The 113,585-nt window shown below is 61.5% G+C and carries 111 protein-coding genes, 9 pseudogenes and 1 other annotated feature (2 of these 121 only partly in view); of the genes and pseudogenes, 66 read left to right on the top strand and 54 right to left on the bottom strand.

Translation table 11 applies throughout. From position 1 onward, the window contains the following. The 5 genes in view from P5W99_RS37975 to P5W99_RS37955 are tightly spaced (at most 15 nt apart) and all read left to right on the top strand, a layout consistent with a single transcriptional unit that may run on beyond the window. Positions 1-743 carry the 3' portion of a F0F1 ATP synthase subunit alpha gene (locus P5W99_RS37975; protein WP_421042787.1) on the top strand. Its footprint begins 820 nt before the window's first position, so 743 of the gene's 1,563 nt are visible here — the last part of the coding sequence; its start codon lies beyond the left edge, outside the window; its stop codon occupies positions 741-743. Beyond that, on the top strand, positions 740-1,630 hold the full coding sequence (locus P5W99_RS37970) for a F0F1 ATP synthase subunit gamma (RefSeq protein ID WP_434666956.1): 891 nt from the start codon (positions 740-742) through the stop codon (positions 1,628-1,630). Before P5W99_RS37975 ends, P5W99_RS37970 begins: the two co-directional genes overlap by 4 nt. Continuing rightward, positions 1,627-1,968 (top strand): BON domain-containing protein, encoded by a 342-nt coding sequence (locus P5W99_RS37965; RefSeq protein ID WP_434666953.1) that lies wholly within the window; start codon positions 1,627-1,629, stop codon positions 1,966-1,968. Before P5W99_RS37970 ends, P5W99_RS37965 begins: the two co-directional genes overlap by 4 nt. Next, positions 1,965-2,285 carry a hypothetical protein gene (locus P5W99_RS37960; RefSeq protein WP_434666950.1) on the top strand — a complete coding sequence of 107 codons (321 nt, stop codon included), beginning with the start codon at positions 1,965-1,967 and terminating at the stop codon, positions 2,283-2,285. The genes P5W99_RS37965 and P5W99_RS37960 overlap by 4 nt, the downstream gene beginning before the upstream one ends. 15 nt (positions 2,286-2,300) lie before the next feature. Beyond that, the gene (locus tag P5W99_RS37955; protein WP_434668433.1) at positions 2,301-2,630 is read left to right on the top strand and encodes a hypothetical protein; all 330 of its coding nucleotides are present in this window, start codon (positions 2,301-2,303) and stop codon (positions 2,628-2,630) included. On the opposite strand, the pseudogene P5W99_RS37950 reads toward P5W99_RS37955, so the two are convergent. Further along, positions 2,600-2,911, bottom strand: a pseudogene (locus P5W99_RS37950) (IS110 family transposase); the annotation flags it as partial. The gene P5W99_RS37955 and the pseudogene P5W99_RS37950 sit on opposite strands and share 31 nt — an antisense overlap. Positions 2,912-3,707: 796 nt before the next feature. Beyond that, a complete protein-coding gene (locus P5W99_RS37945; protein ID WP_434668392.1) occupies positions 3,708-5,207 on the bottom strand; it encodes an SH3 domain-containing protein in 1,500 nt (499 codons plus the stop codon). A gap of 692 nt (positions 5,208-5,899) precedes the next feature. On the opposite strand from P5W99_RS37945, the gene P5W99_RS37940 reads away from it, so the two are divergent. Together P5W99_RS37940 and P5W99_RS37935 are read left to right on the top strand one after the other, a co-directional pair. Beyond that, positions 5,900-6,853, top strand: coding sequence for a mechanosensitive ion channel family protein (locus P5W99_RS37940; protein WP_434666947.1), 954 nt, complete (start codon positions 5,900-5,902; stop codon positions 6,851-6,853). Between the two features lie 40 nt (positions 6,854-6,893). Then, a complete protein-coding gene (locus P5W99_RS37935) occupies positions 6,894-7,703 on the top strand; it encodes an MIP/aquaporin family protein (RefSeq protein WP_434666944.1) in 810 nt (269 codons plus the stop codon). Positions 7,704-8,242: 539 nt separating this feature from the next. On the opposite strand, the gene P5W99_RS37930 is transcribed toward P5W99_RS37935, so the two are convergent. Beyond that, positions 8,243-9,193 carry a bifunctional enoyl-CoA hydratase/phosphate acetyltransferase gene (locus P5W99_RS37930; RefSeq protein WP_434666941.1) on the bottom strand — a complete coding sequence of 317 codons (951 nt, stop codon included), beginning with the start codon at positions 9,191-9,193 and terminating at the stop codon, positions 8,243-8,245. A gap of 256 nt (positions 9,194-9,449) precedes the next feature. On the opposite strand from P5W99_RS37930, the gene P5W99_RS37925 reads away from it, so the two are divergent. Next, on the top strand, positions 9,450-9,641 hold the full coding sequence (locus P5W99_RS37925) for a hypothetical protein (protein ID WP_434666938.1): 192 nt from the start codon (positions 9,450-9,452) through the stop codon (positions 9,639-9,641). 75 nt (positions 9,642-9,716) lie between these two features. On the opposite strand, the gene P5W99_RS37920 is transcribed toward P5W99_RS37925, so the two are convergent. Beyond that, entirely contained in the window at positions 9,717-9,959 is a 243-nt protein-coding gene (locus P5W99_RS37920) for a hypothetical protein (RefSeq protein WP_434666936.1), read from the bottom strand. 497 nt (positions 9,960-10,456) lie between these two features. Between P5W99_RS37920 and P5W99_RS37915 the strand changes: the two genes are divergently transcribed. From P5W99_RS37915 to P5W99_RS37830, 18 genes are all read left to right on the top strand, one after another. Further along, positions 10,457-10,921: a hypothetical protein gene (locus P5W99_RS37915; RefSeq protein ID WP_434666933.1), complete on the top strand. Its 465-nt coding sequence runs from the start codon at positions 10,457-10,459 to the stop codon at positions 10,919-10,921. A gap of 93 nt (positions 10,922-11,014) precedes the next feature. Continuing rightward, positions 11,015-11,707, top strand: a complete 693-nt coding sequence (locus P5W99_RS37910; RefSeq protein ID WP_434666931.1) for a CBS domain-containing protein — start codon at positions 11,015-11,017, stop codon at positions 11,705-11,707. Between the two features lie 114 nt (positions 11,708-11,821). After that, positions 11,822-12,163, top strand: coding sequence for a universal stress protein (locus P5W99_RS37905; protein WP_434666929.1), 342 nt, complete (start codon positions 11,822-11,824; stop codon positions 12,161-12,163). Between the two features lie 213 nt (positions 12,164-12,376). Beyond that, on the top strand, positions 12,377-12,580 hold the full coding sequence (locus tag P5W99_RS37900; protein ID WP_434666926.1) for an STAS/SEC14 domain-containing protein: 204 nt from the start codon (positions 12,377-12,379) through the stop codon (positions 12,578-12,580). Between the two features lie 97 nt (positions 12,581-12,677). Then, a complete protein-coding gene (locus P5W99_RS37895) occupies positions 12,678-13,847 on the top strand; it encodes a 4Fe-4S dicluster domain-containing protein (RefSeq protein ID WP_434666923.1) in 1,170 nt (389 codons plus the stop codon). Next, positions 13,834-14,292, top strand: a complete 459-nt coding sequence (locus P5W99_RS37890; protein WP_434666922.1) for a cyclic nucleotide-binding domain-containing protein — start codon at positions 13,834-13,836, stop codon at positions 14,290-14,292. Before P5W99_RS37895 ends, P5W99_RS37890 begins: the two co-directional genes overlap by 14 nt. Further along, a complete protein-coding gene (locus P5W99_RS37885) occupies positions 14,279-15,133 on the top strand; it encodes an FAD/NAD(P)-binding protein (RefSeq protein WP_434666919.1) in 855 nt (284 codons plus the stop codon). Before P5W99_RS37890 ends, P5W99_RS37885 begins: the two co-directional genes overlap by 14 nt. Position 15,134: 1 nt before the next feature. Beyond that, the gene (locus tag P5W99_RS37880) at positions 15,135-15,911 is read left to right on the top strand and encodes an oxidoreductase (RefSeq protein ID WP_434666916.1); all 777 of its coding nucleotides are present in this window, start codon (positions 15,135-15,137) and stop codon (positions 15,909-15,911) included. Next, the gene (locus P5W99_RS37875) at positions 15,802-17,196 is read left to right on the top strand and encodes a Ni/Fe hydrogenase subunit alpha (protein WP_434666914.1); all 1,395 of its coding nucleotides are present in this window, start codon (positions 15,802-15,804) and stop codon (positions 17,194-17,196) included. The genes P5W99_RS37880 and P5W99_RS37875 overlap by 110 nt, the downstream gene beginning before the upstream one ends. Next, positions 17,193-17,720 (top strand): hydrogenase maturation protease, encoded by a 528-nt coding sequence (locus tag P5W99_RS37870; RefSeq protein WP_434666911.1) that lies wholly within the window; start codon positions 17,193-17,195, stop codon positions 17,718-17,720. The genes P5W99_RS37875 and P5W99_RS37870 overlap by 4 nt, the downstream gene beginning before the upstream one ends. Continuing rightward, positions 17,713-18,000: a hydrogenase maturation nickel metallochaperone HypA gene (locus P5W99_RS37865; protein ID WP_434666908.1), complete on the top strand. Its 288-nt coding sequence runs from the start codon at positions 17,713-17,715 to the stop codon at positions 17,998-18,000. The genes P5W99_RS37870 and P5W99_RS37865 overlap by 8 nt, the downstream gene beginning before the upstream one ends. Continuing rightward, positions 17,997-20,327, top strand: coding sequence for a carbamoyltransferase HypF (gene hypF / locus P5W99_RS37860; protein ID WP_434666906.1), 2,331 nt, complete (start codon positions 17,997-17,999; stop codon positions 20,325-20,327). The genes P5W99_RS37865 and hypF overlap by 4 nt, the downstream gene beginning before the upstream one ends. Further along, positions 20,327-20,569 (top strand): HypC/HybG/HupF family hydrogenase formation chaperone, encoded by a 243-nt coding sequence (locus P5W99_RS37855; RefSeq protein WP_434666904.1) that lies wholly within the window; start codon positions 20,327-20,329, stop codon positions 20,567-20,569. Before hypF ends, P5W99_RS37855 begins: the two co-directional genes overlap by 1 nt. Beyond that, the gene (gene hypD, locus P5W99_RS37850; protein WP_434666901.1) at positions 20,566-21,711 is read left to right on the top strand and encodes a hydrogenase formation protein HypD; all 1,146 of its coding nucleotides are present in this window, start codon (positions 20,566-20,568) and stop codon (positions 21,709-21,711) included. The genes P5W99_RS37855 and hypD overlap by 4 nt, the downstream gene beginning before the upstream one ends. Then, a complete protein-coding gene (hypE, locus tag P5W99_RS37845) occupies positions 21,708-22,763 on the top strand; it encodes a hydrogenase expression/formation protein HypE (protein WP_434666898.1) in 1,056 nt (351 codons plus the stop codon). Before hypD ends, hypE begins: the two co-directional genes overlap by 4 nt. Before the next feature lie 257 nt (positions 22,764-23,020). Further along, positions 23,021-23,419, top strand: coding sequence for a CBS domain-containing protein (locus tag P5W99_RS37840; protein ID WP_434668390.1), 399 nt, complete (start codon positions 23,021-23,023; stop codon positions 23,417-23,419). 12 nt (positions 23,420-23,431) lie between these two features. Next, positions 23,432-23,647, top strand: coding sequence for a BON domain-containing protein (locus tag P5W99_RS37835; RefSeq protein WP_434666895.1), 216 nt, complete (start codon positions 23,432-23,434; stop codon positions 23,645-23,647). A gap of 609 nt (positions 23,648-24,256) precedes the next feature. After that, positions 24,257-24,502: a F0F1 ATP synthase subunit C gene (locus tag P5W99_RS37830; RefSeq protein ID WP_434666892.1), complete on the top strand. Its 246-nt coding sequence runs from the start codon at positions 24,257-24,259 to the stop codon at positions 24,500-24,502. Positions 24,503-24,860: 358 nt separating this feature from the next. On the opposite strand, the gene P5W99_RS37825 is transcribed toward P5W99_RS37830, so the two are convergent. Next, a complete protein-coding gene (locus P5W99_RS37825; protein ID WP_434666889.1) occupies positions 24,861-25,550 on the bottom strand; it encodes a CBS domain-containing protein in 690 nt (229 codons plus the stop codon). Between the two features lie 162 nt (positions 25,551-25,712). Next, the gene (locus tag P5W99_RS37820) at positions 25,713-25,787 is read right to left on the bottom strand and encodes a hypothetical protein (protein ID WP_434668387.1); all 75 of its coding nucleotides are present in this window, start codon (positions 25,785-25,787) and stop codon (positions 25,713-25,715) included. A gap of 509 nt (positions 25,788-26,296) precedes the next feature. Here P5W99_RS37820 and P5W99_RS37815 point away from each other — a divergent pair. Next, positions 26,297-27,043, top strand: a complete 747-nt coding sequence (locus tag P5W99_RS37815; RefSeq protein ID WP_434666886.1) for a beta-ketoacyl-ACP reductase — start codon at positions 26,297-26,299, stop codon at positions 27,041-27,043. Positions 27,044-27,402: 359 nt separating this feature from the next. Here the strand turns inward: P5W99_RS37815 and P5W99_RS37810 are convergent, their stop codons facing one another. The 5 genes from P5W99_RS37810 to P5W99_RS37790 all read right to left on the bottom strand — a co-directional run bounded on the left by P5W99_RS37810 (position 27,403) and on the right by P5W99_RS37790 (position 32,454). Continuing rightward, entirely contained in the window at positions 27,403-28,029 is a 627-nt protein-coding gene (locus P5W99_RS37810; RefSeq protein ID WP_434666883.1) for an MFS transporter, read from the bottom strand. A 172-nt stretch (positions 28,030-28,201) separates the two neighbouring features. Next, positions 28,202-28,903, bottom strand: coding sequence for an IS6 family transposase (locus P5W99_RS37805; RefSeq protein ID WP_434666880.1), 702 nt, complete (start codon positions 28,901-28,903; stop codon positions 28,202-28,204). A gap of 88 nt (positions 28,904-28,991) precedes the next feature. Further along, the gene (locus P5W99_RS37800; RefSeq protein ID WP_434666877.1) at positions 28,992-29,117 is read right to left on the bottom strand and encodes a hypothetical protein; all 126 of its coding nucleotides are present in this window, start codon (positions 29,115-29,117) and stop codon (positions 28,992-28,994) included. A gap of 720 nt (positions 29,118-29,837) precedes the next feature. Beyond that, positions 29,838-31,223 (bottom strand): Na+/H+ antiporter NhaA, encoded by a 1,386-nt coding sequence (gene nhaA, locus P5W99_RS37795; RefSeq protein WP_434666874.1) that lies wholly within the window; start codon positions 31,221-31,223, stop codon positions 29,838-29,840. Positions 31,224-31,368: 145 nt separating this feature from the next. Then, entirely contained in the window at positions 31,369-32,454 is a 1,086-nt protein-coding gene (locus P5W99_RS37790; protein WP_434666871.1) for a mechanosensitive ion channel family protein, read from the bottom strand. Positions 32,455-32,988: 534 nt separating this feature from the next. On the opposite strand from P5W99_RS37790, the pseudogene P5W99_RS37785 reads away from it, so the two are divergent. The 3 genes and pseudogenes from P5W99_RS37785 to P5W99_RS37775 all read left to right on the top strand — a co-directional run bounded on the left by P5W99_RS37785 (position 32,989) and on the right by P5W99_RS37775 (position 37,120). Continuing rightward, a pseudogene (locus P5W99_RS37785) lies at positions 32,989-34,370 on the top strand (alpha,alpha-trehalose-phosphate synthase (UDP-forming)). Between the two features lie 314 nt (positions 34,371-34,684). After that, positions 34,685-36,286, top strand: coding sequence for a diguanylate cyclase (locus tag P5W99_RS37780; RefSeq protein WP_434666868.1), 1,602 nt, complete (start codon positions 34,685-34,687; stop codon positions 36,284-36,286). Positions 36,287-36,751: 465 nt separating this feature from the next. Next, a complete protein-coding gene (locus P5W99_RS37775; protein WP_434666865.1) occupies positions 36,752-37,120 on the top strand; it encodes a hypothetical protein in 369 nt (122 codons plus the stop codon). 534 nt (positions 37,121-37,654) lie between these two features. On the opposite strand, the gene P5W99_RS37770 is transcribed toward P5W99_RS37775, so the two are convergent. The 3 genes from P5W99_RS37770 to P5W99_RS37760 form a co-directional block, all read right to left on the bottom strand. Then, positions 37,655-37,993 carry a type II toxin-antitoxin system RelE/ParE family toxin gene (locus P5W99_RS37770; RefSeq protein WP_434666862.1) on the bottom strand — a complete coding sequence of 113 codons (339 nt, stop codon included), beginning with the start codon at positions 37,991-37,993 and terminating at the stop codon, positions 37,655-37,657. Beyond that, a complete protein-coding gene (locus P5W99_RS37765) occupies positions 37,993-38,277 on the bottom strand; it encodes a type II toxin-antitoxin system Phd/YefM family antitoxin (protein ID WP_213309276.1) in 285 nt (94 codons plus the stop codon). Before P5W99_RS37765 ends, P5W99_RS37770 begins: the two co-directional genes overlap by 1 nt. Before the next feature lie 293 nt (positions 38,278-38,570). Next, entirely contained in the window at positions 38,571-38,891 is a 321-nt protein-coding gene (locus P5W99_RS37760) for a hypothetical protein (protein ID WP_434666858.1), read from the bottom strand. Positions 38,892-39,212: 321 nt separating this feature from the next. On the opposite strand from P5W99_RS37760, the gene P5W99_RS37755 reads away from it, so the two are divergent. Together P5W99_RS37755 and P5W99_RS37750 are read left to right on the top strand one after the other, a co-directional pair. After that, a complete protein-coding gene (locus P5W99_RS37755) occupies positions 39,213-39,449 on the top strand; it encodes a phosphatidylserine/phosphatidylglycerophosphate/cardiolipin synthase (RefSeq protein ID WP_434666855.1) in 237 nt (78 codons plus the stop codon). Positions 39,450-39,654: 205 nt separating this feature from the next. Then, positions 39,655-42,936, top strand: coding sequence for a metallophosphoesterase (locus P5W99_RS37750; RefSeq protein ID WP_434666852.1), 3,282 nt, complete (start codon positions 39,655-39,657; stop codon positions 42,934-42,936). 210 nt (positions 42,937-43,146) lie between these two features. Here P5W99_RS37750 and P5W99_RS37745 read toward each other — a convergent pair whose 3' ends face one another. From P5W99_RS37745 to P5W99_RS37725, 5 genes are all read right to left on the bottom strand, one after another. Beyond that, positions 43,147-44,223, bottom strand: coding sequence for a tyrosine-type recombinase/integrase (locus P5W99_RS37745; protein WP_434666849.1), 1,077 nt, complete (start codon positions 44,221-44,223; stop codon positions 43,147-43,149). Positions 44,224-44,308: 85 nt separating this feature from the next. Beyond that, the gene (locus P5W99_RS37740; protein WP_007180433.1) at positions 44,309-44,881 is read right to left on the bottom strand and encodes a hypothetical protein; all 573 of its coding nucleotides are present in this window, start codon (positions 44,879-44,881) and stop codon (positions 44,309-44,311) included. A gap of 76 nt (positions 44,882-44,957) precedes the next feature. Beyond that, the gene (locus tag P5W99_RS37735) at positions 44,958-45,221 is read right to left on the bottom strand and encodes a hypothetical protein (protein ID WP_007180432.1); all 264 of its coding nucleotides are present in this window, start codon (positions 45,219-45,221) and stop codon (positions 44,958-44,960) included. Continuing rightward, positions 45,218-45,580: a hypothetical protein gene (locus tag P5W99_RS37730; protein WP_156903410.1), complete on the bottom strand. Its 363-nt coding sequence runs from the start codon at positions 45,578-45,580 to the stop codon at positions 45,218-45,220. The genes P5W99_RS37735 and P5W99_RS37730 overlap by 4 nt, the downstream gene beginning before the upstream one ends. After that, positions 45,577-48,603: a Tn3 family transposase gene (locus P5W99_RS37725; protein ID WP_007181927.1), complete on the bottom strand. Its 3,027-nt coding sequence runs from the start codon at positions 48,601-48,603 to the stop codon at positions 45,577-45,579. The genes P5W99_RS37730 and P5W99_RS37725 overlap by 4 nt, the downstream gene beginning before the upstream one ends. Before the next feature lie 143 nt (positions 48,604-48,746). On the opposite strand from P5W99_RS37725, the gene P5W99_RS37720 reads away from it, so the two are divergent. After that, a complete protein-coding gene (locus tag P5W99_RS37720; protein ID WP_007180429.1) occupies positions 48,747-50,438 on the top strand; it encodes a site-specific integrase in 1,692 nt (563 codons plus the stop codon). Between the two features lie 85 nt (positions 50,439-50,523). On the opposite strand, the pseudogene P5W99_RS37715 reads toward P5W99_RS37720, so the two are convergent. Further along, positions 50,524-50,760 (bottom strand): annotated as a pseudogene (locus P5W99_RS37715) (tyrosine-type recombinase/integrase); the annotation flags it as partial. A gap of 152 nt (positions 50,761-50,912) precedes the next feature. Here P5W99_RS37715 and P5W99_RS37710 point away from each other — a divergent pair. The 5 genes and pseudogenes from P5W99_RS37710 to P5W99_RS37690 all read left to right on the top strand — a co-directional run bounded on the left by P5W99_RS37710 (position 50,913) and on the right by P5W99_RS37690 (position 53,384). Then, positions 50,913-51,947 (top strand): annotated as a pseudogene (locus P5W99_RS37710) (DNA-binding protein). Positions 51,948-51,962: 15 nt separating this feature from the next. Continuing rightward, positions 51,963-52,166 carry a hypothetical protein gene (locus P5W99_RS37705; RefSeq protein WP_434666843.1) on the top strand — a complete coding sequence of 68 codons (204 nt, stop codon included), beginning with the start codon at positions 51,963-51,965 and terminating at the stop codon, positions 52,164-52,166. 30 nt (positions 52,167-52,196) lie between these two features. Beyond that, the gene (locus P5W99_RS37700) at positions 52,197-52,562 is read left to right on the top strand and encodes a toxin-antitoxin system TumE family protein (RefSeq protein WP_434666841.1); all 366 of its coding nucleotides are present in this window, start codon (positions 52,197-52,199) and stop codon (positions 52,560-52,562) included. Further along, positions 52,559-52,930 (top strand): MarR family transcriptional regulator, encoded by a 372-nt coding sequence (locus P5W99_RS37695; RefSeq protein ID WP_434666838.1) that lies wholly within the window; start codon positions 52,559-52,561, stop codon positions 52,928-52,930. Before P5W99_RS37700 ends, P5W99_RS37695 begins: the two co-directional genes overlap by 4 nt. Before the next feature lie 85 nt (positions 52,931-53,015). After that, positions 53,016-53,384, top strand: a complete 369-nt coding sequence (locus P5W99_RS37690; RefSeq protein ID WP_434666836.1) for a hypothetical protein — start codon at positions 53,016-53,018, stop codon at positions 53,382-53,384. 1,214 nt (positions 53,385-54,598) lie between these two features. Here P5W99_RS37690 and P5W99_RS37685 read toward each other — a convergent pair. Then, positions 54,599-55,546, bottom strand: coding sequence for an electron transfer flavoprotein subunit alpha/FixB family protein (locus P5W99_RS37685; protein ID WP_434666834.1), 948 nt, complete (start codon positions 55,544-55,546; stop codon positions 54,599-54,601). Positions 55,547-55,568: 22 nt separating this feature from the next. Then, positions 55,569-56,318, bottom strand: coding sequence for an electron transfer flavoprotein subunit beta/FixA family protein (locus P5W99_RS37680; protein ID WP_434666831.1), 750 nt, complete (start codon positions 56,316-56,318; stop codon positions 55,569-55,571). A 505-nt stretch (positions 56,319-56,823) separates the two neighbouring features. Here P5W99_RS37680 and P5W99_RS37675 point away from each other — a divergent pair. Continuing rightward, the gene (locus P5W99_RS37675) at positions 56,824-57,141 is read left to right on the top strand and encodes a DUF4148 domain-containing protein (RefSeq protein ID WP_434666829.1); all 318 of its coding nucleotides are present in this window, start codon (positions 56,824-56,826) and stop codon (positions 57,139-57,141) included. Positions 57,142-57,260: 119 nt separating this feature from the next. Here the strand turns inward: P5W99_RS37675 and P5W99_RS37670 are convergent. The 10 genes and pseudogenes from P5W99_RS37670 to P5W99_RS37625 form a co-directional block, all read right to left on the bottom strand. Then, a pseudogene (locus tag P5W99_RS37670) lies at positions 57,261-58,494 on the bottom strand (IS3 family transposase). After that, positions 58,088-58,204, bottom strand: a sequence feature (AL1L pseudoknot). It overlaps the preceding pseudogene by 117 nt. A 238-nt stretch (positions 58,495-58,732) precedes the next feature. Continuing rightward, positions 58,733-59,812, bottom strand: coding sequence for a porin (locus tag P5W99_RS37665; protein ID WP_434666826.1), 1,080 nt, complete (start codon positions 59,810-59,812; stop codon positions 58,733-58,735). Between the two features lie 129 nt (positions 59,813-59,941). Continuing rightward, complete coding sequence (locus P5W99_RS37660; protein WP_434668384.1) at positions 59,942-60,391, bottom strand: nuclear transport factor 2 family protein; 450 nt, start codon at positions 60,389-60,391, stop codon at positions 59,942-59,944. Between the two features lie 211 nt (positions 60,392-60,602). Next, positions 60,603-61,880 carry an MFS transporter gene (locus P5W99_RS37655; protein ID WP_434666823.1) on the bottom strand — a complete coding sequence of 426 codons (1,278 nt, stop codon included), beginning with the start codon at positions 61,878-61,880 and terminating at the stop codon, positions 60,603-60,605. Between the two features lie 316 nt (positions 61,881-62,196). Beyond that, complete coding sequence (locus P5W99_RS37650; RefSeq protein ID WP_434666820.1) at positions 62,197-62,910, bottom strand: NIPSNAP family protein; 714 nt, start codon at positions 62,908-62,910, stop codon at positions 62,197-62,199. 54 nt (positions 62,911-62,964) lie between these two features. Beyond that, positions 62,965-64,023, bottom strand: a complete 1,059-nt coding sequence (locus tag P5W99_RS37645) for a maleylacetate reductase (RefSeq protein ID WP_434666817.1) — start codon at positions 64,021-64,023, stop codon at positions 62,965-62,967. 30 nt (positions 64,024-64,053) lie between these two features. After that, positions 64,054-64,704: an alpha/beta hydrolase gene (locus P5W99_RS37640; RefSeq protein ID WP_434666814.1), complete on the bottom strand. Its 651-nt coding sequence runs from the start codon at positions 64,702-64,704 to the stop codon at positions 64,054-64,056. A 16-nt stretch (positions 64,705-64,720) separates the two neighbouring features. Next, positions 64,721-65,686 carry a VOC family protein gene (locus P5W99_RS37635; RefSeq protein WP_434666811.1) on the bottom strand — a complete coding sequence of 322 codons (966 nt, stop codon included), beginning with the start codon at positions 65,684-65,686 and terminating at the stop codon, positions 64,721-64,723. A gap of 59 nt (positions 65,687-65,745) precedes the next feature. After that, complete coding sequence (locus P5W99_RS37630) at positions 65,746-66,513, bottom strand: citryl-CoA lyase (RefSeq protein WP_434668381.1); 768 nt, start codon at positions 66,511-66,513, stop codon at positions 65,746-65,748. 5 nt (positions 66,514-66,518) lie between these two features. Beyond that, positions 66,519-68,018: a class I adenylate-forming enzyme family protein gene (locus P5W99_RS37625; protein WP_434666808.1), complete on the bottom strand. Its 1,500-nt coding sequence runs from the start codon at positions 68,016-68,018 to the stop codon at positions 66,519-66,521. Between the two features lie 156 nt (positions 68,019-68,174). On the opposite strand from P5W99_RS37625, the gene P5W99_RS37620 reads away from it, so the two are divergent. Beyond that, the gene (locus P5W99_RS37620; RefSeq protein WP_434666805.1) at positions 68,175-68,948 is read left to right on the top strand and encodes a GntR family transcriptional regulator; all 774 of its coding nucleotides are present in this window, start codon (positions 68,175-68,177) and stop codon (positions 68,946-68,948) included. A 68-nt stretch (positions 68,949-69,016) separates the two neighbouring features. Here the strand turns inward: P5W99_RS37620 and P5W99_RS37615 are convergent, their stop codons facing one another. From P5W99_RS37615 to P5W99_RS37565, 11 genes are all read right to left on the bottom strand, one after another. Next, positions 69,017-69,271: a TIGR00366 family protein gene (locus P5W99_RS37615; RefSeq protein WP_434666802.1), complete on the bottom strand. Its 255-nt coding sequence runs from the start codon at positions 69,269-69,271 to the stop codon at positions 69,017-69,019. A gap of 425 nt (positions 69,272-69,696) precedes the next feature. Further along, the gene (locus P5W99_RS37610) at positions 69,697-71,496 is read right to left on the bottom strand and encodes a GMC family oxidoreductase (protein ID WP_434666799.1); all 1,800 of its coding nucleotides are present in this window, start codon (positions 71,494-71,496) and stop codon (positions 69,697-69,699) included. Between the two features lie 61 nt (positions 71,497-71,557). Further along, positions 71,558-72,931 carry an amidohydrolase family protein gene (locus P5W99_RS37605; RefSeq protein ID WP_434666796.1) on the bottom strand — a complete coding sequence of 458 codons (1,374 nt, stop codon included), beginning with the start codon at positions 72,929-72,931 and terminating at the stop codon, positions 71,558-71,560. Positions 72,932-73,001: 70 nt separating this feature from the next. Next, positions 73,002-73,730 (bottom strand): ABC transporter ATP-binding protein, encoded by a 729-nt coding sequence (locus P5W99_RS37600; RefSeq protein WP_434666794.1) that lies wholly within the window; start codon positions 73,728-73,730, stop codon positions 73,002-73,004. Further along, positions 73,723-74,193 carry an ATP-binding cassette domain-containing protein gene (locus P5W99_RS37595; protein WP_434666791.1) on the bottom strand — a complete coding sequence of 157 codons (471 nt, stop codon included), beginning with the start codon at positions 74,191-74,193 and terminating at the stop codon, positions 73,723-73,725. The genes P5W99_RS37600 and P5W99_RS37595 overlap by 8 nt, the downstream gene beginning before the upstream one ends. 21 nt (positions 74,194-74,214) lie before the next feature. Further along, on the bottom strand, positions 74,215-75,018 hold the full coding sequence (locus P5W99_RS37590) for an SDR family NAD(P)-dependent oxidoreductase (RefSeq protein WP_434666788.1): 804 nt from the start codon (positions 75,016-75,018) through the stop codon (positions 74,215-74,217). A gap of 230 nt (positions 75,019-75,248) precedes the next feature. Next, the gene (locus P5W99_RS37585) at positions 75,249-75,644 is read right to left on the bottom strand and encodes a nuclear transport factor 2 family protein (RefSeq protein ID WP_434666785.1); all 396 of its coding nucleotides are present in this window, start codon (positions 75,642-75,644) and stop codon (positions 75,249-75,251) included. A gap of 54 nt (positions 75,645-75,698) precedes the next feature. Then, entirely contained in the window at positions 75,699-76,571 is an 873-nt protein-coding gene (locus P5W99_RS37580; protein ID WP_434666782.1) for an NAD(P)-dependent oxidoreductase, read from the bottom strand. Then, the gene (locus P5W99_RS37575) at positions 76,568-76,909 is read right to left on the bottom strand and encodes a YciI family protein (RefSeq protein WP_434666779.1); all 342 of its coding nucleotides are present in this window, start codon (positions 76,907-76,909) and stop codon (positions 76,568-76,570) included. Before P5W99_RS37575 ends, P5W99_RS37580 begins: the two co-directional genes overlap by 4 nt. Positions 76,910-76,913: 4 nt before the next feature. Then, positions 76,914-77,780 carry a dioxygenase gene (locus tag P5W99_RS37570; protein ID WP_434666777.1) on the bottom strand — a complete coding sequence of 289 codons (867 nt, stop codon included), beginning with the start codon at positions 77,778-77,780 and terminating at the stop codon, positions 76,914-76,916. A 399-nt stretch (positions 77,781-78,179) separates the two neighbouring features. After that, on the bottom strand, positions 78,180-79,085 hold the full coding sequence (locus P5W99_RS37565; protein WP_434666774.1) for a LysR family transcriptional regulator: 906 nt from the start codon (positions 79,083-79,085) through the stop codon (positions 78,180-78,182). A gap of 135 nt (positions 79,086-79,220) precedes the next feature. Here P5W99_RS37565 and P5W99_RS37560 point away from each other — a divergent pair, with 135 nt between their 5' ends. From P5W99_RS37560 to P5W99_RS37480, 17 genes and pseudogenes are all read left to right on the top strand, one after another. After that, positions 79,221-80,114 (top strand): pirin family protein, encoded by an 894-nt coding sequence (locus P5W99_RS37560; RefSeq protein WP_434668378.1) that lies wholly within the window; start codon positions 79,221-79,223, stop codon positions 80,112-80,114. Positions 80,115-80,355: 241 nt separating this feature from the next. Further along, entirely contained in the window at positions 80,356-81,309 is a 954-nt protein-coding gene (locus P5W99_RS37555; protein ID WP_434666771.1) for a LysR family transcriptional regulator, read from the top strand. 270 nt (positions 81,310-81,579) lie between these two features. Then, on the top strand, positions 81,580-83,745 hold the full coding sequence (locus P5W99_RS37550; protein WP_434666768.1) for an FUSC family protein: 2,166 nt from the start codon (positions 81,580-81,582) through the stop codon (positions 83,743-83,745). Positions 83,746-83,814: 69 nt separating this feature from the next. Further along, positions 83,815-85,281: an efflux transporter outer membrane subunit gene (locus tag P5W99_RS37545; protein WP_434666765.1), complete on the top strand. Its 1,467-nt coding sequence runs from the start codon at positions 83,815-83,817 to the stop codon at positions 85,279-85,281. Further along, entirely contained in the window at positions 85,271-85,471 is a 201-nt protein-coding gene (locus P5W99_RS37540; RefSeq protein WP_434666762.1) for a DUF1656 domain-containing protein, read from the top strand. Before P5W99_RS37545 ends, P5W99_RS37540 begins: the two co-directional genes overlap by 11 nt. Before the next feature lie 35 nt (positions 85,472-85,506). Further along, complete coding sequence (locus P5W99_RS37535; RefSeq protein ID WP_434666759.1) at positions 85,507-86,430, top strand: efflux RND transporter periplasmic adaptor subunit; 924 nt, start codon at positions 85,507-85,509, stop codon at positions 86,428-86,430. 299 nt (positions 86,431-86,729) lie between these two features. Beyond that, on the top strand, positions 86,730-88,262 hold the full coding sequence (locus P5W99_RS37530; RefSeq protein WP_434666756.1) for a cytochrome ubiquinol oxidase subunit I: 1,533 nt from the start codon (positions 86,730-86,732) through the stop codon (positions 88,260-88,262). Further along, complete coding sequence (gene cydB, locus P5W99_RS37525; protein ID WP_434666753.1) at positions 88,259-89,248, top strand: cytochrome d ubiquinol oxidase subunit II; 990 nt, start codon at positions 88,259-88,261, stop codon at positions 89,246-89,248. The genes P5W99_RS37530 and cydB overlap by 4 nt, the downstream gene beginning before the upstream one ends. 2 nt (positions 89,249-89,250) lie before the next feature. Continuing rightward, positions 89,251-89,457, top strand: a complete 207-nt coding sequence (locus tag P5W99_RS37520) for a hypothetical protein (protein WP_434666751.1) — start codon at positions 89,251-89,253, stop codon at positions 89,455-89,457. A 100-nt stretch (positions 89,458-89,557) separates the two neighbouring features. Then, positions 89,558-90,238, top strand: a complete 681-nt coding sequence (locus tag P5W99_RS37515; RefSeq protein WP_434666748.1) for a hydrolase — start codon at positions 89,558-89,560, stop codon at positions 90,236-90,238. Between the two features lie 214 nt (positions 90,239-90,452). Continuing rightward, positions 90,453-90,776: a DUF3331 domain-containing protein gene (locus P5W99_RS37510; RefSeq protein WP_434666745.1), complete on the top strand. Its 324-nt coding sequence runs from the start codon at positions 90,453-90,455 to the stop codon at positions 90,774-90,776. A 63-nt stretch (positions 90,777-90,839) separates the two neighbouring features. Next, complete coding sequence (locus P5W99_RS37505) at positions 90,840-91,055, top strand: copper chaperone (protein ID WP_434666742.1); 216 nt, start codon at positions 90,840-90,842, stop codon at positions 91,053-91,055. 259 nt (positions 91,056-91,314) lie between these two features. Continuing rightward, entirely contained in the window at positions 91,315-91,860 is a 546-nt protein-coding gene (locus P5W99_RS37500) for an acyloxyacyl hydrolase (protein WP_434666739.1), read from the top strand. Positions 91,861-92,164: 304 nt separating this feature from the next. Continuing rightward, a complete protein-coding gene (locus P5W99_RS37495; protein WP_434666737.1) occupies positions 92,165-92,803 on the top strand; it encodes a hydrolase in 639 nt (212 codons plus the stop codon). Between the two features lie 120 nt (positions 92,804-92,923). Then, the gene (locus P5W99_RS37490; RefSeq protein WP_434666734.1) at positions 92,924-93,310 is read left to right on the top strand and encodes a DoxX family protein; all 387 of its coding nucleotides are present in this window, start codon (positions 92,924-92,926) and stop codon (positions 93,308-93,310) included. Between the two features lie 17 nt (positions 93,311-93,327). Then, a pseudogene (locus P5W99_RS37485) lies at positions 93,328-93,514 on the top strand (pirin family protein); the annotation flags it as partial. Positions 93,515-93,518: 4 nt separating this feature from the next. Beyond that, positions 93,519-93,770: pseudogene (locus P5W99_RS37480) on the top strand (OsmC family protein); the annotation flags it as partial. 34 nt (positions 93,771-93,804) lie between these two features. Here P5W99_RS37480 and P5W99_RS37475 read toward each other — a convergent pair. From P5W99_RS37475 to P5W99_RS37455, 5 genes and pseudogenes are all read right to left on the bottom strand, one after another. Next, positions 93,805-94,611 carry an MFS transporter gene (locus P5W99_RS37475; protein ID WP_434666731.1) on the bottom strand — a complete coding sequence of 269 codons (807 nt, stop codon included), beginning with the start codon at positions 94,609-94,611 and terminating at the stop codon, positions 93,805-93,807. Between the two features lie 74 nt (positions 94,612-94,685). Continuing rightward, positions 94,686-95,766 (bottom strand): annotated as a pseudogene (locus P5W99_RS37470) (porin). Positions 95,767-95,896: 130 nt separating this feature from the next. Further along, complete coding sequence (locus P5W99_RS37465; protein WP_434666728.1) at positions 95,897-96,832, bottom strand: VOC family protein; 936 nt, start codon at positions 96,830-96,832, stop codon at positions 95,897-95,899. Between the two features lie 12 nt (positions 96,833-96,844). Beyond that, complete coding sequence (locus P5W99_RS37460; RefSeq protein ID WP_434666726.1) at positions 96,845-98,644, bottom strand: FAD-dependent monooxygenase; 1,800 nt, start codon at positions 98,642-98,644, stop codon at positions 96,845-96,847. A 47-nt stretch (positions 98,645-98,691) separates the two neighbouring features. After that, positions 98,692-99,543, bottom strand: coding sequence for a fumarylacetoacetate hydrolase family protein (locus P5W99_RS37455; protein ID WP_434666723.1), 852 nt, complete (start codon positions 99,541-99,543; stop codon positions 98,692-98,694). 156 nt (positions 99,544-99,699) lie between these two features. Between P5W99_RS37455 and P5W99_RS37450 the strand changes: the two genes are divergently transcribed. Next, on the top strand, positions 99,700-100,452 hold the full coding sequence (locus tag P5W99_RS37450; RefSeq protein WP_434666721.1) for a GntR family transcriptional regulator: 753 nt from the start codon (positions 99,700-99,702) through the stop codon (positions 100,450-100,452). A gap of 331 nt (positions 100,453-100,783) precedes the next feature. Here P5W99_RS37450 and P5W99_RS37445 read toward each other — a convergent pair whose 3' ends face one another. After that, a complete protein-coding gene (locus P5W99_RS37445) occupies positions 100,784-102,811 on the bottom strand; it encodes an ATP-binding protein (RefSeq protein ID WP_434666719.1) in 2,028 nt (675 codons plus the stop codon). Between the two features lie 676 nt (positions 102,812-103,487). On the opposite strand from P5W99_RS37445, the gene P5W99_RS37440 reads away from it, so the two are divergent. After that, positions 103,488-103,724, top strand: a complete 237-nt coding sequence (locus P5W99_RS37440; RefSeq protein WP_434666717.1) for a type II toxin-antitoxin system ParD family antitoxin — start codon at positions 103,488-103,490, stop codon at positions 103,722-103,724. Beyond that, positions 103,721-104,059, top strand: a complete 339-nt coding sequence (locus P5W99_RS37435; RefSeq protein WP_434666715.1) for a type II toxin-antitoxin system RelE/ParE family toxin — start codon at positions 103,721-103,723, stop codon at positions 104,057-104,059. Before P5W99_RS37440 ends, P5W99_RS37435 begins: the two co-directional genes overlap by 4 nt. Before the next feature lie 260 nt (positions 104,060-104,319). Here P5W99_RS37435 and P5W99_RS37430 read toward each other — a convergent pair whose 3' ends face one another. After that, a complete protein-coding gene (locus P5W99_RS37430; RefSeq protein ID WP_434666713.1) occupies positions 104,320-105,180 on the bottom strand; it encodes a transposase in 861 nt (286 codons plus the stop codon). A 215-nt stretch (positions 105,181-105,395) separates the two neighbouring features. Here P5W99_RS37430 and P5W99_RS37425 point away from each other — a divergent pair, with 215 nt between their 5' ends. After that, positions 105,396-106,046 carry a response regulator gene (locus tag P5W99_RS37425; protein ID WP_434666710.1) on the top strand — a complete coding sequence of 217 codons (651 nt, stop codon included), beginning with the start codon at positions 105,396-105,398 and terminating at the stop codon, positions 106,044-106,046. Positions 106,047-106,708: 662 nt separating this feature from the next. On the opposite strand, the gene P5W99_RS37420 is transcribed toward P5W99_RS37425, so the two are convergent. Both P5W99_RS37420 and P5W99_RS37415 read right to left on the bottom strand, forming a co-directional pair. Beyond that, entirely contained in the window at positions 106,709-106,996 is a 288-nt protein-coding gene (locus P5W99_RS37420) for an ATP-binding protein (RefSeq protein ID WP_434668375.1), read from the bottom strand. Between the two features lie 5 nt (positions 106,997-107,001). Next, positions 107,002-107,199 (bottom strand): hypothetical protein, encoded by a 198-nt coding sequence (locus P5W99_RS37415; RefSeq protein WP_434666707.1) that lies wholly within the window; start codon positions 107,197-107,199, stop codon positions 107,002-107,004. A gap of 803 nt (positions 107,200-108,002) precedes the next feature. Between P5W99_RS37415 and P5W99_RS37410 the strand changes: the two genes are divergently transcribed. Further along, on the top strand, positions 108,003-108,629 hold the full coding sequence (locus P5W99_RS37410) for a hypothetical protein (protein ID WP_434666704.1): 627 nt from the start codon (positions 108,003-108,005) through the stop codon (positions 108,627-108,629). An 869-nt stretch (positions 108,630-109,498) separates the two neighbouring features. On the opposite strand, the gene P5W99_RS37405 is transcribed toward P5W99_RS37410, so the two are convergent. Next, complete coding sequence (locus P5W99_RS37405) at positions 109,499-110,383, bottom strand: CHAD domain-containing protein (protein WP_434666701.1); 885 nt, start codon at positions 110,381-110,383, stop codon at positions 109,499-109,501. Between the two features lie 142 nt (positions 110,384-110,525). Between P5W99_RS37405 and P5W99_RS37400 the strand changes: the two genes are divergently transcribed. Next, the gene (locus tag P5W99_RS37400) at positions 110,526-110,753 is read left to right on the top strand and encodes a hypothetical protein (protein WP_434666698.1); all 228 of its coding nucleotides are present in this window, start codon (positions 110,526-110,528) and stop codon (positions 110,751-110,753) included. A gap of 394 nt (positions 110,754-111,147) precedes the next feature. Here P5W99_RS37400 and P5W99_RS37395 read toward each other — a convergent pair whose 3' ends face one another. After that, complete coding sequence (locus tag P5W99_RS37395) at positions 111,148-111,381, bottom strand: hypothetical protein (RefSeq protein WP_434666696.1); 234 nt, start codon at positions 111,379-111,381, stop codon at positions 111,148-111,150. Positions 111,382-111,765: 384 nt separating this feature from the next. Between P5W99_RS37395 and P5W99_RS37390 the strand changes: the two genes are divergently transcribed. The 3 genes and pseudogenes from P5W99_RS37390 to P5W99_RS37380 form a co-directional block, all read left to right on the top strand. After that, a complete protein-coding gene (locus P5W99_RS37390) occupies positions 111,766-112,308 on the top strand; it encodes an Hsp20/alpha crystallin family protein (protein ID WP_434666693.1) in 543 nt (180 codons plus the stop codon). Positions 112,309-112,356: 48 nt separating this feature from the next. After that, the gene (locus P5W99_RS37385) at positions 112,357-112,656 is read left to right on the top strand and encodes a hypothetical protein (RefSeq protein WP_434666690.1); all 300 of its coding nucleotides are present in this window, start codon (positions 112,357-112,359) and stop codon (positions 112,654-112,656) included. A 623-nt stretch (positions 112,657-113,279) separates the two neighbouring features. Beyond that, positions 113,280-113,585, top strand: a pseudogene (locus P5W99_RS37380) (IS6 family transposase) (it continues 414 nt past the right edge of the window).

Genomic DNA, 113,585 nt, shown 5'->3' with positions numbered 1-113,585 from the left:
TGATCGACGATCTCTCGAAACACGCGGCCACGCACCGCGAACTGGCGCTGCTCACCGGCGAGCCGCCAGGCCGCGAGGCCTATCCCGGCGATATCTTCTATCTGCACGCGCGGCTGCTGGAGCGCGCCGCGAAGCTGAGCCCCGCGCTGGGCGGCGGTTCGCTGACCGCGCTGCCCATCGCCGAGACCGACGCGGGCAATCTCTCGGCCTACATCCCCACGAATCTGATCTCGATCACCGATGGCCAGCTCGTGATGGATGCCGCGCTCTTCGCATCCAACCAGCGGCCGGCGGTCAACGTGGGGCTGAGCGTGAGCCGCGTGGGCGGCAAGGCGCAGACAGCCGCGCTGCGCCAGGTGGCCGGGCCCCTGCGGCTCGACTATGCGCAGTTCCTCGAACTGGAGATATTCACGCGCTTTGGCGGCCTCACGGATGCGCGCGTGAGCGCGCAGATCGCGCGCGGCGAGCGGATTCGCGCCTTGCTCGCGCAGCCGCGCTTCAGCGCGCTGGGCACGGGCGACCAGGTGGCGCTGCTCGCCGCGCTCGCCGCGGGCGTGTTCGACGCGGCGCCCGCGAGCGTGGCCGCGCAGATTCGCGAGCGCCTCGCGCAGCGGCATGCACAGCGATCGACGGTTCATTCGGATGCCGAAGCATCGCTAAACCTCGCCCAGCTTCGCGAGTGGGTGCGCGAGCGGATTTCCGATACGGCGGCGGGCGGCGCGCCCGCCAGGGAGCACGAATGAGCGGCAAGCTCGGCGAAATCGAGAGCCGGATCGCGGCGACGCATCAACTCGATGCCGTGATCGCGGCGATGCGCGGCATTGCGGCCTCGCACTCGCACGAGGCGCGCGAGCGGCTGGCCGGCATCCGCGCGGCGGCGGCGACGGCGGGGGCGGCGATCGGTGAAGTGCTCGCGTTCGCGACCGAAGGCGCGGCCGGCGGTCCAGCGGCCGGCGCGCCGGCGGCGCGCGGCAGCGCGGGGGCCGGCGACGTGTGCATCGTCGTCGGCACGGAGCAGGGCTTCGTCGGCGCGCTCAACGAAGAATTGGCGGAGCACGCGCTGCGTCAGGACGGCGGTGCGCATGCGTACCGCTGGCTGCTCGTCGGTTCGCGGCTCGCGAGCGCCGCCGCCTCGCGCGGCCTGAGCGCTGCCTGGTCCGCACCGATGGCGGTGCATCCCGACGCCATTCCACAACTGGCGGTCCGCATTACCGATGCGCTCTACGCGCGGCTCGCGCCCGGCCAGCGCGTCGCCCGGATTTCGGTGGTGAGTGCGCAGCCCGGCGAGTCACGCTTGCAGATCGCGCAGCGCATCCTCATTCCCTTCGATTTCACGCGCTTCCGGGTATCCCCGCGCGCGCAGCCACCGCTTGTCAACGTCGCGCCGGCGCGGCTGCTGTCCGGTCTCGTCGACTTTTATGTGTTCGTGCAATTGTGTGAAGCGCTGATGCTCTCGTTCGCGGCTGAAAACGAAGCGCGCGTGCGCGCGATGCTCGCGGCGCGCACCCACGTGCAGCAGCGCCTGAATGATCTCACGCAGCACTATCGGGCAGTGCGCCAGGAGGAGATTACCTCGGAGATCGTCGAGCTGAGCGCCGGCAGCGAAGCTGCCCGTCGCGCCGTGGATTGATCGGCATCAGCCGAGCGGCCCGCGCGATGTTCGAACTGGCGTGGGATCTCGCGCTCGACGCCTCGGGCATCAAGGTCGGTGTGAAAGATCGCATCGTCACGTTGTCGGGGTGGGCGCCCGACTATGCGCAGAAGCTGGCGACCGAGCGCGCCGCCGGGCGCGTGGCCGGGCGCGTGGCCGGTTGCCGCGCGATCGCGCTTGGAACTGTCGAACGACCCGCCGCCGGACCCCGACCATCCCGACGCCTATCTAGCCACCGCGATCATGGGCGCCTTGCGTTGGCAGACGAGTTTGAGCCCGAACCGGGGTGCGCGTGGAGGTCGAACATCGCTGCGTGACCCTCATCGGCGAAGTGGACCTGTGTTATCAGCACAACGCCGCGGAGAGCGTCGTGAGCCGCATGCGCGGCCTGGTGGGCGTGGCTAACCGGCTGAGCGTGCGCCATAGCGATGCGGCGCTCCACGGCGCTCAGCATATCAGCGCGGCGCTGGCGCGCCCTGCGCAACGCGAGTTCGCGGGCATCCACATCGACGAGCACGACGGCGTGATGACGCTCATCGATACTGTCGCCTCGCTGCATGAGAGGCTTGCGGCCTGCGGCGCCGTCTGGTTCACGCGCGGCGTGCGCGCCGTCATGGACCGGCCGGTTGTGTAGTGAAGAGGACTGCAGATGGAATTGCGTATCCGGAACACATCGCTAGCGTCGAAGTTGATGCCGGCCAGCGCTGCTGCCGCGCTGATCGAAGGCCGTGCCGCTCGAACTGGCGCACCTGATCGAGAAGGCGCACGCGCGCGGCGAGCGCTTTGCGATTCCATGCTCACGGGCGCGTCCACCGCGCCGGAACTCGACGGGGCGGGCAAAGGCGTCACACAGTTCGGGCGGGCCCTGTACGAGCTCAATGTCGACGCGTTCTGTGCGAACACGAGCCAGGCCAAAGGCTGCGCGTGCAGATGGTCGGGTAGCAGCGGCGCATTGCGGCCCGAGACGTTTTTCACGTGACGGGCGTTGACCAGAAGTACATTGAGGCCTCGCGACTCCAACAACTCGAACAGGGTAATCCAGTACACCCCGGTTGACTCCATAGCCACCGTGTCAATGCCACACGAAACCAGCCAATCGGCCAAGCGCTCCAGATCTTCGGTGAAGCTCCTGAATTCCCGAACTGGCTCATCGTCGCGGTCTGGCGGTACGGCGACAAAGTGACTCGCCGAGCCAACATCGATCCCCGCTGCATTGGGGTTGGCAATTTCCATCCTCTTTAACTGGCTGCGCGGCGTCATCGACTACTCCATCATAAGTAGAAGAGTGCCGCGCCACCAACGGTACGTCGTCATTGCTCAACCTCTCAAGCGGGATGTTCGTTCGCACGAACTCGCCAATTTCGCCGACGTGACCTTGGACCACGCTAAGAAACGGGCGTTGATAGCACCAATGGGGAGTCGGTCTTCAGTGGCGCGACGCCTCAGCTTACCAAAGCTGCGACGGGGCCAGGTTTCTTCGGGACGCCCACCGCGGCCGTGGTTACTGCGCTAAGAACCGGACGTTCGGGTCACCCCGCATCCGGCTCAAGCCATTCTTCAGCACCATGGGGGGCCGTGAGGGGGCTTGGTGTAGCCACTCCCGGCGCAATTTGGGATGGGCTCGTCCGGGCGCCCTTGCCGCGCGCAGACACCTGCCATCCACGCGCACAGCGTGTGATTTCCTCAGTCGGGCCCCGGGCCTTCGGGATTCCACGAATCGGCTCGATGCAGTCTCGGATGACAGACGATGGGGGCTGGCATCGACGACATCATTGGGGTGCCAGATTCGGACGTTGTCGGACGCCAGGCGTTACGTCGGGCGTTTCGAATGTCGCGGATTGGCCGCCGGCTCCGGTCCGATGCCGTAGCTCAACTTTCGTTGAGCGGCACCGGGCGCAGGTCGACCCTTCCCGCACGATCGTCGTCTCACCTGCCGATCGGTGGATCACAGGGGTATAACCGTCGACCGATTTTATCGGCGGCCGACCGGTCAGCCCTTGTGGACTTTGACGCATCAGCGTGGCCCGCTCAGCCAGGCACCTTGTCGCCGATGCGGTTAGCCGGCCGGATTGTCGCTGTCCACGTGCACCGGCGCGCCGGCTGCGGGCTCGCCGAGAATGCTGATCTGGAAAATCGGCGTTGCCGCGAGCGATTCGAGGTTCGGGTCATCGGGATAGCGCAGCAGGAGAGGCAGGATCACCGAGCCGCCGATCACCGCGCGGCGGCTATCGTCGACCGGCTGCAACCCCCATAGGTCCTGATAGACGACCGGCACTGCCTGACCATCGCGTTCGGTGTTACCCAGATAGAGCATCACGTGCCCGCCGATATAGATCAATGTTCGCATCGGCTTCCCATGTCGGACAAGATAATCGAGTCGCCCGGCTGGTGTCGAAGCCGACAGGTCGAACATCTCCCCGGCGCTCATCTGGGTCGACGAATGACGCGGTAGCCACACGCCGAACGCTGCGAAAATGCTTTGCAGCTCGGCCGAACAATCGTTGTCAAAGTTCGTGTTGCCCCAACCGTATGGGCGGCCAACAAGGGCTTTAAGCAACCATGCGAGATGTCGTGGCGTAGCGCTCAGCGGTGCGGTCACGATCTCGGTGGAAGCGAGTGTCGCCACACGGATCGCCGCGTGGCCGTCGATATCGCGCACCGGAACAAGAATGTCATGCGTGCCCCCGGTCGTCGTTGGCAGCAGCGGCAGCAACGTGCCAGCCGGGGCGTCGAAGCGGAACACGCCGGTGTTGTCGCGCACCGGGGCGGACGCCGCAATCACGACACCGAGCATCTGGCGGGATGCGGCGCGCCAGGTCGCAACGAACCCGTCGTCGACCCCCGCGACACCCTCGCTCCTTACCCAACCCTGCACGTCTGGGGTCTGCACGTAGCGCCAGCCGCCGTCCGCGCTGGTGCCGAGCACATAAAGCGGTGTGCCAGGGCGGACGGCGCTCGCCTGCAGGTTGTCGAACGGATAGCCTTCGCCTGCAATCCGATGGTCGTAGAACGAGGGGTCGAGGGTCGGCAACTCGCGCACGAGCAGCGCCGTCGTCGCGATTGCCCGCCGCGACGGATCGTAGCTGGCCGTGCTGTCGAACTGTCCGGGATCGTCGTTGCGCGCGATCGCGTCGATCCACGCCTTCGTATGCGGCCTGAAGTTCATCCCGTACCCGATCCAGCGGCGAGGCTTGTCCGTGTTGTCGAACTGTTTGAGCCGGCGTTCCTGCAGCGCCGCGATCTTGCCGCCACCATCGCCATAGACGCGCGTGTCGATGTACCCACGGTTCCACGGCGATGGGTCGTCCGGCCCGGAGCCAAAGTACCGCGCATAGAGCGCGGCGAACTGCGAGCGCTGTGCGTCGGGCGCGAGGAACGGTGTGTCGTAGTCCGGTGCGGTCGGGTCGATCCAGTGATCGACGTCCTCCGCATAGTTGCCAGGCGAGAACAGGGTAATTATGTCGGGCACTGCAGTGCGGGCCGTGCGCGTCAGCGCAGCAGTTCCGTTCGCGCAACCGGTCAGGACATTGCCGACAGCGAGGCTCGCGACGAGCATGAACGCCAACGCGCGAGCTCGCCTCGAAGCGTCGCCTGCTGGGATGCGCTTCAACGGGCGGAAGACAGAGACCATGATTAGAAATGCAGGTCGGCAACATGTTGATCATACCGGACCGACGCATGCGGAAAATCTGGACGCGACGCGTGCAATGCATGGCGCAGGGTCACCGCCGCCGGATGCGCACGGCCGTCGAGTCGCTCTCCGTTTGCGCGCGCCGTCTCCATCGCGTCGCCGCTAGCCATGCAAACACGCACGCCGGGCCGACTGGATTTCGCAATGAGTTCGGGTGCGTCGTCCCCCGATGTTACGAGCGGCAACGGCGCGAACACCACGGTGCCGGTCGACGGAAGATTATGCGTCTCCACGTAAAGGTTGAGGTTGAACAGTATGACGATCGGGAGGTCGAAGGCGACGAGGCGCTTGACGGTCGAGAAAAAATTGTGCGCTGCATACAGCTGGGCGCGCTGGCCATGCGCACGAGCTCCGCAGTCCGACCGAAGGACGTTCGCGAGCCGGTGGCGGTGACTTTGCCACCGGCTTCGCTCTGACGCACGACTGACCCGTGCACGATCTTTCCGACGCTATGCGGGCAGGCCCGCGATTGTGATAGATCAACTGGTTCTCCGGCTGGATCCGATATTTTGAAAACTCAAAACGGCGCGCGTTTCAAAGCCTGCTAGGCGACGGTCATGGATAACCGACGAATTGCTGGAAAGAGGGTCTTTGGTGGAGTCGCGTTTATCACACTCACCGCGATTCTGGTGGGGGGAAACTACTTCCGTCGTCTGATGACGGATGCTGGCGCAGCAACAGCTGATGTTGCTCTCAGCGGCGCTACTATCGCGTGGTGGTGCCTCGCGGCCTGGTTGGCTGCAGCCCTGCTCCGATATGTATTGCACCGGTTTCTTTTTCCCTCTGACGGACAACTCAAGAGGCGCGAAATCCTTTCCGATCTTGTCTCTGGATTGATCTATCTTGGCGCTCTGTTCGGCATCCTGAAGTTTGCGTTTCACCAACCAGTAGTGGGACTGGTAGCGACGTCGGGGATCGTTGCTGTGGTGCTCGGGCTTGCACTGCAAAGTACCTTGGCCGATCTCTTTTCTGGCATAGCGCTCAACATTGAAGGCCCTTTCCGCGCCGGCGACTGGATAACGGTCGACGGAGCCAGTGAGGGCGAGGTAATCGAGATCAACTGGCGGGCGACGCGGCTTCGCGACCGGAGCGGCGACATTACGATTATTCCGAACAGCAGCATCGCCAAATCGTGCGTAACCAATCACTGCCTACCCAGGAGGCCTCACCCTGCCAGCATCAGCATCGACTTCGACGCCCAGTCATCCGCCGACACGGTAACAGAGGTCCTCATCGCGGCCGTCCTCAAAGGCAGCCATGTGCTCCGCGACCCGCCCCCAGAAGTCACGGTGCAAAGAATCCGCGGCCGGACGGTCTCCTACAGTGTAACGTTCTATGTGGTCAATTTCGCCGAAATCCCTTCGGCACAAAGCGCCGCGCTCAAGCAAGCGCTATCGGGCATATCAAGTTCCCGCCTGCGACTTTCCAGTCCGCGAACGGGTGCATCTGTCGCGCCGGAGGCAAAACCGGTCACAACAGCTATGCCGATGGAAACCCGGACAGGTCGATAGGTGCCACCCATCGCTATGAATTCAACTATTGGAGGTCAAGATGAAATCAGGAAAGGAGATCGAGAATAGCGGCCAGCAGCAACGTATGCTTCGCGAAACGATGTCCCCCACTTTTCTGGATTCGTCGGTTGAATGGCGGCGTATTTTCTCGGAGATCTGGAGAACATTCCTGCTTGTCGTGGTGGCCGCTGGCGCGGACGTTGTCGCAGCGAAGAGCGGGGGCGCAGTCAGCCAGAGCATGGCCGTGGTAGCGCCGGGTCTGATGGTCATGGTCATCATCTACTTCATGGGGACGGTAAGCGGCGCACACCTTAATCCGGCCGTCACCTTCGCCTTCGCGATACGGCGGAATTTTCCATGGGATCGCGTTCCCGGCTACATCTTCGGTCAGTTTGTGGGGGGTATCGCGGCCGCAATCTTCCTGCGCATTATGTTTGGGACTGTTGGCGACCTCGGTGCAACGAGACCAGGCACAGACGTGAGTTCCCTGCAGGCGCTGTTAATGGAAGTGCTGCTCACTGCCGGTCTGGTAAATACAATCTTGGGCACCGCCTCGGGCGCGCGCAACATTGGGAACAATGGCGCCATCGCGGTCGGCAGCTACATCGCTGTCGCCGGGCTATGGGGTGCGCCGATCAGCGGCGCTTCGATGAACCCGGTGCGCTCACTTGGTCCTGGCCTCATTCTTCGGGATTTTGACGCGGCGTGGGTCTATGTAATCGGGCCATTTGCCGGGGCGCTAATAGGTGTAGCATTCGAGTCAATTCTGAAGGGACCACCGACTGCGACTGGTGCGATCGCCGCGCAGGGCACGCTGGAGAGAAAGAAGGTACCACCGCGTCCACGGTAAGAACCTCTGTCGAACCACAGACTTTTGAAACGGCAAAAAGAACGTCGACGCGGCGGTTTTGTTACCACGCCGCCTGGCCTCGGCACCGCTGCGGCCGGCAACCGTCCTGAATGGTCCCGACCTACCGCGCGTCGCGATGATATCGATGCCGCTCCGTGGCGGCCGGATCGTCGCCCTTGCGTAGTCAGCGGTCGAGTCCGTGCAACGTAGCAAAAATCCCGCGCCTATGAGGGGCATCGTATATCGATCGTCGTGATGTCCAAGCGCAAGGCGGGCAGACACGCAGTGGAACTGAGCCGGATCGGACCGGCAAACAGGGCATCGGCCAGCAGCACATCAAGTAAAAACGCAACGCTGACTGAAACCTGATAGTTGTGTAGACAACTAGACTGTAAGTTTCCGGATTTTTGTCTGGTCATTTTTTCGGTTGCTTCTTGATTTGTATGAACTCACGCATCTGCTGGCGCGAGCGGGCGATTATCTCGTACAGCCGATCGGTCTTCAAGGCGAACCCAGTTCGACTGGTTCAGTCTGCAGTTTCAAATCAGGTCGAGATATCGTTGCACGCTTTTCTCAATCCGGTTCTGACGCTTGTCGAACCTGCCCGCGGCATCGAGCGTAGAGCGCAATTTGCCGGTGACAATCTCGCCGGCGGAGAGTATTGCGACACGCGGCTCGGCAATGCCCAGCGCATGTGCGAGATCGATCGCGTTTTGAATTATGTCGCGCTCGTCGTCGAGGGTGGGAGAAACGTTAATGGCTGCGTCTGTGACGAATAACGGCCTTGGATAGGCGGGCGCGTCGATCGCAAAGACGTGGCTGATACGTCGCGCTGTGCGCAAGCCGCGCTCGTCGTCGACCACGACGTGCATCAGTTCATCGGTGTGAAGCGCGCCTTTCATGAGTGCCTGGACCTTGCCGGTTCGAGCCATCGCCACGGCTTGCGCGGCCGCGGCTTCGCTATCCGCGGTGGCCACGATCTTACAGGGCGTGAGATCAAGGTGGGCCCGATCCGCAGTCGCGCGAATGCTTGCATCTGGTCCGACAAGTAGCGGGATGATGAGGTTCGCACGCGCGGCCTCGATGGCACCAGCGAGTGATGCCGAATCCACTGGATGCACGACGGCGGTTCGTAACGGCTCGAGTCCGCGCGTCATTGCGATGAGACGCGTGTAGCGTCGACCTTTCTCGAACAGTTCGAATTCGGGAAGCGCTTCGGCCGGACGCAGGATTTTTTCTGTTGGAGCAACGACTTCTGTAATGCCCGTGATGACGTCCCCGCCACGCTGGTCAACAGCACGGCACTCCAGTGTGACCCGATGCCTGGCGTCGTCCTTGCCGATGACGCGTACCGACACGGTAATCGTGTCGCCGAGTGCGAGCGGTTTCGCAACGTGAAGGGACTGGTCCACGCAGACAGTGCCGGGCCCGGGAAGGCGCGCGCCGATTACGGTCGAGAGCAGGGCGCCGGCCCACATGCCGTGTGCCACGTTATTCTATTCGGCAACGGGGCACTGCGTGCGATGCTCTGGTCCAGACTCATGGTGGTCGCATCCCCAGCCATGGCGGAATACAGTTCGAGGTCGCGGTGCGTGAGCGTTCGCACCAAGCTCGCCGAGTCGCCAACGTTTAACTCCGCGTATGTGCGGTTTTCGATTCGTTCCATGGTGTGTCCTCTGACCCGACTCCATAGCGGTCGTGAGGGTGATCAGTCGCACAACGCGCTTAACTTGAAAACTATCGTCGATGAATCTGGATGTCGAATTAATCGACGTCAAGGAGGTGGGACCCTGCAAGGTGATGGAAAGGGAAGGCGCGGTGATCAAAGCCCGCGGTTTTCGTGGCCCAACCGGGACCCGCGTGGAGATGGGCGCGCAGTTCAAAGTGCTCGACAGGGCGCGGCGGCGCGACCTGAGTACGTCGGGTATCTTTATATAAATTTATATAAGCGTTTTGTATTTGCCGCTGGGGGCAGCGCTCACGTTCCGCGCGCGGATCGGGCGATATGCTCGTTCACAGGCCGATGAAATAAAGCTGTACACCAGCTTGCTCGGCCCACGCCCGGAAGTCGTCGATATGAGCAAATTCGATCTCCCGGTCATGATAGACGCAGCAAAAGCCGAATGCTGTTGCGTAGACGATGACCCACTCCGGGTTGTTTTGGAGACCGGCATGCAGCGCGGACTGCAGATCGCTCCAGTGCACCGCAGTGCCAATCCACTGACCCGCCGCGTCCAACCAGCGAAAGTGTTTCACCTCAGACTCCACTTCAGGTGCGTTCTCCGCAGGCAACGCGACGCGCGCTCAATACTTCCGGGCAATGTTGCGCTCGGCGGTGCCCGGGCCGTGCGAGGAGAACGGATTTTCGTCCCGCGTCACGCATCATTGGCTTTCACCGCGTGTGCATCCACAGTTGCGTAGCAAGAATTTCGATTATTTTTCTACCCAATAGAAGTGCAGGTCCGCGGGAGTAGTCTTGCTGAGCCTGACCACGCGGGTCTGGACCTGCCCACCATTGCTGCGCTCACCGTGTATTGCCCGGCCGGTACCTTCGCGAGGAAGAACGGTCCGCTGGAGACGGCACTCATGAGTATCTTGCCCTGCGCGTTCTGGATGGACACGCGTACGTCGGAGAGGTACGCGCCGGTACCTTTCGTTGCAAACGTCGTACGGAGGTTATAGTCCTTCCTGCGCGAATGGCCTGCTGCTGGCCTGCGCCAATTCCGCCACTGATATAGACCACGCAGCCCTGCGTGGAGGGCGACAACGGCGACAGTTCCCGCGCCAATATCCCGGGCGCCACCGCTAACGCGCCTGACGCCAGCAAAGACGTAATTAAGCCGTTCAACCGTTTCATCATATGCCTCCAGCAAGCCGCTACAGCGACCCAGCGGGAACCGAAACCGGTTCATGATAATTTGCAGGCTAGTGCTTCGGCGGAACAGCGGATTGACCTGAATCATCAAAGGGCATCCTGCCCTGGCGAGCAGGTTTTCCCGTTACATGGCCGCCGCAGCCCGCGCAGCGCCGGGACGCAACCGTTGATTTGGGAAATCGCATACGTTGCGGGGCACCCCGGGCCTGAGATTGCCCGCTGGGGCAAACAGCACGCGCGTGGGAAACCCGAGTTAAAGCGTGCGGGCTCGACCGTCCCGTCACAGGCAACTGCGCGCCGGGCGGACGGAAAAGCCATGGCGATCCACCTTGAAACCGATTGATGCAGGTCAACGTGCCCGTGTCGGGCCAGCATAGGCTCCTTCTACGGCAACAAACAGCGGTGCGCGAAGCGTTCAGGGTGCAAGGAGATGGCCATGCAAGCTGTCGACGTCATGAATCGGGATGTCGTGTCGGTCAAGCCGGACCTGACCGTGCGGGAAGCAGCAGCACTTCTCGTCGAACACGAAATTAGTGGAGCGCCGGTCCTCGACCCGCAGGGACATTTGCTCGGCATGATCAGCGACGGTGATCTGCTGCATCGGGTTGAACTCGGGACGGGAGAGCCCCGCCGTTCGCGCTGGCTCGAAATCTTCTCAGCCAGTCATGATGCCGCAGCCTATGTCAAGGCGCACGCGCGGCTGGTGAAAGACGTCATGACGGCGGGCGTAGTCACCGTCGACGAGGCGACGCCGCTAGATGAAGTCGCCAGTCTTCTTGAAATCCATCACATCAGACGCGTGCCGGTGATGCGCGGAGACGAGGTGGTCGGCATTGTCAGCCGGGCCAATCTTGTTCAGGCGCTCTCCATTGCGCCTCTTGAGCCCAATACGCTTCAGGCCGTGAGTGATCGCGAGATCCGGGCCATGCTGATGGGGGAGATTGCCAGCCATAACTGGGCCCTGTCTGGCCGCAACATCATTGTCAGGAACGGCGTCGTCCACCTGTTTGGTTACTACGTGTGGTCCCCCGCTCAGGTGCAGGCATTGCGGGTCGCGGCTGAAAGCGTACCTGGTGTGAAAGCGGTCGAGGATCATACGTGCGCCACACCGGCCACGGTGGGAATGTAGCGGGCAGGGCAGGACGATCATGAACTGGATTGTCGCGGCGATAGATGGTTCCGGGGGGCTAACAGGGCAGTCGAGTATGCGGCCCGTTGGGCCAGTCGCGAGAACCTGGGACTTTTGATCGTCAATGTCATCGGCGGATACGGCCTCCCGGAAAAAGCGCTCAGAAGCCTGACGCAGGCGCGCAAGGTCTGGTTTGACGAAATGTTGGCAGCACTTTCCGCCGAAACCCTCAAGGACGCGCGAGACCGCGCATGGTCCATCGGGGCTAAATCGGTTGAACTGGAATCGAGAGCCGGAGAGGTCGCCCCAACGCTGATCGAAATTGCTGGGCAAAAGAACGCCCAGACGATTGTCGTCGGCAAGCGCGGGACGGGACGCGTTGCCGGTCTGCCGCTGGGCAGTGTCTCGCAGGCGCTCGTGAGTCTCGCATCCGTGCCGGTGGTCGTTGTACCCTGACTCGGGCGTTTCTCCTGGTTTGCCAGAGGCGCCAAAAGGAGCAGAGATAATAGAGATAGTGGCAAATCTGCCGGACGGTGTTGCGAGATTTGTAACAAAGGGGCGCGTGACAAGAAAGGACTACGAAAACGTCCTGATTCCCGCGATGGAGCGGGCGCTCAACGCCCACCGGAAGGTGCGGTGCTATTTCGAAGTGGGCCGGAGTTTTCCGGCATGGATCCCGGCGCCGCATGGGAAGACTTCAAGCTTGGCGTGCAGCACCTGACGCAATGGGAACGCGTGGCGGTTGTGACGGACATCGAGTGGATGCCGATCACCCTCAGCGTCTTCCGCTTCCTGATTCCCGGGGAACTGCGTATCTTCGACGTTTGCCAGTCGGCGCAGGCGCGCGAATGGCTCATCGAGGGTAAGGGGTGACCAGCATGGCGTCGCGGGACTCGTGATGCGGGTCTTAACGTAGTCCGGATACGGCACGCAATGAGCTCCGTGAGCCGTTGAGGATGTGGTGACATACATGATCGACCATTCCCCAACCCGGGAGCTGTCGGTAATCGGCTCCCGCGAGGGCATCCAGTCCCTGGTCGACGCACTCGCCGGGCAGGGCTATCGTGTGCTGGGACCGACTATGAAAGACGGTGCGATCGTCTACGACGATGTGGCCAGCGTCGACGATTTCCCCGCAGGCTGGACGGACAGGCAGGACGCGGGGCGCTATCAGCTCGAACGACGCGGGGATGCGGCGCTCTTCGGATTTGCTGTCGGCCCGCACTCCTGGAAGCGCTTTCTGCATCCCCCCGTCGAAGGCCTGTTCACCGCGCATGAGGGCGATGATGGCGTCGTGACCTTCTCGCCCGCCGCGGAAATGCCCCGGAAACTCGCGTTTATCGGCGTACGCTCCTGCGAACTCCACGCGATCCAGGTGCAGGATCGCGTTTTCAGTGGCGGCCCCTGCGTCGATCAAGGTTATGCATCGCGCCGGCAGGATGCCTTCATCGTTGCGGTCAATTGCGGGCAGGCGGGCGGAACGTGTTTCTGCGTGTCCATGCAAACGGGACCGGCTGTCGAATCCGGATTTGATCTCGCGCTGACGGAATTGCCTCAGGATTTCGGGGGAGCGCTTGTCGTCGAAACCGGTAGCACTGCGGGCGCGGCGCTCCTCGAGGGTATTCCCCATCAGCCGGCAACGGACGCGCAGATGGCGGCGGCACAGGCCGTCGTGGCGCACACGGCAGGCCAGATGGGCCGCTCGATGCAGACCGACGGAATCAGGAATCTCCTTCTGGATAACCCGCACCATCCGCGTTGGGCCGAAGTCGCCGACAGGTGCCTGAGCTGTGGCAATTGCACGATGGTCTGTCCGACCTGCTTTTGCACGACGGTGGAGGACCATTCCGATCTTTCGGGGAACACCGCCGGGCGCATACGCAGCTGGGATTCGTGCTTTACCCTTGATTTTTCGTATATCCACGGGGGCAGCGTGCGCCAGACGAGGCAGTCGCGCTATCGCCAGTGGCTGACGCACAAGCTCGCCAGCTGGATCGATCAGTTTGGCACCTCCGGCTGTGTCGGTTGTGGACGGTGCATTACGTGGTGCCCGGTGGGCATCGATATTACGGCAGAAGTCGCGGCATTGCGGGCGGCGCCGGATACCGCCCGTCATGGAGAGGACGATGGAGGGGCTTGAGCGCATCCTGGCCGGGCACCCGTTTTTCGCCGGCTTCGAGGCCGGGCATCTGCGGCTCGTTCAGGGCTGCGCGCGAAACTGCCGGTTCGACGAGGGGCAGTATCTTTTCCACGAGGGCGAGCCCGCTGAGGAGTTCTTTCTGCTCCGCCATGGACGCGTCGCGCTGGAGATTGTCGAACCAGGACGAAAGCCGGTCGTGTTCGAGACGCTGGGCGAGGGCGAGACCGTCGGCGCATCGTGGCTCGTTCCACCGTATCGATGGTTGTTCGACGTACGGGCGATGGAGCTGACGCGGGCGATCGGCATTGATGCCGCCTGCCTGCGTGGCAAATGCGAAAGCGATCACCATCTTGGCTACGAAATGATGAAGCGCTTTTTGCCGATCCTCACGCAGCGCCTTCATGCCACCCGCCTGCAGATTCTCGATGTCTATGGAAAACGCTGAGGCCGTCGAAGCCGGGCCCGACAATCCCTTTGTACCGCGCAGCTATCGCGTCGTGCGCAGGCACCGGGAACTCGCGGATACCGTCAGCCTGGAGCTCACGCCTTTATCGGGTGTGCGTCCAGCCTTCGCGCCCGGGCAGTTCAACATGCTTTACGCTTTCGGTGTGGGCGAGGCTGCGATCAGCGTGAGCGGCAATCCGGCCGCGCACGACACGTTCGTCCACACCGTTCGCGACGTCGGGGCGGTCAGCGGTGCGCTCTCCAGGATGGCCGCAGGCGCGCTCATCGGCTTGCGCGGGCCATTCGGCAAGGGCTGGCCGATGGAGGCAGCCGCCGGGACGGACATCGTCATCGTGGCGGGCGGGCTCGGTCTTGCGCCGCTGCGCCCTGCCATCCACGACATTCTTGCCAATCGGGGACGCTACGGCCGGGTCGCCATCCTGTTCGGCTGCCGCCACCCCAAAGAGATTCTCTATCGCGCCCAACTGGAGCGATGGCGTCGGCAGCTCGACATCGAGGTCGACGTCACCGTTGACCACGCGGATGCCGGCTGGCGTGGCCACGTTGGCGTCGTGCCTTCACTGGTCACCCGCGCGACATTCGACATCAGCGCGGCAACGGCACTCATCTGCGGACCGGAAGTGATGATGCGCTTCTGCATCAGCGCGCTGCGCGAGAAAGGGTTGCCTGCCGAGCGGATCTATCTGTCGATGGAGCGCAACATGAAGTGTGCGATCGGCCTGTGTGGTCACTGCCAGTTCGGGCCGGCCTTCATTTGCAGGGACGGGCCGGTGATGCGCTACGACGGCATCGCGAATTTTCTCACTGTACGCGAGATATGACATGGGAGACCTGCGGCGGCCACGGCTCGCTGTCTGGAAGTTCGCCTCCTGCGATGGGTGCCAGCTTTCGTTACTCGACTGTGAGGACGAACTGCTTGCACTCGCCGGAGCGATCGAGATCGCGAACTTTCCCGAAGCATCGAGTATGATGGGCGGTGGCCCCTACGATCTGTCGCTCGTGGAAGGTTCGATCACGACCGCCCACGATGCGAGGCGCATCCGTCAGATCCGCCGGCAATCGCGGCACCTGGTCACGATTGGCGCGTGCGCGACGGCAGGCGGCATTCAGGCGTTGCGCAATTTTGCCGACGTGAAGGAGTGGGTTGCCGCAGTCTATGCCTCGCCGCTATACATCAGGACGCTTGCGACGTCCACGCCTGTTTCCGCTCACGTTCCGGTCGATTATGAATTGCAGGGCTGTCCGGTCAACAAGGTCCAGCTGCTCGAGGTGATTTCCGCGTTTCTCATTGGCCGCAAGCCAGCGATTGCGGCACACAGCGTGTGCGTCGAATGCAAGCGACGCGGCACCGTATGCGTCATGGTGCAGGGCACGCCTTGCCTCGGACCGGTGACGCATGCCGGCTGCGGCGCGATCTGCCCGTCGTTCCGGCGCGGCTGCTACGGTTGCTACGGCCCGATGGAGACACCCAACACGGCTGCGCTCGCGCGTGAATGGCAGGCGCTGGGCGCCAGTCCGCGCGAGATACACAGGGCCTTCCGGACGTTTAACGCCGCAGCGGAGCCGTTCCGGAAGGAGAGTGAGGTCCATGGCGACTAGAACGAGAACGATCAGCGTCGACTACCTCGCTCGCGTCGAAGGAGAAGGGGCGCTCGAGTTGCGCATTCGAAACGGCCGGGTGAGTTCGGCCCGGCTCAATATCTTCGAACCGCCGCGTCTGTTCGAAGCCATGTTGCGAGGGCGCGGCTATTCGGAGGTTCCCGACATCGTGGCGCGTATTTGCGGTATTTGTCCGGTCGCCTATCAGATGAGCGCCGTTCACGCGATTGAAAACGCCTTCGGCGTGCGAGTCGACGGACAGCTTCGAGCGCTGAGGCGGCTACTCTATTGCGGCGAATGGATCGAGAGCCATGCGCTGCACGTCGTCATGCTGCACGCGCCGGATTTTTTGGGGTTTCCGGATGCCGTCTCAATGGCCCGCGAACACGGCGATGCGGTCCGGCGCGGACTTGCGATCAAGAAAGCCGGCAACGAGGTGATGCGCACGCTCGGCGGCCGTGAAATTCACCCGGTCAACGTCAAGGTGGGGGGCTTCTACCGCCTGCCTGAACGGGCAGAGCTCGCACCGCTTGCTGCCAGCCTCGAGCGCGCACGCGATATGGCAGTCGAACTCGTGCGGTGGGTCGCCACCTTCCCGTTTCCCGAGTTCGAGCGCGACTACGAGTTTGTCGCGTTACGCCAAGCCGAAGAGTACCCTTTCAACGACGGGCGCCTCGTTTCGAGTCGCGGTATCGACATCGAGACTTGCGCCTACGAATCCGAGTTCGAGGAGCGTCACGTTCGTCATTCGACTGCGCTGCATGCGTTCGTCAGACGGCGCGGTGCGTATCTCGTCGGTCCGCTGGCGCGCTATGCGCTTAACTTCGAGCGTCTGCCGGCGCATGTGCGCGCGCTTGCCGGTGAGGTCGGCCTGGGCCCGGTCTGTCACAACCCGTTTCGCAGCATTGTCGTGCGCGCGCTGGAGATCGTCTTTGCGTGCGACGAGGTGCTCAGGCTGATTGCGGCCTATGAGCCGCCGGAGCTGGCAGCAATGCCTGTCGAGCCCCGTGCGGCAGTCGGCTATGGCTGTACGGAGGCGCCGCGTGGCATATGCTGGCATCGGTATGACATTGCCGCGGACGGCGCAATCCGGAGCGCGCGAATCGTGCCGCCGACATCGCAAAATCAGGCGAGCATGGAGACCGACCTTGCAGCGATTGCAGCACCGCTTGTCGACGAGCCTGACGAAGTGATCCGGGATCGTTGCGAGCGCAGCGTGAGGAATTACGACCCGTGCATTTCGTGCTCCGCACATTTTCTCAAGTTGACGGTGGATCGACCATGACAAAGGCGACCGGAGAACAGGCTTTTCAACCTGGAGCGCGCTGTGTTCGCGTAATCGGGATCGGCAATCCGGATCGCGGTGACGACGGCATTGGCTGTCTCGTCGCGCACCGGCTCGCCAGTCGCCTGCCGGCCGATGTCTCGGTACTGACCCGCAGCGGCGACATGATGGATCTTGGCGACGACATGGAGGCTGTCGACGCGCTGATCTGCATCGATGCTGCCGTGCCCGATGGATCGCCGGGTCGCGTCAGGCGGGTCGATCTGGCAACCGGCCAACTCGATCGGACCATGTCGTTCGCGTCCAGCCATGCACTCGGACTGGCGGAGGTGATTGCGCTTGCCGAGGCGCTCGGCACCGCCCCGCAGGACATCGTCGTCTATGCAATCGAGGGCGCTTCGTTCGACGCTGGCGCACCGATGACACCCGAAGTCATAGCCGCCGCTGACGAGGTTGTCGGGCAGGTCGTCGCGGAAGCGAACAGGCTTCGGCGAAACGTGCGGGAGGGGACTGACAATGCATGAAACAGGAATCGTACGCGATCTCATCAGCCGCATCGTGCGCGCGGCCCATGAGGCCGGTGCAAGCAGGGTCAGTGGCGTGCATGTGTGGATTGGCGCGCTCACGACCTTCTCGCCGGAGCATTTCCGTGACCACTTCGAGGAGGAGGCCCGCGGTACCGCTGCAGAAGGGGCAGCATTGCACATCGAGCCTTCGGACGACACGCGCCACACGCAGGCGCAGCATGTGATTCTCCAGCGGCTCGAACTCGACGTGCCAGAGAGCAAGGACGATACGGGATGAACTCGCACCTGCTTGCGCTGCCGGCGCGGGAACCGCGCGAACGGCTGCATATCGAGGCGAGCGGCGCCGTGCAGGGCGTCGGGTTCCGCCCGTTTGTGCACCGGCTCGCAGTAAGTGAAGGACTCGCCGGCTTCGTATGCAACACGGGGCAAGGCGTGACGCTCGAAGTCGAAGGGCCGCTTGATGCACTGAAGCGATTCGTTGCAAGGCTCGAGAGCGAAACGACGCCGCCTGCTTTTGTGCAGGAGCGGCGTATACGTCAAGTCGAGCTGAAAGGCGAGCAAGGGTTCGAGATCGCGCCAAGCATACGCAGTGAGGGAAGTCTTGCCGTGGTACTGGCAGACCTCGCGGTCTGCGCGCAATGCCTCGAAGAGGTGAGCGACCCGTCTAACCGGCGCTATCGTTACCCATTCACGACATGCGTACGGTGCGGGCCGCGCTTTTCCATCATCGAAGACATCCCTTACGATCGCGTGCGCACGACGATGCGCCGCTTTGCGATGTGCGCTGCCTGCCAGGCCGAGTACGATGACCCTGGCTCCCGACGTTTTCATGCTGAAACCAATGCGTGCCCAGTTTGCGGGCCCCGGTTGATGCTATGGGGTGCAGCGGGACGGGAACAGGCGACGGGGCGCCACGCGTTGAAGGAGGCGGCGGATGCGCTACGCAGGGGGGCGATCGTCGCCATGAAGGGCCTGGGCGGCTTCCAGCTCCTCGTCGACGCACGAAATGACCTTGCGGTGCGGCGTCTACGGGAGCGCAAACACCGTCCTTCCAAGCCTTTCGCGATCATGGTGCCCGGCTATGAAGATGCGCAGGCGCTCGCCGAGGTCTGCCCTGCGGAACAGCACCTGCTGGGCTCTCCTGCGGCACCGATCGTGCTCCTGCGCTCGCGGGCGCAATCAGACCAGATCGCATCGAGCGTCGCACCGGCAAACCCATGGCTCGGCATCATGCTGCCCTATACGCCACTGCATCATCTGTTAATGCACGATCTCGGTTTTCCCATCGTGGCGACCAGCGGCAACCGGGGAGGTGAACCGATCGTTGCGGACGAGCATGAAGCGCTCGACAGGCTCGCCGGGCTGGCCGACCTCTTTCTGGTGCATGACCGGCCAATTGCGTGCCCGGTAGACGATTCGGTTGTCCGTGTGATCGCAGGGGAGCCCGTGGTCCTGCGGCATGCCCGGGGCTATGCTCCGCTTGCGCTGACATTGAAGCCGGGCCACGCGCGTAATACTGAGACCTGCCTGGCGCCAGGTGGGCATGGAAAGAGCGCGATTGCGGTTGCGTCGGGACCGCAACTCGTGTTGGGACCGTATATCGGCGACCTGGACAGCAGCGTGGCGCGCACCGCGTTTGCACGCTCGGTCTGCACGATGACAGCGCTCTACGGCGTGGTGCCGCAGAGCTTCGCATGCGACGCGCATCCCGACTATTACAGCACACAGTATGTGCAGCGTAGCGCCGCATGTGTAAAGCGCGTGCCGCACCACGTCGCTCATGTTCTGGCAGGGATGGTTGACAACGATCTCGATGGGCCGTTGCTCGGGGTCGCCTGGGACGGCAGTGGATACGGCGGCGACGGTACCGTCTGGGGCGGGGAGTTTCTTGCGCTTGGGCGCGACCGCTATCGTCGCGTGGCGCAATTGCAGCCATTTCGCCTGCCTGGAGGCGAGGCTGCGGCACGGGAGCCATACCGTGCGGCCCTTGGCGCGCTGCATGCGATCTATGGCGATTCCGCATTGACGATGACGGGGTTGCGCCCGGTCGGGGTGTTGACGGCGCGCGAACGGCAGCTCTTTTCGGCGATGCTCGCGGGCGGCATCCATTCACCCTGGACATCGAGCGCCGGACGGCTGTTCGATGCCGCTGCGGCCATCCTGGGCGTATGCCAGCGAGCAAGCTTCGAAGGTGAAGCCGCCATGGCATTGGAAGGCACCGCAGAGCGTTCGCTTGATGTGTGCGAGCTTGCCGGCCCGGTGCTGCGCGAGGAGGGCGGCAGGCTGATCGCAGACTGGCGGCCAACGCTTGCCGCGCTCGCGCTTGCAAGCCAGGAGAATGTTCCGGTGGCGGTGCTCGCTGCCGCGTTTCACAGCGCGCTCGCGGACCTCATCGTCGTTGTGGCACGGCAGATCGGTCTTCGCCGCGTGCTGCTGACAGGCGGCTGTTTCCAGAATGCGCGGTTGACGGGGTTCGCCGTTGTACGGCTGCGCGCGGCGGGTTTCGAAGTCTGGTGTCATCATCGCGTCCCGCCAAATGACGGCGGCCTTGCCGTTGGACAGGCGGCATTCGCGGCCCGGCCATTGATCGAGGAGACAAGCTGATGTGCCTCGCCGTTCCAGGAGAAATACTGAGCATCGACGGAGACGATCCCCTCACACGGCAGGGACGTATCGCCTTCGGCGGTATTGTCAAACACGCGAATCTTGCCTTTGTCCCGGAGGCAAAGCCCGGCGACTACGTACTCGTGCACGCGGGCCTTGCGATCGCCGTGATCGACGAAGACGAGGCGCTGAAGACACTTGCATGCTTCGCTTCTACGGATACGGCAGGAGATGCAACATGAAGCATCTCGACGAATGGCGCGACGCCGTTGAGGCCCATCGCATTGCTGATGCCATCGCCAGGATCACAACGCGCTCCTGGACCATTATGGAGATTTGCGGTGGCCAGACGCATTCGATCGTGCGTTACGGGATTGACCACATGCTTCCCCATGGCGTTACGCTGCTGCACGGCCCGGGCTGTCCGGTCTGCGTGACGCCGGCGGGGATGATCGATGCTGCCATTGGGATAGCGGGTCGCCCGGAGGTGACCTTCTGCTCGTTCGGCGACATGCTCCGGGTGCCGGGCGAGGACGGCAGTCTCCTGGCTGCCCGGGCACGCGGTGCCGACGTCCGGATCGTTTACTCGCCGCTCGACGCGTTGGCGATCGCCCGCGGCGAGCCGGAGCGCGCGGTCGTGTTCTTCGCAATCGGCTTCGAGACTACGGCGCCTGCGACCGCCATGGCGGTGCTACAGGCGGAGCGTGAGCAGATACGGAACTTCTTCCTGCTCGTGTCCCATGTGCTCGTGCCACCGGCAATCGAAGCCATTCTGGGCGATCCGGCGAGTGTCGTGCAGGGATTCCTGGCAGCGGGGCATGTATGCACGGTGATGGGCTACCGCGAGTACGAGCCGATTGCGCGCCGGTATCGCGTTCCTGTCGTCGTGACGGGTTTCGAGCCGATTGATCTGCTGCAGGGCCTGTATCTGTGCATCCGGCAGCTCGAGGCCGGCAAGGCAGAGGTGGAAAACCAGTACTGCCGTGCCGTGCGGCGCGACGGCAATGTGCTGGCACGGGAAGCCATCGAGAAAGTGTTCGCGGTGCAGGCGCAGCACTGGCGCGGCATGGGCGAGATCGCGCGAAGCGGGCTCGGACTCGCACCCGCCTATCGCTGCTTCGATGCGTTCGATCGCTTCGTGCAAGGAGCGATGCCGGTCGAGCGGACCGGGGAGTGCATGGCTGCCGAACTGTTGCGTGGCCGCAAGAAGCCTGCCGACTGCCCGGCGTTCGGCACGCGCTGCACGCCGGAGCATCCGCTCGGCGCAACCATGGTGTCCTCAGAAGGTGTTTGTGCGGCCTACTATCGCTATCGCCGTGCAGAGACGATGGAAGGTCGAGAAACAGATCACGGCGCAAGTCACGACACGGAGAGATCGATATGAGCGAGCCATCCTATGCGTCGCTGGCCTGTCCCGCGCCGGCCATCACGAGCGGCATCATCGAACTGGCGCATGGAGGCGGCGGACGACTCACGCACCGTTTGATCGACGATATTTTTCGGCCTGCATTTGCTGTGGCGCCCGACGATTTTACGCATGATGGCGCCGTGCTCGGGCTGGAATCCGATGGACAGCAGCTTGCGTTCACGACCGATTCCTACGTGGTGCGGCCGTTGTTCTTCCCGGGCGGAGACATTGGCACCCTGGCGATCAACGGCACGGTCAATGATCTGGCGATGTGCGGTGCCGAGCCGAAGTATCTGAGTGTAGGCCTCGTGATCGAGGAAGGTTTGAGCATCGACTTGCTGCGAAAAGTCGTCGAATCAATGCGAACGGCCGCGGTTTTCGCGGGTGTGCGAATCGTGACGGGGGATACGAAGGTTGTCGAACGGGGGAAGGGTGACGGCCTTTACGTGAACACCTCAGGTGTGGGGCTGATTCGCGCCCGCTCACCGGTTGCTCCGCAACGTGTGGAACCGGGTGATGCCGTGATCCTGAGTGGCGACATCGGGCGGCATGGTGTCGCCATTCTGGGGGTTCGCGAGGGATTGGGGTTCGAAATGGAAATTACGAGCGATTGCGCACCGCTCTCCGCCGCCGTGCTCGCGTTGATCAACGCCGGAATCGAAATCCACTGCCTGCGTGACCTGACCCGCGGAGGACTCGCCACCGGACTGATCGAGATCGCGGATACCGCACATATCGCCATCGAACTTGACGAGTCTGTGATTCCGGTCTCGGATTCGGTACGCGGCGCGTGCGAAATACTGGGCCTCGATCCGCTCTATGTGGCTAACGAAGGCCGGTTTGTTGCGCTCGTGCCGCCTGAGTACGCAGCGCTCGCGCTCGAACACCTCCAGCGGTTTGACCAGCAGGCAACCATCATCGGCCACGTCGAAGCCGGTGAGGGCAATCCGGGTGTGCGCCTGCGCACGATTGGCGCGGTGCGAGCGCTGGACATGCTCAGCGGTGAGCAGTTGCCCCGCATCTGCTGATTGGGAGCGAACCATTTTCTTAGGATTCACACACTGCCGCTGCCGCAGCTCGCGGCTGGACGTCGTGCAGTTGATCATGACGAGATTTGCGACGGCGTGGAGCATGCACCAATGCGCGCGTCGATCCACTCCATAACCCACGCGCCCACGTTGACGTATGTCAACCCCCCAGGTTCCCCGGCGCTTACGCTAAGGGTGGATTAACTGTCGACGTGAGACGGTGAGACACGACGCACGAGGAGGCGGCAACATTGCTGATGGAGCATGGGATCAGCGGCGCACCCGTGATTGATTCAAACGGTGAGTTGGTGGGGATGATCAGTGAGGGCGACTTTCTGCACCGACAGGAACTTGGAACGCAAAAACGGCGCCGTTCATGGTGGCTTGAACTGTTCGTTTCGAACTGCGACATAAGTGACTATGTGAAAGCGCACGCCCACTTGTTCAGGGACGTGATGAGCACAGAGTTGTTCACGGCCGGGGATTCGACGCCGCTTGACCAGGTCGCTGACATGCTCGAGAAACATCACGTCAAGCGTATGCCGGTCATGCGCGACAACAGGGTGGTCGGGGTTCTGAGCCGGGCGGATCTGGTGCGGGCGCTCGCGACTTCGCCTTCAGAGACGCCGCTCGCCCAGACGCACAGCGACCGGTAGATTCGGGCCCGGATGATGGATGAATTGTCGGGACAACATCTGTCATTCCCGGGACGCAACATCATTGTGCGCAATGGCGTGGTTCACCTCTGGGGCTATTACGTGTGGTCGCCGGAGCAGGTACGGGCAGCGCGCGTAGCGGCAGAAAGCATCCCGGGGGGCAAGTCGGTAGAAGACCATACTGGTGGGACGCCGCCGCTCGAGGAGATGAAACGGGGATTGTGGTAGCCGGTATTGGCCTTGATGCAGTGCGAACTGCCTCGTGGCCGGCGGACGTGTGTTTTTGCCGGGTGCGTTCCCTTACCACAGCGCGCTCCAGACAATTCATGCGCGCCGTAGCCGCCGGCAGCAGTTCGAGGCGAACTCTCATCATGGGAATGCGGAGCGGTTTGGGCCATCCCCCCGATATCTGTGTCGGAATGGTGAAGTTGGACCGCGTGCTCGATTTCTTCCACGCGCCGATGCGGAAGGTCGATCATCATCAGCAGTTCGCCCTTTCGGATCGCTAACACTGGAAACCGCGTTGACGCATCGGCACATCATGAGCAACGCCGTGAGTTGGACGAGCTGTTTAGCGGGACTCAGGCTCCCTGACATGTTCATAGCCCATCTGCCATTGCGTGGGGTGTTCCGCGTGGCGGCCGCACCGCGAGGCGACTGCGATGAGGCGCCATATGCGAAGGGGGAACTTTCCCCCGCATGGGCGGTGCCAGGTGGCTCCATTGAGTTCCTGGCAACCGGTGTCAATTCATTTGCGCGCGCCGCTTGCCATGGCGTTCGTCGGCGCCGCGGCGGATCGCGTGCAGGCGAGCCCAGCCATCATGAACAAGGACAACCATGAGCCTCCGCGAAATCGTCAGCATTGCCGCCGCCGTGCTCGCCGTGTCGTTTGGCGCCATCGGACCGGCGCTCGCCGAAGGCCGCGCCGTCGCCGCCGCGATGGACGCCATCGCGTGCCAGCCGGACTCCGCGGGCACCATTTCGCGCACACTGTTCGTCGGCCTCGCGATGATCGAAACCATGGCGATTTACTGCCTCGTGATCTCGCTCCTGCTGCTGTTCGCCAATCCGTTCGTCAAGTAAGGCAACGCCTTGCCATGCATATCGACTGGTCGACGCTGCGCCCCGCGGCCCTTCAATGCGCTTATGCTGGTGTGGCTCCTCGCGCGCTTCCTGCTCTGGCCCATGGCGGACATCGTTGCGTCGAGACAGAAAGCGACGCTGGCGCAGCTTGCGGATGCCGAGGCGAACTACCGCGCAGCGCGGGCTGGGCGGGCCGCCGCGCTCGACGAACGAAAAAGCGCGGCTTGCCGCTTCGCGCGAGGCAACAGTGCAGGCCGCACAGGCGGACACGGAAGCACACAAGGCTACGCAACTCGCGGCGGCACAGACTGAAGCTGTGCACCTGCGCTCGCATGCCAATGCCCCTCGGAAACGTCCTTTAGTAAAGTGGCGCGGACGCATAGTCCAAGTGACATTGCACCTCCCTGACGCCTGAGACGTTCTCAGCAGCGACGCGGATGGCGTTTCGTTCGTCTTCACTCCTAATCACACCCCACAGGTGTGCAACGCCATTGGTGACAATGACGTTTTGTGGCTGTAGTGCCCAGCGGCTCCTGCTCAATTCATTCAGGATCGCGCGGCGTATTTCCGAATCACTCTGGGTGACGCTGTGGCGCAAATCGGGCCCAATGCTCGCCAGTACCCGAATGAGGTTCGCACGACTGACCAGCCCCGTCACTTTGCCATCCCGCAGCACAGGGACACGCTTGATTCGGTGCCGGTTCATCAACTCGGCGATCTCGGCGAGCGGCGTTTCCTCCTTCGCGGTGACGACGTCGGTGGTCATCACCTCGCTTAAGAGCCGCGAGTGTTCCTTCACGTATTCGCTGGCCAGCTCTCGCGTCGAGGCAAAGAATTCCGACAACCGTCCGCGCCGCTTCATTTCCGTGCCGATTTCAGTGCGATGCAGCAGATCCCCCTCAGTAACTATGCCTACCAGTTTTCCGTCTGTGTCAACGACGGGCATGCCACTGATGTGATGATCGGCCAGCATTTTCGCTGCTTCCTGAACTGTGATGTCGGGCCGCGCCAGTACCACTGCCGTAGCCATTACATCGATTGCACGCATCGCTGTCTCCTCTCTTACAAAGGTCATGGCGTGGAATGAATCGTTGTCATCCATCGATCATGAGGAGCGGTGGTATCGCGCCATGAGAACCAATTCATTTTTTATGATAGGTCCGGCCGATATAAGTAGCTTGACAGAAATCAGATTGAGTGCCGACTTGGGTCATGTCTTCCCGCAGACGACTGCATGGAAGGTGCGTCCGCCGCGACTGGTCACGATCGCTGCCGCAGTCTTCATCAGTGTTTCGCAATCAGGTAGCGTGGCGTCGGCCACCTGCACCTCGCCGGGCCGGAAGGCTGCCAGCTTGTGCTTGTGCCGGATGATGTGCGCCAGCCCAACGGCGATCTTCTCGCCCAGCTTTCAGCACCGTCCCGAATCGTTCGGGCGGAAGCTCTCGAAGGCCGGTGGCGCGCGCCGGGATGCGATGGGCTCTGTCGTACCTTGACGATGTTGAGAAGGCACCCTCGAGCGCTTTCGTCCACATGAACAAGGATGCCGCGGTACTCCATGATCGGCGCTCCACGATGGACCGGACACCCCGCGGTGTCCCGTGCGGTTCGCTCTGCGCGCCGCAGCCGATTTTCAATTGACCTGGGTCAACCATCCGCCGCCGCCCGGACGGCCAATCTGCAATTGATGCATGTCAATCGCCAGCCAGGCACGGTCCCTATAGTTGACCTGCCGTTGACCTGCCTTTCGATTGCGCCGATTCGCGGCCGGTCGCCATTTTGCGAGGAGGAGTTGCCATGCGTAGCGAACGCGTTGCCTTTGTGAGCGGCGGGATGGGCGGTCTGGGGGCCGCGATCAGCCGCAGGCTGCACGATGCCGGCCTGATCGTCACCGTATCGCATTCGGAGCACAACGACCACGTGGTGCGCTGGCTCGATCGTGAAAGCGCGGCGGGCCGCACGTTCCATGCGTTCGGCGTCGATGTGGCGAGCTATAACTCGTGCGAGGAATGCGCGCAAAGGGTGCTGGCGCAATTCGGCGCGGTCGACGTCTTGATCAATAACGCCGGCATCACGCGCGACGCGAGCTTCATGAAGCTCACGAAACGCGAATGGGATGAAGTGATGCATCCGAATCTCGACGGCGCATTCAATCTCACCAAGCAGTTCCTTCCGGGCATGGTGGAGCGGCGCTTCGGCCGCGTCGTCAATATCAGCTCGGTGAACGGTTCGCGTGGCGCGTTCGGGCAGACGAACTACGCGGCATCGAAGGCCGGTATCCACGGCTTTACGATGTCGCTCGCCCTCGAAGTCGCGAAGCATGGGGTGACGGTGAACACGGTTTCACCCGGCTATCTCGCGGCCGCGATGGTGGAGGCAGTGCCGCAGGACATCATGGAAAAGCGCATTTTGCCGCAGATTCCGCTGGGCCGGCTCGGCCGTCCCGAGGAGGTGGCCTCGCTCATTGCCTACTTGTGCTCGGACGATGGCGCGTTCGCCACGGGAGCCAACTTCGCCGTCAACGGCGGCATGCACATGCATTGAGCGGCGGGCCGATGTGCCAGGCCAGTTGATGCAGATCAGTCGGGGGACGTTCGCGCGGCGGCGCGAGGCTGAGCCTCCGTCGCCGCGCCACGAATACAATCAAAAGGAACGGAAAGCCGCTGTGAGTCCGGCTGTCGGCTGGTCGCCGTCACCACGGGCGCTTCGACGTCCGCGCGAGACTCGAAGGCGTTCGGGGGGGCGAACTGGGTAAGCGGTTATGCTCTGCAGCGCATAGACGCTTGCCTTGCCGCTACCCCGTCTACGGCCACCAAGACAAAGGTACCCACATTGTCGCCGCGGTGGTCACTTAACCATTCCCCCAACTGACGACGGTGTGCTTTCTCCGCACCTTCCTGGAGTCACAGCCGCGCCGTCGTTCGCGTCGAGCCTTGCGGCGGCTCGACGGGTTGGCGCCGAGCCGGCGTGGCATACAGGAGGCCGGTCAGCAGCAGGCTGGCGATCGCGAGGACCACGTAGACTGCGTAGCCCCGTGCGTAGCCGATCGCCCCCATCGTCTGTGCGACGTGGCCTAGAATCGGCGGTACTACGAAGCCGCCCAGCGCACCTAGTCCGCCGACCCAACCGGCCGTACCCCCCACGGCGTCGGGGACGTAATGCGGCACGAGTTTGAAAACGGCCGCGTTCGCGATCCCCATCCCCGCCGCTACCAGTACCTCGCCGGCCGCCGACATGCCGAAGCTCTGCGACAGCGTCATCATGACGGCACCGGCGAGCAGAAGTCCATAGGCGGCGAACGCGACCTTTTCGCCGCCGAACCGATCCGACCAGCCCCCGGCCGGCACGCGAATCAACGACGAAAAGAGCGAGAAGCCAGCGGTCAGGCCGAGCGCGACCCAGTGCGGCGCACGATAGAACGTTCCCCAAAATGTCGGCAGCCAGGCGGTCAACGCAAGAAATCCTCCGAAGGAGGTGAAATAGAGCGCAACGAGCGGCCAGGTGCGCCAGCTTGCCGCGGAGTCGATCAATGCGCGGGAAATGCTGGGCGCCGGGAACAGTTCCTGTCCATACGTCTTTGCGGCCGCGCTTGCCTGTGCTTGCGGCGTGCCTCGGCGGCGCAACTGGAAGTAGGGTGCATTGAAGCCGGTTTTGTCGCGGTAAGGATCAAGAGGCGAGCGGGACCAGTATGAAAAGTACTGCTTATGTTGCGAGACCGTAGAATTGATCGGCGGCCGACGGTTCGGTTCCGAAAGCACACTTCATCTGCCCTTTCGCGATCATGTGCACAACCTCAATACCGGCCAGAAGGATCCGGGCACAGCGAAAAGACTTGAACGCCAGCATGGGCCGGGTGCGACGCTTGATCGCCCTGTGGTCCTGCTCGACCACGTTATTGAGATATTTGCACTGGCGGATCCTGATGGGCACGTCACGATCGACATTGATTGCTTCGAGCGCGGCGAGATTGGCGCCGCTTTTGTCGATGGTTACTGTCTCGGGCACACCGTTCTGGGCCATTGACTTCTCAAAGTAGCGCCGGGCTGCAGTCTTGTCCCGGTGGGCACGAAGCAGAAAATCAATTGTGTTGCCATCCTTGTCGACTGCACGGTAGAGATAGCGCCATTCCCCCTTGACGCGAATATACGTCTCGTCCATGCGCCAGCTCTTGCGAACCGGCTGCTTGTGGCGGCGAAACGCTTTCTCCAGCACCGGCAACAGCTTGATGGCCCAGCGGTGCACAGTCGAATGATCGACCGAAATACCGCGCTCAGCCATCATGTCTTCAAGGTGCCGCAGGCTCAGTGGATAGGCCACGTACCACCGCACGCACGTCAGGATCACGTCGAGCGGATAATGCAGGCGCTTGAGCACTCGGGCTACAGCCGGATTCAACGTCTTCATCGAGCTTTCTGTCGTTCATGTCGTCCCGCACATCATAGCCGATCGCCTTATTGCAACAGAACCACGAGTATTTGGTGTCCAACCGGGCTCATCGATACCACTGATGATGATCCAGATTGCGCAGGAGCTTGGCCCTGCGCCGTTCACGGCGATAATGAACAGCAACCGCAACTGCCGCGATAACGAGCACGATCACGCCGATGGTGATACCCATGCTGTATTGGTCCAACGCAAACTCCCCAGATATTCCCGAGTCGCGGCCCGCCTGCCGCAGGCAGGCATACTGGAGTCGATGCCCGTCCGATGAGCCTAATATTCACGGCCATGTCTATTGCCCGCACAATGCCCGCTGTCTCACCCATACTGGCGTCAATCCCGCTTTCACACCGTTTTCGCGCTCGCAGCATGTGAAATCTCCGCTGCAACGGGCGATGCGTTAACGCGCCGGCGTTCCAGTTTATGCGCCCACGAAGAGCCGCGAGCGACCACACTCAGTGAGCGCGGTCCGCATTGGCATCGCCCAGATTTAATCGAGCGCAACCCTGTAGAAGAGCCAGATAGCGACGGGGAACCGAGCGCCTCTCATAGAATTCGACAACAGTTCCATGACTCCCATGCTCCAGTCGTGCCCCGAATGGAATCCCCCTGAAGTAGGAGCGCGCAGTGATATGCACCACTCCTCGCGATGACGTCGTAGTCAGGTGTCTTGTCGATTGCTTCCAGTAAGACGCTATGCATTCCGCTACTATCGCCTCCTTCGCATCTGAGAGCGCGCTGAACGCGGGCGCCAGAGAAAAGACGCTCTCCTTGCGCGAGCATGCAACGAGCGCCAGGCAAACGAATAGCGGCGCGATCATGTAGATGGCTTTCAAGCTCTCTCCCACCAGCGGGGCGCTGCCGCGCTGCATGTGGACGGAATTCCCGATTCCGCGTGTTACCCGGCCGCGGTGCGGGCCACCGGCTCTGATGTGTCGTTGCGGAGACGTCTACGGTACACGATGCCCCAGCTCAAGCCGAATATCCCGGCCAAAAGCGAACCGATCAATACACCAAGTTTGGCCACGGCGAGGACGCGAGGATCGTGAAATGCCAGCATAGCAATGAAGACCGACATGGTAAAGCCGACACCCGCTAGAACCGCAACGAGTCCAATGCAGGACCATGTCATGCCCGTGGGCAGCCGGCACAATCCCGACTTAACCAGCAGCCAGCTCACACAGAAAACGCCGAACGGCTTGCCCACCACCAGCCCGAGCACTACGCCGGCAAACACGCAAAGGGACTCCGGCCCCACAAGATCCAGCCCCGCGAAACTCACCCCCGCGTTGGCAAACGCGAAAAGCGGCATGATGCCGTAGGCAACCCACGGATGTAGCGCCCACTGTACCCGCACGACGGGCGGCAGCAACTTGCGCTGCGCGAGCCGCAGCCTCTGCATTGGACTTGCCAGGCAGTCCAGATCACTATTGGCAACGGCGCCCCGATCCGCGACACTACCTGCGGCACGGGCCAATTCGACCAACGCATGCTCCCGCCTTCGGCCCGGCACCACAGGCGTCAAAAGACCGAGCACAACCCCGGCTAGCGTCGGATGCACACCACTCACATGAAGACCGAGCCAGACGAGCGCGCCAGGAAAAATGTACGCGGGCGCCACGCCAACACCCAGGCGCTGCATTGCGAGGACCATCAGAATGCCTGCGGCTGCGACCACGAACCCCACATAGTCGAGACCGGACGAATAGCAGAATGCAATGACCAGTACCGCGATGATGTCGTCCACGATCGCGAGCGTCAGCAGGAAGATTCGCACATTACCAGGGATTGCGCGTCCAAGCAGCGCCAGCACGCCAATCGCAAAGGCGATGTCGGTCGCAGTGGGGACCGCCCATCCGACGACCGTTCCGGAGGAGAAGTTCACCGAAAAATAGACAAGCGCAGGCACGACAACGCCGCCGATCGCCGCGGCAAGGGGCAACATCGCCTGCCTCACATCACTCAGCGATCCCTCGTGAATTTCCCGGCGGATCTCCATGCCGACCACGAGGAAAAACACCGTCATCATTGCATCGTTGATCCAGAAGTGCAGTGGATGGCTGAAGACATACGGACCTGCGCTGAAGACGAGCGGCGTTTCCCAGAGCGCGTGATAAGCATGGGCGAATGGCGAGTTGGCCCAGACGAGTGCAGTGACAGCGGCCATGAGCAGGACGATGCCGCTCGCAGCCTCGATGTGCAAAAAGTGTTCGAGGGCGGTGAAAGCCTTGCGGGCAATTCGTTCGACTGGCGAGAGCTTGAGTGGCTTGGGGTCTCTTTGCATTGGCGTGCGAATTCCTGCGTGGCGGCCCGACCAACGCAGATAGCCTGTCCCGCTGCGCCATGCAGCTAACACCCTTTGCGTATTTTACATGAAGCTCCCCATCACTTCGCCGATCGCACAGTCGCCGGCCACGGTCCAGCCGCTGTCAGTGAGCGCAAGCGGGCTGTTCAGCTTCTTTCTCGCCCGGTGCTTGAGCGATGTATATCGTCCGTGACGGAAATGCAAAGCCCAGCCCGAGCTCGTGCGTAAATTCCATCACGCCGAGGTTGATCTTCTGCTGGATGTCCATGTAAAGGTTGTATCCCGGATCAGTGACGTAATACACCACCTCAAACGTCAGGTCGCTCGCCCCAAATCCCTTGAAGTGTGCCCGGTCAAAGCGGGTCGATCCCGCTGCCTCGACCACCTGCTTTACCCGCTCCGGCACCCGGCGCAATTGCTCCGGCGTGGCTTCGTACGTAAGGCCGAAAGTAAATACGATGCGCCGTTCGGTCATGCGCTTGTAGTTGTTGATCACATTCTTCAGCAACCCGGTATTACCGCAGATGATCTCCTGTCCGCTGATACTGCGAATACGCGTGGTTTTCAGGCCAATGTATTCGACCGTGCCCGCCACCTCTCCAAAAGTAACGAAATCGCCAATCTCAAACGGCTTGTCCAGCCCGATAGCCAGCGATGCGAAGAGATCGCTAAGAATGTTTTGAACGGCCAGTGCCACGGCTACGCCACCCACGCCCAGACTGGCGACGAACGCGGTGATGTTCACGCCCATGTTGGCCAGCATCGCCAGCAGCAGCACCGACCACAGCAAGGCGCGCAATACCCACGCCGTCATGGTGGTCAGCACGGGGTTATGCGCAAGCGTCCTCCGCACGCGATGATGCGTCCACAGCCCCACACCACGGTTGAGCCATAGCGCGAGCTGCAAACCTACGACGAGGAACCAGAGTCTGTCGATCCTGTTGCTCCAGACTGGCGTGAGCATAAGAAGCTGCGTACCCAAGAGCACCGCGGCGGCGAAGAGCAGCACATGACGTGTGCCGCGCAGCACTTCGACGAACGCGTCATCGACCCACGTTGACGTGCGTTTGGACCATGCGTCGAGTCGTGCAACGGCTATCCTGAGCAACAAGCCTAGCATCAGATAGCCGATGGCAGTCGCTGCCAGCGCGTAGCACCAGCGAGTCGCAGGAATACCGAGAAAGAAATTGAGGTCCAGCCAGCTTTTCATTGTTTCCCCGTGAATCTTGTCAATGAATGCACTGCATATAGCTGCAATGCAAGCCCGATTGGGCGGTTCTCGGGACCAAAGGTTCCCCAGCGATCGGGCGCAATGTTACCGATTAAGAAGCCCGCCGATGCTGCCGTTACAGGCGTAGCAAATTGGATACCCGCTTGATCATGATGAAGCGCCAGATGCGATCATGTCACGCTGTGATAACATAAATGCATAGCAATAGACCACCCTGTCATCGACCATCGAATTGAGAGACTATGCAGTAGCAAACGAGGGTGGGCGGAACGCACGCGTTGCAATTCGCTGGCGATCGCAGCTTCTGCGCTGCGTCTGCACGACACAATCCGGGTGCTTATCGGCCCCTGGTCTTGGACGATGCGCCCGATGATACGGGCATGCATGGTCGCAGGAAGAGAGCGCTTGAATCAGGAGCACGCCTGACCGTCGCGCAAATTGCTCCGTCAACCGCCGGTGCCTAGTCAGCACGGGGTCAGCAATGATTACACATTCAAAAATGCAGGAGACCCCATGAGCCGCATAGTCGTAGTGTCAAATCGCGTTGCGGATCCTAACAAGCCGGCCGCCGGAGGACTCGCGGTAGCAGTCAAAGAGTGCCTCCAGCGCACAGGCGGGCTCTGGTTCGGGTGGAGCGGACGCCTCGTGGAAAGAACTGACACTGACAGCCGGCATACGCGCACAAGTATCCAGACGAGCGGCAACATCCAGCTCGCTACGATCGACCTCGATCGCCAGCAGTACGAAACGTATTACGGTGGATATTCGAACAATGTACTTTGGCCGGTATTTCATTACCGCCTCGATCTGGCGCAGTTCGACAAAGGTTTCGCCGCTGGCTATCGTCAGGTTAATCAGTTGTTCGCGCAGCAGCTTTTCCGTCTTCTCCGGCCAGAGGATATTATCTGGGTCCACGATACCATCTGATTCCCATTGCCGCGGAGCTTCGTGCGCTGGGCTGCGCAAACCGCATCGGGTTCTTCCTGCATATCCCCGTCCCACCCCCGTTGATTATTGCTGCCATCCCCGAGCATGAATGGCTGATGCGGTCTTTGTTCAGTTATGACCTCGTCGGCGTTCAGGCAAAGTCGGATCTGACTCATCTCGTGCGCTACATGGAATCGGAGGCACGCGCCGAACGTCCACGCGATGGAGTTTTGCAAGCCTTCGGTCGCGAGTTGCGCGTCGGCGCGTTCCCGATCGGCATCGACGTCGATGAATTCGTCGCACTTGCGGACGCTCGCGACGGCAAGGACATGTATGCAACCATGCGCGACGAGTATTCGCGCCGTGAATTGCTCATAGGCGTTGACAGGCTCGATTACTCAAAAGGATTGCCTCAACGAGTTCAGGCATTTCGGGCACTGCTCGATGGATATCCAGAGAACCGCAGTCGGGCAACACTGATCCAGATCGCGGCACCGAGTCGCGAGGACGTCAACGCATATGATGAACTGCGCCTGGAAATGGACAGCCTTTGCGGCGCAATCAACGGCGATTATGGCGAACTCGACTGGATGCCGATACGGTATATCCGTCGCAGCGTCGCCCGGCGCCGCCTGCCGGGACTGTATCGGGCGAGCCGGGTCGCAATGGTCACTCCGTTGCGCGATGGCATGAACCTCGTCGCCAAGGAGTTCCTCGCCGCCCAGGACCCGGGCGATCCAGGTGTACTCGTTCTTTCCCGATTCGCCGGCGCTGCTGAGCAACTGACGCAAGCATTGCATGTCAACCCTTACGACATCCAGGGTATCGCTCAGGCAACGCAGCGAGCGCTGACGATGCCTCTTGAGGAGCGGGTAAGCCGCCATGCAGCGCTCATGGATTCGATACGACGTTATGACGTGCATTGGTGGCGTGCAACATTCCTCGATGAGTTGCAACGGACAGCCTGAGACGCACACGCGGCACGGAGATGTTATACGTCTCCTGTACTACTCCTCGGAAGCGAAGCGTTCGTTGCACCGATCGGCTGGTGCTCGCTCGCTGTACGAGAGAGAGTACAGGTCGGTGTTACGCTGGGACCAACGCACGTCGTTTCGCTACGCAGTTGGACGGATGCCGATGCTGCCTGATATAAAGGCCGCCCGAACACTGGCAAACGGATGATTTGAAACGTTTTTGCTGTAGCCTGCTACGGAAATCATTCGAGAAGCCACTTGCGCGGACGCGGAAGAAAGGCACATCGAAATCCGGAGACCGCCGCATCATGCATCAGCCACGTTTGTTCAGGCTCGACCTGCATCGCCTGATTCTGGGGCTTGCGCTCCTCACCGCCCTTGCCACGTTAGCCAATGGGCTGATCGCGACGAGGCGCGTGCAGCGGGAAGTTCTCATTGGCAATGCGATCGAGTCGAATCGCGCATATGCGGAGAAAGTTGCTTCGAGCATCGATGGCTTTTTGCGCGATGCCCAGCGGCGATTGGCATATAGCTCCGGCCTGCTCGGCAAGCACTTCGATGACGCGCTACTTCGCCGCGCAGAAGCACAAAGGCTGCAGGCGCAGGATATGGCGTTCAACTCCGTTGCGATCGTCGATGATCACGGACGCATACTGGATGCACTCCCCGACACACTGGAACTTGGTGGTCAAATGATTACTTTGCCGGGTGAGACAGAGGCTTTAGCTGCACGTCGACCGCTTGTCAGCCAGGCCTTCAATTCGACGGCTGGACATCTCATGGTGCTCATCTCATATCCGATCATTTCGGGACGCAACACGTATTGTGGGTTCGTGGGCGGCTCCATCTATCTCCGTGATGCGGGGGTTCTTCACACGCTGATAGCACGACATTTTTATCGGGACGAGCCACGTGTCTATATCTTCGACGCCAACCGGCACCTGTTGTACGCACCCGATCAGGCGCGGCTTGGTACCAGACTCGGAAGAAGCCATGTTGTTGATGAAGTGCTGGCCGGGAAAAGCGGAGGCCAGCTTGTTTCGAACGCCAAGGGACTCCAAATGGTCACAGGATATGCGTCAATTTCTGCCGCAAATTGGGGCGTTGTCGTGGAATTACCCGTTGACGCGGTTGTTGCGCCACTCGACCAACTCCTTCTCAAAACACTGCTGAGTTCAGCGCCGCTCGGATTGCTTGGGATTCTCGCGATCTGGTTATTTTCGTCAACGATCACACGCCCGCTCGAGGAGCTGGCAAGAAGCGCGAACGCTGCGCCCTCTACCGGTATCCTGGAGCATGTCCGAAAGATTGATGCCTGGTACGTTGAGGCGGAAAACATTCGACGGGCGTTACTTGCCAGTTTTGCCGTGACACAAGAGACACTGAGCCGATTGAGTCAGGCAGCGCAGACTGATCCGCTAACCGGGCTGTTCAATCGCCGGGCACTCAATGACACGCTCAAGTTGCTGGAAGAGAGGCGTCAATCTTTCTCGGTACTGGCGATCGACATCGATCATTTCAAGCGGATAAACGACGCGCACGGGCACGATTTAGGGGATCACGCACTGATCAATCTGGCCCGCCTCATTCGTGAAACCTTGCGACATGAAGACTTCGCCTGCCGCATTGGCGGCGAAGAATTTCTGGTGATTTTGCCGGATATGTCGATCAAGGACGCGGTAGCCATGGCAGGGCGACTTCGCCAACGGGTAGAACAGGCAAGCACGATCCCATTCGAAAAACTCACGATCTCGGTGGGCGTGACCGTTTGGCCCTTCAACGGCTCTACGCCAGCGGACGCATTGAGGCTCGCGGATCGCCTGATGTATCGCGCCAAGCGGCTCGGTCGAAACAGGGTCGAAGCCATTTCCGACCTAGTGCCGGGTATTGATCAAAATTTCTGCGAGTGAGCTCGTGCCATGCTACCCGTCAGCAGCATGGCACGAGCGTCTGCAGGGCCGTGGGCGTCATTGCTCGCGAGCTGACGAGGCACCCAATACTGCGCATTTTCCGTGATAGCGCGGCTGATGCGCAAGCACATTTCGCTTGTCCATCGGCAATGTGTCGATGTCTATTCCGAGGAACGATGCGATCCGCGAACGGGCGAAAAATGGTGCGCGCATATGAAGTAGTCGTCGGTGCAAGCAATTTTGTTACCACTAGACGGCCGGAAATTAGCGGCTGCCACGACCATCGGGAACAAAATTGCTTGCAAACAGTTCAAGCAAAATTGTTCCTTCGGCCGACAGTTCAAGCAATTTTGTATCCTTTTCAACGCTGCGGCCGATCTTCGCCTTGCATTCCTGCGAAAGCGCTCTATGGTCCTATAGGCATCTGCCCCTTGGCTGTTGGCGAGCGGGGGCTATGGAGCGTCCATGGAAGCAGGCGACGTTGACGACAGCCTTTACTGCTCCACCCGGACGATGGGCAGGCGAACTATCGACACGTCGCAGTGGGCCAGTCCCGATGAGGGTGCGCTCGAAGGCAGCCGGCGAGCGTTGTATTTTGCGAGAAAGGAAGCGGTCTCGCTGTATCTTTCCGGTGCAACCGCCGACACCATTAAGCACCTTACCTCACTTGGCGCAAAACAGGCGTCGGTGCAAGCAATTTTGTTACCGCTAGACGGCCGGAAATTAGCGGCTATGACGGCCGTTGGGAACAAAATTGCTTGCAAAAATTTCAAGCAAAATTGTTCCATCGGCCGACAGATCAAGCGATTTTGTATCCTTTTCGGCGCCGCGTAGGTCAACGGCGCCGAGACAAACAAGAATGCCGTTCCAGACGATGAGCATGCGGCAACACCTCGGGGATCGTCACCGGCTCGGCGTAGCCGTGCTAATGATCTATCTGCGTTATCCAGCAGCGTACAGTGTACTGGCTGCTCACCGAGCCGCTGACCGATGAGCGCGACGCGCCGGAAAGCTCACGCGTGGTCGCCAGAGAACAAAATTACTTGCAAAACGGGAACAAATTTGCTTGAACCAACGGCAGGCCAAGATAATCTCCCAAGGAACAAATTTAACATAATTAACATGATCGCAGGTTGCTAAGGAATACTGAGTAAATTCTCGCGGTTCGGTGTCAAATTGAGCTTCAAATCGGTTTGCCAATGACCCGATTGCTAACTGTCGAACGGGTAGGAGAGGGCCGCCAGCACGCCAGCCGCCACACCATCCACACTTGTCCTCTTCAGCCCGGTGACGCCATACTTCTCGCGGGGTCGTTTCTCGTTTGCAATTGCCCCCAACCAGCGGACAATTGTTGCGTCATCCTGACGCTTACATGAGTCGAAGGACGATCCTCTGGAGCATGGCCGGCAGGTCGCGTCGTGTATCGACCACGAGGTGAATGAAAACGGTGTCGTCCCGCACCTGGTAGATGATCCGGTTCTTGCCGGACAGGGCCTGCCGGAAACGCTCATCGACGAAGCCTTCGAGTTCGGCAGGCATGTGGTCACTGTCGGGATACCGGCGAATCTGCGTGATGGTTTCCTGAATCTGCGCCGATGTCTGACGCCAGGTTTCCCATCCGAAGGTGCGGACAATGTAACTTCTCAGTTCGTCCATGCCGATCCGCGCGGTCGGCAGGACGCGGTACTTCAGCAGCGGGGCCGGCATCAGCGAAGTTTTTCCTGGCGGTCGAGTTCGTTGAGCTCCGCGAAGAAGTCGTCGCCGTCGACGTGGTCATCGCGCTCGATCTGTTTCTGGCCAATGGCCAGGATCTTCAGCAGCGCAATGGTCTGCTGGGTCGCTTCGTAGGTTCGCACGTCCTGGACCACGAGTTTCGCCTCGCCGTTCTGCGTGATGATGAGCGGCTCCCCCGAGTCGGTGAGGTCCTTGACGATCTGGGCGGCTTCGCTCTTGAGGTAGCTGATCGGCTTGACGTGATCGGCGAGGTGCATGGGGCGCTCCGTTGGGGTCAAACAGGACTGAATATAGACCGTTATCGGTCAGATCGCAACGGGTTACGAGACTGACGGTCGACGCTATTTGACATAATGCAATTTGCCAACGTTTTGGGGACACATCATCCGCGCCCGCTGAACACCTTCGAAAGTGCGCAGACACGACGTACTACCCGGCAGCCGCGATGAACGCGACCGGAAAGCGCGCTCAGGTCGTCCGATCCCGTAGCATCTGGAGAGCAGACCCGGCGCGCGGCTGCGTATTTTGTACCTTTCGCCCTCAGGCGACTTCAGTCCGGATGGAGCGCGCTCTGCAGACGCGGCGCGAGTGCGTCGAGATACTGATCAACGATCGGATCACGTTTGGCCATCGGCGCCCGCTGTCCAACTTCCGGCGACCACTGAACTACCGCCGCCGCCTCATTGATCACGTCGAGCAATTCCGGCAATGCGATGTTCGGATATCGCTCATCGAGCTGGCCGGTGCGCACAACGTAGCGGACCAGCATCGGCGAGGCAAAGCCGGTTGTCATCAGATCCATCGGGTCTTCCACTGCACCCAGCTGGGCGAAGGACATGCGTTTCACTTCTTCGAAGGAGTATTGCTCCATATGCCCTCAAGGGATGACGTCCGCACTGGGCCGGAAAGCTAGTGTCACCCGGCCGGCTTGCTTCTTCAAGCCGTTGCCGAGATTTGATAGTCTAAATCGGCCTGCCGGGACAGACGAAGCGGCGGGCGCTGCTTGACGCGACAATTGAATCCAGGGTCGACAGCGCACCTCGATCACTTTCCGAGATGGCTGATCATTGCGCTCGTGCTAGGATTATTTCCCCAACAAGGGGGAAACGCGATGGCAGTGCACGCGATAACAGCGGTTCGGATGGACGGGAACTCGGGAAGGGTCACACACGTGCTTTGGGGGCAGGTGTCCGTGAGCGGAGACCAATTTGAGGTCGCTCCGCACGCATCGCCCGTATTCGAAGTGGTAGACGCATTGGCTAAGGGTGACACCGTCGTGACAGTCTTTCCGCTGGATGGACAGCGCGTTGCGGGTCCAGAAGTCCGCCGCGTCGTCGACGAGGCCGGACGCGAAGGCATCGAAATGGTGATCGCTGATTCCGATGCGGGCCGAAGGCTCGCGGACCTGCCACGGCTTGATCACGAATAGGGCGCTCATCGGGGGCTTTGTCGGGCGGAGTTTAACCACCCGCCCTCACGAAGTAACGCCGAAAACTTGGCCCAGACTCAAGTCGCCCGAACACGCGGGTAGGTTGTCGCGCGTTCCGCGTTAGAGGCAGTGTCGGCCATCAAGGAACATCGAGCCAGCACCATCGAATGACTAAATGCTATAGACCTCGCGCAAAGAAAATAAAATGACTCAATCTTTCACCTGGCTTCATCTTTCAGACTTGCATGTAGGACAGGACGGCTATCAATGGCTTTGGCCGAAGGCGAAAACCGCGTTTTTCGATGATCTCCCGTTGCTTTTGGAGAAAAGTGGTCCTTTGGACATGGTCGTTTTTTCCGGTGATCTCACGCAACGAGGCGACGTTAAAGAATTTGAACTTTTGCGAAAACTACTGCATGAGATCTGGGAAGCATTCGACAAACTAGGTAGCTGTCCACAGCTCTTCACCGTTCCTGGAAATCACGATCTCGTACGTCCTGATGCGGACAGCGCGATGACTGTAGCGCTTAATCGATGGTGGTCAGAGCCGGTTGTCGAGACTGCGTTCTGGAAAGATGGAAAGAACGAATACAGACAGCACGTTAATCTTGCATTGACCAACTACACGCAGTGGCATTCTAGTCTCGCCGCAGACGGAATTCCAATCGTCAACGCTAGTCATGGGCTCTTGCCTGGCGACTCAATTGCGACGATCGACACACATGATCTAAAAATCGGGGTTGTCGGACTGAACAGCGCTTTCCTGAACTTGACGAAAGATAGCGCAGAGCAAAAGCTGCTTCTGGATGGCCGACAACTACTTTCACTGACTAATGACGATCCGGTGCGATGGGCAAGCACCCACGATTTGACATTGCTCGTAACTCATCATCCGCCGACGTGGCTACATCCAACGTCTCATCAGAAATTTCTTGAAGAAATATACTCTACCGCAGTCTTCGACGCTCATCTGTACGGGCATATGCACGAGCCAAATGCGGCTTCGAATGCGACCTTCGGAAGTAACCCTCGTCGCTACGTGCAAGCGGCATCGCTTTTCGGGCTTGAGAAGGCTCGAGATGGCAGAGTAACGCGAATGCATGGATATTCTGCTACTCGGGTAGATTTGGGGCAGAGGGAAATGACATGGCGGTATTGGCCACGTACCGCCATGTTGCAGAACGATGGCGATCGAAGTCTCGTTCCAGACTATAAATTCAAGCTTGGTAGTGAACAATGCACGATCGAATCGGCTCTGCGCAAGCGAGGAGATGAAAAATCTCGATCGCAATCGACTGAACTCACACCGACCAGCGGTGTAGATCGGCCCATCACTTTCGACACAGATAAGCCGAACTCCAGAGCTCTGGAGAATGCGCGCTTCGCCCTTTCTCCGGCACCTCAGTACGCTAACGTAATGACCCTTCAACAGGAGATCTGCAAAGCTGCAATCTCGGAGCAGCGTCTGGCATGGATCAGCGCGGAATGGGGAATGAACGCAGAAGGTTTCATCTTCTCAGTTCTAAGAGAGCGTCGACCGGACGACTGTTTTCGCCTCGACGCGAGCAGCTTCGAATCAAGCCAGCAGTTCTTAGGGCAAGTCGCCGAACAGTTAGGCGGCTCCTTTGCTGACTTCTGCAAGGCCTTGGCAGCGAGACCTCAACCGGTTCTGATCCTTGACGACGTCCCCCTTGAAGCTGCCTCCGCAGTGTTGACGTTTTCGCATGTGGTGCTTGACTACTGCGTAGGCTTAACGCTCTTTATCGTCACCCGCGGCACGCCACGTAACACTGTCGATGGTCTTATTCGACTTTCGCCTTTGGATGAGCTTGAGACGCGGAGCTATGTTACAGACCATCCAGCCGCAACGTCCGAAATGGTAGAAGGTGAGGCAATTGAAGCGATTTATCGGTTTTCGGAAGGAGTCCCTCTCGATATCGATCGCGCCATCCGCAGGCTTCGTATCGTGAGCATTGAGGATCTCGGAAGTGCTGGATTTCTGGAGGAAGGTACGGCCCGAGCGGCGCCCGAATTCCCCGCAGGTTTGGTGAAGGCTGTTTCGAGCGTTGCGCAAGCCGCCAACCCATTCGTTCAGCGAGCACTGTATCTGCTAAAGATTCTTACCGTTTTGCCGTTGGGGGAATCGATTCGCAGGCTCAAGCACTTCGATCAGCAAATCCCTTTGTTTGATGAACAGGCAGAAGAACTGCTCGACAGGAACCTCGTTGAGGTTCGTGCTGCTAGCGTAAGTATTTCAGGTCAAGCAGCAAGCGAACGAAAAAAAATCCTGGTTGCGCCACGGCCGGTGCGGGACTACGTTCGCACGTTGATGTCTGCAGAAGAAGAGGAATTTCTCACGAACAAGGCGATGGATCTCTACTTCGGCGAGCAATGGCGACTTGGAGAGCCAAAATTCAAGAAATCGGATAGCGGATCTGTGACAGAAGAGGGTACGGTGCTTCACAATCCGCATACGATTTTAGTAAAGATGTTGGACACTGCTGTCTTGAAACGAAAGAAAGATGTGGTCGACAAGGTAGTGTCGCTTTGCTCGGGCTACGTTGCCGCCCTCGTCAAAGCTGACCACTTCCGAGCCGGAATGGTAGTGAGCCGAGACATCCTAAGACTTTTGCCTGAAGACTGCGCGCAAGCGGTTAAACAAGGGTTTGAGTTGCAATTGGCGAAATGTCTACGCATGACGCATTCCACCGATGAAGCTCTAGATATCCTTCGCAGACTCAGAGACTCGAAGTGGGACAAGAAACATCGGGAGCAAGTGCTGATCAATCTTGCACTCGGTCTTGAGAGCAAGAATAGCCCCGAAGCAGTCACGATTGCCGGCGAGATTCTTGAACTTAAAACTGATTCAAACGCTCAATGGCAGGCCAAGGGGATCATTCTTTCGGCGGAAAATTCCCCCGACAAGACTGCCCGACTTTTGAAACTCGAGGTTGACGCGCGAAACAATGGAGCGACAATGACGGCGAACAACCTCGCCCTCGACAGAGCTTCTAATCTTGCCGATACAGATTCGGCTCAAGACGTCCTTCGTCAGGTAGCCAGGACTTCAGCCGAAACAGGAGATTTATATACAAGCTTTCGAGCTATCGTGGATGGTGCTAACTTGATGTTAAATAGTGGCGGCATTGCATCGACAAGTCAGGTACGCCAACTCATCGCGGCCTACCAGTATTTCTACAGCCAGCGTAACGCTGACAACTTGTTCACGAAAACTCACCGAGCCTTATGGGGAGTCTTTGAGAAGCGTGCGGACACGCGTAGCCTGTTACGGTTATTCCGCAATAGTTCATTTATCTGGAGATTGAACGAGCGCGAAAGCCAAGAGGCGATCTACATCAAGCGGTTGATAAATGCGGCCAAACATATCAGTGGAGAAAACATGCTTCTTACCGATTCCGATACGGCTTATTTTATTCTTCGCTTGCGACATACGGCTGAAGGAGTTTCCGCGATAGATGAGACATGAATATTCCCGAAGAGATACGCGTTTCATAGCCTGATGCAGCGGTCGCGGTCGCGGTCGCGGGCACGCGCAAGGGCGAGCGGCTGTCGCTCGCGTCCAGCCCCGCCTCGACAGGGGACGACCGGGCGAAGCTGCGGGCCGCCGCGCGCCATCGGGCGCAACGTGATCGTCCGCGGTGACCGGCATGGCGCAAAGTGCGCACAGGGAGCGTCGTCAATCCGCGTCCGTGCCGCTTCCTGCGGGCGGTCCTTTTGGTGGTCCTTCTGCCTGTCCCCAGTCCATCCGGTGACGGTTCACAGTCTCCCGGTGTCGCGCATCGTCTTCCGTGTGCAGATACAGGCTGGTCGTGTTCAGCGACACGTGCCCGAGATTGTCACGGATCGTGCGCAGGTCGACGCCACCATCGGCCTGGTGCGAACCGGCGGTGTGCCGCAGCCAGTGCGCCGAGGCCCGGTCGAGCTCGTCGGCGCGATCGGCGAACTCCGGGCCCCTCGAGCGCAGCCACGCGGCCGCACCGGCGAATACCGCCTTGATGGCGTCGTGCACCGCGGAGCGCGACAGGCAGCGCGCCGTGCCCCGGAACGGCAGGATGAGGGGTGTTTCTTCGGCCCGGGTGGGCAGGGCGGCCAGGTTGTTCGCGGTCCGGTACCGGCGCAACTCGGCGATCAGCTCGGGCGACGCGGGCACGATGCGTTCCTTGTCGCCTTTGCCCACCGTTTCCAGCCACCACTGGTCCTGGCCGTCGGCGCCGAGACGCCGGAAGAAGTGGCCCATCTGGCCGCCCGCAACTTCCGAGATGCGCATGCCCTGCAGGTAAAACAATGTCGTGAGCCAGCGGCAGCGCGCCGTGTAAGCCCGTTGCGCCACGGATTCCTGTGGCAGCTGCGCGACAAAGGCCTTGACCTCGTCCCACAGCGAGACCGGCAGATAGCGCGTCACGCGCGGCGCCGAACGCTTCGCGCGCTGCCGCAGGAGCGCCATGGGGTTGCCGCGCAGATAGCCGGCGTTGACGAGCCAGGTGAACATCGCGTTGAGGATGATGAGCGCCTGGCGCTGGCTGGCCGGCGAAAGCGGCCCGTTGAACGGGCGCCAGCGGACGTCGCCGCGCGGATATTTGCCGCCGCGGCTGCCGTCGTCCCGGACCGACACCCAGCGGCTGGCCGGCTGCGGGTCGGTGAGAAACACCTTGAACCGCAGCAGATCCTCGTGCGTGAGCGACGACAGCGGCTTGCCGAGCTGGGGATCTACGCCGGAACCCCAGAAAATTCCGTCGTTCCACATTGTGAACATTAATCGGCTTATTCCAGCCGAAGAATGTTGGAGCGACGTCCGGTGAGTGACATGACGGTCTCGGTCACACGGACCATCAGGACCGTTACGCGGGGCCCAGTTCGATTACATTGTGGGACAGGTCGAGACAATCTTCGCAGTCCCGGCAAACCCAGTGCAGCATCGGCCCGACCGGATCTGGATGGTCGCTGAACGTTGTCAGCGCCGCGTCGTACTGAGCATCGGACGTGCTCGAGCGCAGTATCCGCTCGAGATTAGACTCGATGCTGTCCAGGCTGCATTCACCGATGCCGGACTTGAACACCGTCACACCGCCTGACGGGTTGACCGCGAAGAAGAAAAACGCCTTCGTGTCGACCATGTGCGACAGGATTGTCCTGGCGATGAAGTTGCTCGGATTGATCAGCGCATTGAAGATGCGGTAGCCGTAAAACTCTAAGCCGAAGTGTACGACCTCGAAGTCGTCGGTGCCGCGTATCGAGTGGCCAAAGTTGAAACCGCTGCGTGTTACGTCGTTCGGAATGTCATCCACCGGCCGCAGTGCCAGGCAAGCATAGTGCGTCTGGCCCTCGGCCACGAGTCCCATCGCAAAGCAGGGCGCGCGCTCGGCCAGCAAGGCCTCGACAAAATTCCGGTTCATGCGGAGCGTTGGCAGCATCGGGCATCCTTCATCGTGAATCAAATCAACATTTGCCGACCTGGCTGTGCGGTGCGTCGACGTCGAACATCAAAGGCTATACATCGTCGAGCTCGAACAGCGCGCGATCGGCGGGCCGCGACAGATAATCGTCCATCATCGCGCGGAAATCGGCTTCATCCCACTCGCCGCGATCGACACGCCGCAGCAACGCCTCGCCGGCCAGCATGATCTTTCGCTCGCGATCCGCGCGCGTTTGCTTGACCTGCTGGCGCTGCGCCTTAGCTGCCGCTTTGCGGGCTGTTTTCAGCTCCTGCAGCTTTTCGTCTGTCGCATCGAGACGACGTTTCAGCATGTTCATTCTGGCGTCCTGTTCGAAGAAGCGGTTTGCGCGGGAAACCGGCGCGCCGGCGTGCGCCGGTTCGTTACATTCGCGCCGTACTGTCGCGCCCAGGTGCGTACCGAGGGAGCGATATCGACTAACGTCGGCGGCATGTTCGGCAACACATCCATCGTCCAGCCACCCAGCCGCTTTGGCGCAATATACGCCGGTCGCCAGCTGCCGTCGGCCAGGATATCGATCACGAACAGCGACGTGCCGACGCTCAGTCGCCAGGTGTTGACCACGGCTGGGGGTAAAGGATTACCTGGTTGTGGCATCGTATTCCACCGTAACAGGAATAAGGGATTCCAAGCCAGAACCGCCGAAAATTCGATCACTCCAATTCGAGCCCTGCAATGAGCGCGTCCAGGTCGATTTTGTTGTCGCTTTGAAAAGTGTAGTGCCCGTTCAAAAGGATATGCCGCCAGGCTGCCGGTGATATCTGCGTAAGCCGCGCCAGCGCCTTGGCGTTGCCACTGGCCTCCCATTTCGTCAGTAGATGCGACAGAATCGCCGAGTTGTAAAAAATGATGACGTTGGCGATCAGCCGGGCGCACTGGTTGCTGATCTCGATTTCGATGTCGGTGCGGCCGGTCAATTCCTTCTTGCCGCCGACCTGGGCGATGGTCGAACGAAGCTGATGGTAAGACTCGAGGCGGTTTTGGGAGCGATGCACGTTTCGCTCGAGCTGCGGGTCGCGCAGGTAACGCAACGTGTAGATGGTACGAATGAGCTTATCGAACTCAAAAATCGCGCGACGTGTCGGGTTTTCCTGCGAGTACGTACATAGTTTGCGGATCAGCGAGCCCTGCGTGATCTCTTTGAGGCCCAGCGTGGCGACGATCTGATCGATATTTGTCTTCTCACTGGTGATGAGCTGCCGATCGATTTGTCCGATCGGCTGAATCAGGCATTTCTCGTACAGCGCCGGGTCGTCGATACAATACAATTCCTGCAACTGGTCATCGAGGTTTGTGAAGCGAGGCTCGAAGCGCAACCCGAACCAATACAGGATAGCGAAGTTGGCTTTGTTGATGCTGTGCATGTCGCCGGTGATCGCAGTCGGCACTATATCCGACGTGTTGCGATACCAGATGTCGAACACGTGATGCGCCTCGTACTCGTGCGCGCCGATTAGGTAGCCGTTCAACGGGACATGATTGCACAGCAGCGTGTAGGCGACGACGCCTTTGCCTCGTCCGAAGTATTTGCGCGAGTAACGCGCCTTCACGGTCGGTCGCTCGACGCCGAATTTCTGCCCATCGACGGCGCTGTACAGCGCATCGAGATCGAACGAGTAGTACGGGAAGATCGGCAGCGCGGCGATGGCGTTGCTGATGCAGTCGTTGGCCGCATGCAGCGTCGCCTGACGCAGATACTGCTGGTAGGTGCTATCCAGAACGTGGTACGGAATGTCGCTGGTGCGCGCCATGACATGGTTGCCATGGTTCATTGCCTGAGCGATGATAACCGCCATCAGGCTATCGGCGTCCGCTACCTTCTTCGCGTAGCGCGGCTGCAATGGCGTCAGCGCCGACAGGAACTGGCACTGGCCGTTGACGAAGCGGAACACGTCGGCAACATCGCAGAATGGCAGTTGCTCGTAGAATGCCTGCTCACGCACCTTCTGGTTCTCGGTTTTCGGTTTGCGCCAAATCAGCTTCTGCGTATCCTTGTCGTATTCCAGGTGCGTAAGCTTGCCCTGTTTCAGCTCTCGGTTGAAGGCCAGCCATTGTGCATGCAACTCGGCCGCTAACGCATCGAGTTGGGCATCGATTGGCTGCTGCAGGAACGGGATCTCCATCTGCGCCAGCGCGTCGGCCTTCTCGTTCATCGAAACAAGCTCGTCGGAGAAGTGACGATGTTGCAGACTGTCGTCGAGATAGATCTCTCCCGACTGGAAGCGCTTCCGGATCTGGCGGTACAACCAGAATTCGTAGCGATCGGCGTGCAAACCGGTCGGCTGACCATCAGCGCCGAAGATCAGCAGGTACGGTCGCAGGCGCTTCGGCAGCGTGGCCGCGGGACATTCGGCGAGCGGTCGTTGTGACAGGCGCTGCTGTTTGGCGAAGGCCCCCTTGACCCAAGCCAGCGCCGCGAGCCACGGGTTGTCTGGGGAGGTGCCGACGAAGTCGAGCTCGACGTACAAGGGGCGCAGGTGACGGCGAATACGTTTGGCTAGGCCGTCCACCGCCAACCAGTGTAGTGCCAGTTGACTCAGCGGCTTGACCGTCATGCGTTGCGCCGTGTTTTGTAGCACATCTTTGGCCATGATTTTATAGGCGCGCTGACGCACCTCGCCGAACGGCGTCGGATCGGCTACGCTGTCGTCCACATAGAGCGACAACAGGCGGCCGATCTGCGGCGTTTCCCGATGGCGTTTTACTTGCTCGGCGATGAGTGACTGTTTCGCGCCCGCGCTGCTTTCTTCCTCGAGCTGCTTCATGTGGAAGGCCATCGCATCGACCAGGTTGTCGGTGAGCTGTCGGAAGCGCACCCAGGCGTAACACAGCAGGTAGAGCTGCGCCTGATCCGCCTTCAGGTTGCGCAGGTCGTGGACGGTATAGAAGTTCGCCAGGCTTGCGTAGTACAGCACGTTCTGCTGCGAGATATCCAGCCGGGGCAGCAGCGTCCTGGCGATTTCGTGCAACGGCTGCAGCGTGCCGCGCTTTTCGCGTTCGCGGACCATCTGACGCCAGCCGAAATTCTTGGCATCCTGTTTCAGCGCCGCCAGTTTCGACAGAGTATCATCGCGCACCAGAAGTTGGTCTAGCGCGGTTTGGGTCAATTCGTCCAATACGCCGGTGAGCAGGTCGCCCAGCCGCCGACGTTCGACGGACAGGGCTTCGCTGACTAGCTCTTGCAAGGTCGTGTAGCCGGGCCGGATCATCTTGTGCTCATTGAGCCACACGATGAGCTCGGCGGCGACGAATCCCGGTGTCACGTCGCGACGTACGATCTGCGCGGCCTGCTGCATGAGTTGCGGCAGGAAGGCGGCCACCCACGGTCGATAGCCGTACAGTTCAGCGATCTGTTCGCGCTGGGCGTAGTACTCGTGCCGGGTGATCGGCTTGCGTTCGAACGGCTCGCCGTGGAAATAGCGGCTCAACACGAAATCGTAATCGTCCTCAACCTCGTCCCAATCGAAGCGGAAGAAGGCGTGCTTGGACTTGAAGTAGCCAATCTGCAAGATGCAATAGACCTGCGCGGGTATGGAGGGCCGGCTACTGGCGAGCGCCAGTTCGGATTCGGTCAATGCCAGGTATTCCAGCCGCTGCGCATCGTCGAAATCAGGCAGGCCATACAGGGCTTCCTGTTCGGCGTCGGAAAAGACGCTGAGCAGCTTATTCTTGTTGATCATCGACCATCCTCTCCACGCAACGTCAGATCCTTCAATTTTGTGATATCACGACATGGGGTACGACAGAAATATTGAACTCCCGCATTCTACAGAGATAAGCTTTATTATCTCTGTGGCATTGTTTCCATATTAAACTCGATGACATGAAAACGCGCCCCACGAGCCCGTCCGCCGCCGACATCCCGACCGACTTTCCTGATGCTGATGCACTGGCAGCGCTGCGTGCCTGGTACGAGGGCGCATCCTCGCGTGAGGCGGCACACCGGTACATGCAAGATCGGCTCAGCCACAGCCAGTCAGCCCGCGGCGTCATCGGCCAGATCCGCCGGCAACTGGCACTTTATGCCCGTAACCGACAGCGGGCAGATCTGGCCACGCTGTTCGAATGCCCGGCCCAAAAGCGTATGCATCATGCGCGCGCCACCACGCAGGCTGTCGAGCTACTGCGCATCATGCCTGCGCCAGCTCCGCAGATCGGCGACGACATTGCGCACTGGCTGCCGAATCGCGCTGCCCGCACCCTGCACGCGGCCGGCATCCGGACCCTGGCCGATCTCACGGTACGGATTCCGCGTCGCCGGCAGTGGTGGACCGTCATTCCGGGTCTCGGGCCGGCCAGTGCAAGAAGGATCGAGGCCTTCTTTGCCGCGTACCCGGCGCTCACGGAGCGGGCCCGCGCACTGATCATCGCGGATCGGCAGTCAGTCGTGACGCCTTGGGAGCAACTACGGCTACCGCACGAGATCGACGGATCCGCCGGCGCCTTCCGCGCACCGGTGTCGGCCTGCATCCTCGGCGTCGACAACGATTACGACGCTATCCAGGCATGGCTCGCGTTGCACGAATCCCCGGCCACGCAGCGGGCCTACCGCAAGGAAGCCGAACGGCTGATTCTCTGGGGCATCGTTGCTCGCGGCAAGGCGCTGTCTTCGCTGACCACCCGGGATGCCACCGACTACAGGGCGTTTCTGCGCAGACCTACACCGCGAGAACGCTGGGTCGGGCCACCGCGGCCGCGCACATCAACGGACTGGCGCCCGTTTGTCGACAACCTCTCGGCCCGTTCGATTGCGCATGCGCTTGCCGTGCTCAGCGCCATGTTCCGCTGGCTGGTCGAGCAGCGCTACGTCGTGGCCAACCCATTCTCCGGCATCAAGGTACGCGGCAGCAAGCGCGCCATGGCTCTTGAAACCTCGCACGCTTTCACCGAAGGAGAATGGATGCTGACGCGCACCATCGCCAACGGGCTCGAGTGGTCGTACGGCTGGCAGGCGCCCGCTGCGCAACGGTTGCGGTTCATGCTGGATTTCGGCTACGCAACGGGACTGCGGATCAGCGAACTGGCTGACGCCACACTGCGCAGCATCGAAGTCGACGCAGCCGGTGATCACTGGCTGCACGTGGTCGGCAAGGGCGGCAAGCCAGCCCGCGTTACCCTGACACCCCTAGCGCGCACAGCGCTGGACCGATATCTGCAGGAGCGGGGGCTTCCTGTCAGCCGTGCTCACTGGAATCCGACCACGTCCCTGATTGGCAGCCTTGACGACGCCGATGCCGGCATCAAGCCCTTGCGGCTGTGGGAAGTCATGCGCCGGTTTTTTCGGCTCGTCGCGCAGATTATCAAGAACGACCATCCGGTGCTGGCTGAAAAGCTGCATCGGGCCTCTCCGCACTGGATGCGGCACACCCATGCGACCCACGCGATCGCCAGAGGGGTTGAGCTGAGCGCCGTACGAGATAACCTGCGTCACGCGTCGATTTCGACCACGTCGATTTACTTGCATACCGACGATGTAAAGCGGGCACGGCAGTTCGGGCAGGCATTTACCGACTGAGTTACTCGCTCGGCACGTCAGGCAACAAACCGATTGACGTTCACAATGTGGAATGACGGAATTTTCTGGGGTTCCGGCGTAGAACCCCGAGCTGCACGACGGCCCACAGCAGCAGCCGCTCGGCCTCCTTGCGGTAGCTGTCGAACGTGGTCCGGGTGTCCGCGTAGTTGGAGAGCCAGGCGCGTACGGCGTCCAGGTCGTTGTCCGCCGCGAGCTGGCTGTTGCCGGTGACGCCGCGGTTGCTGCCGTCGCGGCCATCGAGCGCGGACGGCACGACGAGCGATTCCACGGGCTGGATGGCGGCAAGCTGGGTATCAGACACGGTCTGGAGGCTCCGGAGGGTGTCGCGCGGGCGGCGACATCGATGATTATACGCTACACGACATTATACGCCTAATGTCGTGTATCACGTTAAAATCGTAAGAAATTGATCGTAATACGTAGTAATACGATAAAAATAGCCCGGAAATTTCCATGAACGATGCCCTGGCGGCCGAAGCGGCTCCCGACGTCGCCTCCGACGTAGCCTTAGCCGCCGAGATTGAGCGCCTGAAGGCCGCGCACCCAAAGACGCGCGAGCTCTATCGCGAAGTCTGCGCGCTGCTGTTCTTCCGCTTCGGCATCACGCCGACGGCCAACCGCCTGTACCAGCTGGTGCGCCGCGGCAGCATGGGCACGCCCACCGAAGTGCTCGCCGAATTCTGGGTCGACCTGCGGGAAAAATGCCGCGTACGCATCGAGCATGCCGACCTGCCCGAGGACCTGCGGGGCGCGGCCGGCGAGCTGGTGGCCGCACTCTGGACGCGTGCGACCGGTGCCGCGCAGGACGCCCTGGCGGCGCTGCGCACGGAAGTCGAAGCCGCCCGACGCGCTGCCGAGGCATCAGTCTGCGCCCTGCAGGCGGATCTGGCGCGCACCGGGACGGCGCTCGAGCAGCGCACGGGCGCCCTGCTCGCCGCGCAGGTTCGCATCCAGGAACTCGAGTAGGCGCAGGCGGCCGCAGGGGCGACGCGCGAAGCGCTGGAAGGCGAAATCGCGCGGCTGCAGCAGGAAGGCCGCGAACGGGATGCCGCCCTTGCGCAGGCCCGCACCGATTTCGCCGCCGAACTCGACAAACAGCGCAGCAGCACGGCGCTGGCCGAGACGCGCCTGCAGGCCGCGGAGAAGCGCGCGCTGCTGGAGATCGAGCGGGAACGCACTGCGAATACGCGTCTGCAGCGCGAAATCGACAGCGCACAGCAACGCGCGGTTCGCGAAGGCGAGCGCGCGCAGGTCGAGATCCAGTCGCTGCAGGCGCAGCTGGGCGATCTGCGTCATCAGGCGGGCATGCTGGAAGGCCAGCTTGACGCGATGCGGGCGAGCCATGCGACAGAGGCGCAGGAACTCGAACGCCTCCGGCAGCAGGCGCCCGGTCCCGGCATTCCCGCACGGCGTGCCCCGCGGCGCGCGGCCCGGCAGTCCGCCGGCCCCGCGAAAGCCGCTGTCCGCAAGCCACGGGTGAAGCCATGAGCCGGGCAGGCCGCGGTGGCAGATATCTACGACCACGATCGAGCGTCCGGCGACGCGCTCAGGACGCTGGCCGGCAACAACTTCAACTACCGCCAGTTTGGTTCGCTCACAGTGAAGGAAGCGATCAAGGTGGTCAGCGCGATCAGGCAGATCAATGCAGCGCCCTGCCGTTGCTGCGCAGTGATCCGTACTTCGGCGACCCGGTGTTGGGAAACTTGACTAGTTATGACTATCTGATAACATCCACCCATGACCAATCAAGAGAGCAGCCTGGACGCGCTCCTCGATCTGGACGGCATCCGCTATCCGGTTAATGAGGACGGCAAGTACTGGGTGAAGTTCGAGGCGAAGCGAGTTCAGCCGACCCGGGAGCGTCCCCACGGCCTCAAGTATTCGCTGACGCTGCACGACGAGGACAACGAGCGGATACTGGGGTTCGATAACGCTCACCCGGTCGAAGAGGGCTCGGGCCCCGGCGCTCGCACCCGCATCGAGCACGACCATCGCCACGCCGGCGACCGCGTCAGGTTCTACGAGTATAGCGACGCAGGCACGCTGGTGACTGACTTCTGGAAGGAAGTCAACGCGTTTCTCGAGAAGGAGGGAACGAAATGATTACCACCATGAAGACGTTGAAGGTCGGCATCATGCCGCTGAAGGAATTCCAGGCCAGGACGATTGCGATCGCGAGCGGCAAACTCAAGCCGGCTCCGGACGAACCCAAAGTCTGGTTTCAGTCCGTCGAGAGCTTCTCGAAGATCCTCTCGGATGGCAACCGCATGCTGCTTAGGCTCATTGCGGAAACCGAACCGGAATCGCTGACTGAACTGGCTGCTGCAAGCGGTCGCGAGAAGTCGAACCTCTCGCGCACACTCAAGACGCTTGAGCAATACGACCTGATCCACTTCGAGCAGGGTCCCGGCCGGCAGATGGCGCCGCGGGCGAACTACTCGGGCGTGTCGCTGGAGATGTCCTTCCAGTAACGTTGAGCGACCAGTTCAGGGAATGCGGTTCGGAGTATGTTGCTCTGCTGCGCCCTGACATCGTCAACCTGGGGCACTCAGAATCGTGCCGGCATTCGAGGATGCGGAAAAGGTCGCCGTCCACCAATATCTGCGGGCGCTCACTGCGAAGGGCTACCTGACAGAACTGCCAGACCACAAATTCCGCGTGTTGCCGGAGCCGCTTCCCAACGGGCTCTCGACGTTGCGGTGGAATCCAGATACAAGGTTGAGCGTCAGCGGCCTGCGCGTCTACTCGGAGCGTGTGCGGCTGGCGATTCCGGCCAACCAGGTCCAGCAGCTCCTGGAATATTTTGAAGATGGCCATCCCGCAGTCTCGGTGGCGACCTTCGTGCAGGACCTGAGGCTTCGGCTTCATGCCCCCGAGCGCACCATTGTGGCGCTGCTGCGCGAGGCCGATCTGGTCGTCGGATAGGCGGGTACTGATCTATACGATAGATAGTTTGAAGCGGCGCGCGAGCGCGTGTGCCGGTCGGTGCAAACAGAAACTGCGCCGCGAGACCGGTAGCGTTCACCGGACAAACAGACACGCCGGGGAAGCGATGGAGATGATTCACCGCGCGTTGGCCCGGAAAAAGCGACTATGGAAGGCGTGTTGGCGGGCTTGAGGTTCGCTGGAGGGCGGCGCTCCCCTACCCGTCCCGCAGTCGTCTTTCAAGTCAAATTGCGGGCCGAATTGAAGCACAATCCGATATCAACCTCCCGACAATTTAGTATGGATTCCTATGCAAAAATTGATCATGTTAATTATGTAAAATAACATTGGGAATGCTAAGTTGATGTATCACCACGGTTCGTCTACACGGCACCATCCTTCGTCTGTGCGCGGATCGCTTCGTTCCTCGGAACGGACTCGAGGCTATCGTACTCCGCCCACGAACGCCGGCGATGTTGGAATCAACTCAACGTAAGATCATGAGGCACACGACGAACCGCGGTTCGGCGGTGCGGGCCAAGCTGAATAACCGTCTATCGCGTCAGGTATCTCGCTTCATCGCCTGCGACCTACCCCCAAAACTAACCCCACGAATCGGTGGCAGTCAACGGAATGAATCGGCTACCCGTGGACGTCCGGGAACACCGGCGCCTCTATCCAATTTGGGCAGAGGGTATCCAGGAACACCCTGGAACGTTATGGAATGGTGGGCCGGGTCGGACTCTCGTTGTGGGCGCTCAGCCCCTTCCATAAGGGATTGGCAATTTGGCGATGGACGGTTACCCCCAGATCTACCCCTGCGGACTAGCGGAACACAACGGAACTGAGCCGCTGAAAGCGCGAGGTCTTCCATCGGCACTTTCGTAGCATTAACCGGACGGCGATGCCGTGATATTGCAACGCTCGCGGCACCGCGAGTGCGCGATGAGTTGCGTTCGTCCAATGCATTCGACGTCATAGGCGGCAGTCGCCGGCCATCGGAACCGATCACCAGCGACCGTCCCGACGCGCCTCTTCGATGCATTGAGAGCGACCGCGTTGCCCACCTGCGCAAGAGCCTTCCGCACGCTTTCTCAAGCCGAAAGCGGCGCCATACTGTCACCATGATCCGATGGCGACTTTCAAGGCAGTAGTATTGTGTAAGGTGTCTGCATTCGGCAATTCGTGTTGCGGTCGTACAGAAATTGCTGCAGTCAGTTGAGTTCTCCGGCCAACTTCGGCACGACGGTGAACAGATCGCCAACGAGGCCGTAATCGGCCACGCTGAAGATAGGCGCTTCTTCGTCCTTGTTGATTGCGACGATCACTTTCGAATCTTTCATGCCCGCGAGGTGCTGGATCGCGCCTGAGATACCGACCGCGATGTACAGCTGGGGCGCAACGATTTTTCCGGTCTGGCCGACCTGGTAATCGTTGGGCACATAGCCCGCATCCACCGCCGCGCGTGATGCGCCGAGCGCTGCGTTGAGCTTGTCGGCGAGCGGCTCCAGCACCTTCGTGTAGTTCTCGCCGCTGCCCAGACCCCGGCCGCCCGAGACGATGATCTTCGCGCTCGTGAGTTCCGGACGGTCCAGCTTCGTGACTTCGCGGCCGACGAACTGTGAGAGTCCGCTGTCTGCTGCCACATCGAGCTTCTCCACCGCTGCGCTGCCGCCTTCGGCCGCAACTGCGTCGAATGCCGTCGTGCGAACCGTGATCACCTTGATGGGGTCTTGCGACTGAACCGTTGCAATGGCGTTGCCCGCGTAGATCGGGCGCTCGAACGTGTCGGGCGAGTCCACTGCCGTGATGTCGCTGATCTGCGCGACGTCCAGCTTCGCGGCAATGCGCGGCGTGACGTTCTTGCCCGCTGCCGTTGCCGGCGCGAGGATGTGCGAGTAGTTCTTCGCCGCATTTTGCACAAGCGTCAGAACCGTCGCTTCGACGTTCTCAGCAAGACCTGCTTCGAGTTGCGGCGCGTCGGCCAGCAGCACCTTCGAAACGCCCGCGATCTTCGCCGCGGCTTCAGCGGCCGCTTGAGCGTTGTGGCCTGCAACCAGCACGTGCACGTCGCCGCCGATCTTCTGCGCGGCAGCCACGGTGTTCAGCGTCGCAGCCTTGATGGTTGCGTTGTCGTGTTCAGCAATAACCAGATTCGTCATTTCTTTCTTGCTCCCCTAACCTTTACAGCACCTTGGCTTCGGTCCTCAGCTTCTCGACCAGCGTATTCACATCGGCAACCTTCACGCCTGCGCTGCGCTTGGGCGGCTCGGCAACCTTCAGGGTCTTCAGACGCGGCGTGACATCGACACCGAGGTCCTCGGGCTTGAGCGTCTCCAGCGGCTTCTTCTTTGCCTTCATGATGTTCGGCAGCGTGACGTAGCGCGGCTCGTTCAGGCGCAGGTCCGTCGTGACCACCGCGGGCAGCTTCAGCGACAGCGTTTCCGCGCCGCCATCGACTTCACGCGCGACCGTGGCCTTGCCGTCGGCCACCGTGAGCTTCGAAGCGAACGTCGCTTGCGGCAGGTTCGCCAGCGCGGCGAGCATCTGGCCGGTCTGGTTCGAGTCGTCGTCGATCGCCTGCTTGCCGAGGATCACGAGCCGCGGCTGTTCCTTGTCGACCAGCGCCTTGAGCAGCTTCGCGACCGCCAGCGGCTGCAGGTCTTCATTCGATTCGATGAGGATCGCGCGATCCGCGCCAATGGCGAGCGCCGTGCGCAGCGTTTCCTGCGCTTGCGTGACACCGGCAGATACAGCGATCACCTCCGTCGCCACACCGGCGTCCTTCAGACGAACCGCTTCTTCCACGGCGATTTCGTCGAACGGGTTCATCGACATTTTCACGCTGGCGATGTCGACGCCCGTGCCATCCGACTTCGCACGAACCTTCACGTTGAAGTCAACAACCCTCTTCACTGCAATCAGAATTTTCATACTCGATATTTCCTGGTAACTCATCGTGGGAGCCGAAGCGGCAATAGCAGCCTCGAAGGCGGCTCTGGGGGGAAATGCGTCTGGAAGACGTTTCATCGTCAGCCCTTTTGCGCCGGACACAAGTCAATAAATGACGGGATAGGAATGATGGGATTTCTGGCGCGCCCCTCTCGGCGACCAAGCTTAGCCATTTTCATCGTGCGAAAGATAATGAACAATTTCCAAATAAACTGACAGACCGTCAAATACGATTTGACAATCGTGTACACGCCCTGGGCGAGATCGGGTGGCAAGAGGAATAGGCCATTTGCAGCACGCCGCGCTCATTCAACGCCCGGAAGGACGCACAACGAGAGGCCGCAACTGATGCACCGCCACATAATGCTTCGGGCGCCCGGAAGCATCGCACCGCTGCCCCATCCTTGCTGATTTGGAATCGGGGTCTATACTTCCGTAGCCTTCGGCAGTCCCGTTGTCAACCATTGCCCACGTCGACGGAGGGAATATGAATCTACAATGCGGCATCAAGATCGCTGGCTTAAGTGCGCTGTTCGCTAGCCCCTTAGCCTTTGCACAATCGTCACCCAACTACATAGACGGACCTCAACCACTGACCCGCGCCGAAGTCCGACAGCAGGTGATTGATCTGAAGGCTGTTGGATACCGCCCCGATATCACCAGCAACACCCTGTACCCGGACGATCTCCTCGAAGCTAAGCGACGATTGGCCTGCAAGCAAAACGTGCAGGCCAACGGCGAGGGACCGGCTGAATGGAAACAGCGTTGCAACATTAAAAGCACAATAACAATCGTCAATCCGTAAGACCGTTGGCCAAAAAAGAACTCAGGCGGCAGAGAACATCGACAACGTTTTCTTGCCGTCTTCCTCGCACCGAATCGACTTGAACCGCCCCGGGTTTCCCGGAGGCTGTTTTGCCTGAGTCACGCCGCGATGGCGGACCCAGCGAGTTTTGAATAATAAGCGGCTTCTGCCTCGGCAGGTGGAATGTTGCCGATGGGGCCGAAGAGCCGACGATTGTTGAACCAGTCAACCCATTCGAGCGTCGCCATTTCAACGGCCTGCGGATTGCGCCACGGTCCGAGGCGATGGATCACCTCTGCCTTGTACAAGCCGTTGATCGTTTCAGCCAGTGCGTTATCGTAGGAGTCGCCCACGCTGCCCACTGACGGCTCGATGCCAGCCTCGACCAGCCGATCCGTATAGCGGATTGATACGTATTGCACGCCGCGGTCGCTGTGATGGATCAGCCCGTCCTGCTGCACCGGCTGTCGCTCGTACAAGGCCTGCTCCAGTGCGTCCAGAACGAAGTCAGTGCGCGCCGAACTCGACACACGCCAGCCGACAATGCGTCGGGCGAACACGTCGATGATGAACGCGACATAGACGAAGCCCTGCCAGCTCGATACATAGGTAAAATCTGACACCCACAGCGCATTGGGCCGTTCAGCCGTGAATTGCCGCTTCACGAGATCCTTCGGGCACGGCGAACCATCGCTCACTGTCGTGCGTACCGTCTTGCCCCGCACCACACCGCGCAGGCCCATCTGCTTCATCAGCCGCTCGACCGTGCAGCGCGCCACGACAATGCCTTCCCGCTTCAATTGCGTCCAGACCTTGTCCACACCATAGACCTGGAAGTTTCTTCCCATACGCGCCGGATCTCATCCTTGAGCATCCTGTCGCGCCGGACCCGCGGTGGCGCCAGGCTAGGATCGGCGCGGCGGCCCACGTGCTTGTAGTACGTCGACGGTGCGATCGGCAGCACCTTGCAGATCGGCTCGACCCCGTAGACGTGCCGATGATCATCGATGAACGTGATCATCACTTCGGTCGGCGGTCGAGCTCCGCCTGTGCGAAATACGCTGACGCCTTGCGCAGGATTTCATTGACCTGCCGAAGCTCACGCACTTCCCGCTCCAGTTCCTTGATCCGATCCTGCTCCTGCGTGCTCGCGCCCGGGCGCAAACCCCGATCCCGCTCTTCCTTGCGCACCCAGCTACGCAGCGTCTCGCCCGAGCAGCCCAGCTTCGCTGCGATCGAGGCGATCACTTTCCATTGCGATTCGTGGTCGCCCTGATGTTCCAGTACCATTCGCACAGCCCGCTCACGAACTTCCGGCGAGTACCTTGGGGACTTCTTCTTGGTGTTTTCCATAGCTCCATTTTCTCAAGAACTGGAGCCTCCGGAAATCCCGGGGCGGTTCAGTTCAACGTCACTTCCGGCCACCTGGGCGTGCCCCACGACAGCCCCCGTCATGACTAACCCGGCTACTGCGCACCGGATCATGTTGATATACCGCATTCTGTTTCACCCCTTGAGTTACCAACGGCACAGCCGTGCCGTATCGACGCGTTGCATCGGCACTTTTTATTTCGGACCGGTGCCCAGACCATCAGAAAAGGTGCTGAATACCGAGAACCGCTCCGACCGTCGTGCCTTGCACTCCGTACAACGCTCCACTCAGAGACAGGCCCGTATCCATCGCGCCGTGGTTGTTCACGACGCCCACCTGCGCGTACAGTTTGGTCGCCTTCGACAGCGAATAGTCCGTGCCCAAGGCCGCAAGAATCGAATGATTGGTCGTCCGGTTACGATCGCTCGTCACCCATACCCCACCGTTGATGTCCAGCGCAGGCAGCACATACCAGGCAAGACCGCCGCCATAGACATTGTTGTTGAACGATCCGGCGACCTTGTAGTTGACAAACGATACCTTCGCGGTCAGCGAACCGAACTGGTATCCAACGCCCAACAGACGGCCCTCAAACTGCACTGTGGTCGGTATCGGTGTCTGGACAGTACCACCGCTGTTGCCGTCGTAGAACGCCACATTGACGCTCAGGCCACCGAGCTGGTATTTCAAACGTGCCGCGTACTGCCTGCCGGCCTGAAAGTTACCCGCCTCCCCGCCGAATGCGTACATCACACTGCCCTGCAATCCCGCCAGAACAGGACTGGTATAGGACACTGCATTGGCGTTGAAGATGCTCGTGCCAAGCACATTATCCACAAGCGGAAGTGCCCCGCTGCCGAACAGCGAAAGACTGCGTGGATCCGTGTCATAGACGGCATTAAAGAACGGGGAGAACTGAAGACCAAGTTTTAACTCGCCGGGCGGTCCCTCCATCGACACCCACGCCTCACAGCCAAAGAGATTGCCATTGCAGTGAGCAAGTCCACCATCGGCCATACTGAACGCACTCACAAGCCGGAACTTCGCCTTATATCCCCCGCCGAGATCCTCCGTACCTACCAAGCCGAACTGTGAATAGTACGATTCACCATCAAATACCCCAAATTGCTTGCCGGCGTTCTGCCCGGTTGTGGAATTTAGCGTCTTGCTCGTATACAGCAGACCGCCGTCCAGCACTCCAAATAGTGTTACGCTGCTCTGCGCATCCGCTACGCTACTGCTAAGCAATCCTATTAAAAAAATCGAAACCGCAGATGCAATGCTTCTTTTTCCTGACATCTCCTGCCTCCTCACCCGCCGCGTCGAGCGCGGCCATACCTTTATGAATTTGTTCCTGGCGCTACCTGAATCTCACCGCACCTTGCCTCGCGTTGTCGGCTCCCGACTTTCGATTTCCCGAGCTCCTGCCTAGTAGCGGGTTGTGCGCCCGCCACCAAGCCACGGATAACGGGCGATATCCGCGCCGGCATAGTCGGGATCCAGGTACACGTGACACCGCTGAATCCGGAAATTGCGGATCTCAAAAACATCACACCACCTTCCGGCGTAGGTCGTGCCGGCGCGCCATTCGATACCGTCCTTCATCTTTCCGCTCGACAGTCCTTCGACCACGACCATGTCGCCCTGCTGAATGAAGTTCGCAAAGGAGATCTCATGCGAAACACCGACGAGAATTCCCATGAGATCAGCAAAAAGCCGCTCGATTTCACCTTTTCCGCGAGCGATGCCCCACTTGGGGAAATAGACCTCGGCGTTGTCGTCGAACAGGTCAAGGATATTTTCTCCCCTGTCCATACGCTTGAAATATTCGAGCGCGATCACTTTGCGCTGCTCATCCGTCATTGGCCTGGTTTCCATCATGTCTCCTGTTAGACAGAATAAATTACTCCGCAGAGATACTCATTAAGATTCTCTGCTCACACCATAAAATCATCTGTTAGATATGCGAATTTGAAACGATAAAGGTTCTATTTATAATTTATTTAATTAGTAATGTTAATATAATTAACGCGAAATAATATTTTATTCAGATCCTGAAACAGGTATTCCAATGCTAGACATGACAGCATCAAGCCTCAAGGCGGCCTTTCTGTACTTGAGTACCTGCGGCCATCGCTTGTGCCGCTGTGCGGGTAGGCGCCGTTTCCCGAAGACTGATGGCCACGGCGAGTCCCACTGCCAACGCCCCCATTGCCAGATCCAGGATGTACTGAATACCGAAGTGCTGCGCGACATAGCCGGCCAGTGCGGGAGCAAAGCCACCACCAAAGATCTCGCCAACGCCAATGACGATTCCTGCCGCGGTGGACATCAGACTGGCCGGCACCGCTTCTGCGCTCAAGGGACCGGCAGTGAGAAAGATCATTCCAAACACAAAGAACAGGGTCATCATCAGGCAGATGAACAGCTTTGTGGGCGCTGCCCCGGTATTTATCAGCAACAGCAAAAAGATGCCTGCGCCGATCACCGACAGAATCATCACGGGTTTTCTACCAAGACGGTCCGACAGCGCTGGCAGTGCGAGCCCGCCCAGTGTTCCGCCAAACCCGATTGCCGACAGCACGAATCCCATTTCCTCCATGCTCAGATGAAGGTAGTCGATGAGGTAGCTCGGAAACAGGGCACCCAGGACCAGAAGGCAAGTCACCCAGCAGAACATTCCGACGATATTCAGCGGAATATTGCGGTAGCGAAACACATCGGTCCATCGGTGCGTTGATGCATCCGGCGTCGAGGTGTGCGCCACGGCAGCCGAAGCAGAAGTGTTGCGCAGCGTCTTATATAGCAGGAACGCGACCACCAGTCCCGGAACCGACACGAGAGCAAAAATCCAGTGCCACGGCAGGACCTTGAGCAATTGGGTAACGAATATAGGTGCAAGACCCAAACCCAACAGCGGAAATGCGCCTTGCTGGATACCGGTATTTCGCCCTTGACGTGCCGGCAAGGATGCGTCAATGGTCGCAACAATGCTAGCGGGGGTGTACGCACCTTCAGCCAGCCCCAGCAATGCCCGGATCAGGATGAGCATGCCCACTCCGGAGGCCAGGCCACTCATTCCCGCGAGCACGGAGAAAATGACGAGCGCCGGTATGATGACCTTTCGGAAGCCGATACGATCCGACAGATTGCCCATGAAAAGCGCGGAGACTCCCCATGCCACGGATAGTGCGCCAGTGATATGACCAAGATCCTGATAGTCCAGATGCAAGTCTTTCATCATGACCGGAAACAGCGGCATGATCATGAAGCGATCAACACCGACCAATCCGAATCCCAAGGATAGCAGCGCGACCGCTCTCCATTCATAAGCGAGATCCCATCCGGAAGCCAATTTACGTTCCATTAGCGACACCTCCATAAAAAGTTAAGCGGGAACCGTGATGTACCCGTGGCGCCCCTTTCACCAATCGAAAGAAGAGATCCAGGCGAAAAAATGCAACGCTTGCCAAGAACATCTCAAGTACCGAAAATCCTGAGATCGACGCCCACCGAGGCAGAAAGCGGGTATTTCCAAGATAAATCTCTGGTTCTGCGTATTATTCATCTTCTGAGAAAGAGGAAATTCTCGCAGTAGTTTTTATTAGTAAAACAAACTATTAATGCGGCTCTTCGCCCCGTGTACCCATTGGCAGGCAAGCGCCCGAAAGCGCTTCCTGTATTCAGTCTTGGGGATATAGCGGCGACATGTCCGCCACCGTGGACGGCACAAGCAGCCGGCCTTCGGCGTGGACGTCAACCGGCGCAAGCTCGCGCAGAAAATCGTTCCAGCGAGCCGACTCCCGCAGGTGCTGGCGTTGAAGCAAACAAGCGTCGAGACCGGAATGCTGCCAGTACAGCAAGACCTGATTGAGCTTGCCGGCAATGGTGCTGAACCCCGCGCACAACCCGGTCATGACGACGGCGTCCTCGGTCAGGCCGTGCCGCGCCATCGCTTCCCAGCATGTCGGAACGCCGCCTGCGGCAAAGGTCAGCGTCAATTCCTCCATCACGCTTGTGGCTCGCGACGAGGTGAAAGCAGGCCCATGCGCGGGCAGCCAGTCGCGACCGCCGTTGCCCCACAGAGGCGTCAGTTCGGGCAACGGAGCAGGTGCGAGAAACCGGCTTTCCTGGCATCTGATCAATGGCCTCACCGCACGAAAATACGGTTGAAGCTGCGCATGCCGGTACAGGCCGAACAGGCGCGTCTGCCAGTCTTCAAAGCTGTCGTAGCGGTACAGGCTCACGATCTGGTCATTCGTACCGCTGCGCGCGGCATACGCGCCGATCAATCGATCGAGAATGGGACGCAGACCATGCTCGCCGCGCTCGTGTTGAGCGTCCCAGAAGGATGCTTCGGTACCCGGCGCGAGGGTGTAGACGCGGTGCTCGATCAACATGCCTCGGCTCCGATGATTCGTACGGTGGCCATGAATACAGAATTAAACGGATCAAACCGGCTCGGAGCCTTCGTAGGCCCGCTGCAGCAGTTCGCGGACCGCACCACGCTCGAAGGGCCGAGGGTTCGGGTAGGGTGTCTCGACCACGAAGTCCGCTGCGCGATCAAGCCCCTGCGCCGGCATGCCCAGTTCACGCAGCGAGCGCGGCACGCCGAGCGTTGCGCTCAACGCACGCAAGCCCGCGACGGCCGTCTCGCTGCCCAGCGCGCGGGCAATGCGCGCCATCGCCTGCGGCGCGGCCGACGCGTTATAGGCAAGCGCATATGGCAGGATCACCGTGTGAACCTCCGCATGCGGCAGATTGAAGGACCCGCCCAGCGTATGACACAGCTTGTGGTGTAGTCCCATTTGCACGTTGCCCAGCACCGCCCCGCACAGCCAGGCACCGTATTGCGCGTCGCTGCGCGCATCGAGCCCCAGGGGCGTCTCGCGCAGGCGGGGCAGCGCGCTCGCGAGCGCCCGAATGCCCTCTTCGGCCATCAGGCTGTAGACGGGGTTGCCGTCGTGGCCGTACAGGCCCTCGGCCGCGTGCGCGATCGCGTTCATCCCGCTCGTCATACTGAGCGGAACCGGCAGCGTCAACGTCAGTTCGGGGTCGTAGATCACGCTGCGCGGCATCACGCGCCAATCACGTCCGGTCTTTTTCAGGCCGTCGTCCGTGATGCCATACAGCGGGGTCATCTCGGACCCAGCGTAGGTCGTGGGCAGGGCGATGATCGGCAGGCCAGATTCGAGTGCGACCGCTTTCGCGAGACCGATCGTCGAGCCGCCGCCGATCGCCACGCAACCGTCGGCGCCAAGGTGGCGAGCGGTCTCGATGGCCTCGCGCGCTACCTCGAGCGGCACGTGCATCACCGCCTTGCCGTGAACACCGGCGCTGCGCTCGCCCAGAATTTCGGCAACCTGCTCGCCGATACCGGTTTGTTCCGGCGTGGTCAGCACGAGCGCGCGCCGCATTCCGAGCTTTTCCAATTCCCCGATCAAGCGGTGACGGCTGCCCGGACCAAAGACAACGCGGGCCGCACGCGTTTCGTACACGAAAGTTTGCATGGTCACTACCCTTTTCTCTATGTCTTGCGCTTACGGCTGACGACCGGAGAGCAGTGCGCGCGCGTACGCGATTTCGGCATCGCGAATGCCATGCTCGATGCCTGTCTCGATCTTCAAGGTCACATGCGCACCTGCCTCGGCAAAGCGCTGCGCCGTTTCATGCACGCTCTGTGCGGGCACATGGGGATCGTCATTCCATGTGGAGAGCAACACGGGCATGCCGTCGAATACGCCGGGAACGATGTCGCGGTGCATGCCGGGCGGCCCAATCAGCCCGCCCGTGAACGCGACGAGTGCCCGGTAGCGCCGCCCCGCACGCCACACGAACTCGCTGCACAGGCACGCGCCCTGCGAAAATCCCACCAGCACCTGCGATTCGTACGGAAAGCCCTGCTCACGCAGCGTGCTGGAGAGCGCGTCGAGGGCCGCCAGCGCGTGCGAGAGGTGCGGCTCGTTGTCTTCGAGCGGCGCAATGAAGCGCTGCGGGTACCACGATTGCCCCGCGGCCGCCGGCGCGTGCCAGACGAGGTCGTCACGGCCGAAGCGGCGCACGACCGCGTCGCACATCCATTCCGGAGACTGCCCGCGCCCATGCACCAGGATGACCGCCAGCGCGGCATCCCGCGGCGCGCAGCCATACACCTGTAGGGGCAGGGTTAGATGCGGATCGGCATTCGACATGACGCATCGCTCCGGCTCAGAATTCGAGCTTTTCGAGCGAGGCGATGATCGTCTCGCGCTGGCTCTCGAACTGCGGCGCAATCTGCACCTTCGATCCCAATTCCTCGTACGTTTCGTCGATCAGGAATGCTTCCGGTTTCGAAACGGTTGCCTCGAACATGGCGCCGGCCGGCGTGCGCACGTAGATCGATTCGAAGTAGCCACGATCCTTGCGCTCTGAGGTATCCGTGAAGCCAAGCCCCTCGAGGTTCGCCTTGACCTTGTCCTGCACCGCGCGGTCCTTCACCTGGAACGCGCAGTGGTGCACGATGCCCTCGCCATAGGTCCAGCTCGCCTGCGGCAGATCCGGCGTGAGCACGTAGTCGACAAACTGGCCCGGATGCCCCGCACCTTCGCCGAATGCGAAGCGCGTGTGCGTTTCGTCACGCGCCACTTCGTGCGCGCTCCAGCCCTGCTGCATGAATTCCTGCGAGGGTTCGAGCTCGCGTACGTTCACGCTGATCGTGTGCAGGCCGCGAATCGCGAGGTCCGCCGGCACTTCTCCGTTCGACCAGGGCTTGCGCGCATCGTCTGCGATGCCGATCATCTCGTAGGGAATGCCACAGGGATGGGAAAAAGACAGAACCTGTTCGCCAAAGCGCTCCGAGCGCTTCACCTCGAAGCCGTGATCGCGCAATCGCTTCTCCCAGAACGGGATCGACGAAACCGGCACCGAGAGCGACAGGCCTGCGATTTGCCCCGCGCCGCGTTTCCCTCTGCGACCGAAGTGCGCAACCGGGAAGCAGGTGATGAGCGTGCTTTCCTCGCCGAGGTCGTTACCGTAGTAAAGGTGGTAGAACGGCGCGACGCCGTCGTAGATCAGCGTCTTCTTCACGCTCTTGAGCGAGAGCACCTTCGTATGGAAATCGTAGTCGTGCTGCGCCGATCCCACGCACAGCGTAATGTGATGGTGGCGCAGGATGGCTTCTTGTGCTTCGGTCATGGTCGTCTCCTTCATGTTTGATGCAGTGGCGCGAGCTCGCGCGAGTGGTGGCGGGTCGCTCAACCGGCGGACGGGACGTCCGTCATTGCCGTGTCGACCAGGTCCCAGATGAAGCGACCTGAGGGGTCGCGTTGCTCCTCAGCGATGTGCGCGATGAGCCCTGCCGCGCGGCTCAGCACCGCGAATCCGCGCATCAGTGCGGTCGGGATGCCGATGTCGCCGAGCAGGGCCGCAATCGCACCCGTGGCGTTGATCGTGATGTGCCGCCCCGCGGCGGCATCGACAGCGGCGGCAAGATGACCGAGCGCTTCGCAGTACGGCCCGTACGTCCCGACCTCGCGCGCCAGCGCAAGCAGCGCGATGGCGCGGGGGTCGTCGGGCTTGTGGAGGTGGTGTCCGAATCCCGGCACGGCTTCGCGCCGTGCCCGGTAGTCCTGGGCGATGCGCGCCGCTTCCGCCCAGGCGTCCCCGCTCGCGGCGACGCGGCCCAGCAGCTGCGCGGCCGGCTCCATCGTGCCGACGAAGCGGCTGGCTACCGCAAGCAGCCCCGCCGCAACGCCCGCCTGCAGGTTTTCCGGTGAGCTCGCGTAGATCATGCGCGTGGCAATCGCGCTCGGCGTCATGCCGTGCTCCATCAGGGTGACCAGCACCGCATCGACGATCCGGCGTTCGCCCGCGGTCGGCACACGGCCGAAGGTCTGCTTCATGAACACATCGATGAAGCTTGCCCGGCCAAGCAGGTCGCGCACGAGATCGGCGTCGCCGTAGTAGACCGAATCGGTCGTGTAGTGACAGAGCGTCGTGCGCGGCGTCTGTGTGTCGTTCATTGCGCTCACGCTTCGCTCCCCAGGTTCAGGATCGCTTCTCGCACCGCGGGTTTGAGCACCTTGCCGACCGCACTGCGCGGCAGCGTGTCGAACAGATGCACGGACTTCGGCGTCTTGACCGAGCCGAGTTCGCGCTTCACGAGCGCCACGAGTTCGTCGGCCTCGACGGACATGCCGGGACGCAACTGCACGGCCGCATGCACGGCTTCGCCCCACTTCGCATCGGGCACCCCCACCACCGAGCAGTCAGCCACTGCCGGATGGCTCGACAGCACGACTTCGACGTCGCCCGGATAAACGTTGAAGCCGCCCGTGATGATCACATCGCGGATGCGATCCCGCAAAAACAGATACCCCTCCTCGTCGAACACGCCCGCGTCGCCCGTGCGCAGCCAGCCGTCCACAATTGTCTTGTTAGTTTCCTCTTCGGCGTTCAGGTAACCGCTCATCACGAGGCCGCCGCGTACGGCGATCTCGCCCTCCTCGCCCGGCCCGAGCGGCTGGCCCGACTTGTCGAGGATCGCGACGCGCGTGAGCAGCGTCGGCCGGCCGACCGAGGCAAGGCGTTCACCCGTCATCTCGGCGGGCGGCAGGAACGTGATGATCTGCGGCGCCTCCGTCTGTCCGAACGAGGTGCAGAGGACAGGCCCGAATACGGATTGCGCATCACGAATCTGCTCCGGCCGCATCGGCGCCCCGCCGTAGACGAGGTAGCGCAGCGCCGGCAGCGCGCGCGGGGCGCGGCGCTGCTCTTCGCTCAGTGCAAGGATCAGCGTGGGCGGCGCAAAGAAAATCGTCGCACCATGCTCGCTCGCGGCGTCGAGCAGTCCGGCGGGCTTCGCGTGCTCCGGGAAGACGAGCGCGCCGCCCGCGCCGAGCAGCGGCAGCATATAGGTCGAGGTGCCGTGCGTGATGGGAGCGGCGACGAGGTAGCGGTCGTCCGGCGTGAGGCCTAGTTCGTGGATCTGCGTCGCGATGTTCGTATTCCAGGCACGCAGCGGCTGGATCACGCCCTTGGGAATGCCTGTCGATCCGCCCGTGAACTTGATCGCCTGTGCGTCTTCGACACTGACACCGCCGCGTGCATAGGGGCCGAACGCCACGACGGAGGTATCGCCATCGCCACGGGCGAGATCGCGGAGCGGGCGCAGCGGCGCGGGAACGCCGGCGAGGCGTTCGAGCATGGCGTCGTCGGCCAGCACGAGCGACGGCGCGACGAACTCCACGATCCGGCGCAGCTCGGGGTCTCCGTTGCGCGGATTCAGCGGCACCCATACCTTGCCCGCCGCCAGCACGGCGAGCAGCGAGAGCAGATGATCGACCGAGTTGGCCGCGCCGATGCCCACGCGGCTGCGCGGTAGCGGATCGAGGCGAGCGAGGGCAGCCGCTCGCCGTAGCACCTCGGCGGCCAGCGCCTCGAACGTCAGGTTGCCGTAAGGGCTCACGATGGCGGTGCGGCGGGGATAGCGGTGGGCGGCGCGCCACAGGAAATCGATCGGGTACATGCAGGATTCTCCGGAATTCGCGGAGCCCGGAACTTCCGGCTCCTCGAGTCACATTCTATGTTTATTCGATTGTTCGAACATTCGTGCTTACCCTGGAGGCGACTGCTATACTGTCGCCATCGCGGCCGCCGCGCGCCGCTTCTCGTCCCGAACGCCATGACGCCTATCACCGACGCGCCTGAAGCCCCCATGTTCGACGTGCCGCAGCCTCGCCATGTCGACCTTGCCCGCACGCTCATGCAGGACATCCGGGAGGGGCGCTTCGCGGTCGGCGACATGCTGCCGACGGAGGCGGAGCTATGCGCGCAGTGGGGCCTGAGCCGCTACGCCGTGCGCCAGGCCATCCAGAAGCTATGTAATCTCGGACTCATTACGCGGCAGGCCGGCGTTGGCACGACCGTCCTCGCGGACCGCCCGCAGACGCGCTATGTACAGTCGATGGACACACTTTCCGACCTCGCCCTCTACGCGAAAGGAACGTGCCTGCGCGTAAGCTCTCGCCGCACGTTGCAGGCCGATGCGTCGCAGACCGCGCTGCTGCGCTGCGCCGCAGGCACGAAGTGGCTGCACCTGGAGGGCGTGCGCTACGGTGGACAGGGCGCCGACGAGCCGATCGCCCTCGTCGGCATCTACGTGAACGCGGAGTACAGCAAGCTGACGGGGCTCTCGAAGACGCTCGACAAGCCGGTCTACACGATGATCGAAGAGCAGTACGGCATCAAGGTCACGCGCGTCGAACAGGAAATCCAAGGGCTGCTGCTCGAAGGGGCCGTCGCCGACACGCTGCAGGTGGCGAGCGGCTCGGCGGGCTTGCGCATCGTGCGGACCTACTTCGTGCGCGACAAGGTCATCGAAGCGACAACGGGTGTGCACCCGGCGAGCCGCTTCAGCTATTCCATGTCATTCAAGCTGGCTCAAAGCGCGGGCTGAAGGGTACCGTCCCAGGGAGGCCCGGCTGCCGCAACGAGCCGGGCGGCAACCGGAAGATCAGCGGCGCCTCACACCAGCCAGAGCGCCGCCCCATAGATCACGAGCGATACCACGAACGTGACGAACGTATAGCCCATCACGCGCTGCAGGCGGATTCCGGCAATCGCTACCAGCGGCACGGCCCAGAACGGTTGCAACATGTTCGACACGTTTTCGGCCATCGCGACCGCCATTGCCGTGCGCGCGACCGGTGCGTGCAGTTCAAGCGCTGCCGGCAGCACAAACGGTCCCTGGACTGCCCAATGCCCGCCCGCGCTCGACACGAGCAGCGTAATGATGGGCGAGCCCGGCCATCATCAGGATCAGGATTGTCGCGTCGATATCGAGCACGAATCCGTTCGCACGCGCCGCCAACGATTTGCCTGAAGCGCCTCGCGGGTGTGTCTGGGCATCGGCGCCATCCTGATCGTCCGCATCGGGATGAAACACAACCATGCGCTCAGGGCGTGGGTGCATCCAGATGAACGCCGCAGTCGTTACTACGACCACCAGCGCAGTCGGCACTTACACGAACGGCGCGAACACCATCTGTGCACGCGGCACGACATGGCTGGTCGCCTTCTCGACAGACGAGTCCTTCGACGATTCCCCGTGACCAGACCTCATCCCGCTCATTCGCTGCTTTTTCGCTGTTATACGTTTCCATTATTTGAGTCTTTTCCGGCCACCTACCCCGTTATGATCGGGCTCACAGGCCGGCGTGTTGTAAGTGACAAGTTGTTCTTCCATCGGCGCGCCGGCCGGCATACCGTCTCGTTCGCGCCCACGATTGCTCACCGGGTGCTTGCGCGAACGCCTGAGTTGCCGTCTGCTCCGCCGCCTTGCCGAGCATCCTTGCCGCCGCATGCTCGGCAACCATCAGCGTCGGCAGATGCGTGTTCGCGCTCGGAATCACCGGCATCACCGACGCATCGACGACGCGCAGTCCGTCGACGCCATACACACGGTAGTCGTCGTCGACCACCGCAAACGGATCGCGCTCGTCGCCGATTGTGCAGGTGCCGACCGGATGACCCATCGGCGCAAGCGACGCGAGCAGTTGCGCGTCGCTGATCGCGACATCGCCGGCGGCGTCGGCAAGCGGCGTGGCGTCCGGCAGCGCATGCATGAATGCTCGCCGCCGCAGCGAGCGCGGCCCGCTCAGCACCGCCTTCGCACCCGCCGCGTACAGCACGCCCGACAGTCCCCGGCGATAAAACTGGCTGACCGCGAGCCCGGCTGGCAGCAGATACGCGTCGCCATAGCCCGCCGCCACCGCGGGCGAGCACAACAGGCGTTCGGCGAGCCGCGCCGCCTGCAGAGCGCGCGGCGCGGCGCGCGGATCATGGAGCATCCCGAAGTCGACGCGCGGCGGCACTTGCGGGTCAGCGCTCGCGAGCGTCACCGCCCCCTTTGAGAACGGTGCGTACAGCGCCGACCCGAGCATCGCGACGTCGACGCCGAATGCGCGCGGACTCACGCGCCCGAGCGCGAACAGCATCAGGTCGCCCGTCGGGCAGCCCTGCAACCCCGACGACGCGCGCAATCCCGCCACAGCAAAGCGCCGCTGCCGCGCGGCCAGCCGCTCGGTGCGCGGCAGCGTCACCGCAAAAAACTGGTACGCATGGTTCTGCAGGTTGCGCCCGACGCCGCGCCGCTCGACAAGTGGCCGGATGCCGAGCCGCACGAGCGCGTCCGCGTCACCAATGCCCGAGCGCATCAGCAGCGCTGGCGTATGGATCGCCCCCGCGCTGACGATCACTTCGCGCGCGTCGAGCGTCAGCGGCACGCCCTCGCGCAACGTGTCGACGCCGACGACGCGACGGCCCGCAAAACGCAATGCCGTGACCGTCGTGCTGGCGAGTATCGTCAGATTCTCGCGGGCCCGCACGGCCGGCGTCAGATAGCAACGTGCGCTCGACGAGCGCACGCGGCCGTCGGAGGTGGCGGGCATTGCAAAGAACGCGTCGGCCGCTGTCGCGTTAATGTCGTCGACGTATTCGTAGCCGAGTGATGCCGCCGCGCGTTCGAGTCGCCGCACGAAGCCCGGCCACTGCGCACGCGGCAAGCGGCTGATCGGGCTGGCGCCGTGCCGTGTGCCTTCGCGGTCGGCACGGTCTAGATCGTTTTCCGCACGGGCATGACACGCTGTAACTTCCTCCCAGCTGAAACGGCTCGCGCCCGCTTCGCGCCAGCGCGCGTAGTCCGATGGCAGGCCGCGCAGCGCGAACATCCCCATGATGCTCGAGCCTCCGCCCATCACGCGCGCCTGCGGATAGGGACGCGATACGGCGCCCGCACCCATCGTGGCTTCGAGACCTGGCCAGAAATACCCAGGATTCAGTGTCGATGTCGGAAACGGATCGTCGATGTCGGCCGGCATCGCGTCCGGTGGCGTATCCGCGCCGGCCTCGACCAGTATGACGCGCCAGTCGCGCCGCTCGGACAGGCGCGCTGCGAGCGCCGCGCCCGCGCTGCCACCGCCGACGATCAGGAAATCAGTCTGCACTTTGCGTCTTCCATTGAGCCATTCGAACCACTAGTCCGTTCACGCTCGACCAAGCCCGCATTCAGCGCGGCTGATACGGCGCGGGAATGAATCGTTCGCCAGGCTGCACGCCCGCCTTCGCGAGCACGTAGTCGCGCGAACGCGTAAGGTCGCGCACGACCTTCTGCTGGTCGACGCCGACAAGCCGTCCCTCGCGCTTCACCGCGTGCCCCGCGACCCACACCGAATCGACGAGCCCCGGATGTCCGGCCAGCACGACTGCGCCGACCGGATTGTTCAGCGGCGCCATTTCGAGGTTGTCGGCGCGGATCATCACGATGTCCGCGTCCTTGCCCGGCGTCAGCGAGCCGATTCGATGATCGAGCCGCAGCGCCGTTGCTCCGTTGATCGTCGCAAATTCGATCGCTTGCTGTGTGTCGACCGGGAGCCGCTCGACCGTCTCGCCGCCGCGATCCGCGCGATCGTGCGCCCATGCACGCTCGACGAGCAGCACCGTACGCATCACCTGGAACAGGTGGCCGCTATTGCAGGTTGCGATGTCGATGCCGAGTGTCGGCCGCATTCCGACCTTCAGCAAACGTCCTGTCACCGGCCAGCCGTGCCCCATCTGCAACTCGATCTCCGGCGTCATCGACGCCGCGCAGCCCCAGTCAGCCATCATCTGGAATTCGTCGTCGGCAAGCGAGTTGCAGTGCGAGCAAATCACGTCTTCACCGAGCAAGCCGTTCTGCGCAAGCCATTCGACCGGGCGGCCCTTGCCCCAGGCGCCGTCGCCGACGTGCACCGAAATCAGCGCGCCGAGCTCGCGCGCAAGCGCCCAGTCGTCGAGCGTGACTTCCTTGGTCGCGTACTGCGGGCCGCGCAGCGCCATGCCGAGCTGCACGAGATCGTCCGGCGACGAGAAGTGCTGCGCCCTGACGCGCCGCACGTCCCGCGAAGTCGGCAGGCTGCTGACCGGCAGCCACTCCTCGTTCGAGTTTCCGTAACACATCACGAAGCGGCCGTGCGTAGCCTTTAGGGACTCGACTGCCGCATCGGTGTGCTCGGGCGTGTTCATGTTGTGTGACCAGTCGAGCACCGTCGTCACGCCGCCGTTGAGCGCTTCCAGCGCGCCGGCGTAGTTCGAAATGTAGATGTCCTCCGCGCGGAAATGCTCGCCGAGCTGGCCGCGCACGCCGGCAAAGTACTGGTCGAGCGTCCAGTCCGCCGCAATGTTGCGCAGCGTCGTCTGCCAGATGTGCCGATGCGTGTCCACCATTCCGGGCATCACGATCGTGCCGGTGCCGTCGATCACCCGTGCGTCGCCCGCTTCGAGCGCACGCCCCACTGCGGCTATCCGCGTGCCGTCGATCAGCACGTCGCATGCGTCGGCGTTGCCGATCGCCGGGTCCACGCTGATGACGCTCGCGTTGCGGATCAGGGTTCGTTGTGTCATGGTTCGTCTCCTTGTTCGGATCAGGGTTCGTATTGTTGCGGGCCGTCTCGCGTGCTTCTGTTGCCCTGTTTCAGGCACCCAGATAGATTTCCCTTACCGCATCGCCGCTGCCCGCCGCAGCGATGTCGTCGCCGTACATCACGATTGCGCCGTGCGCGATCACGTACGCACGATCCGCAATCGCCGTCGCCTGATGAAAGCTCTGCTCGGCGATCAGCACCGTGAGCCCGAGTGTGGTCTTCAGACGAGCGATCTGCGCGAGCGTCTCCTTGACGACGGCCGGCGCGAGTCCCACCGAAGGCTCGTCGACGAGCAGCACGCGCGGCGCTGTCATCAGTGCGCGGCCGATCGCGACCATCTGCTGTTGCCCGCCGCTCATCGTCCCCACAAGCTGCCCCGCGCGCTCGCGCAGCACCGGAAACGCCTCGAACACCGCGTCGAGATTGCGCTCGCGCAGACGCCGCGCCGCGCGCCGCCATGCACCGAGCAGCAGGTTCTCGCGCACGCTCAGGTTGCCGAACAGCCGCCGCCCCTCGGCAACGACACCGATGCCGAGATCGACGATCGCCTCAGTGCGCATCTCGTGCAGCGGCCAGCGCTGCCCGTCCTGTTCGAGCACGATGCTGCCCGAGCTCACGGGCACGATGCCGAGAATCGCGCGGATCAGGGTCGACTTGCCATTGCCGTTCGTGCCGAGCAGCGCGGCCATTTCGCCGCCCGGCACGTCGAGCGAGACGCCGTGCAGCACGTTGACGGTGCCGTAACCGGCCACCACGTTGCGTAACGAGGGACTAGTCACCGATGTAGGCCCTCTGAACTTCGGGATGCCTGACCACATCGGCAGATACGCCGTCCGCGATCAGCTTGCCCGATACGATGCACAGCACGCGCTGCGAAAAGCGCATGATCGCCCGCATGATGTGCTCGATCATGATTACCGCGATGCCACGTCCGGCAAGCGCGAGCAGGATCTCCAGGACCTCGTCGACTTCCTCGGCGGACAGTCCGGCCATCGCCTCGTCGGCGACGAGCAGACGCGGCTCGACCGCCAGGGCGCGCGCGAGCTCCAGCTTGCGCAGCTCGATCTGCGACAGCGTCCCGCACGCATCGTCCGCCCGCGCGGCCAGGCCCAGGCTGCCGAGCAGTTCGAGCGCGCGCTCGCGCTCGCCGTCGACCATCAAGTCGGCACAGCGGAGATCGCCAAGTGCCGGATCCATCGTGATGACCGTCGCGCCCTTCAGGACTACCCGTCTGATGGACATGTCAATATTCCACACCGTTGCTCAACGAACGTTCGCAGTGAGCCCGCCATCGACCGCAAAGCGCGCGCCGTTGATGTAGCGCGCCTGATCGGACGCGAGGTAGGTCACCATGCTCCCCACCTCCTCCACCTCGGCCCACCGCCCCGAAAGAATGCCTTTACTGATGCAGAAGTCGCGCAACCACTCGTCGACAGGCTTGCCGGCCTGGTTCGCCATGGAACGCGCCCACTCCTGCCGCCACTCCGTGCCGACGAGACCCGGGACGACCGTATTGACGGTGATCTTCTGACTCGCCAGATCGGCGGCGAGATAGCCGGTCACGTGAATCAGCGCTGCGTTGTTCAGGCCGTAGGTCAAGGCAGGCATCCACGTCATCACACCCGATGCCCCCGTGATGTTGACGATCCGCCCCGTGCCGTCGTTCGGCATCAGCGGCAGGAATTCCCGGATCACGCGCAGAGCGCCAAGGCTCTTGATTTCGACCAGCTTCTGCCAGTCGTCGTCGTCCCACATGATTTCGCGATCGCGCCGCTGGATCGCGGCGCCGGCATTGTTGACGACAATGTGAACCGTGCCGAAGCGCTCGCGCGCCTCCACGCCAGCGCGATGCACGTCGTCGCGTTGCGTCACGTCGGCGCTGACCGGCAGTACCTGCACGCCGGACTCGTCGGCGATTTCACGCGCGGCGTCCTCGAGTTCCGCTGCGCCACGCGCGAGCAGGACGAGGTTCACGCCCTCAGCCGCCAGCGCCCTGGCCACGCCTTTGCCCACGCCCTTGCTTGCGCCCGACACGAGCGCCACACGTCCCTTAAGACTCAGTTCCATGTTCTTTTCCTGTTTGATGCGTCTTATGGTGCCGCCAGGCCGCACGCGAAGTGCGGCACGTCATGTCCAGGCGTACCCAATGCGGCCGGGATTCCTTCTGTCGCGGCGCCACTTCTGGACGGTTCGATGCGCGGCCTCACGCTTCGCCCGGCAGCAGTCACGCTCATAGTTAGTCATGCGAATCATATTGCCGACAGCGAAGCCGGCACGTGCCCGGACCGGCTGGCGCGTCAGCCCGCGGGCGGCAATGCACCCGAATGCACGGCAAGGAGCCGCCAGGCTTCACCCTTGCGGTGCCAGACCGCCAGTGCCCGGGTCGCGAACGACTTATGCGCGTCGTTCGTGACGAGCTCAATCGTCAGCTTCGCGAACACGAGCGCCACGTCACCGTCCACGTCGATCCGCACGTCGTCGCGCTCGACCCCGCGGTAGTCCCACAACCCGGAACCGAGCCCGCCCAGATAGCTCGCCTTCGTGTCGGTGACGCCGCTCGAATGCATATAGACGAGGCCCTCGTCCAGCAGCCGGTCGAGCGTCGCAATGTCCTTGCTGAACATCGCGGCATAGCGTTCATCCTCGAGACAGCGGATCGTCTGCCGCACGTCGGTCGTAGCATCGTTCGTCATGATTTCGGTATGCAAATTAAATTCCAGTCTCGGGATCCCCTGCACGACATCCCGTCAGAGCGCCATGCCCGCCATCGTCGCGATCACCTTTGCGCACGCGAGATAGTCTTCGTCGCCATAGCCGGACGCTTCGGCCGCGCTCATCAACTGCTCGACCGCCGCGCCCAGCAGCACCGGTACGTTTAACCCGCGAGCGCCGTCGCCGATCAACTGCACGTCCTTACGCATCTGCGCGACCGTAAAGGTCGCCGTGAAGTCGCGGCGCGCCAGAGCCTGCGCCTTCAGGCGCAGATGGGGCGAACCGATCGCGCTCGCGCCGATCGCCTCCAGCGCCACGTCCGGCGCGATGCCGCCCTTCGCGCACAGCGCGTACGCCTCGCCGAGACTCGCAACGAGCGTCGTCACCATCAGATTGATCGCGAGCTTCATCACGCGCGCCTCATCGGCGACACCGACCTCGACGAGCGTCGACGCATATGCGCCGATAACCGGTCTTGCGACGTCGAGCGCCTGCGCGGGGCCGGATACAAACGACGTCAATGTGCCGCTGCTCGCGGCGGCAACCGAACCCGACACCGGTGCGCGCACATAGCCGACCCCCGCTTCGACAGCCGCCGCTGCAATGGCTGCCGAGGCGCCAACCGAAATCGTGCTTGTCTCGACCAGCACCGTGCCGGGCCTCGCGTGCGCGAGCACACCGTCGCGCGTCGCAAACGCCGCGCGCGCGGCCGCGTCGTTCGGCAACGAGGACACGATCAGCGCGGCGTCCTTCGCGGCGGCTGCTTCGGCAAGCGCGAAGCCGTGGGCGCGCGCAGCGCCCCGGCGTACCGCACTCATGTCATCCACCCGCAGCACGTGGCCCGCCGCCGCAACGCGGCGCGCCATCGGTTCACCCATCTTGCCGTAACCAATCCAGAGGACGTTCATGATTTCCCCGCTCGTTCGGGTTGATCCGCAGCGCCCGTCGCATGCGGCACGAAGGGATTGCCGCGCCGCCAGACCCACGGATGAATCGCGTAATGCGCAAAGAGGCCCGCCTCGAAGTATGGGTCCGCGCGCAGGAACGCCTCAACTGCCTCCTGCGAGCCAGCCTCGACGATCAGCAACGAACCCGCCTCCCGGCCTTCGCCGTTGAGCCACGGCCCGCTCTGCAGCACCCGCACGCCCGGCGCTCCCGCATCGAGATGCGCGCTGTGACGCGCCTTGGTCTGCGAGCGCAGCGCGTGGGCATCGGGCCAGTCGCCGGCAAAGACGAGGAAGTACATCGCGTCACCCGTTGCGGCTCAGCACGAAGTCGTTGTGCAGCTCCCAGAACGGCGCGCGCACCTGCCAGCGCGCGGCATCGTCGGCCGATTCGTTGCGCTCGAACTTGCGAATCAGCGACGACTTCACCGCGAACACGACGTCCGAGTCGAGCCAGGTGTCCTCGGCGTCGAACAGATGGGTAACGAGCTTCCGGTAGCCGGGTGCCGAAACGATCGCATGCACGTGCGCCGGACGGAATGGATGACGGTTGGTTGCGCGCAGCAGCTCGCCCACCGTCCCGTCGGTCGGGATCGGATACGAAGTCGGGCGGATCGTCTTCAGCAGGAACGCACCGTCCGGCCGTGCGCGATACCAGCCGCGCAGGTTGTTTTCCGGCTGTGACGCATCCTGGATGTCGTACTGGCCGTTCGCGTCGGTCTGCCAGATCTCGATCGTCGCGTCGGGCACCGGCTCGCCGTCGGGCCCGCGCACGTGGCCGCGAATCACGAGCGTCGGGTCATCGCCTTCACGCAGGAGCACCGATTCGCCCCACTCGCGTTGCGGCGAGTCCGGCACGTAGAACGGGCCGATCACCGTCGATTCGGTCGCGCCTTCCGGCACGCCCGCGCTCACCATGTTCACCAGCGCGGAGAGCCCGAGGTTGTCGGACAGCAGGATCATCTCCTGGCGCTTGTCGTCGCAGATCTGTCCCGTGCGGGTCAGGAACTGGATGCCGGCCAGCCATTCGTCCTCGGTAAGCCGAACCTCGCTGGCAAACGCGTGCAGATGCCGGATCAGTGCGTGCAGGATCATCTTCAGGCGTGCATCGGGCGTGCTCGCATAGCGTTCGAGCACGACATCGGTCAGCTCGGTTTCGGTCATGTTTCTCATTACGGCTCCAGGCTTGCTTGAATCGACGAATGCGGAAAGCAGCTTGATCCAGCTGCCATAGACGCAACAATAGATCCCACTTAAATGTTCGAATATTCGCAAATACCCTGGCAATCTGGAGGCCGCCACCCCGCCGCCAGAGGAAGCTGGCCGCGCCATAATGGAAACACCGAGTGCATGAAACCACCGCGGAGTTCCCATGAAGCAAGGATGCGCGCGAGCCTGCCCAGCTTCAGCTCGATCATGTCGCCAGTCACGAATCACGGCATATGGGAATCACCGCCCGTTCGCCCGCCGGTCCGTCGAAGTGCCAGATGCGTTCGACCACCCCAAGCCCGAAATCGTGGCTCGGCACGTTCCCGAGCTGTCCGGGATGGAGAAATTGTCGCAACCGTTTGGCTAGATTTCGTCAATCTCCCGAAACCGCATCACAAGAAAATCGATCATCGATCGCACAGAAGGCAGCAGGCCACGCCGGGACGGAAACACGGCATGAATGATGCCGCTTTTGGGCCTCCATGATGGAATGACGCGTACCAGCGTCCCGTGTTCCAGCTCGTCCGACACCATCATGACCGGCAACTGCACGATACCCGCTCCCGCAACGGCGGCCTGCTTTAGCGAGATCATGTCATCGGTCATGAAGCGCGGCGTATGACAGATCGTTGCCTGCTGGCCAGCTGGTCCGTCGAGTTGCCAGACATGCTCACCGAACGCCGGCCCGAAGTCGAGGCTCGGCATGGACACCAGGTCCGCCGGCACCTCGGGCACGCCATGCCGCTGAAGCAGCGCCGGGCTCGCGAGGACGCACCAGGTGCGCTCGCCCAGCACCCTCATCACGAGGTCGCTGTCTTTCAGCGGCGGCGGACGCACACGTACGGCCACGTCGATGCCTTCGCCGATCACATCGACGACACGATTGGTTGCCTCGAGATGGACAGTCACCCGCGGCGTCGATGCGAGAAAGTCGCCGAGCATTGCGCCTATGCGCGCGTGCAGGATGCCCACCGGGCACGTGATGCGCACCACCCCCTGCGGCTCCGAGCGGTTCAGGTCGATCGCCTGCTGGGCGGCCTCCGCTTCGATCAGCATCGCCTTGCAGTGACTGTAGTAGCTCTGACCAATCTCCGTCACCGAAAAGCGCCGCGTGGAGCGCTGAATGAGGCGCACGCCAAGCTGCTCCTCCAGCAGGGCAATGCGCCTGCTGAGCGTCGATTTTGGCATGCCAAGCGCACGGCCCGCCGGGGCGAAGCCCTGATGATCGACCACCTGTGCGAAGAGATACAGGTCGTTGAGATCCCGCATCGGCTGTCTCCCATCGTTCCATAAATGAGACACAGAGGATAACCCACGCTCTCTACCGGGCCCCGTGCGCCGCCCCTATTCTTCTCTCGTACGTTTTCAGGCCGTTCCGGTCTTTGACAGGAGATTTCGATGACGATAAAGAACACTCTCGGCGTCTATGGCAACCCCAACTCGCACTGGGTGGGCGACGGCTTTCCCGTGCGCACGCTGTTTTCGCACCAGACAATGGGACGCCATGTGAGTCCCTTCCTCATGCTCGATTACGCTGGTCCGCAGTACTTCGGGCCGACGGGCCGACGGCGCGGCGTGGGCCAGCATCCGCATCGCGGCTTCGAGACCGTGACCATCGTGTACGAAGGCGAGCTGGAGCATCTCGACTCCACGGGCAGTGGCGGACGTATCGGCCCGGGCGACGTGCAGTGGATGACGGCCGGTGCCGGCATCCTTCACGAAGAATTTCATTCGACCACCTTTGCGAAGGCAGGCGGCCAGCTCGAAATGGTCCAGCTATGGGTCAATCTGCCGGCGCGGGACAAGATGACAGCGCCCGGCTACCAGACGATCCTCGGGGCCGACATTCCGGATGTCGCGTTGCCGTCTGCCGCCGGTCGGGTCAGGGTTATCGCTGGCGAATTCGACGGACATCACGGGCCCGCACGAACCTTCACGCCGATGGACGTATGGGACGTGAGACTGAAGGCGGGCCACAGCACACGATTCACGCTGCCCGCGGAGCGTACACTGGCGCTCGTCGTGCTGCGGGGCAGCGTCATTGTCAACGGCGACGAGCGGCCGGTGAACGAGGCGCAGGTGGTACTGCTCGGGCGCGATGGTACCGACGTGCAACTGGAAGCGGAAAGTGACACCATGATATTGCTGCTGAGCGGCACCCCCATCGAAGAACCTGTCGCCGCTTACGGGCCGTTTGTCATGAATTCGACCGACGAAATCCAGCAGGCCGTACTGGATTTCAACAGTGGTCGCTTCGGTCAGATGTCCACGACCCATCACGCTCCACCTTCACAGTGACCGGCAGCAGGGACGTTCGCCGTCTTCAGTTGCATGACGGCAGGCGTCCCAGCCTCTGATTGCCCGGCGACAGACCGGGTTCCACGGTCGCCAGCATCCCGACGACCGTGGATGCGGCAACGCCCCGCGCCAGCGCGCAGTTGTCGCGCGCTCCATATCTATCGTCATTCCGCCGTGCATGGGGCACAAAGCGGGATGCCCCCTCCAGCGTCTATCCGTTCAAGCGGCAGGAGAAAACTCCATGAAGCCACTCGACAACCAGGACATTCAGGCGTTCCTGATGGTCGTCGACCAGCAGAGCATCACCGGTGCGGCGCGCCGCCTGAATCTTTCCAAGTCGGTTGTCAGCAAACGTATCAGCGACCTCGAGCGTCACCTTGGCACCCAGCTCCTGATGCGTTCGACGCGTAACGTCATGCCGACCGACGCGGGACTGATTTTTTACGAAGCTGCGCAGGAAGCCACCCGCCGCCTTAACGCCGTTGCCGAGACCCTCTCCGAGCATACCAACGGCCTGTGTGGCGAGTTGCGTATCACGGCGCCGGTCAGTCTCACCCAGTTGTGGCTGGGCGATGTCATTGCCGACTTTGCCGGGCAGCATCCGAACCTCCATCTCGTGCTGGAGCTTGACGACCGGATCGTGAATATCGAGGCGGAACGGTTCGATCTCGCAATACGTGTTGCACGGTTGCCGGACAGCGCCCTGATTGCGCGGCGCATTGGTGTCAGCTCCCGAGTTCTCGTCTGCAGTCCAGAATACGCCAGGAAGCACGGCGTGCCGGCATCGCTCGATGAACTGGCGAGCCGTCGCTGTCTTTGCTACAGCAACGCACCGCCCTCCCAGACGTGGTCGTTTCGCGCGAGCGCGACGAGGGGCAAGCCGCGTACCCTCTCCCCGCCAAGCGCATTCGCGTCGAACAACGGCGAGGCCCTGCGCGACGCCGCCGTGCGCGGAGTGGGTCCTGCGATTGTGCCGGCCTTCATCGTCGGCAAAGACCTGATGGAAGGCCGGCTGATCCGGCTCCTTCCGGACGAGCAACCCGAAGACGATTTCATCTACGCCGTCTATCCGCGCAGCCCGTTCACCTCCCGCAAATTGCGCGCATTCATCGAGCACATGCGGATTGCCTTACTCGCCAGCCCGTGGGACGGGCCCGCTGCGACCAACGCCAGTATCAAGTCAGAAACCGCCTGAGCACGGCGGTATAAGGCCAGAATAGCCAAGCGTTTGCCACCAGCCAATCGCAGGCCGACGACGACGCCGTTCCAACGCTCACTACTGAAAATAACAGGCCGTTCTGGATACGAGAACGAAGAGTTTCCGTTTCCAGCGCTACCGGTTCTTACACGTTTTTCGTACAGTTGACCACCCAAGGCTCAGTCGCATGACCGTTGCCATCTGCCACTGCTGCCGCCAGGCTCGACCGGTTGCCGTACCTGGTCGTGCACGCGGGAAGAGAGAGCCATGAGCACACCCCCAGCCATCTGTCCGCAGTGGTACACCGCCATCATTTCGGCGTTGCGCCAATATTTGCATGAGGACAAGGGACGCCTGATTCATGTACTGAAGACCGTGCTCGCCGTGCTCCTGTCTACCGGGATCTCCATGCGCCTTGAACTTGCGGCACCGCGCACAGCGATGGTGAGCGTCGTCATCCTGATGATGCACCAGCATAGCGGCATGGTTATGGCGCGCGGCTTCTACCGTGGCCTCGGCATGGTCGTGGGCAATCTCGCCGCCCTGCTCCTGTTCGCGCTGTTTCCCCAAGAACGCGTTTTGTTCCTTGCCGTTCTGTCCGTCTGGATCGGGCTCTGCGTCTGGGGCGCCGCCTCGTATCGAAACTATCAATCCTACGGCTTCGTACTCGCCGGCTATGCCACCTGTATCGCCGCGCTGCCGGCAATCGACCACCCCTATGGCATCCTCGACAACGTCGTCACCGGCCTTAGCGAAGTCTCCATCGGCATCCTCTGCGCGAGCCTGGTCAGCGCCTTGATTTTTCCGCTGCACGTGCGGGACATGCTGCTTCGCGTCGGCGCCAGTCACTTTTCGCGCTTTCTCGGATTCATGCGTACCGCGCTGACCGGCAAACTGGACCCGCTCGAACTCGGACGGATCCAGTTCGCCATGATTGCGGAACGCGCGCAGTTGGAGAATCTGCGCAGCGCCGCGGTGTTCGAGGACCCGGATCTCCGGCTTCGCAATGACATCATGACCCGTATGGCCAGCGAATTTCTCGATGTCGCGGCCCGGTTTCATCTGCTCTACGAGTTCCGTCGGCGGCTGCGCGCCAGCGCGCGCAGCGACGTGGCGGACAACGTGGACGCACTCTTCGCCCAGCTCGCTGCGCTGCTGTCGGACCGCATCGACCCCGCACGTCCCGACCTGGAGCACCTTAGACAATGCGACGAGGCGCTCACCGTCCTGCTGGATCGGCTGCCAGGCCTGCAGGCGGATCAACGCCATGCGCTCATGGATAAAGACGCAGCAATACGACAGCTCGCCGAGAGTGCGGTCCCCCACCTGGAAAACGCGACCGTCTCTCTGCGCGCGTATCTGCGCGACTTCATCGCACTGCGAGCAGCAAACGTTGCGCAAGACCAGGCTCATGTGCAGCGCCCAGTGCGCATCGTGACAACGGCCAACCGCATGGTCGCGATTGCCGCCGGGTTTCGCGCGAGTTGTGCAATCGGTGCCGTCTCGCTCTTCTGGATCGCCACCGGATGGACTGGGGCCTCGGGCGCGGTCATTTCCGCTGCCATTGCCAGCGCGCTCTACTCCATCATGCCCGCGCCGGCCGCTGCAACACGCCAGATGGTAGCGGGATGTGGCGCTGCATGGCTGGCGAGCCTGTTCTTCAACTTTTTTGTACTGCCCCGCCTCGATGGCTTCGTACTACTCGCAGCGGCCATCGCGCCATTCATCATGATCGGCAGTTATCTGAATAGCTGGCCGAAGACGGCCACGATCGGCCTCGGATTCAATATTTACTTCTGCTTTCTCAGCAATCTGACCAATCCGAGCATCTATTCTCCAACCAGCATACTGGACGCCGGCTTCTCGGCCATGCTGGGCATCGCTGCAGCCTCGCTGGCTTACTCCGTCGTCGCGCCTTATGCCGGCGAGTGGGTGACTGGCCTCTACCTGCGCCAGCTCCGCAAGCTCGTTGCCCATGCGGCCTGCGACGACCCGCTCGACGGCCTGCGGTCGCGCTTCGACAGCGGCGTTCGCGACTTTGTCCAGCAGATCGGCACGCGACCGGAAACGGGGCGCTACAGCCAGGCTTTCCTGCATGCGTGGTCATTCGCGTCCATCGAAATCGGCCGGGGCGTCATCGACCTGCGTGAACTGGCTCGGGGCGCCCCGCTCCCCGCGTCATGGCGCACCTTTGAAACGGACATTTGCCGCGCCGTCGCGCAAGCGTTCACGTCGCCCGGGCGCGACGCCTGCCTGCGCGCGCTGAACGCCGTCGAGGCGGCACTGTCAGCCGTTACGCCAACAAGCGAAGTCCTCGTGGGCTCCCCAGCTGACATCGCACTCGTCAGGTTGCGCTCGGCGCTGAACACCATACGGCTTTCGCTCCAGGACAACCTGGTCCCACTGGGTGACATGGTCGGAACCACCCAGTGATTCCGCGCCCCATGTGCCCACTTCGTGCGCCCACGCGCCTCATGACCTCCGATTGAATGCCACGCTCCGATGCCGAAGTACTCCTGTCTATCGCTGACGCTCGCTTGCACCCTCCTGCTCTCGGCATGTGCGAATACCGACGGTATCGCGTCGCGTTCGACCTTGCTCGACCCGAAAACGGTTGCAGCCGGCGACGCGATACAGGCCGCGATGGACGACGCGAACTGGCCGCAGGATCGCTGGTGGACCCGCTGGTCCGATCCCCAGCTCGACCAGCTGGTCTCCCTCGCCGTGGCCGGCAGCCCGCAAATGGGTCTCGCTCAGGCACGGATCGACCAGGCCGAAGCGCTCGCGCGCATGGCAGGCGCTACACGTGAACCGGTTATTTCCGCTAACAGCGAATTCTCACGCCGACACTTCTCCGCCTATGCGAACCCCAATCCACCCGGCGGCTCTACCGTCTGGAATAACGCCGTCGGCGTGAGCCTGCTCTATGAACTCGACTTGTGGGGCAAGAACCGTGCGACGCTCGAAGGGGCGCTCGATACGGTGCAGGCCGCCACTGCCGACGCCCGTGAGGCTCAACTGCTGCTCGAAGCATCGGTAGTGCGCACGTACGTGACACTTTCGTTGCAGTACGACCTGCGCGACATCGAGATTCAGACGCTCCAGCGGGAGCAGCGCATCGTCGACATCCTGGAGCGGCGTGGCAAGGCCGGCCTCGCCAGCCGCCTCGAAATCAGCGAGGCGCACACCCCCATTGCGGCCACGCGCGCCCGGATCGACCAGTACGAGCGGCAGATCGCATTAGGCCGCAATCAGTTGGCGGTACTGATCGGCCAGGGACCCGGTGCCGGCGAGCGTCTGGCGCGTCCCAACCTTCGGCTCGACATACCCATCGCGCTGCCCGCGACCTTGCCCGCGGAACTCGTCGGCCACCGTCCCGACGTGGTGGCCCAGCGCTGGCGCGTCGAAGCCGCGGCAAAGGCGATCAAGGTCGCTCACGCGGACTTTTATCCAAACATCGACCTCCTTGCCACGGCAAGTCTCGCATCAGCGGCGTTTGGCGGGTTCTTCACCTTCGTCAACAACAACGCGGCCGACCACAGCTTTGGCGTGGCGATTTCGCTGCCGATTTTCGATGGCGGGCTTCGAAAGGGTCGCTATGGCGTCGCGGTCGCGGACTACGACCAAGCCGTCGAAACCTACAACCAGACCGTGCTCACCGCCTTCCAGAGCGTCGCCGACCAGGTCGTGTCACTGCGCTCCCTCGAAACCCAGCAGCATGACGTGGAAATCTCGGTGCAGTCCGCCACGGAGGCATTCGACTATGCCGAAAAAGGCTACCGGATCGGTATGACCGACTATCTGAACGTGCTTGCCACGCAGACCGAGCTGCTGCGCGCTCAGCAGAGCCTCGCACTCGCCCGCGCAGCGCGGCTCGATGCCTGGGCACAGCTTATGACGGCATTGGGCGGCGGAATCGAAACGGTCGCTACCAGCCCGCAGGAAGGAGCGCCCCGCCATGCCCCGTGAGATCGCGTTCGCTTCGCTCCTTATCCCGACCTTGCTGCCGGTCTTTCTCGGCTGCGCGGCCGCCTGGTGGCTGATCGACCGGATACTGGCCCGCATCGGCCTGTTCCGGCATGTCTGGCATCCGGCGCTATTCCGTGCCGCGCTCTTCGTGTGCCTGTTCAGCGGCGTGAGCCTGCTGCTCGGAACGTAGACCCAACCGCGCCACCATTCACACCCGCTCTCATCATGACTCTCCAGTCGCTGATTCGCACAATCGTCACGCTCGCCCTTCTGGGAGTTGCAATCGTCATGGGCTATACCGTCTGGAAACATTACATGTACGCGCCGTGGACGCGCGACGGCCGCGTGAGGGCCAAGGTGATCAACGTTGCTCCGGACGTGTCGGGCATCGTCACCGACGTGCTCGTCGCAGATAACCAGCTCGTGCATCGCGGCGACGTCCTGTTCGATATCGACCGGGAGCGTTTCCGCTTGGCGCTCGAGCAGTCCGAGGCGGAAGTCGCCTTGCGCAAGTCCGAACTGGACATGCGCAAACAGCAGGCCGCGCGGCGCGCGCAACTCGACGGATCGGTAATCTCCACCGAAGTCCGCGAGGACTCGGGAGCCCAGGCGCGCCAGGCATTCGCGAGCTACCAGGCCGCGCTCGCCGCCCGCGACGTCGCCCGGCTCAATATGGAACGCAGCGAAGTCCGTTCGCCCGTGGACGGCTACGTAACAAATCTCAACCTGTATCCCGGCGACTATGCGACTGCGGGCGCAGCCCGGCTCGCCGTGATCGACCGGAACTCGTACTGGGTTTACGGATACTTTGAGGAAACCAAACTTCCTCATGTGCACATCGGCGACAAGGTGGAAATACGCCTGCTGTCCGGCGGCCCGGTCATCAAGGGCCATGTGGAGAGCGTGGCACGCGGTATCAGCGACCGCGACAATCCATCCGGCCCGACGCTGCTCGCCGACGTCAATCCGGTATTCACGTGGGTCCGGCTCGCGCAACGAGTGCCCGTTCGTATCCATCTCGACGACGTGCCCGACGACGTCCCTCTCGCCGCTGGCACCACCTGCACCGTCACGGTCTTGCACGCAGTACCTACGCGCACGAATGCCTCCTCCGCGAACCGTGTCGCGTCACATGTGCGCCCTCAATGAAGCTCTGACGTTCGATGGATGGAAACGTACTGTTTCATGATTGCCCGCTACCGCCCGACGTACGTCGCCTCTACACTCGTGAGTGCTTCAGGGCGAATCATGGCTCGCGACGCGAGATGCCCGTTGATGTGTCCAAAGCGCGATCTTCGTCGCGCAAGTCCACATGAAGAGACCCGGATGTCCGACATGAACACAAGAGACTCGGCAACACACAGGCCTGCCATCGCAGTCGTGTTGCTCCTCAGTATCGTCGGCGCGTTCAGCGCACTGGCGTTGATCAAGCTGTTTGGCGACTTAGTGTGTTTCACCGTTCTTTTTTTATTCGTTTTGCTAACGGTTTACGCGTGGCGAAAAACGGATACACAAAAACCCGACTGAGCGGCTCCACAGCACGCCCTCCCAGGACATACGGACATCGAATGACCATGGATCCCGTCTTTCTGTCGCGCATCCAGTTCGGGCTCACGGTGACGTTTCACATCATCTTCCCGACCATGTCGATCGGGCTGGCGACATTTCTCGCCATTACCGAAGGACTCTGGCTAAAGACCCGCGACGAACTGTATCTGCGGATCTACCGGTTCTGGCTCACCGTGTTCGCGCTCGGATTCGGCGTGGGCGTCGTAAGCGGCATCGTACTGTCCTTCGAATTCGGGACCAATTTCGCAGGATTTGCCCGCCTTGCGGGACCGGTCATTGGTCCGCTCATTGCGCTGGAAGTGCTCACCGCCTTCTTTCTCGAAGCGGGCTTTCTCGGCATCATGCTCTTCGGCATGAGCCGCGTTGGTCCGAAGCTTCATTTCTTCGCCACCTTGATGGTCGCGCTCGGCACCACCATTTCGGCGTCCTGGATTCTAGCCGCCAATTCATGGATGCATACGCCAGACGGTGTGGTGTACGACGCCGTCGCGCATCAGTTTCATGTGATCGACAGGCTGCGCGTGATCTTCAATCCATCATACCTTTACCGCCTGCCGCACATGCTGATCGCGGCCTGGATTTCCGCGTCCTTCCTCGTAGCAGGCGTGGGTGCGTACTATCTGCTACGCCGCGTCCACCTCGACTTTGCGCGGCGCACCTTTTCGATGGGACTCGGCTTCGCCTCGATCGCCATCGCCCTGCAACTGCCGGTGGGAGATACGCTCGGGTTCCGGATGTTCGACTATCAGCCAGCGAAATTCCAGGCCATGGAAGGGTACTGGGATTCCACGCCCCGCGCGCCCTACCTTCTCTTCATCACGCCCCATCAGAGCGAGGCCCGCAACGGCACTCAACTCGGTATTCCATTTCTGGGCAGCCTGATCGTCACGCACTCATTCGACGGCACTGTGCCGGGCCTGAAGAACACACCAGCGGGAAATCGTCCGCCGATGGCGCCTGTCTTCTACGCATTCCGGACAATGTTTCTGCTCGGCCTGACGATGTTCGCCGTCGCCTGCATGAGCGTCTGGTTGCGGCTGCGCAACCGCCTGTTTGTCGCAACATGGTTTCACCGGCTGGTCCAGTACATGATGCCCGTGGGCTTCATCGCCACCATCGCTGGCTGGTACACGTCGGAGATTGGCCGACAGCCCTGGGTGGTTTACGGGTATCTGCGCACCGCCGACGCGGTCTCTCCGGTGCCCGGATCCAACGTGATGTTCTCCACCGTCTTGTTCGCCCTCACCTACGCGCTGTTTCTCGCCGCGTTCATCGGTATCACGGCCCGCGTGATTCGTCGCGGCCCTTCCGCCGCATCGGACGCGGCGCCCTACTCGGCCTCGCTCAAGCCCGTGCTGATGCCCGCCCCGGCAACTGCTGGCCACATCGAACCGTCCGGAGAAAACCGATGAGCGCCCTAAGCCTCATGTGCATCCTCATCGCCATATTCGCAATCGCGATGTACATCCTGCTCGACGGATTTGACCTCGGTGTGGGCATCCTGCTGCTGACCACGCCGCGTGAGCCGGAGCGCAACGAAATGGTCGAAAGCATCGCTCCGATCTGGGACGGCAACGAAACCTGGCTGATCCTCGCGGCCATCGTGCTGTTCGGCGCGTTTCCGCTCGCGTACTCGATCCTGGCTCCGGCGTTCTACCTTCCGTTCATGCTGATGCTCGTCTCGCTCGGATTTCGCGGCGTGGGGATGGAGTTCCGTGTGCACACGCCGTTCCCGCGTTTCTGGGACGGCGCGTTCTGCGCAGGTTCGACTGTCGCAGCGTTCTGCCAGGGGCTCGTCGGGGGCGCGTTGCTGTCCGGCACCGTAACCGTCTCGCAAGGCCAGTTCGCTGGACATACGCTCGATGTCTTCACACCGTTCAACTGCCTGACGGGACTGACCGCAGTGGCTGCCTACGCGACACTCGGTGCAGGCTGGACTCACTGGAAGACCGGCAAACGGCTTCAACGCCGACATCGACCGATGCTACGCGCGGTAATGTTCATCTTCCTGCTGCTCGCCGTCCTCGTGTGCGCTCTGGCATCGACGACGCAGGCTGTCGCAACGATGTGGCGCACGCATCCAGCCTCGATGGTGCTGGCCGGACTCGTCGCGGCCGCGCTATGGGCGACGGCGTTCCTGTCGGTACGCACCGGCCCAGACGGACGCCCACTGCTGTTCAGTCTGGCAATGATCGCCGTGCTGCTGCTTGGCTTCGTCTTCATAGTGTGGCCGTATGTCGTGCCCTTCAGCGTTTCTATCGACACCGCATCTGCCGCGCACGGCAGCCAGCTCATTGTCGCGGTGGGAGCGCTTGTACTCCTGCCCGTTGTGCTCGGCTACAACGCATTCGCCTGGTGGGTATTTCGTGGCAAGGTCGATGCGGCCGGGAGGCGCTGAGCGTGACGCCCCTGCGAGTAGTGCTTGAAAGACACGTCCGTCGCCGCGTCGCGCTGGCTATCGGCGTATGCATGGTGGTCCTGAACGGCAAAACGCAGCGCCGGCAGCTCGCATGGGCCATCCGAACCTACGTTTTTTCCGTGCTGCTCTTTGCTGCCGCATGCGGCCTGCTGCACCTGCTAATGGCGCTGATTTTTAGGCGGCAATAACCCTGTTTCAATTGTCCGCGCACTTGCGCATACCCAGAGCCCTATGCGCCACCATGCCAGTGTGCACAAAGGGCTCTCTTCACCCACAAGGAGTATCGAGATGACGGCCCCTGCGAACTTCAACGGACAACGCCCGGTGATCGACCCGAACGACGCCGCCATGCTGCTGATCGACCACCAGAGCGGACTTTTCCAGACGGTCAAGGACATGGAAATGACTGTTCTCCGCAATCACGCGATTGCACTGGCGAAGATGGCGACCCTATGCAAGATTCCGGTCGTCACCACGGCTTCGGTGCCGCAAGGGCCGAACGGTCCGCTGATCCCGGAAATTCACGAGAGTGCCCCGCACGCCACCTATGTGGCCCGCAAAGGCCAGATCAATGCGTGGGACAACCCGGATTTCGTCGCCGCAGTCAAGGCGACCGGCCGCAAGACGCTGATCATCGCCGGCACGATTACGAGCGTCTGCATGGCTTTCCCCGCGATTTCCGCCGTGCAGGAAGGCTACAAGGTCTTCGCGGTGGTCGATGCCTCCGGCACGTACTCGAAGATGGCGCAGGAGATCACGCTCGCACGCGTGGTGCAGGCCGGGATCGTGCCGATGGATACCGCCGCCGTTGCCTCGGAACTGCAGCAAACCTGGCATCGTCCCGACGCCCAGCAATGGGCCGAGGTCTACGGAATGATCTTCCCCCCGTATCGCCTGCTCATCGAGAGTTATATGAAGGCGCAGGAGGTCGTGAAGAACAACGAGCAGCTGGATTCCGAACGTACCTGAACAATCCAGACGGAGGCGATACGCACGGCGCCCACCCAAGTGCGACGCCCGGCAAACGGACATCGAATAACGCTCTGGTGGGAATCACATGATCTTCCTGCGCTCACTGACCGCGTGCTGCGACAGCCGTAAGGAAACATGCCGTCGTACACGGCAAGCCAGACGACGCATAGCAGCAGCCACTCCCTGCGTGAACTGGGGGGAGGTTTGAAGGATGCAATCTGCGCCCTACCCAATTCTCGAAGGCATCCTAAGAGATGTCATGGTCACGGTGTTGGAGGCGTCTCACGGGTATCTGCTCGTGCGGTGGGTCGAACGCGGAAAGTGCCACTACGGTGGGCAGAAGTGGCGCCTCGGAACTGCGCGGCGTGCCGGATACTGTGCGATATCCGGCCGCCCGATCACTCGTGGCGATCCAGCCTGGCGGCCGACCGGCCGACCGACGCCCCCCAACAATGCCTCAATGATTGCCCCCGAAGCCGTTTCCCAGGTTTTGCAAAACACGCTCCCCGGCGTCCGCCTGCCGGCCCTGCCGTGACGAACCCGGATGGCTCGCTCCGCCCATTTCAGAACCGGAACACGTATAGCAACGAGAGAATCAATGGAACAAAGCAACATGGAGTTCAAGCTGAACGAACTGACTGGCAAGGATGACATGGGCATCATCACTCGTGCCATTCGGTCGGTCGATCCAGACGCGCAGGTAGGAGTGGATCTGACCGCCATGACCGTCCAGGTCGATTCGTGGCTGATGCCCGAAGAATTTCTGATTGCGTTTAACGAAGTCGGATACGACGTTCGGATCAGCAGGGGCTGAGCATCCGTCCGTCGAAGCGGCCGCCTCGCGCGACACATGGCGGCCTCGAACGCAGCCGATGTCCCCCGCACGCGCACGCGCACGCGCCAATGCGTACCCCAATTGGTGTCGTGGCCGGCACCCGTCAGCCCGGCAACGTCCATCGGCTGAACTCCTTCAGGACGATTTAGTTACGCCGGTCCCGTAGCAACACCTGCTGCCCGCGGGCGGCTTTTCGAACTGGCTCGCAACGCCAGCCAGACATGCAATGTGAAATACAGTGAAAAAAAATGTTCTCAAGGCGACAGTGCTTGGTGCGCTGGCGCTGATATCGGTGCACGCGAGCGCGGACACGTTCGACGTGCAGGTGGCGGGCGGTGTTGCGGACCACGGCGTCAGGAAAACGGATCTCGGCGTCGTCTGGGATCCGGGTCTCTCATGGTGGCCCATCGGCGATTGGCATTTTGCGATGGTCGCGGAAGCCCATGCAGCATATTGGGAGGTCCGGGAAAGCCAGGCAGTCAACCCCGCGATCTGGGAGTTTGGCGTGACGCCGGTTTTTCGATTCATCCGTTCCTCCGGATGGTTTCGCCCTTATGTCGAAGCTGGCGTAGGCGTCCGCATGCTTTCGCACGTTCGCGAGACGCAAGACCGGACCCTGTCCTCGTCATTCCAGTTCGCCGATATGGTGGGTATCGGTGCGCAGTTCGGTGCGCATCAACATTACCTGGCGGGTGTGCGTTTTCAGCATCTTTCGAATGCCGGCCTCGAGCATCCGAATCCGGGCATCAACTTCAGCGAAATCTATTTCCAGTACAACTTCTGACGTGAAGCGTGCCACCCGGCCAGCCCACCTGTCACCGGCGCGTTCGATGACGCAGAACACTGTGTTCGAGATATGGAACTCACACTGTTGACCACCATTCGCATATGCTTGGGAAGCTCATCCGGTAGTTCGCCTGCGGACAATCTCCGGGCTCCGTCTCCCAGACGTTGTCGTTTCACCAGCCGCCAGCGTCGCAGCATATGTACAGCCGGATACCGGAAAAGCCGCGATGGTGCATTTGCAATTCCTCGCATCAATGTGTATTGAAAACCTGATCACTCCCACTACCGTTCAGGAGAAATTCATGGCTAGCGAACCGATTCGCGATCCCGCTAACGACCATCTGCTGACGCCGCAGAACGCCGCATTTGTGATCATCGACTACCAGCCTGTACAGGTGAACTCGATTGCCTCAATGGACCGGCAGTTGCTGATCAACAATATCGTCGGTGCGTCCAAGGCGGCGGTGGCCTACAAGCTGCCAATCGTCCACTCGACGGTCAACGTGAAGACCGGCCTGAACAAACCACCGATTGCGCAACTGCGCAAAGTACTGGATGACTATCCGACCTACGACCGCACGTCGATCAATTCGTGGGAGGATGTGGAATTCCGCGCAGCAGTAAAGGCGACAGGCCGCAAGAAGCTCATCATGACCGCGCTTTGGACCGAGGCCTGCCTGACCTTTCCCGCGCTCGACGCGCTCAAGGAGGGCTACGAAGTCTACGTCGTGGTCGACGCGGTGGGCGGCACGTCGGTTGCCGCGCATGACGCTGCACTGCGCCGTATCGAGCAGGCGGGGGGGAAGATGATCAGCGTCGCGCAGCTCTTCTGCGAGCTACAGCGCGACTGGGCACGCAGCGAGACCGTGCCCGCGTTCATCAACCTCTTCATCGAGACAGGAGGCACCGCCGGCATCCAGTTCTCGTACGACCAGAGCTGACAGGATCCCGACCGGACGGTGCGGGCAGCACGCACGTGCTGCCCGCCTGATATCACGCCTCTGCACACCTGATGGCTGACACAGGTGCGCGCTTCCTCCGCATAACGCTTCAAACCGTCCATGACCGACTATTGCCTGCTCGCCGGCCGCCTCTTCATCGCACTAATGTACGTGCTAAGCGGCTTCAACAAGCTCTTCTTCTTCCGTCATGGTCTTGAGGAAGTTGAAGCGAAAAAGCTCCCGTTTCCGCATCTCGCGCTCGGCTGTACGATTGCCGTGCAGCTCGTCTGTGGCTTCGCGATCATGGCCGGCTATCAGACCACCATCGCCTCTGCTTTGCTCGCCGTCTTCACCCTCGCCACCGCCGTCGTGTTCTACGACTTCTGGAACCAGCAAGGCAGCCAGCGCACCCTGACGTTCACCGGCTTTCTCGAACATATCAGCATCATCGGCGGATTCGTCGTGCTGATCGCGTCCGGGCCCGGCCGCTTCGCCCTGCAATCCTGATTTCGCCAGATTGCCTTATGAGCGCGATCCAGCATCTGCTCACGCCCCACGAACGCGATCTCGGCGACGGGATTGTCGTGCGCCGCTTCCTGCCCGCGCGTGCCGCGCGCTCAGTGGGGCCTTTTGTGTTCCTCGACCACCTCGGCCCCCTCACACTCGCCCCCCGGGAACGGCATGAACGTGCGGCCACATCCGCATATCGGCGCGCCTCGCGGCCTGCACGTCGGCGACACTACGCATGTATATGCAGCGCAAGGGCTGGCCCGACGGCACGATCGCCGTAAAAACCAGCCTGCACGTGGACCACAACGGCAACCAGATCATCCGACGCACGGTTTCAGTCGATCCGCCGATCGACGCCGCCCAACGCTCCCGGCTCGCCGAAATTTGCGAGAAGACGCCGATCACGTTGTTCATCAAGCGCGGCACCCTCATCGAAACTACCATGACCGAAACGTAGGTTCAGCACGTGCACGCGCGGGGTCCTGGCGCGTTCACGAGGCGGCTGGCACCGCACCTGAGGCCTGCCGCGCGGGCGCCGTTTCCTTGAGCGCGAGCGCGACGACCAGACCAATCACAAGCGCCGCCAAACCCAACTGCATGATGTACTGAATGCCGAAGTGCTTCGCCACGTAGCCCGCCAGCGTCGGCGCCACGCCACCGCCAAACACCTCACCCACACCGATCACGAAGCCGGACGCAGTGGTCATGAGGTTCGCGGGCGCGGCCTCGGCGCTGATCGGGCCGACGGTCGGCGTAATCATGCTGAATACGAAGAAGATGGTGATCAGTAGACCGAAGAATAGCGCGACGGGCTGGGCACCGAGCCTCGACAACCAGCACAGAGCGGCAAACTCGCCGACGACGCACAGCACCATCACTGGCTTGCGGCCGATACGGTCCGACCACGCCGGCATAACGAGGCCACCCAGCGTGCCGCCCACGCCGATTGCCGAGAGCACGAAGCCCATCTGTTCGAGCGAGAGATGCAGATAGGCGCCTTCGGCCACTCCCATCAGCGCCCGGATCGCGATGAGGCTGCCCACGCTCCAGGCAAGACCTCTCGCGCAGGCGAGCAGCGAGAAGGCGAGCATCGCCGGGATGATGACCTTGCGATGGCCGAAGCGATCCGAGAGCCTGCCGGCCAGCATGGCTGAGATACCCCACGCCACCGAAAGCGCGGCAGTGATGTGGCCGAGATCCTGATAGTCGAACTTCAGGTCACGCATCATGACCGGAAAGAGCGGCATGATCATGAAGCGGTCGATGCCCACCAAGCCGAAGCCCAGCGAAAGCTGCACGACAATCTTCCATTCGTAGGCGGTATCCCAGTCGGGTGCGTGGCTGCGTTACATGTTGCATGTCTCCGTCGAGGTTAGAAAACGGTATGGATGTCGATGCGTGCAATTGCCTGGTTCGGACCGCTGGAGGCGCCGTCCGGGTCAAGCACGCCGTTGATCTGCGCTGCCGCACCGCTGTTGGTGCGCTGCCAGACGCCGCTCACGTACACCATCGTGCGTTTCGAGAACTGGTACTGGACCGATGCAGTAATCTGATGCGCATGGTTGTTGTCGAGCGTCGCATTGCCCTTCATGTACAGGTATCAGGAGCGGGCCACCTGTATGCCATACAGCCCCTCCCTCGCCCATCCAGATTGCGCCACCGGACGCCGAGTTGCGCACGGTCGTGAAGAGCGCACTCATCGTGACCGGGCCGAGACCGTAGTGCGTGCCGACGCCCCAGTTGCGCACGCTCGCCGCTGGCGAACCGGGCGCGGCCGCGTATTTTTCGTTGGTGTAAGCGACATCGGCACCGAAGGGCCCGCGCGCGTAGTTGATGCCGAAGCTCACCGTGTCGTTCGCGCCAACCGATCCCGGCACGCCGCCGAAACCGTAGAGCGCACCCACGCGCAAGCCCTCGATCGCGGGACTCACGTACTTGACCGAACTCGCTACACGCTGGCTGCCGGCCAGCCGGTCCCAGTCGAATGCACCAGTGGGATTGCCCGGCAACGCAAGCTTCTGGAACGGACCATTGCGCAGGTTGTAGAGACCGCCCACATCGCGTGCTGCGTCGTCGCCCGTGAAGAACAGGAAGTCCGGCATGAAGTCGTACTGATTGCCGAGCGTGAGCGTGCCGAAGCGCGTGTCGTCGAGTCCTACGTAGGCGCTGCGCCCGAACAGCCCGTTGCCGATCGCCGCACCATTGGCCATGGAAAACTGGTCGAGCAACTCGAAGACGGCGCGCGTGCCGCCACCCAGATCCTCGTCGCCACGCAGGCCGAAAAGGCTTGGCGTATAGATGCCATCATCGAACTTCAGGTTGGCGTGACCGCCTTCGTTGCTCACGTAGCTCAGACCGGCGTCCAGCAGGCCAAAGAGCGCCACGCTGCTCTGCGCTTGGGCCGACGCAGCGCACGCGAGCAGCGCGGCGCCCGCGACGGTATGTTGCAGGATTTGCCTTGCGACATACGTCTTCTTGCCATTCGTCTGGCCCTCTGATGTTATTCGCATATCTAACTAATATGACGAGCTGCGGATCAATGACCCCGAGACAGGCGCCTATGGCGCCCGCTCCTTGACCAGGTTAGTGCTCGGTGTTCTCGAAAAAATAGGCCGGAACGTCGGGCCCCCACAGATAGAGTGAATTCTCGGGAGCGTGATCGCCGCTGGGCCATTCGAAGCCCGGAGGCACGAAGTCAATGTCGGCCGAGTACTCCCAGTACGATCCCCAGGGATCTCGCACGTACTGGAAATAGTTGGAGCCCAGTACATGACGCCCCACACCCCAGCCCTGGGTATAGCCGGCCTGCTGCATCTGCATCTTGCCAATGCCCACCACATCGACGTCCGGCACGTCCCACGCGCTGTGGTGCCAGCCCTTCGCGTCGCCTTGCGCGAACGCGATCAGATGATGATCGCTGCCGTGACGACCGTGCAGGAATGCAACGATCCCGGCCGACCCGTCCGAGAGCCGCATGCCGAGTGCGCGCTCGTAGAACGACACGACGCGCGCGATGTCCGGCGTGAACATCAGCACGTGCGAGAGCCGTTGCGGCCGCGCCGGTGGCGCCTCCGCACGCACGCAGGCGCCTCGCGTGCGCGCTGGACCGGCCACCAACCGAGGCTTCGCCCTGTAGCTGGGCGACGTCTTTTCGCCCACCCGAAGCAGCAGCAGGTTGCCGTCCGGATCCTCGAACCAGAAACCTTCGACCGTTGCCTGCGCGGCGGCGGCTGCGACGCGGCCGCCTGCCTGCACGATCTGCGCGCGCAGCGGCTCGAAGTCGTCGGCGAAGCAGTTCAGCGCGAGATACGCCAGCCGCTTGCGCGCGCCTTCGCGTATACGTGCCCATATGTGATTGCTTGCGGGCGTGCGCAGCAGGAGCTGCCCTGCCTGCGCTTCGAGCGCGAACCCGAAGGCCGTGAGAAAATGCGTCGCCTCGGCGAGGCTAGGCACCTCCAGCGTGAAATGATCAATGCTATGCACGCCAAACGTAGCGCGATCCGCTGTTGACGATGTCATGAATGCCCTCCCTTACACGCCGGCTGTCGCCGTGGCCGCATGCGTTGCGCCATGAGTCTTCTGGCCCGGCGCCTTGCCAAGAATCTGCGAGAACACGCGCCGCAGCTCGCCCGCGGGATCGTCGGCCAGTGCCTCGGAGCGCCATGCCACGAAGCGATCCGGTCGCACCAGCAGGCAACCGTGATCTTCGATCCCGCGCTGTCTGACCCAGTCACCGTATGCGTCGAATGTCCCGGTCCCGTGCGCGATGGACACTGCCTTCACGTCGACGCCGAACTCCTCACCCATCTGCCTCGCCGCATCGATCCATGCCTCGCCGCCGGGGCCGGTGAGCACCGTGAACGCTCCGTGCCCAACGAGGTCAAGCGTTGAAACGAGCGCAGCGTCGCGCTGAATCCATGCGTGGGGAATGGATGCGCCCGGCGTGGTCGTCGCGTGATAGTAAAGTTCCGGGTCGCGGGTCGGCACGGGAAACGTCGCGCCGTCGCGCACGATCGCCGTCGATGTGTAGTGCTGCCCCAGTTCCACGCCGTGGCAGTTGAACTGGTAGTTCTGCAAGTCGACTGCCTCGGCCAGCGCCTTGCGGCGACGGCGACCGGTTTCGCCGGCGGAGAACAGTTCGTTGAGCGAGGCCCAGCCGTCTTCGGCACTCTGGCCTTCCGAGAATCCGAGCGCCTGGGAGATCGGGAGCATCTCGCCGACCGACTTGATCGCGCGATTCACCACACCCTCGGCGACAGGCTGGCGCTCGTCCGAATAAGTCTGCAAAAGCGCCGGTGACGCCTCGCCCTTGACGATCATCGCCAGCTTCCACGCGAGATTGAAAGCGTCCTGTACCGAGGTGTTCGAGCCAAGTCCGTTGGCAGGCGGATGACGGTGCGCGGCATCACCCGCGATCGCGACGCGGCCCTTCACCATGCTGCGTGCGACCATTCGGTTGATTGTCCACTTCGACACCGCCTTCACGCGGACCGGGATGTCCGGGTCGCCGATGGTAGCGCGGGCGCGCGCAATCACGGACTCCTCGCTCAGATCGGGCTCCCCGTCCTTCGGGTTGTACATGAAGAGCAGCACCCATTCATTCCACGGACGTACACTGATCCAGGTCCCGCTACCCACCCAGTAGTCACTTCCCGGCTGGCACATCCAGTACAGCACGCCCGGCCGGTGCGCGACGTACTTCTCCAGGTCCACTTCGAGCCAGCAGTTCACCGCGCAGCCCAAGCCCATTTCGCCTTCCAGCTCGAAGCCGAGTTCCTTGACGACCAGGCTTTGCGCGCCGTCCGCGCCCACCGCGTAGTCGGAGATCACTTCGAATTCTTCACCAGTCAAGCGATCGACAAGTCGCGAGTGCACCGCTTCGTCAGTCTGCCGGATCGACACCAGTTCCGTGTTGAACAGCACGTTTGCGCCGTATTCACGCGCGGCCGTCAGGATGGCCGGTTCGAGCAGATGCTGCGGTGCATTGCACATCTGCGACGGGCTTGCGGCCTCGTAGTCGGCGCGGCGCTTTGTGCCGGTGCCCCAGGTTTCGAGGCGTGCGATCTCCTGGCCCGCGAAACTTGTCGCCCAGATGTTGTTGCTCATCAGCTCGTTCGCGGTGGAAAGCGCGCGCACGCGATCCTCGATGCCGAGGTCGCGGAACACCTCCGCCGTGCGCTGGTTCGTGATGTGCGCGCGCGGCGAATGCGCCGTGCCGGGGTAGCGCGTGATGGCCAGAACCTCCACGCCATATTTCGCGAGCAAGGCGGCCGTCGTCAGGCCAGCGGGGCCCGCACCCACCACGAATACCGGGACGCGAATCTGTCTCATGTCATCTCCTTCCTGTTTCCTGCCCGTCTGCTTCACGCAGTGCGGCTTCAGCGTTGGGGGGCCTCGTCGCGCACCACGTTCGTGAGCACGCCCAGCCCCTCGATCTCAACCTCGCAGATGTCGCCAGCGCGCATGATGAGCTTCGGCTCGCGCGCCCAGCCGATGCCGGCCGGCGTGCCGCTCACGATCACATCGCCCGCTTCGAGCGTGATCGCCTCGCTGATGATCGCGATGAGCGAGGCCACGTCGAACAGCATGTCGCTCGTGTTCGCGGACTGCACCACCTTGCCGTTCAGCCGGGTTTCGAGCTTCAGGCCCTTGCCGCCCGCAGGCACCTCGTCGGCGGTGACGAGCGTCGGGCCGAATGCGCCGGTGCCGTCGAAGTTCTTGCCGACCGTCCACTGCGGTGCCTTGAACTGATATTCGCGCACCGAACCGTCGTTGAAGACCGAATACCCGGCCACGCATTCCAGTGCTTTCGCCTGAGGAATGTGCCGGCCGCCGGCCTTGAGCACCACGGCCATCTCGCCTTCGAAGTCCAGCGAATCAGACACCAGCGGACGGACCATTGGTGCACCATGGCCGATCAGGCTCGTCGTGAAACGCGGGAACAGCGTCGGATAGTCCGGCTGCTCATAAGGGCTCTCCTTTGTGTGGTCCGCGTAGTTCAGTCCCACACAGACGATCTTGCCGGGCCGCGTGAGCGGCGGCAGCCAACCGACCTTGTCGGCGGCGTACTCGCGTCCCGCCGCGCTGTGCTTCACGGCGTAGTCGACGAGATCGACGCCATCGACGAGCAGTTGTTCGAGCGTGGTCTCGCCGAGCGACACGACAGTCGTGCCTTGCAGGACACCGAGCAGCCGCTGCTGGCCGTCGGGCGAAAAGTTCACGTAACGCATTGCGTCTCCAGATCGATTCCGGGCGCCGCTCGTCATGAGCCGCGCCAACGGATACAAATGTACAAAATATATATATTTTTTCCTTTTAGCGTTAACCCGTATAAATGCATATCAATCGAGGCTTGCATATAATCCCAGTAACTGCAGGAGAAATTCGTGGACACGACGTTTGATAACACCGATACGGGCACGCCCCGGACAATGGCATCCCAGCTCGCCGACACCATTCTTCAGGACATCGTCACCGGTGCGCTGCCGCCGGGGTCGAAGCTGAAAATCAGGGAGCTGGCAGACCGCTACCAGGCAGGCGTGATACCGCTGCGCGAAGCCGTGTCGCGGCTGGCGATGAGCGGCTTTGTGGAGGCTGAGGATCAGCGCGGCTTCCGCGTTACGCCGGTGTCTCGTGCAGATCTGGAGGACATCACGTCCGTGCGGCAGTGCATCGAGTCGGAGGCACTGCGCGACGCGATCGAAAGTGGCAATCTGGAGTGGGAAGGCACCCTGCTCGCCGCGTTCCATCTCGTCAGGAGCCTGCCGACCGTGACAGGGGATCCACCGCGGATGAATCCCGCGTGGGAGAGCGCGCACGACAACTTTCACCAAACCCTGCTCGCTGGCTGTCGCTCGCGCTGGCTCAAGCTTTTCGCTGCGACACTGCGCACGCAGACAGCGCGCTACCGACATCAGTCGCTGCGCAGCCAGAGGGCAGCGGAACGCGACGTGGGCGAGGAGCATGAAGCGATTGTCAAGGCCGTGTTGGCGCGGGACGCAGATCGCGCGTGCGAATTGCTGCGCAAGCACTTTGAAGTCACGGCGCAGCTCGCGCTGCAGAACGACGCGCGAGAGCAAGCCCTTGCGAGTACCGGCGCGCTACGCACCTCGGTAAGCAGGCGACGGCCCGCGCGATAAGATAAGTTTTCGTATCGTGATATCTCAGTCAATTTCAAAAACTTTATTTAATTAGTCGTACGACTTTTACGGTATTTTCAATGCACCGTCCGAAGCGCTCTTCAAGCGGAAAACGCGACATGAATGTGAGTGCATTAAATCGGTGCGGAATCAGGGCTAGCTATACCAGTAACCGGTTGCCCGCAAACATTGGCCACACTGGTTCACCACGCAGGCGAACGGTTGACGCCCCGCTGCGGCGCTGCAATGGCAGCCAGCGACTGCCTGGCCTTCATCGGCCGCGCGACGGCTTCGGCGTAATTCCGGTCTGACCGCGGCGCGATCGTTACCTTCACCGACGCGTTTGCCCGCAATCCTCAACGAGGCGCAGGATCTCCTCGATGGGGGCGGGTTTGACGAGGTGGCGGTCGAAGCCCGCCTCGCGCGCCTGCTCCCTGTCCTCGGGCTGGCCGTAGCCCGTCAGGGCCACCAGAAACGGGCGGTGGGCATCCGTCTGCTTCGACAGTTGGGCCGCCACATTGAGACCCGACATGTCAGGCAAACCGAGATCGAGAAAAACGATCTCCGGCCTGAAATCCTTCGCAATCCTTATCGCCTCTGTCGCCGTCCCTGCAATCTGCACGTCATGGTCATCGAGAATCAGCGCGAGCGACATCGCGGCATCATGGTTGTCGTCGACGATCAATACGCGTCGCGGCGCAGGTGCCGGTTCATGGCCTGACGGGCCGCTTGAGTGGGGCCTTCGCGCGGGGCTGTCGCACAGCGGCAAACTGATGGTGAAACGGCTGCCGCGCCCAGGCCCTTCGCTGCGGGCCTCGATGGTGCCGCCGTGCATCGTCATCAGCGATTGCGCCACTGACAGGCCGATGCCCAGTCCACTCTTGCCGCCGCGGCTCGCTTCGGGCGCCTGCTCGAACATCTCGAACATCTGCGGAATGAGCGCGGGGTCCATGCCGATACCGGTGTCCTGCACCGCGATCGATACGCGGTGTGTCATGCGCTGTACACCGATCCGGATATGCCCACCGTCCGCAGTGTATTTGACGGCGTTGTCGAGCAGATTGGACAGCACCTGTGTGAGGCGGGTCGGGTCGCCGTGCACCAGCAGCGGTGCGCCCTGCATCCCGGTGACCTCCAGCCGGTGCCCGTGCCCGGCCGCTGAAGCTGCATTCATTTCAATGGCGCGCCCGATCGCGATGCGCACGTCGAACGTCTCCTTGCGCAGGCGAATTTTCCCGGCCGAGATGCGCGAGAGATCGAGCAGGTCATCGATCAGATGGGTCAGATGTTTCGCATGCCGTTCGACCACGCCCTGTATCCAGCGCAGCTGCGGCGCAGGGAGGTCGGGGCGGTGCAGCAGGTGCGCCGCATTAAGGATCGGCGCGAGCGGGTTGCGCAGCTCATGCGCGAGCGTGGCGAGAAACGTGTCCTTGCGGCGATCCGCTTCCCGCAGCGCGTCTTCGGCATGCACGCGCCGGGTCACGTCCGCCATGGTCCCCACCAGCACGCGCCGCTGCCCGGTCGCGTCATCCATGAAGCGCCCTGCAATCTCGACGATGCAGTGCCCGTCCGACGCCACCTTGCGGATGCCGGCCACCACGTGAACATCGGCCGATGACGTGCGGCCCGCGTCCAGCAGTTCCCGCAGGTGCGCGACGTCTTCCGGACGGTCAAGCATCGCCATGAAATCCTCTGCGGACAACGGCCCCCGCTCGGGGGATTGCCCGGTAATCCCGAACATCCGCTCGTTCTCCCAGACGGCGGCGTCCGCATCGGGATCCCACTCGAAGATACCCAGCCCCGCCGCTTCGGCCGCCATGCGCAGGCGATCTTCGCTCCGCTGCTGCGCGGCGAGTGCACGGTCGCGATCGCCCAGCGCATCATTGACCCGCCGGTCCTGCTGGGCCTGAAACTGGGCAATGGCCCCCCGAATGGCATCGCTGAAGAATTCGTCGATGCATTCGTGGATGGCGGTCTGACCCTCGCGGGAGGGCGCGGCGGCGAAGTACTCACGCACGCACCCCTGAATGCACCGTTGAAGCAGATCGAGCTCGAGATACAGCTCATCCAGTGCAAAGCCCTGGCGCCAGCGCTCGCTTGCGTGCGCACGCGCGTCATGCAGCGCCCGCCTCGCAACGATCTCCGTTGGCGGGCCGCCGGCCAGCACCGTGCAGAGCTCCCCAAAGAGCGATGGAAGCTGGTTGATCAGTCCCGCCGCCACTTCGCGGTTGACCGGCCGGATACGCATGTACCGGCTGACCGCCCGCAGCCAGCGCCGGGTCAGTTGCCCACGGTGACGCACCAGATGGTCGGCGACCCGCGCGCCACTACCGGAATCCTCGCTCACGATGTCCTCCATTTACACGCGGCGCTCCATGACGTCGCCCGACGGTCAGGCGCACAGTGGCGTTTGACCGGACTTGCGTCCGGGGATCCTGTCTGCTGCGTCGGCCCCGCCGCTTCCGTTGCCATTCTTGCGCAAAACCGACAGGCCTGACGCGGCCGGCGACGCTCCGTTACCTCCGGCTAGAAGGTATTGCGCCCGCCGGTCGCCTCCCCGTCTCTACTGGTATGCCTGCAGGTGCATGATCCATCCGTCCCAGGCGTTACCGGCATTTTCCCAAGTCCGCGTCATGAACCCGCGTGTGCGCGAGGAAGTACTGCTCCAGCAGTCGCACGAGCCATCCGCCTGCGACCCCCGCAGGCATTTTTTGCCCTGTCACGATCACGTCCTGTCCTCGCCCGCGACAGCGACGACGCTTCCTGGTTCGCCTGGTGGGCAGCCGGTGTGGCCACCAGGCGCCCCTGTGCTCACGGACGGGGGCGCCCGGCCCTTCAAGGGCGGAAGGCGGCCAGCCCGTTAGTTGCATCCTGACGGCTGACCGCGCCCTGCGCCCGCGACTTGACACGATCCCGCATTATCAACGCACAGATTTCCCCGGAAAGCCGCGCCAGATAAGGCTATTCGCAGCGGCCTCACCTGAACACTCCAGGAATCTTGGCAAATTTTGCCAAACCCTGATAGACTGGTTCGCATGAGCACGATGAACATTTCCCTCCCCGAATCACTGAAGGAATACGTCGACGAGCAGGTCGGCGAGTGCGGCTACGGCACGAGCAGCGAATATGTCCGCGAACTTATCCGCAAGGATCAGGATCGCAAGCGCCTGCGCACAATGATCCTGCAGGGCGCGACGTCGGGCCTCGCGGAACCGGTCGATTCCGACTACTTCGAATCGCTGCGCGCCCGCGTGCGTACTTCGCGCAAATGACGGTCAAGCCCGTCATCCCGACCCGGCTGGCCAGGCAGGACGTAGAAGACGAACTGACCCACTACCTCGTGGACGAAGGCTCGGAAAGGGCAGCGCTCGGGTTCATTGCGGAGATCGAACAGGCATACGCGCATCTCGCCGAACACCCCAACATCGGCTCTCCCCGTTACGCGTACGAGCTGGACATACCAGGCCTGCGCTCATGGTCTCTCCATCGCTACCCGCATGTGATCTTCTACATTGAGCGCAAGGATCACGTCGAGGTCTGGCGCGTGCTCAACGGCAAGCGCGATATTCCGGCATGGCTGTTAAGCGATGACAGCGAGTTCCACTAACATCATCTGCACGGCGCAACGCCGGCTCTGATGCAAATAGGCGTTATGGTCGATTATTTTCAACTGGTTGCGCGTTTTCGTGTTTGAAAACACGTGGGCGCACAGTGATGCGAGACCGCGAGTGATTTCAGGGGTGGAATGTGGTGAAAAGCGAGCGAAACCCTATGATGAATGGGAATTTCATCAGGATCACAGATGAAATGTGCGTGCCAATATCTGGCGCGGGGTGCCATTACCGTGGTACCCGACCGAAGGGCGCGTCAGCCGTAGTGCCGAAGGTTGATCATCGTAAAGGCGAGCGTCTTGAACGCGTAGTGCACGTCACTGATGCGTTCAAAGCGCAGCAGCAGACGGCGGAATTTATCTTCCCAGGCGAAGACGCGTTCGATGGTGCGAAAGCGTTCCTCGAATATAGCCGGATCAAAGCGCTGCCTGCGTCCGCGTTTGGGTGTCTTGCGACCACGCGGATTTTCGGGGATATTCGGGGTCATGCCGCGATTGAAGATCGCCTTGCGGTTGGCCCGGCAATCGTAGACGCCATCCAGACTGACGGTCGAACCGTGCAGGTTAGCGCCAATGGCGCGAGCCATTCCGGTGAGTTTGGGCAGCGCGTCGCGCAGCAGCGGCGACTCATTGCGGTTGCCCGGTGCGCTTACGAATGGCGCAATGATGTTGCAGTTTCGATCGCAGAACGTAACGACCTTGTCGCCCTTGAGATGTTTGTGTCCGCTGTACCCGAGATTGTCGCCGCCTTTCTTTGCCGCAGTCGTGGTGCCGTCGCCGTGGATGACTGAAAGGTCGAGCAAATGGTCCTGATGAAGTTGATGCACCGATCCCGAAAAGATCCGCCCGATGCTGCCATCGGCATGCCAGCGCCGCATCGCACGGTAGATGCGCGTGTAGTGAATTTCGGGAAGACCTTCTGCATTCCTCTCGATTGGCAGCATCTTCCATTGGCATCCCATGTACAGTGCCTGGAGGATGTAGTTGAAGAGCTTGTGCAAGGACAGCGTGGGGGAAGGACCGCGACGGCCACGCCCCAGATGCGGCAAGACAAACTGCTCGAACTGCACCTCGCTCAATTTCGTTGGAATCCCTTGCCAGCATGGGTTTGCGGTCATGCGCTGCGTCCAGAAATCTGGACTCTACCCGATCAGGTGCCGTCGGCCCGAAACCCGCTCCGGAGCTGACTTGCAGACAAATTCAACGATCTCGGAAAACTAGCAACCAGTTGAGAGAGTGCGCGGTAACGCACAAACGCGGAGCTCGCGGGCTCGCAAATTGCTGGAATCTCAAAACACTGAGGACTTTGCGCAGTGTTTTCGTGGAGCGCTTCATGATCAGAGTCGGAATAGTGGAAGCACACGCGATCATGCGCGCTGAAATCCGGAACGCGCTTGAGGCCGCGGGCGACATCGAGGTTGCAGGCGAGGCTTCCGATGGAGACGGCGCATTGCAGCTTGTGCGCACCGAATCGCCTGCCGTGCTAACGCTGGGTCTTGTCATGCAGCGCACGAGCGAGACAGACCTTATCCGGGAAATCAGGCGCGCGGGTCAGTCGCCACGGATTGTCGTTGTTACGAGGTCTTCGATACCGAGCGTTGCCAGTCAATGTTTTGCGGCGGGCGCCTCGGGCTTTGTCGTCAAGACCGGCCCTGCGCACGAACTGCTTGCTGCTGTCCGAAGGGTCGCGTCAGGTGGCGTCTACGTGAACCTCACGGCATCTGCCGAGCCGATACTTGATGCGACGGCGGCTGGGAGTGGCTTACCACACGAGCGGCTGACGCACACGGAACTCCATATTCTCCTTCGCATCGCATGCGGCCAGACAGCGGCCGACATCGCAACCATTCTGGGCGTAAGCCCGAAGACCGTAAGCACCCATCGTGCGAATATCCTGAGGAAAATGGCACTCAGAAGCGATGGCGATCTGGTCCGTTACGCGACTGTCTACAAGCTTGTCCCCGACGACGATCCGGGAGCATAGGTAATTTACGCCGCCAGTCGTGGCCCTGATCGTCGCGAGTCGCAATGCGGCCATAGCTAGTCTCTCACATCGACCGCCATCATGACGTTCGGATGTACGCGGCAAGGCATGCGGTCATTCACCTTCCGCGAATCGCCGCAAATGCATCGAACTGCGTCTTGCACCTGTTGCTTCCGGCGGGTGCGTGCTGCGTGCGCGCCGTTCGCGAATGCCAGATCACTGGGCGCCCGCAATAGATAGTGGGCTGTCCGTGATGCTCATCCCCCAACGGTCCGCGAATTGAGGCAAGCAACGATCCGCCGTCCGGATGCCGATACGCGCGGATAGGGTTTTTTGTTCGTCGAGATCTCCACGTGCACCAGACCTCGATCAAGCAGGGAACGGAAATCGACTCGATGGATGTCGGCCTGAGACGGCGTACTGGCAACAACCATGAGCGTGGCAATCTCGTGCGCGCTTAACATGACAGGTATCCGAATTAAATGCTGACTGTAGACCGAACACTGACCTGATCCAGAAGTATCCCGATTGGCCTTTGTCTGAAAATTGATCTGCATCAAACTGCGGGTAGCCTGTCACGCAACGCATCCCGATGCTCGATGACCTGCGAAGACGCGCGCGATGTGCACGCCACGGACATAACGGTTGAACGCCTGCCTGTCTCAGGCATTACCAGATGAGTCCGTCGTCAACTGTTCAATCGTGCTGCGCGGAATAGAAAGCCTGATTTCGAACCCGCGATCCGGCCGCGGGCCTATGACCGCGGTTCCCTGCAGGCGTCGTACGCGGTCGCGAATACTGGCGAGCCCCGAAGAGGGAGTCGCGCCAGCCGGCCGAGGATCGCCCGATGCAATCGGCGTACCGTCGTCCTGTATTGACAGGTCGCACATCGATGCAGTGCAGCGAAAATTGATGCGGACTTCAGTCGCGGCACCAGCATGCCGGGCGATATTGGTTAGGCCTTCCTGAACGATGCGAAACAGCGCGGTCGATGCAGCGTCGTTGAACGCGATCTCGCTGGCATCGCAGCGCGCCAGTACGCCGGGTCACTCACCGGGGTTGGGTTGGTCAAATAAGTTCTGGTCTGCTCAAGAAGATCGATCGCCCCCTTGATATGCGCCAGCTCCTGCTCCACATCGGAGTACCAGTTCATGTTCGTTATCCCGTTTTTCGTGCCGAACTGGATATTGGCTTGTTGCACTGCAGGGACGCTTGATTCAAGTCAAAACCCGATGACAGGCAAAGATTGAAGGCGATTGTCCTGGAGGCCAGGTATCAACGACCGAGGTTCACCCAGGTGGGCCCGGAGGGCACGACAGCCTGTCGGGAGCCCTGACCCGACAGGAGTATGCTCTGAATTGAGAAAAATATTGATTTCACAGTATCCGGTGAGTCGGCTTCGGCGCGTTTGGTGCCGATTGTCACTGAGTGCGCGTTGAACAACCTGCTTCGCCCGACGACCAACAATCACTTCGGCCGGGAACATTCGATGAATGGTGGTTGTACGTTGGTAAGGTGCCTTCAACATGCTGTACGATCCAGCGGCTGCATCTGGTCGGGTTATGCCTCTTGCATTGAGCCCGCACGGGGGATCATCCTCGCGCTCGGTCGTCGGGCTCTGGTCGGCCAGGAAGCGTCGTTAGCATGTAAGGGGCAGTAGGTCATTTGAGCGTCCGCACGACTCACTAAACGGCCTTTCGGTCAGCGATAATGCGCGTAGCATCATGGCCATTCCCGCCATTCCCGCCGTTCCCGCCGTTCGTGACTTCGCGGTTGCGGCCATGCACGAAATCAGGCTGCACAAGGCGCATACTCCAACTATAAGTTCCGTCCACAATACGGCAGCACAGTTGCCTCATCGTGGCGAGGTTGGAACGGGCCCTTGCGTCTTGGATGGCGGACATGCCATAAACGGAAAGATTAGAGAACAGCCAGCACCTCTTCTGGGGAGCATTCATGGACTACGAGACGTCTGCTGCGGAATTAAAGCGCAAACAACTTCACGAAGCCGCATTGGCAGCCGGACCTATGGTTCACGCGCTTCCTGAGAATGCACTCGAATCCGCCTTGGATGCGCTCGCTCGAATTACGCCCCCAGAGAAGCTTGACTTTGAGCTTCGGTTGGATCTTTGCACAATCAGCTCGCTCAATACGGTGCCGAGAGCTTTGTCGCGCAAGCCGGGAAACGTTTTGCTAAATTGGCGCAGGCTAGTTGATGTTGTTCCAGATGTCTCACTTGCAGGTTTTGGAGCGCTTACCTTGCCGGTCGTCCCGCCAGCGTGGGCGGCAGTTCTTGCTGGACTGTACATTTGGAACAAGCTCTGGCGCGGCAGTGCGGAAGAATTCTCGGATATCGAAGCCTTAACGATGCTCGCCTTGTGGCAGAACCGAAACGGTAAGAACAAGATCAATGAAGGCGACGGCTTGATGAAAACCAACGAGCTACGCGCACAATACAAAATGCCCCCACTTACCCTTGAGCAGTATGCATATACCGTCAACAGACTCGTTGAAATCGAATGCATTGAACTGAAGAACGGAGTCATCTGGCTGCGCGAGTGGGTTAGGGTCAAATATCAGTGAACCGCCTTGTCATAAGTCGTCCCCGTCAGCATTCTGACGGGTAACAAATTACATGAGGCAACAGGCGCCGCTTAGTAGCAGAAATCTTGAGTCAATGCGCGCCCCCATTCTTTGTGCCGACTCGGTGTGGTTTTCTGCCTATGGGTTCGGCTGGGGATACCGCGCCTTCGCGCTGCCATTTGAAGTCGTTTGCGGAGAGCTTGGCGCTCGCGATGAGACTGTACAGCAGGTGCGACTCGCGTTCGAGCTGAACAAACGCCGAATTCTAAGGACCGTGCAACAATTTGGAGCAGCTACAACGGGCGAGCGCATAACGCTCTCGGACGCAGATCTTCGGCGGGGGACGTCCGAACTCGACTACTTCGGAGCATAAATGCCGACAGACCGCGCCTGCCTGGATTTTGCCTTCGTCCGGTCAGGCAGATTTCAGCTCTTTCTGGATGTTTTCGGCACAAATGGCGTGGGTATACGCTGAACCTTCTCGCTTCCGCACTTCGGACAAGCCGGATGAGCGGTTTCATAATGTGACGCCATGTCGGACGGCAGTCTGGCGCTGAAGTGTATTGCCAACATGTCGAGCGACGCGACCGGAGTTCCCTTTCCGTCAGTCGCCGAGGTTCGCAGACGATACGTGCGCGAGCGCCTACGTTGCGCGATGGCGCGCCTCGCAGCATGCGACGAGGCGAACGCAATCCAGGCCGCGCGCTGGGTTACCGCATGGGATGCCTTGATCGGCGTGCAACATTTCGATAAAACGTTGCGGAAACGACGCTGGAGGGGTACGAGTCCTGTCGATTGAAGTGCTCACAGAGCCGTCTGCACGGCTCTGACCGGCCCGCCCTGCAAGAGTGCGCCCGTTGCTGGCAGACCTATTTCCAGTCCTTGCGCAGTAAGGCAGCAGCTGCGCGCAAGCGACGCTCACGCTCCTTCCTAAACCATTTCAGCGTTCTTTCCGGCTCGGCTATGGCGGCAAGCAGCGAGGCGTTGTCGCGCAAAAGTTTCTCGCTCGCAACGACGTCATTCAATGCACCGAATCGCTTCTGGATTTTCTTGAGGCGGTTCAACGTTCTCCGATGCCCTCCAGACAATACCGGCCCGAACAGTTCCAGGAGATACCGGGCCTTCTTTCCGGCCTTTCTGACATCGTGAAAAGCTGCGACGTCTGACCTCTTGGCCTGTGAAGCGCGCCTCACGCGTTTGCGCAACTGCTTTTCCGATGCTGTGACGCGGCTGTCCGAGAAAGTCTGAAGTGGTTGTCGGTCCTGTCTCGCGACCAGCGCTCCCGAGGTTTGCGAGAGTGCCTCAAGCAGCAGCGTCTTCATTTCAGGGTTCGAAAGCACCTCACGGCCGGCATCGAGCGCCTCCTGTCGGGCGTCTGATATTTCAGGAGGAAGCACCTTTGCGTCTTTCTGTTGAAGCTTTAGCAGTTCAATCAAGATGTCATAATCGCGCGCCTTGCCAGCCGAGTCGGCGAGTGACCTGAAGAAGTCGCGCTGCCGGGTATTTTCCCCCGCGTCGAGCAAGGGGCGGTAGGACCACCATAACGCTCGCAGGCGGCGCATGGTAATGCGCAACTGATGAAGTCCTTCGGCGGAAGGGTCGCTGGCGACTCCCTTCGCCTGTTCGATTGCCTCGTCGACAATTGGCGACGCAATGTCCGAAAATGCTGCCTCGGCGCATGGTTCGGGTGGCTCGCGTTGGTCCATTTCCCCGTTGCTCATTCGCCCTCCCAGCCCGTGCTTGATCACCTGCATCGCCCATCACGACGCCACCATCAATATGATCAAGGGAGCATCGGTTTTCTTCAAGATAACGTGAACACATACTGGTTTACCGTCCGTTGACGGAATTGCGACGGTTGGCTACGTTGAAGCTTTTTTGCGTAGCACTCCAAGCATGAGCCCTCCAGCTTACGAATCCCTGAATCCCGTAGAAACCATCGTCGATGGCGACAGGCACAGCGGCACGTATCGGGTGATGACCGGTTCGGTCATCGTCTATTACGGGGGCGAGGTCAAATTCGCTTCAGTTGGTATGGACCGACCGGAACTGGTCGCGAAGTGGCTCCTGACCGATCTCGTCCGGCGAGCGGAGTCGAACAGGCGAAAGCGCCCACGCGATTGAGAGCGTCAATGCGCTTGTATTGTTCGACGATGCGGCGCGCGTTTTCGGCATGCGAGCGGCGGATTGCGATGCAGAGCTGCCGTCTGGACGTCCAAATGATTGTCTCAGCGAGTGGCGCTTCATGGCCGGTTGCACTCGTTGACGTAGGCGCCGTAAAAGTTGCCTTTGACGATTTCAACGTCTGGTCCGTGGAAGAATCATCGAACTGGTGCAATCGGCTATGACCCGTCATTCGACGTTGTACAGGTTGGGACATTCAGGTGTCTGCTACGCATTGGCAAATCGTCATTCTGTCGATGAAGTCGAAGAAAAGCTTCAGAGAAACTTCACCCATTAGTCTTTCGGCAAAACTGGGTTCATGACCGGCGCCCCCTGCCGCATGACGGTCAGAGAGCTAAAGGGCGACGTAAACACCTCCAGAAGCAACGCGGCGAATCGCGGCGAGGAGATCGTTAGCCAGATTCGGCTTGGCGATAAAGCCAGTCGCTCCCGCTTCGAACGCGCATCGCGCGTTGTCCATGGTCGCGAGCGCAGTGCCCAGGATGGTGCGCAATGACGGATGTTGCCCCTTTATTTCGCGAATAAGTTCTTCCGCCGGCAGAACCTGTACCGGCAAACCAAGCATCAATATGTTGATGCCGGTGGACCGAAGAATCCCCTAACATGAACGCTTCCTCTATTGGAGGCTTATGTCACTGGTGGCCCCGATTAGTGCCCGGACAGAAGCGCGCATGGTTTCGTCTGGATCGACTATCGCGATTCCGATCATGAGCGGGCCTCTTTGGTGCGTGTAGCGAAAACGCTATCTCGGCACCTACGTAAGACTGATCTGTACGCGACGTGAGGTGGTTATATTACCGCGCTTCACTTGCGTGGGCGCAGCAAGTGGCGGACGCAAACGCGTACCTGCCGACGTTGGCACCGCGGACGTGGCGATACGGTTGACATGCGTCAAGGCAATACACGAGCTGGTGTCGAGAATGGTTTCTCCAATCCATGGAGGAGGTTCGTCATGAATGAACAAGCTACAAAATTGCCTGTAAAGAAAGAGGTCGATACGGCGCCGCCCGCAGGCCCGTTACAGGCATGGCACCCGGTTGAAAGCCTGCGCCGGGAGGTTGATCGTCTCTTTGAAGAATTCGACCGCGGTGTTGGAATCCTGCCGTTCCGGCGCTCTTTCTTCAGTCTTGAGCCATTCTGGCGTCGCGAGCGGGCCTGGGTGTCGGCGCCCGCCGTAGACGTGTCGGAGACCGAAAAGGCTTACGAGATCGTAGCCGAGTTGCCTGGAATCGACGAGAAGGACATCGAGGTGAAACTGGCCAATGGCGGTCTCACAATCAAGGGTGAGAAGCGCGAGGAGAAAGAGGAAAAGAAGAAAGATTACTACCTCCACGAACGTCGTTTCGGAGCCTTTGAACGTTACTTCCAGATGCCGGAGGGCGTCGATCGCGACAAGATCGAGGCAAGCTTCAAGAAAGGCATCCTGACGGTGACCCTGCCCAAGACGCAAGAAGCACAAAACGCCGAGAAAAAAATTCCTGTCAAAGCGGCCTGATTCCCGTCATTGTCGTGAACCTAAAATCCGTCTATCAGGAGTGCGATTATGTATAGATTCATCCGTACCGCGACGGTCAAGAACGCGGCGCAACTGCCATCGGCACTGGCTTTCGCATCGCAGGTTACCGCCCATCTCAACAAGAGCTATTCGCTCAATATGCGTTTCGGCGCCGAGCAATTCGGCAGCCCAAAGATCCATTGGCACTTCGATGCCAACAGTCTCGACGAGATGCAGAAGGTCAACGAAAAACTGATGGAGGACCGCGACTATAGCGCGTTGCTCGAAAAGTACAAGGACGTCTGGGCGGACGGCACCATGCACGACACCATCGTTCGCCTGGCCTGAGCGGGGTATCTCGTAGAGAAAACCAGCGGGGTCCTTGTCGGCGTTCAGCTCTAAGCTCCAGCATCCATCAGGCGTGACTTGGGGAACCGGCCCCCACTCATCGGCAGCGGAGTCGATCTTCGCGATCGATGCCCCGTTGAGGTGGTGGGGCGTCGGGGGCTCTCACTTGAGTCGCAGCGCGACATATCAACCTGCCCGGCTTTCGCGCTTCCGCGCCCCGGACTGAGTTCAGTATCCAAATCGCTGCCCTCTGATACAGGCCTCCGCCGTGATCATCGCTGTAACTCCGCCAAACCAGACTGCAGCTTCAGGCTGGTTGTCGACTGACGGTCCGTTCATGCCGGTGCATGACGCAGGCCATCCGAGCCCCGCTGACACTGAAAACGAAGCGCTCTCCCAGTTTCGGGAAGCAACGGGTGACGGTCTGGGCTTCCCAGAAAGCAGCAGATTCGTCCAGCCAGGTAAAGCGGTCATCCCTTTAATAAGCGGAGGCAACTATGGCCGCAAGGCAGAGAAAGAACAATAGCGACGAAAAATCTGAACCGGGCAATGATGTGGTTGTGGTGCAAATAGCGACCTACGAATCGGTTAGAGTGGCGGGCTGAGCAATTTTAGGGCTCGGTATGAGCAAACTGAAGAATCTGGACGGGCTGTTCGCTGGCCGTCACTTTGACCGCGACGTGATCATTCTTTGTGTGCGATGATATCTGCGCTACAAACTCAGCCTGCGCGATCTCGTCGAGATGATGGCTGAGCGAGGGTTGTCGCTTGCCCACACGACGATCCTGCGCTGGGTGCGGCGCTATACGCCTGAGTTCGTCAAGCGCTGGAACCACTTCGCCATGTCTGCGGGGCGGTCCTGGCGGGTTGACGAGACGTATCTCAAGATCCGGGGCAAATGGGTTTATCTATATCGGGCGGTGGATCGG

Source organism: Paraburkholderia sp. A3BS-1L (assembly GCF_051125215.1).
GTDB lineage: Bacteria > Pseudomonadota > Gammaproteobacteria > Burkholderiales > Burkholderiaceae > Paraburkholderia.
The sequence above is the reverse complement of the archived record's forward strand: the minus strand, read 5'-3'. Positions and strand labels throughout refer to the sequence as shown.

Bases quoted from the DNA above. Each gene is read 5' to 3' on its own strand.
- P5W99_RS37745 (WP_434666849.1), bottom strand. From the start codon at position 44,223: ATGTTCACAATGTGGAACGACGGAATTTTCTGGGGTTCCGGCGTAGAT.
- P5W99_RS37890 (WP_434666922.1), top strand. From the start codon at position 13,834: ATGGAGGGGCTTGAGCGCATCCTGGCCGGGCACCCGTTTTTCGCCGGC.
- P5W99_RS37445 (WP_434666719.1), bottom strand. From the start codon at position 102,811: ATGGAGGACATCGTGAGCGAGGATTCCGGTAGTGGCGCGCGGGTCGCC.
- P5W99_RS37675 (WP_434666829.1), top strand. From the start codon at position 56,824: ATGAATCTACAATGCGGCATCAAGATCGCTGGCTTAAGTGCGCTGTTC.
- P5W99_RS37765 (WP_213309276.1), bottom strand. From the start codon at position 38,277: ATGCACCTCGCCGATCACGTCAAGCCGATCAGCTACCTCAAGAGCGAA.
- P5W99_RS37625 (WP_434666808.1), bottom strand. From the start codon at position 68,018: ATGTACCCGATCGATTTCCTGTGGCGCGCCGCCCACCGCTATCCCCGC.
- P5W99_RS37925 (WP_434666938.1), top strand. From the start codon at position 9,450: ATGAATCTGGATGTCGAATTAATCGACGTCAAGGAGGTGGGACCCTGC.
- cydB (WP_434666753.1), top strand. From the start codon at position 88,259: ATGAGCGCCCTAAGCCTCATGTGCATCCTCATCGCCATATTCGCAATC.
- P5W99_RS37750 (WP_434666852.1), top strand. From the start codon at position 39,655: ATGACTCAATCTTTCACCTGGCTTCATCTTTCAGACTTGCATGTAGGA.
- P5W99_RS37840 (WP_434668390.1), top strand. From the start codon at position 23,021: ATGGAGCATGGGATCAGCGGCGCACCCGTGATTGATTCAAACGGTGAG.
- P5W99_RS37400 (WP_434666698.1), top strand. From the start codon at position 110,526: ATGAGCCCTCCAGCTTACGAATCCCTGAATCCCGTAGAAACCATCGTC.
- P5W99_RS37655 (WP_434666823.1), bottom strand. From the start codon at position 61,880: ATGGAACGTAAATTGGCTTCCGGATGGGATCTCGCTTATGAATGGAGA.
- P5W99_RS37665 (WP_434666826.1), bottom strand. From the start codon at position 59,812: ATGTCAGGAAAAAGAAGCATTGCATCTGCGGTTTCGATTTTTTTAATA.
- nhaA (WP_434666874.1), bottom strand. From the start codon at position 31,223: ATGCAAAGAGACCCCAAGCCACTCAAGCTCTCGCCAGTCGAACGAATT.
- P5W99_RS37555 (WP_434666771.1), top strand. From the start codon at position 80,356: ATGAAGCCACTCGACAACCAGGACATTCAGGCGTTCCTGATGGTCGTC.
- P5W99_RS37740 (WP_007180433.1), bottom strand. From the start codon at position 44,881: ATGCTGCCAACGCTCCGCATGAACCGGAATTTTGTCGAGGCCTTGCTG.
- P5W99_RS37490 (WP_434666734.1), top strand. From the start codon at position 92,924: ATGACCGACTATTGCCTGCTCGCCGGCCGCCTCTTCATCGCACTAATG.
- P5W99_RS37535 (WP_434666759.1), top strand. From the start codon at position 85,507: ATGACTCTCCAGTCGCTGATTCGCACAATCGTCACGCTCGCCCTTCTG.
- P5W99_RS37595 (WP_434666791.1), bottom strand. From the start codon at position 74,193: ATGTCCATCAGACGGGTAGTCCTGAAGGGCGCGACGGTCATCACGATG.
- P5W99_RS37900 (WP_434666926.1), top strand. From the start codon at position 12,377: ATGGATCCCGGCGCCGCATGGGAAGACTTCAAGCTTGGCGTGCAGCAC.
- P5W99_RS37760 (WP_434666858.1), bottom strand. From the start codon at position 38,891: ATGGAGCAATACTCCTTCGAAGAAGTGAAACGCATGTCCTTCGCCCAG.
- P5W99_RS37910 (WP_434666931.1), top strand. From the start codon at position 11,015: ATGCAAGCTGTCGACGTCATGAATCGGGATGTCGTGTCGGTCAAGCCG.
- P5W99_RS37440 (WP_434666717.1), top strand. From the start codon at position 103,488: ATGAGCACGATGAACATTTCCCTCCCCGAATCACTGAAGGAATACGTC.
- P5W99_RS37545 (WP_434666765.1), top strand. From the start codon at position 83,815: ATGCCGAAGTACTCCTGTCTATCGCTGACGCTCGCTTGCACCCTCCTG.
- P5W99_RS37505 (WP_434666742.1), top strand. From the start codon at position 90,840: ATGGAACAAAGCAACATGGAGTTCAAGCTGAACGAACTGACTGGCAAG.
- P5W99_RS37660 (WP_434668384.1), bottom strand. From the start codon at position 60,391: ATGGAAACCAGGCCAATGACGGATGAGCAGCGCAAAGTGATCGCGCTC.
- P5W99_RS37940 (WP_434666947.1), top strand. From the start codon at position 5,900: ATGGATAACCGACGAATTGCTGGAAAGAGGGTCTTTGGTGGAGTCGCG.
- P5W99_RS37725 (WP_007181927.1), bottom strand. From the start codon at position 48,603: ATGATCAACAAGAATAAGCTGCTCAGCGTCTTTTCCGACGCCGAACAG.
- P5W99_RS37815 (WP_434666886.1), top strand. From the start codon at position 26,297: ATGCGTAGCGAACGCGTTGCCTTTGTGAGCGGCGGGATGGGCGGTCTG.
- P5W99_RS37495 (WP_434666737.1), top strand. From the start codon at position 92,165: ATGGCTAGCGAACCGATTCGCGATCCCGCTAACGACCATCTGCTGACG.
- P5W99_RS37510 (WP_434666745.1), top strand. From the start codon at position 90,453: ATGCAATCTGCGCCCTACCCAATTCTCGAAGGCATCCTAAGAGATGTC.
- P5W99_RS37515 (WP_434666748.1), top strand. From the start codon at position 89,558: ATGACGGCCCCTGCGAACTTCAACGGACAACGCCCGGTGATCGACCCG.
- P5W99_RS37835 (WP_434666895.1), top strand. From the start codon at position 23,432: ATGATGGATGAATTGTCGGGACAACATCTGTCATTCCCGGGACGCAAC.
- P5W99_RS37830 (WP_434666892.1), top strand. From the start codon at position 24,257: ATGAGCCTCCGCGAAATCGTCAGCATTGCCGCCGCCGTGCTCGCCGTG.
- P5W99_RS37410 (WP_434666704.1), top strand. From the start codon at position 108,003: ATGGACTACGAGACGTCTGCTGCGGAATTAAAGCGCAAACAACTTCAC.
- P5W99_RS37970 (WP_434666956.1), top strand. From the start codon at position 740: ATGAGCGGCAAGCTCGGCGAAATCGAGAGCCGGATCGCGGCGACGCAT.
- P5W99_RS37465 (WP_434666728.1), bottom strand. From the start codon at position 96,832: ATGACATCGTCAACAGCGGATCGCGCTACGTTTGGCGTGCATAGCATT.
- P5W99_RS37460 (WP_434666726.1), bottom strand. From the start codon at position 98,644: ATGAGACAGATTCGCGTCCCGGTATTCGTGGTGGGTGCGGGCCCCGCT.
- P5W99_RS37825 (WP_434666889.1), bottom strand. From the start codon at position 25,550: ATGCGTGCAATCGATGTAATGGCTACGGCAGTGGTACTGGCGCGGCCC.
- P5W99_RS37620 (WP_434666805.1), top strand. From the start codon at position 68,175: ATGACGCCTATCACCGACGCGCCTGAAGCCCCCATGTTCGACGTGCCG.
- P5W99_RS37895 (WP_434666923.1), top strand. From the start codon at position 12,678: ATGATCGACCATTCCCCAACCCGGGAGCTGTCGGTAATCGGCTCCCGC.
- P5W99_RS37720 (WP_007180429.1), top strand. From the start codon at position 48,747: ATGAAAACGCGCCCCACGAGCCCGTCCGCCGCCGACATCCCGACCGAC.
- P5W99_RS37385 (WP_434666690.1), top strand. From the start codon at position 112,357: ATGTATAGATTCATCCGTACCGCGACGGTCAAGAACGCGGCGCAACTG.
- P5W99_RS37955 (WP_434668433.1), top strand. From the start codon at position 2,301: ATGGAATTGCGTATCCGGAACACATCGCTAGCGTCGAAGTTGATGCCG.
- P5W99_RS37645 (WP_434666817.1), bottom strand. From the start codon at position 64,023: ATGCAAACTTTCGTGTACGAAACGCGTGCGGCCCGCGTTGTCTTTGGT.
- P5W99_RS37700 (WP_434666841.1), top strand. From the start codon at position 52,197: ATGACCAATCAAGAGAGCAGCCTGGACGCGCTCCTCGATCTGGACGGC.
- P5W99_RS37605 (WP_434666796.1), bottom strand. From the start codon at position 72,931: ATGACACAACGAACCCTGATCCGCAACGCGAGCGTCATCAGCGTGGAC.
- hypE (WP_434666898.1), top strand. From the start codon at position 21,708: ATGAGCGAGCCATCCTATGCGTCGCTGGCCTGTCCCGCGCCGGCCATC.
- P5W99_RS37390 (WP_434666693.1), top strand. From the start codon at position 111,766: ATGAATGAACAAGCTACAAAATTGCCTGTAAAGAAAGAGGTCGATACG.
- P5W99_RS37935 (WP_434666944.1), top strand. From the start codon at position 6,894: ATGAAATCAGGAAAGGAGATCGAGAATAGCGGCCAGCAGCAACGTATG.
- P5W99_RS37415 (WP_434666707.1), bottom strand. From the start codon at position 107,199: ATGAACTGGTACTCCGATGTGGAGCAGGAGCTGGCGCATATCAAGGGG.
- P5W99_RS37590 (WP_434666788.1), bottom strand. From the start codon at position 75,018: ATGGAACTGAGTCTTAAGGGACGTGTGGCGCTCGTGTCGGGCGCAAGC.
- P5W99_RS37800 (WP_434666877.1), bottom strand. From the start codon at position 29,117: ATGGGTATCACCATCGGCGTGATCGTGCTCGTTATCGCGGCAGTTGCG.
- P5W99_RS37695 (WP_434666838.1), top strand. From the start codon at position 52,559: ATGATTACCACCATGAAGACGTTGAAGGTCGGCATCATGCCGCTGAAG.
- P5W99_RS37430 (WP_434666713.1), bottom strand. From the start codon at position 105,180: ATGACCGCAAACCCATGCTGGCAAGGGATTCCAACGAAATTGAGCGAG.
- P5W99_RS37455 (WP_434666723.1), bottom strand. From the start codon at position 99,543: ATGCGTTACGTGAACTTTTCGCCCGACGGCCAGCAGCGGCTGCTCGGT.
- P5W99_RS37580 (WP_434666782.1), bottom strand. From the start codon at position 76,571: ATGAACGTCCTCTGGATTGGTTACGGCAAGATGGGTGAACCGATGGCG.
- P5W99_RS37575 (WP_434666779.1), bottom strand. From the start codon at position 76,909: ATGTACTTCCTCGTCTTTGCCGGCGACTGGCCCGATGCCCACGCGCTG.
- P5W99_RS37635 (WP_434666811.1), bottom strand. From the start codon at position 65,686: ATGACCGAAGCACAAGAAGCCATCCTGCGCCACCATCACATTACGCTG.
- P5W99_RS37630 (WP_434668381.1), bottom strand. From the start codon at position 66,513: ATGAACGACACACAGACGCCGCGCACGACGCTCTGTCACTACACGACC.
- P5W99_RS37435 (WP_434666715.1), top strand. From the start codon at position 103,721: ATGACGGTCAAGCCCGTCATCCCGACCCGGCTGGCCAGGCAGGACGTA.
- P5W99_RS37405 (WP_434666701.1), bottom strand. From the start codon at position 110,383: ATGCAGGTGATCAAGCACGGGCTGGGAGGGCGAATGAGCAACGGGGAA.
- P5W99_RS37640 (WP_434666814.1), bottom strand. From the start codon at position 64,704: ATGTCGAATGCCGATCCGCATCTAACCCTGCCCCTACAGGTGTATGGC.
- P5W99_RS37945 (WP_434668392.1), bottom strand. From the start codon at position 5,207: ATGCTCGTCGCGAGCCTCGCTGTCGGCAATGTCCTGACCGGTTGCGCG.
- P5W99_RS37885 (WP_434666919.1), top strand. From the start codon at position 14,279: ATGGAAAACGCTGAGGCCGTCGAAGCCGGGCCCGACAATCCCTTTGTA.
- P5W99_RS37855 (WP_434666904.1), top strand. From the start codon at position 20,327: ATGTGCCTCGCCGTTCCAGGAGAAATACTGAGCATCGACGGAGACGAT.
- P5W99_RS37685 (WP_434666834.1), bottom strand. From the start codon at position 55,546: ATGACGAATCTGGTTATTGCTGAACACGACAACGCAACCATCAAGGCT.
- P5W99_RS37565 (WP_434666774.1), bottom strand. From the start codon at position 79,085: ATGCGGGATCTCAACGACCTGTATCTCTTCGCACAGGTGGTCGATCAT.
- P5W99_RS37780 (WP_434666868.1), top strand. From the start codon at position 34,685: ATGCATCAGCCACGTTTGTTCAGGCTCGACCTGCATCGCCTGATTCTG.
- P5W99_RS37550 (WP_434666768.1), top strand. From the start codon at position 81,580: ATGAGCACACCCCCAGCCATCTGTCCGCAGTGGTACACCGCCATCATT.
- hypD (WP_434666901.1), top strand. From the start codon at position 20,566: ATGAAGCATCTCGACGAATGGCGCGACGCCGTTGAGGCCCATCGCATT.
- P5W99_RS37585 (WP_434666785.1), bottom strand. From the start codon at position 75,644: ATGACGAACGATGCTACGACCGACGTGCGGCAGACGATCCGCTGTCTC.
- P5W99_RS37865 (WP_434666908.1), top strand. From the start codon at position 17,713: ATGCATGAAACAGGAATCGTACGCGATCTCATCAGCCGCATCGTGCGC.
- P5W99_RS37770 (WP_434666862.1), bottom strand. From the start codon at position 37,993: ATGCCGGCCCCGCTGCTGAAGTACCGCGTCCTGCCGACCGCGCGGATC.
- P5W99_RS37880 (WP_434666916.1), top strand. From the start codon at position 15,135: ATGGGAGACCTGCGGCGGCCACGGCTCGCTGTCTGGAAGTTCGCCTCC.
- P5W99_RS37805 (WP_434666880.1), bottom strand. From the start codon at position 28,903: ATGAAGACGTTGAATCCGGCTGTAGCCCGAGTGCTCAAGCGCCTGCAT.
- P5W99_RS37540 (WP_434666762.1), top strand. From the start codon at position 85,271: ATGCCCCGTGAGATCGCGTTCGCTTCGCTCCTTATCCCGACCTTGCTG.
- P5W99_RS37790 (WP_434666871.1), bottom strand. From the start codon at position 32,454: ATGAAAAGCTGGCTGGACCTCAATTTCTTTCTCGGTATTCCTGCGACT.
- P5W99_RS37775 (WP_434666865.1), top strand. From the start codon at position 36,752: ATGGAAGCAGGCGACGTTGACGACAGCCTTTACTGCTCCACCCGGACG.
- P5W99_RS37680 (WP_434666831.1), bottom strand. From the start codon at position 56,318: ATGAAAATTCTGATTGCAGTGAAGAGGGTTGTTGACTTCAACGTGAAG.
- P5W99_RS37570 (WP_434666777.1), bottom strand. From the start codon at position 77,780: ATGAGAAACATGACCGAAACCGAGCTGACCGATGTCGTGCTCGAACGC.
- hypF (WP_434666906.1), top strand. From the start codon at position 17,997: ATGAACTCGCACCTGCTTGCGCTGCCGGCGCGGGAACCGCGCGAACGG.
- P5W99_RS37425 (WP_434666710.1), top strand. From the start codon at position 105,396: ATGATCAGAGTCGGAATAGTGGAAGCACACGCGATCATGCGCGCTGAA.
- P5W99_RS37870 (WP_434666911.1), top strand. From the start codon at position 17,193: ATGACAAAGGCGACCGGAGAACAGGCTTTTCAACCTGGAGCGCGCTGT.
- P5W99_RS37735 (WP_007180432.1), bottom strand. From the start codon at position 45,221: ATGAACATGCTGAAACGTCGTCTCGATGCGACAGACGAAAAGCTGCAG.